The sequence below is a fragment of the Nocardia alba NBRC 108234 genome (assembly GCF_001612665.1).
GTDB lineage: Bacteria > Actinomycetota > Actinomycetes > Mycobacteriales > Mycobacteriaceae > Nocardia > Nocardia alba.
In genome coordinates this window covers 1-114512 of sequence record NZ_BDAX01000012.1, presented here as the reverse complement: position 1 = coordinate 114512, position 114512 = coordinate 1, and the positions used below count along the sequence as shown (strand labels likewise).

The 114512-nt window shown below is 67.6% G+C and carries 113 protein-coding genes (1 of these 113 running past the window's edge); 71 read left to right on the top strand and 42 right to left on the bottom strand.

The genetic code is table 11. The features are described 5' to 3' along the window. Nucleotides 1-50: the beginning of a hypothetical protein gene (locus tag NA12_RS14555; protein ID WP_174551091.1), read on the bottom strand. 1243 nt of this gene lie to the left of the window's left edge; the window shows 50 of its 1293 coding nt (coding positions 1-50); the start codon lies at nt 48-50; its stop codon lies off the left edge, out of view. A gap of 72 nt (nt 51-122) precedes the next feature. Here NA12_RS14555 and NA12_RS14550 point away from each other — a divergent pair, with 72 nt between their 5' ends. Together NA12_RS14550 and groL are read left to right on the top strand one after the other, a co-directional pair. Further along, nucleotides 123-854, top strand: coding sequence for a Clp protease N-terminal domain-containing protein (locus tag NA12_RS14550; RefSeq protein ID WP_067450128.1), 732 nt, complete (start codon nt 123-125; stop codon nt 852-854). Between the two features lie 244 nt (nt 855-1098). Further along, the gene (gene groL, locus NA12_RS14545) at nt 1099-2727 is read left to right on the top strand and encodes a chaperonin GroEL (RefSeq protein ID WP_067450481.1); all 1629 of its coding nucleotides are present in this window, start codon (nt 1099-1101) and stop codon (nt 2725-2727) included. 179 nt (nt 2728-2906) lie between these two features. Here the strand turns inward: groL and NA12_RS14540 are convergent, their stop codons facing one another. After that, a complete protein-coding gene (locus tag NA12_RS14540) occupies nt 2907-3707 on the bottom strand; it encodes a DUF6585 family protein (RefSeq protein ID WP_243654757.1) in 801 nt (266 codons plus the stop codon). Between the two features lie 106 nt (nt 3708-3813). Next, the gene (locus NA12_RS14535; RefSeq protein ID WP_067450125.1) at nt 3814-4500 is read right to left on the bottom strand and encodes a ZIP family metal transporter; all 687 of its coding nucleotides are present in this window, start codon (nt 4498-4500) and stop codon (nt 3814-3816) included. Nucleotides 4501-4542: 42 nt separating this feature from the next. Between NA12_RS14535 and NA12_RS14530 the strand changes: the two genes are divergently transcribed. Further along, nucleotides 4543-5319, top strand: a complete 777-nt coding sequence (locus NA12_RS14530) for an alpha/beta fold hydrolase (protein WP_165914758.1) — start codon at nt 4543-4545, stop codon at nt 5317-5319. 86 nt (nt 5320-5405) lie between these two features. Here NA12_RS14530 and NA12_RS14525 read toward each other — a convergent pair whose 3' ends face one another. Beyond that, nucleotides 5406-5858 (bottom strand): SRPBCC family protein, encoded by a 453-nt coding sequence (locus NA12_RS14525; protein WP_067450475.1) that lies wholly within the window; start codon nt 5856-5858, stop codon nt 5406-5408. A 486-nt stretch (nt 5859-6344) separates the two neighbouring features. On the opposite strand from NA12_RS14525, the gene NA12_RS14520 reads away from it, so the two are divergent. Both NA12_RS14520 and NA12_RS14515 read left to right on the top strand, forming a co-directional pair. Continuing rightward, nucleotides 6345-6977, top strand: a complete 633-nt coding sequence (locus NA12_RS14520) for a TetR/AcrR family transcriptional regulator (RefSeq protein ID WP_243654756.1) — start codon at nt 6345-6347, stop codon at nt 6975-6977. Then, nucleotides 6977-7846, top strand: coding sequence for an alpha/beta hydrolase family protein (locus tag NA12_RS14515; protein WP_067450116.1), 870 nt, complete (start codon nt 6977-6979; stop codon nt 7844-7846). The genes NA12_RS14520 and NA12_RS14515 overlap by 1 nt, the downstream gene beginning before the upstream one ends. Nucleotides 7847-7849: 3 nt before the next feature. Here NA12_RS14515 and NA12_RS14510 read toward each other — a convergent pair whose 3' ends face one another. Next, on the bottom strand, nt 7850-9910 hold the full coding sequence (locus NA12_RS14510) for a prolyl oligopeptidase family serine peptidase (RefSeq protein WP_067450113.1): 2061 nt from the start codon (nt 9908-9910) through the stop codon (nt 7850-7852). Between the two features lie 193 nt (nt 9911-10103). On the opposite strand from NA12_RS14510, the gene NA12_RS14505 reads away from it, so the two are divergent. The 5 genes from NA12_RS14505 to narI are packed head-to-tail and all read left to right on the top strand — an operon-like array spanning nt 10104 to nt 18107. Beyond that, a complete protein-coding gene (locus NA12_RS14505) occupies nt 10104-11300 on the top strand; it encodes an MFS transporter (RefSeq protein WP_067450110.1) in 1197 nt (398 codons plus the stop codon). Nucleotides 11301-11340: 40 nt separating this feature from the next. Next, entirely contained in the window at nt 11341-15033 is a 3693-nt protein-coding gene (locus NA12_RS14500) for a nitrate reductase subunit alpha (protein ID WP_067450107.1), read from the top strand. Then, entirely contained in the window at nt 15033-16688 is a 1656-nt protein-coding gene (gene narH, locus NA12_RS14495; RefSeq protein WP_067450104.1) for a nitrate reductase subunit beta, read from the top strand. The genes NA12_RS14500 and narH overlap by 1 nt, the downstream gene beginning before the upstream one ends. After that, nucleotides 16685-17362 (top strand): nitrate reductase molybdenum cofactor assembly chaperone, encoded by a 678-nt coding sequence (gene narJ / locus NA12_RS14490; protein WP_067450101.1) that lies wholly within the window; start codon nt 16685-16687, stop codon nt 17360-17362. The genes narH and narJ overlap by 4 nt, the downstream gene beginning before the upstream one ends. Nucleotide 17363: 1 nt before the next feature. Further along, complete coding sequence (gene narI, locus NA12_RS14485; RefSeq protein ID WP_067450098.1) at nt 17364-18107, top strand: respiratory nitrate reductase subunit gamma; 744 nt, start codon at nt 17364-17366, stop codon at nt 18105-18107. 4 nt (nt 18108-18111) lie between these two features. Here narI and NA12_RS14480 read toward each other — a convergent pair whose 3' ends face one another. Further along, complete coding sequence (locus NA12_RS14480) at nt 18112-18642, bottom strand: AMIN-like domain-containing (lipo)protein (protein WP_243654755.1); 531 nt, start codon at nt 18640-18642, stop codon at nt 18112-18114. 136 nt (nt 18643-18778) lie between these two features. Between NA12_RS14480 and NA12_RS14475 the strand changes: the two genes are divergently transcribed. Next, nucleotides 18779-19753: a dipeptidase gene (locus NA12_RS14475; protein ID WP_165914757.1), complete on the top strand. Its 975-nt coding sequence runs from the start codon at nt 18779-18781 to the stop codon at nt 19751-19753. A 43-nt stretch (nt 19754-19796) separates the two neighbouring features. On the opposite strand, the gene NA12_RS14470 is transcribed toward NA12_RS14475, so the two are convergent. The 3 genes from NA12_RS14470 to NA12_RS14460 form a co-directional block, all read right to left on the bottom strand. Then, nucleotides 19797-20816, bottom strand: coding sequence for an NADP-dependent oxidoreductase (locus NA12_RS14470; RefSeq protein WP_067450468.1), 1020 nt, complete (start codon nt 20814-20816; stop codon nt 19797-19799). A gap of 260 nt (nt 20817-21076) precedes the next feature. After that, complete coding sequence (locus tag NA12_RS14465) at nt 21077-22114, bottom strand: AraC family transcriptional regulator (RefSeq protein WP_067450466.1); 1038 nt, start codon at nt 22112-22114, stop codon at nt 21077-21079. A gap of 78 nt (nt 22115-22192) precedes the next feature. Next, complete coding sequence (locus NA12_RS14460; protein ID WP_067450095.1) at nt 22193-22522, bottom strand: rhodanese-like domain-containing protein; 330 nt, start codon at nt 22520-22522, stop codon at nt 22193-22195. Nucleotides 22523-22612: 90 nt separating this feature from the next. Here NA12_RS14460 and NA12_RS14455 point away from each other — a divergent pair, with 90 nt between their 5' ends. The 4 genes from NA12_RS14455 (at nt 22613) to NA12_RS14440 (ending at nt 26322) form a co-directional block, all read left to right on the top strand. Continuing rightward, a complete protein-coding gene (locus tag NA12_RS14455; protein ID WP_067450092.1) occupies nt 22613-23080 on the top strand; it encodes a MarR family winged helix-turn-helix transcriptional regulator in 468 nt (155 codons plus the stop codon). Between the two features lie 77 nt (nt 23081-23157). Beyond that, the gene (lpdA, locus tag NA12_RS14450) at nt 23158-24561 is read left to right on the top strand and encodes a dihydrolipoyl dehydrogenase (RefSeq protein ID WP_067450089.1); all 1404 of its coding nucleotides are present in this window, start codon (nt 23158-23160) and stop codon (nt 24559-24561) included. Between the two features lie 433 nt (nt 24562-24994). Next, nucleotides 24995-25486, top strand: coding sequence for a L,D-transpeptidase (locus tag NA12_RS14445; protein WP_067450463.1), 492 nt, complete (start codon nt 24995-24997; stop codon nt 25484-25486). 134 nt (nt 25487-25620) lie between these two features. Next, nucleotides 25621-26322, top strand: a complete 702-nt coding sequence (locus NA12_RS14440) for a polysaccharide deacetylase family protein (RefSeq protein WP_067450087.1) — start codon at nt 25621-25623, stop codon at nt 26320-26322. On the opposite strand, the gene NA12_RS14435 is transcribed toward NA12_RS14440, so the two are convergent. Next, nucleotides 26319-26726: a winged helix-turn-helix transcriptional regulator gene (locus NA12_RS14435; protein ID WP_067450083.1), complete on the bottom strand. Its 408-nt coding sequence runs from the start codon at nt 26724-26726 to the stop codon at nt 26319-26321. The two genes, NA12_RS14440 and NA12_RS14435, sit on opposite strands and share 4 nt — an antisense overlap. Nucleotides 26727-26810: 84 nt before the next feature. Between NA12_RS14435 and NA12_RS14430 the strand changes: the two genes are divergently transcribed. Further along, nucleotides 26811-27659 (top strand): SDR family oxidoreductase, encoded by an 849-nt coding sequence (locus tag NA12_RS14430; RefSeq protein WP_067450080.1) that lies wholly within the window; start codon nt 26811-26813, stop codon nt 27657-27659. Between the two features lie 75 nt (nt 27660-27734). Continuing rightward, nucleotides 27735-28118, top strand: coding sequence for a DoxX family protein (locus NA12_RS14425; protein ID WP_067450078.1), 384 nt, complete (start codon nt 27735-27737; stop codon nt 28116-28118). A gap of 13 nt (nt 28119-28131) precedes the next feature. Here NA12_RS14425 and NA12_RS14420 read toward each other — a convergent pair whose 3' ends face one another. After that, nucleotides 28132-28677: a carboxymuconolactone decarboxylase family protein gene (locus NA12_RS14420; RefSeq protein WP_067450075.1), complete on the bottom strand. Its 546-nt coding sequence runs from the start codon at nt 28675-28677 to the stop codon at nt 28132-28134. 202 nt (nt 28678-28879) lie between these two features. On the opposite strand from NA12_RS14420, the gene NA12_RS14415 reads away from it, so the two are divergent. Next, the gene (locus NA12_RS14415) at nt 28880-29761 is read left to right on the top strand and encodes a hypothetical protein (RefSeq protein ID WP_067450072.1); all 882 of its coding nucleotides are present in this window, start codon (nt 28880-28882) and stop codon (nt 29759-29761) included. On the opposite strand, the gene NA12_RS14410 is transcribed toward NA12_RS14415, so the two are convergent. From NA12_RS14410 to urtA, 6 genes are all read right to left on the bottom strand, one after another. Continuing rightward, nucleotides 29762-30505, bottom strand: coding sequence for a GntR family transcriptional regulator (locus tag NA12_RS14410; RefSeq protein WP_084472762.1), 744 nt, complete (start codon nt 30503-30505; stop codon nt 29762-29764). Nucleotides 30506-30519: 14 nt separating this feature from the next. Further along, nucleotides 30520-31212, bottom strand: coding sequence for an urea ABC transporter ATP-binding subunit UrtE (gene urtE, locus NA12_RS14405; RefSeq protein ID WP_067450065.1), 693 nt, complete (start codon nt 31210-31212; stop codon nt 30520-30522). Then, complete coding sequence (gene urtD / locus NA12_RS14400; RefSeq protein WP_067450062.1) at nt 31205-32020, bottom strand: urea ABC transporter ATP-binding protein UrtD; 816 nt, start codon at nt 32018-32020, stop codon at nt 31205-31207. The genes urtE and urtD overlap by 8 nt, the downstream gene beginning before the upstream one ends. After that, entirely contained in the window at nt 32017-33144 is a 1128-nt protein-coding gene (urtC, locus tag NA12_RS14395; protein ID WP_067450059.1) for an urea ABC transporter permease subunit UrtC, read from the bottom strand. Before urtC ends, urtD begins: the two co-directional genes overlap by 4 nt. A gap of 73 nt (nt 33145-33217) precedes the next feature. Further along, nucleotides 33218-34102 carry an urea ABC transporter permease subunit UrtB gene (gene urtB / locus NA12_RS14390; RefSeq protein WP_067450056.1) on the bottom strand — a complete coding sequence of 295 codons (885 nt, stop codon included), beginning with the start codon at nt 34100-34102 and terminating at the stop codon, nt 33218-33220. 79 nt (nt 34103-34181) lie between these two features. Beyond that, the gene (gene urtA / locus NA12_RS14385) at nt 34182-35432 is read right to left on the bottom strand and encodes an urea ABC transporter substrate-binding protein (protein ID WP_062986283.1); all 1251 of its coding nucleotides are present in this window, start codon (nt 35430-35432) and stop codon (nt 34182-34184) included. A 327-nt stretch (nt 35433-35759) separates the two neighbouring features. On the opposite strand from urtA, the gene NA12_RS14380 reads away from it, so the two are divergent. Next, complete coding sequence (locus NA12_RS14380) at nt 35760-37589, top strand: acyl-CoA dehydrogenase (RefSeq protein WP_067450053.1); 1830 nt, start codon at nt 35760-35762, stop codon at nt 37587-37589. Nucleotides 37590-37599: 10 nt separating this feature from the next. Here the strand turns inward: NA12_RS14380 and ramB are convergent, their stop codons facing one another. Beyond that, nucleotides 37600-39006: an acetate metabolism transcriptional regulator RamB gene (ramB, locus tag NA12_RS14375; RefSeq protein ID WP_067450050.1), complete on the bottom strand. Its 1407-nt coding sequence runs from the start codon at nt 39004-39006 to the stop codon at nt 37600-37602. A 94-nt stretch (nt 39007-39100) separates the two neighbouring features. On the opposite strand from ramB, the gene NA12_RS14370 reads away from it, so the two are divergent. The 5 genes from NA12_RS14370 (at nt 39101) to NA12_RS14350 (ending at nt 43304) form a co-directional block, all read left to right on the top strand. Next, entirely contained in the window at nt 39101-40603 is a 1503-nt protein-coding gene (locus NA12_RS14370) for an ATP-dependent DNA ligase (RefSeq protein ID WP_067450047.1), read from the top strand. 73 nt (nt 40604-40676) lie between these two features. Beyond that, nucleotides 40677-41861, top strand: coding sequence for an inorganic phosphate transporter (locus tag NA12_RS14365; RefSeq protein ID WP_067450460.1), 1185 nt, complete (start codon nt 40677-40679; stop codon nt 41859-41861). A 12-nt stretch (nt 41862-41873) separates the two neighbouring features. Beyond that, nucleotides 41874-42155 (top strand): hypothetical protein, encoded by a 282-nt coding sequence (locus NA12_RS14360; protein WP_067450045.1) that lies wholly within the window; start codon nt 41874-41876, stop codon nt 42153-42155. A gap of 11 nt (nt 42156-42166) precedes the next feature. Further along, the gene (locus NA12_RS14355) at nt 42167-42532 is read left to right on the top strand and encodes a DUF3349 domain-containing protein (protein WP_067450457.1); all 366 of its coding nucleotides are present in this window, start codon (nt 42167-42169) and stop codon (nt 42530-42532) included. A gap of 184 nt (nt 42533-42716) precedes the next feature. Then, a complete protein-coding gene (locus tag NA12_RS14350) occupies nt 42717-43304 on the top strand; it encodes a TetR/AcrR family transcriptional regulator (RefSeq protein ID WP_132369704.1) in 588 nt (195 codons plus the stop codon). Between the two features lie 62 nt (nt 43305-43366). Here NA12_RS14350 and NA12_RS14345 read toward each other — a convergent pair whose 3' ends face one another. Then, nucleotides 43367-44380 (bottom strand): alpha/beta hydrolase, encoded by a 1014-nt coding sequence (locus NA12_RS14345; protein ID WP_067450041.1) that lies wholly within the window; start codon nt 44378-44380, stop codon nt 43367-43369. Between the two features lie 245 nt (nt 44381-44625). Between NA12_RS14345 and NA12_RS14340 the strand changes: the two genes are divergently transcribed. The 4 genes from NA12_RS14340 (at nt 44626) to NA12_RS14325 (ending at nt 48148) form a co-directional block, all read left to right on the top strand. Next, nucleotides 44626-45420, top strand: coding sequence for an ABC transporter ATP-binding protein (locus tag NA12_RS14340; RefSeq protein WP_243654754.1), 795 nt, complete (start codon nt 44626-44628; stop codon nt 45418-45420). Between the two features lie 2 nt (nt 45421-45422). After that, a complete protein-coding gene (locus NA12_RS14335) occupies nt 45423-46214 on the top strand; it encodes an ABC transporter permease (RefSeq protein ID WP_067450037.1) in 792 nt (263 codons plus the stop codon). Further along, nucleotides 46211-47017, top strand: coding sequence for an ABC transporter permease (locus NA12_RS14330; RefSeq protein WP_067450035.1), 807 nt, complete (start codon nt 46211-46213; stop codon nt 47015-47017). Before NA12_RS14335 ends, NA12_RS14330 begins: the two co-directional genes overlap by 4 nt. Nucleotides 47018-47083: 66 nt before the next feature. After that, nucleotides 47084-48148, top strand: coding sequence for an ABC transporter substrate-binding protein (locus tag NA12_RS14325; RefSeq protein ID WP_067450032.1), 1065 nt, complete (start codon nt 47084-47086; stop codon nt 48146-48148). A 1-nt stretch (nt 48149) separates the two neighbouring features. Here NA12_RS14325 and NA12_RS14320 read toward each other — a convergent pair whose 3' ends face one another. Further along, complete coding sequence (locus NA12_RS14320; RefSeq protein WP_067450030.1) at nt 48150-49169, bottom strand: XdhC family protein; 1020 nt, start codon at nt 49167-49169, stop codon at nt 48150-48152. Between the two features lie 15 nt (nt 49170-49184). After that, nucleotides 49185-49781, bottom strand: coding sequence for a nucleotidyltransferase family protein (locus NA12_RS14315; RefSeq protein ID WP_067450028.1), 597 nt, complete (start codon nt 49779-49781; stop codon nt 49185-49187). A 126-nt stretch (nt 49782-49907) separates the two neighbouring features. Between NA12_RS14315 and uraD the strand changes: the two genes are divergently transcribed. From uraD to puuE, 9 genes are all read left to right on the top strand, one after another. Further along, nucleotides 49908-50399, top strand: coding sequence for a 2-oxo-4-hydroxy-4-carboxy-5-ureidoimidazoline decarboxylase (gene uraD, locus NA12_RS14310; protein WP_067450454.1), 492 nt, complete (start codon nt 49908-49910; stop codon nt 50397-50399). Next, entirely contained in the window at nt 50396-50713 is a 318-nt protein-coding gene (gene uraH, locus NA12_RS14305; protein ID WP_067450025.1) for a hydroxyisourate hydrolase, read from the top strand. Before uraD ends, uraH begins: the two co-directional genes overlap by 4 nt. 1 nt (nt 50714) lies before the next feature. Continuing rightward, nucleotides 50715-51620 (top strand): factor-independent urate hydroxylase, encoded by a 906-nt coding sequence (gene pucL / locus NA12_RS14300; RefSeq protein ID WP_067450022.1) that lies wholly within the window; start codon nt 50715-50717, stop codon nt 51618-51620. Next, nucleotides 51608-52978: an 8-oxoguanine deaminase gene (locus tag NA12_RS14295; RefSeq protein WP_067450019.1), complete on the top strand. Its 1371-nt coding sequence runs from the start codon at nt 51608-51610 to the stop codon at nt 52976-52978. The genes pucL and NA12_RS14295 overlap by 13 nt, the downstream gene beginning before the upstream one ends. 169 nt (nt 52979-53147) lie before the next feature. Beyond that, nucleotides 53148-53999 (top strand): FAD binding domain-containing protein, encoded by an 852-nt coding sequence (locus NA12_RS14290; protein WP_443093714.1) that lies wholly within the window; start codon nt 53148-53150, stop codon nt 53997-53999. A 105-nt stretch (nt 54000-54104) separates the two neighbouring features. Continuing rightward, nucleotides 54105-57146 carry a molybdopterin-dependent oxidoreductase gene (locus NA12_RS14285; protein ID WP_067450016.1) on the top strand — a complete coding sequence of 1014 codons (3042 nt, stop codon included), beginning with the start codon at nt 54105-54107 and terminating at the stop codon, nt 57144-57146. After that, nucleotides 57143-58366, top strand: a complete 1224-nt coding sequence (locus NA12_RS14280; protein ID WP_084472778.1) for a DUF6986 family protein — start codon at nt 57143-57145, stop codon at nt 58364-58366. The genes NA12_RS14285 and NA12_RS14280 overlap by 4 nt, the downstream gene beginning before the upstream one ends. A 148-nt stretch (nt 58367-58514) precedes the next feature. Further along, complete coding sequence (alc, locus tag NA12_RS14275; protein WP_067450446.1) at nt 58515-59492, top strand: allantoicase; 978 nt, start codon at nt 58515-58517, stop codon at nt 59490-59492. Continuing rightward, entirely contained in the window at nt 59489-60400 is a 912-nt protein-coding gene (puuE, locus tag NA12_RS14270) for an allantoinase PuuE (RefSeq protein WP_067450011.1), read from the top strand. Before alc ends, puuE begins: the two co-directional genes overlap by 4 nt. On the opposite strand, the gene NA12_RS14265 is transcribed toward puuE, so the two are convergent. Continuing rightward, nucleotides 60397-60684, bottom strand: a complete 288-nt coding sequence (locus NA12_RS14265) for a hypothetical protein (protein WP_132369703.1) — start codon at nt 60682-60684, stop codon at nt 60397-60399. The two genes, puuE and NA12_RS14265, sit on opposite strands and share 4 nt — an antisense overlap. Nucleotides 60685-60942: 258 nt before the next feature. On the opposite strand from NA12_RS14265, the gene NA12_RS14260 reads away from it, so the two are divergent. Further along, complete coding sequence (locus tag NA12_RS14260; RefSeq protein WP_067450006.1) at nt 60943-61557, top strand: Uma2 family endonuclease; 615 nt, start codon at nt 60943-60945, stop codon at nt 61555-61557. Nucleotides 61558-61642: 85 nt separating this feature from the next. On the opposite strand, the gene NA12_RS14255 is transcribed toward NA12_RS14260, so the two are convergent. Beyond that, nucleotides 61643-62785, bottom strand: a complete 1143-nt coding sequence (locus NA12_RS14255) for an alpha/beta hydrolase (RefSeq protein WP_067450002.1) — start codon at nt 62783-62785, stop codon at nt 61643-61645. A 570-nt stretch (nt 62786-63355) separates the two neighbouring features. Between NA12_RS14255 and aceA the strand changes: the two genes are divergently transcribed. The 3 genes from aceA (at nt 63356) to metE (ending at nt 68464) form a co-directional block, all read left to right on the top strand. Next, on the top strand, nt 63356-64645 hold the full coding sequence (gene aceA, locus NA12_RS14250) for an isocitrate lyase (RefSeq protein WP_067450000.1): 1290 nt from the start codon (nt 63356-63358) through the stop codon (nt 64643-64645). Between the two features lie 286 nt (nt 64646-64931). Next, nucleotides 64932-65804, top strand: coding sequence for a 3-hydroxybutyryl-CoA dehydrogenase (locus NA12_RS14245; protein WP_255284083.1), 873 nt, complete (start codon nt 64932-64934; stop codon nt 65802-65804). A gap of 335 nt (nt 65805-66139) precedes the next feature. After that, nucleotides 66140-68464, top strand: coding sequence for a 5-methyltetrahydropteroyltriglutamate--homocysteine S-methyltransferase (metE, locus tag NA12_RS14240; protein ID WP_067449998.1), 2325 nt, complete (start codon nt 66140-66142; stop codon nt 68462-68464). A gap of 57 nt (nt 68465-68521) precedes the next feature. Here the strand turns inward: metE and NA12_RS14235 are convergent, their stop codons facing one another. Both NA12_RS14235 and NA12_RS14230 read right to left on the bottom strand, forming a co-directional pair. Beyond that, on the bottom strand, nt 68522-69856 hold the full coding sequence (locus NA12_RS14235; RefSeq protein WP_067449995.1) for a DUF1254 domain-containing protein: 1335 nt from the start codon (nt 69854-69856) through the stop codon (nt 68522-68524). A gap of 136 nt (nt 69857-69992) precedes the next feature. Further along, nucleotides 69993-70532 carry a TetR/AcrR family transcriptional regulator gene (locus NA12_RS14230; RefSeq protein ID WP_067449991.1) on the bottom strand — a complete coding sequence of 180 codons (540 nt, stop codon included), beginning with the start codon at nt 70530-70532 and terminating at the stop codon, nt 69993-69995. A 96-nt stretch (nt 70533-70628) separates the two neighbouring features. On the opposite strand from NA12_RS14230, the gene NA12_RS14225 reads away from it, so the two are divergent. Then, a complete protein-coding gene (locus NA12_RS14225; RefSeq protein WP_067449988.1) occupies nt 70629-71912 on the top strand; it encodes a phthiocerol/phthiodiolone dimycocerosyl transferase family protein in 1284 nt (427 codons plus the stop codon). An 8-nt stretch (nt 71913-71920) separates the two neighbouring features. Here the strand turns inward: NA12_RS14225 and NA12_RS14220 are convergent, their stop codons facing one another. Further along, complete coding sequence (locus NA12_RS14220) at nt 71921-72991, bottom strand: S1C family serine protease (RefSeq protein ID WP_243654752.1); 1071 nt, start codon at nt 72989-72991, stop codon at nt 71921-71923. A gap of 118 nt (nt 72992-73109) precedes the next feature. On the opposite strand from NA12_RS14220, the gene NA12_RS14215 reads away from it, so the two are divergent. The 6 genes from NA12_RS14215 to NA12_RS14190 all read left to right on the top strand — a co-directional run bounded on the left by NA12_RS14215 (nt 73110) and on the right by NA12_RS14190 (nt 78447). Next, entirely contained in the window at nt 73110-74162 is a 1053-nt protein-coding gene (locus tag NA12_RS14215) for an NAD(P)-dependent alcohol dehydrogenase (RefSeq protein ID WP_067449985.1), read from the top strand. Nucleotides 74163-74212: 50 nt separating this feature from the next. Continuing rightward, entirely contained in the window at nt 74213-75400 is a 1188-nt protein-coding gene (locus NA12_RS14210) for an AI-2E family transporter (protein WP_243654751.1), read from the top strand. A gap of 7 nt (nt 75401-75407) precedes the next feature. Next, entirely contained in the window at nt 75408-76139 is a 732-nt protein-coding gene (locus NA12_RS14205; RefSeq protein ID WP_067449982.1) for a ZIP family metal transporter, read from the top strand. Nucleotides 76140-76192: 53 nt separating this feature from the next. Then, nucleotides 76193-77038, top strand: a complete 846-nt coding sequence (locus NA12_RS14200; protein WP_067449979.1) for a PPK2 family polyphosphate kinase — start codon at nt 76193-76195, stop codon at nt 77036-77038. Nucleotides 77039-77122: 84 nt separating this feature from the next. Then, complete coding sequence (locus NA12_RS14195; RefSeq protein ID WP_243654750.1) at nt 77123-77884, top strand: DsbA family protein; 762 nt, start codon at nt 77123-77125, stop codon at nt 77882-77884. After that, nucleotides 77884-78447 (top strand): vitamin K epoxide reductase family protein, encoded by a 564-nt coding sequence (locus NA12_RS14190; RefSeq protein ID WP_371855996.1) that lies wholly within the window; start codon nt 77884-77886, stop codon nt 78445-78447. Before NA12_RS14195 ends, NA12_RS14190 begins: the two co-directional genes overlap by 1 nt. Here the strand turns inward: NA12_RS14190 and NA12_RS14185 are convergent. The 4 genes from NA12_RS14185 to NA12_RS14170 form a co-directional block, all read right to left on the bottom strand. After that, entirely contained in the window at nt 78433-79077 is a 645-nt protein-coding gene (locus NA12_RS14185) for a class I SAM-dependent methyltransferase (RefSeq protein ID WP_067449970.1), read from the bottom strand. The two genes, NA12_RS14190 and NA12_RS14185, sit on opposite strands and share 15 nt — an antisense overlap. Then, a complete protein-coding gene (locus NA12_RS14180) occupies nt 79074-80318 on the bottom strand; it encodes a saccharopine dehydrogenase family protein (RefSeq protein ID WP_067449967.1) in 1245 nt (414 codons plus the stop codon). Before NA12_RS14180 ends, NA12_RS14185 begins: the two co-directional genes overlap by 4 nt. Nucleotides 80319-80340: 22 nt before the next feature. After that, on the bottom strand, nt 80341-81771 hold the full coding sequence (locus NA12_RS14175; protein ID WP_067450433.1) for an ABC1 kinase family protein: 1431 nt from the start codon (nt 81769-81771) through the stop codon (nt 80341-80343). 128 nt (nt 81772-81899) lie between these two features. Beyond that, nucleotides 81900-82586: a TetR/AcrR family transcriptional regulator gene (locus NA12_RS14170; protein WP_084472759.1), complete on the bottom strand. Its 687-nt coding sequence runs from the start codon at nt 82584-82586 to the stop codon at nt 81900-81902. Between the two features lie 326 nt (nt 82587-82912). Here NA12_RS14170 and NA12_RS14165 point away from each other — a divergent pair, with 326 nt between their 5' ends. From NA12_RS14165 to purU, 6 genes are all read left to right on the top strand, one after another. Continuing rightward, complete coding sequence (locus NA12_RS14165; RefSeq protein ID WP_067450428.1) at nt 82913-84169, top strand: DUF445 domain-containing protein; 1257 nt, start codon at nt 82913-82915, stop codon at nt 84167-84169. Between the two features lie 155 nt (nt 84170-84324). Beyond that, nucleotides 84325-84771 (top strand): helix-turn-helix domain-containing protein, encoded by a 447-nt coding sequence (locus tag NA12_RS14160; RefSeq protein ID WP_067449964.1) that lies wholly within the window; start codon nt 84325-84327, stop codon nt 84769-84771. Then, on the top strand, nt 84771-85436 hold the full coding sequence (locus NA12_RS14155; protein WP_067449961.1) for a heparin-binding hemagglutinin: 666 nt from the start codon (nt 84771-84773) through the stop codon (nt 85434-85436). Before NA12_RS14160 ends, NA12_RS14155 begins: the two co-directional genes overlap by 1 nt. A gap of 80 nt (nt 85437-85516) precedes the next feature. Next, nucleotides 85517-85807, top strand: a complete 291-nt coding sequence (locus NA12_RS14150) for a DUF2516 family protein (RefSeq protein WP_056814570.1) — start codon at nt 85517-85519, stop codon at nt 85805-85807. A gap of 76 nt (nt 85808-85883) precedes the next feature. Continuing rightward, nucleotides 85884-86936, top strand: coding sequence for an alpha/beta fold hydrolase (locus tag NA12_RS14145; RefSeq protein WP_067449958.1), 1053 nt, complete (start codon nt 85884-85886; stop codon nt 86934-86936). Between the two features lie 20 nt (nt 86937-86956). Continuing rightward, the gene (gene purU / locus NA12_RS14140) at nt 86957-87847 is read left to right on the top strand and encodes a formyltetrahydrofolate deformylase (RefSeq protein WP_067449955.1); all 891 of its coding nucleotides are present in this window, start codon (nt 86957-86959) and stop codon (nt 87845-87847) included. A 1-nt stretch (nt 87848) separates the two neighbouring features. On the opposite strand, the gene NA12_RS14135 is transcribed toward purU, so the two are convergent. Further along, on the bottom strand, nt 87849-88376 hold the full coding sequence (locus tag NA12_RS14135; protein WP_067449952.1) for a GNAT family N-acetyltransferase: 528 nt from the start codon (nt 88374-88376) through the stop codon (nt 87849-87851). A 92-nt stretch (nt 88377-88468) separates the two neighbouring features. Between NA12_RS14135 and deoC the strand changes: the two genes are divergently transcribed. After that, nucleotides 88469-89134, top strand: a complete 666-nt coding sequence (gene deoC, locus NA12_RS14130; protein ID WP_067449949.1) for a deoxyribose-phosphate aldolase — start codon at nt 88469-88471, stop codon at nt 89132-89134. Nucleotides 89135-89154: 20 nt separating this feature from the next. On the opposite strand, the gene NA12_RS14125 is transcribed toward deoC, so the two are convergent. Next, nucleotides 89155-89889, bottom strand: a complete 735-nt coding sequence (locus NA12_RS14125; RefSeq protein ID WP_067449947.1) for an LmeA family phospholipid-binding protein — start codon at nt 89887-89889, stop codon at nt 89155-89157. 106 nt (nt 89890-89995) lie between these two features. Here NA12_RS14125 and NA12_RS14120 point away from each other — a divergent pair, with 106 nt between their 5' ends. Then, the gene (locus NA12_RS14120) at nt 89996-90604 is read left to right on the top strand and encodes a type IV toxin-antitoxin system AbiEi family antitoxin (RefSeq protein WP_067449945.1); all 609 of its coding nucleotides are present in this window, start codon (nt 89996-89998) and stop codon (nt 90602-90604) included. On the opposite strand, the gene NA12_RS14115 is transcribed toward NA12_RS14120, so the two are convergent. The 3 genes from NA12_RS14115 to NA12_RS14105 all read right to left on the bottom strand — a co-directional run bounded on the left by NA12_RS14115 (nt 90569) and on the right by NA12_RS14105 (nt 93079). Next, nucleotides 90569-91387 (bottom strand): methylase, encoded by an 819-nt coding sequence (locus NA12_RS14115; RefSeq protein ID WP_067449943.1) that lies wholly within the window; start codon nt 91385-91387, stop codon nt 90569-90571. The genes NA12_RS14120 and NA12_RS14115 overlap by 36 nt on opposite strands. 23 nt (nt 91388-91410) lie before the next feature. Continuing rightward, complete coding sequence (locus NA12_RS14110; protein WP_067449941.1) at nt 91411-91938, bottom strand: DUF2505 domain-containing protein; 528 nt, start codon at nt 91936-91938, stop codon at nt 91411-91413. Nucleotides 91939-92002: 64 nt separating this feature from the next. Then, nucleotides 92003-93079, bottom strand: coding sequence for a UDP-N-acetylmuramate dehydrogenase (locus tag NA12_RS14105; protein ID WP_371855995.1), 1077 nt, complete (start codon nt 93077-93079; stop codon nt 92003-92005). A 58-nt stretch (nt 93080-93137) separates the two neighbouring features. On the opposite strand from NA12_RS14105, the gene NA12_RS14100 reads away from it, so the two are divergent. Next, complete coding sequence (locus tag NA12_RS14100) at nt 93138-93626, top strand: DUF2505 domain-containing protein (protein ID WP_067449939.1); 489 nt, start codon at nt 93138-93140, stop codon at nt 93624-93626. Nucleotides 93627-93731: 105 nt separating this feature from the next. After that, the gene (locus tag NA12_RS14095) at nt 93732-94934 is read left to right on the top strand and encodes a L,D-transpeptidase (protein WP_067450422.1); all 1203 of its coding nucleotides are present in this window, start codon (nt 93732-93734) and stop codon (nt 94932-94934) included. Between the two features lie 102 nt (nt 94935-95036). On the opposite strand, the gene NA12_RS14090 is transcribed toward NA12_RS14095, so the two are convergent. The 4 genes from NA12_RS14090 to NA12_RS14080 all read right to left on the bottom strand — a co-directional run bounded on the left by NA12_RS14090 (nt 95037) and on the right by NA12_RS14080 (nt 98227). Continuing rightward, nucleotides 95037-96518 (bottom strand): DHA2 family efflux MFS transporter permease subunit, encoded by a 1482-nt coding sequence (locus NA12_RS14090; protein WP_084472755.1) that lies wholly within the window; start codon nt 96516-96518, stop codon nt 95037-95039. Then, nucleotides 96515-96655, bottom strand: coding sequence for a hypothetical protein (locus NA12_RS33655; RefSeq protein WP_157106393.1), 141 nt, complete (start codon nt 96653-96655; stop codon nt 96515-96517). Before NA12_RS33655 ends, NA12_RS14090 begins: the two co-directional genes overlap by 4 nt. 107 nt (nt 96656-96762) lie before the next feature. Next, a complete protein-coding gene (locus NA12_RS14085) occupies nt 96763-97182 on the bottom strand; it encodes an MscL family protein (RefSeq protein WP_243654831.1) in 420 nt (139 codons plus the stop codon). A 310-nt stretch (nt 97183-97492) separates the two neighbouring features. Further along, nucleotides 97493-98227, bottom strand: a complete 735-nt coding sequence (locus tag NA12_RS14080; RefSeq protein WP_067449935.1) for an SDR family NAD(P)-dependent oxidoreductase — start codon at nt 98225-98227, stop codon at nt 97493-97495. Between the two features lie 125 nt (nt 98228-98352). Here NA12_RS14080 and NA12_RS14075 point away from each other — a divergent pair, with 125 nt between their 5' ends. From NA12_RS14075 to NA12_RS14060, 4 genes are all read left to right on the top strand, one after another. After that, nucleotides 98353-99171 carry an alpha/beta fold hydrolase gene (locus NA12_RS14075; protein WP_067449933.1) on the top strand — a complete coding sequence of 273 codons (819 nt, stop codon included), beginning with the start codon at nt 98353-98355 and terminating at the stop codon, nt 99169-99171. 406 nt (nt 99172-99577) lie between these two features. Further along, nucleotides 99578-100570 (top strand): alpha/beta hydrolase, encoded by a 993-nt coding sequence (locus tag NA12_RS14070; RefSeq protein WP_067449931.1) that lies wholly within the window; start codon nt 99578-99580, stop codon nt 100568-100570. A 140-nt stretch (nt 100571-100710) separates the two neighbouring features. Beyond that, complete coding sequence (gene mshA, locus NA12_RS14065) at nt 100711-102069, top strand: D-inositol-3-phosphate glycosyltransferase (protein ID WP_243654830.1); 1359 nt, start codon at nt 100711-100713, stop codon at nt 102067-102069. Then, complete coding sequence (locus NA12_RS14060) at nt 102066-102560, top strand: type III secretion system chaperone family protein (RefSeq protein ID WP_067449929.1); 495 nt, start codon at nt 102066-102068, stop codon at nt 102558-102560. Before mshA ends, NA12_RS14060 begins: the two co-directional genes overlap by 4 nt. A 48-nt stretch (nt 102561-102608) precedes the next feature. Here NA12_RS14060 and NA12_RS14055 read toward each other — a convergent pair whose 3' ends face one another. Continuing rightward, nucleotides 102609-103784 carry a lipase family protein gene (locus NA12_RS14055; protein WP_084472754.1) on the bottom strand — a complete coding sequence of 392 codons (1176 nt, stop codon included), beginning with the start codon at nt 103782-103784 and terminating at the stop codon, nt 102609-102611. A 187-nt stretch (nt 103785-103971) separates the two neighbouring features. Here NA12_RS14055 and NA12_RS14050 point away from each other — a divergent pair, with 187 nt between their 5' ends. From NA12_RS14050 to NA12_RS14020, 6 genes are all read left to right on the top strand, one after another. Beyond that, nucleotides 103972-104859, top strand: a complete 888-nt coding sequence (locus NA12_RS14050; protein ID WP_067450410.1) for an ROK family protein — start codon at nt 103972-103974, stop codon at nt 104857-104859. Nucleotides 104860-105041: 182 nt separating this feature from the next. Next, on the top strand, nt 105042-105218 hold the full coding sequence (locus NA12_RS34140) for a KOW domain-containing RNA-binding protein (RefSeq protein ID WP_165914755.1): 177 nt from the start codon (nt 105042-105044) through the stop codon (nt 105216-105218). Nucleotides 105219-105245: 27 nt separating this feature from the next. Beyond that, entirely contained in the window at nt 105246-105983 is a 738-nt protein-coding gene (locus tag NA12_RS14040) for a phosphoglyceromutase (protein WP_067449927.1), read from the top strand. A 122-nt stretch (nt 105984-106105) separates the two neighbouring features. Next, nucleotides 106106-106453 (top strand): DoxX family protein, encoded by a 348-nt coding sequence (locus tag NA12_RS14035; RefSeq protein ID WP_067449925.1) that lies wholly within the window; start codon nt 106106-106108, stop codon nt 106451-106453. 449 nt (nt 106454-106902) lie between these two features. Beyond that, nucleotides 106903-108141, top strand: a complete 1239-nt coding sequence (locus NA12_RS14025; protein WP_056816211.1) for a sensor histidine kinase — start codon at nt 106903-106905, stop codon at nt 108139-108141. Further along, the gene (locus NA12_RS14020; protein WP_056814516.1) at nt 108138-108827 is read left to right on the top strand and encodes a response regulator; all 690 of its coding nucleotides are present in this window, start codon (nt 108138-108140) and stop codon (nt 108825-108827) included. The genes NA12_RS14025 and NA12_RS14020 overlap by 4 nt, the downstream gene beginning before the upstream one ends. Before the next feature lie 72 nt (nt 108828-108899). Here NA12_RS14020 and NA12_RS14015 read toward each other — a convergent pair whose 3' ends face one another. Together NA12_RS14015 and NA12_RS14010 are read right to left on the bottom strand one after the other, a co-directional pair. Continuing rightward, nucleotides 108900-109229 carry a hypothetical protein gene (locus NA12_RS14015; RefSeq protein ID WP_067449921.1) on the bottom strand — a complete coding sequence of 110 codons (330 nt, stop codon included), beginning with the start codon at nt 109227-109229 and terminating at the stop codon, nt 108900-108902. A gap of 88 nt (nt 109230-109317) precedes the next feature. Further along, nucleotides 109318-110178 carry a DUF3109 family protein gene (locus NA12_RS14010; protein WP_243654748.1) on the bottom strand — a complete coding sequence of 287 codons (861 nt, stop codon included), beginning with the start codon at nt 110176-110178 and terminating at the stop codon, nt 109318-109320. 65 nt (nt 110179-110243) lie between these two features. On the opposite strand from NA12_RS14010, the gene NA12_RS14005 reads away from it, so the two are divergent. The 3 genes from NA12_RS14005 to NA12_RS13995 are packed head-to-tail and all read left to right on the top strand — an operon-like array spanning nt 110244 to nt 114188. Continuing rightward, on the top strand, nt 110244-111230 hold the full coding sequence (locus NA12_RS14005; RefSeq protein WP_067450401.1) for a Ppx/GppA family phosphatase: 987 nt from the start codon (nt 110244-110246) through the stop codon (nt 111228-111230). 26 nt (nt 111231-111256) lie between these two features. Beyond that, on the top strand, nt 111257-113293 hold the full coding sequence (locus NA12_RS34630) for an Rv0497 family membrane protein (protein ID WP_067449919.1): 2037 nt from the start codon (nt 111257-111259) through the stop codon (nt 113291-113293). Between the two features lie 16 nt (nt 113294-113309). Further along, complete coding sequence (locus NA12_RS13995) at nt 113310-114188, top strand: sugar phosphate isomerase/epimerase family protein (protein ID WP_243654747.1); 879 nt, start codon at nt 113310-113312, stop codon at nt 114186-114188. The last annotated feature ends 324 nt before the right edge of the window (nt 114189-114512 follow it).

Here is a 114512-nt window from a genome sequence, read left to right as displayed (position 1 = left end):
GTCACGACGATCCCCACCGCGCGCGGCGCCCAGCGCCGAATTCTCCCCATGCCGACACTCTGCCAGGAATTTACCGTCAACCAATCGTTGACGATCGCAATTCGTCAACCTATGGTTGACGTATGAGCACTCCGAACTTCCGCCTCGACGATCTCATCGACGGCATCAAGAAGGCCCGCCCCGACAACGTCCTCGACCAACTCTCCGACGCGGTGGTCGCCGCCAATCATCTCGGCGAGACCGCCGACCATCTGATCGGCCACTTCGTCGACCAGGCTCGCCGCTCCGGCGCCTCCTGGACCGATATCGGCGCCAGCATGGGCGTCAGCAAGCAGGCCGTCCAGAAGCGATTCGTGCCGAAGGGGCCGAGCGACACGGCCGCCATGGATCCGCAGGCCGGTTTCGCCAAGTTCACCGACCGGGCCCGGCAGGTGGTCGTCGGTTCCCAGGAGGCGGCCCGCGACTCGGCGAGCAGCCAGATCGCGCTCGGGCACCTGATCCTCGGTCTGATCGGCCAGACGGAAGGTCTGGCCGCCAAGGAGATCGTCGCCAGGGGCGTCGCGCTGGACGCGGTGCGCGCGGCCGCGACCGCCTCGCTGCCCGCCACGAGCGGTGACGTGCCCGCTCTCATCCCGTTCGACGGCGACACGAAAAAGGTACTGGAGCTCACCTTTCGCGAGGCGCTGCGCCTGGGCCACAACTACGTCGGCACCGAGCACATCCTGCTGGCGCTGCTGGAACAGGAGAACGGCACGGGCGTACTCAGCGGTCTGGGCCTGGACAAGGCCGTCGTCGAGGCCGAGCTCGTCGAGCTGCTGAATCAGTTCCTCGCCTCGGTGCAGGACGAGGCTTGACGCGACGGTCGCGCCCGGTGTGTCCTGTGCGCCGGGCGTGACCTTGCACTCTCGTCGGACGAGTGCTAAAAATGGCTTGGCACTCGTGACTGTTGAGTGCCAGGTCGGGGTGGTGAGATCGGGTTCCATCGACACCCTCGGTCGTCCGTCGCGGGCACCGCACCTGGCCGGCGTAACTTTTGGGGCGATCCAACCTGTGGTCGTCTCGTGTGTCAGCCATAGACATGTGGAGGATCTCAACGCAATGGCCAAGACAATTGCGTACGACGAAGAGGCCCGTCGCGGTCTCGAGCGGGGTCTGAACGCCCTCGCCGACGCTGTCAAGGTGACGCTGGGCCCGAAGGGTCGCAACGTCGTGCTCGAGAAGAAGTGGGGCGCCCCCACGATCACCAACGATGGTGTTTCCATCGCCAAGGAGATCGACCTCGAGGACCCGTACGAGAAGATCGGCGCCGAGCTGGTCAAGGAAGTCGCCAAGAAGACGGACGACGTCGCCGGCGACGGTACGACCACCGCCACCGTGCTCGCCCAGGCGCTCGTACGTGAAGGTCTGCGCAACGTCGCGGCCGGCGCGAACCCGCTCGGCCTCAAGCGTGGCATCGAGAAGGCCGTCGAGGCCGTCACCGCCAAGCTGCTCGACACCGCCAAGGAGATCGACACCAAGGAGCAGATCGCTGCTACCGCTGGTATCTCCGCGGGCGACTCGGCCATCGGCCAGCTCATCGCCGAGGCGATGGACAAGGTCGGCAAGGAAGGTGTCATCACCGTCGAGGAGAGCAACACCTTCGGGCTCCAGCTGGAGCTCACCGAGGGCATGCGCTTCGACAAGGGCTACATCTCCGGTTACTTCGTGACCGACCCCGAGCGTCAGGAAGCGGTCCTCGAGGATCCGTACATCCTGCTGGTGTCGTCGAAGATCTCGACCGTGAAGGACCTGCTGCCGCTGCTGGAGAAGGTCATCCAGGCCGGCAAGCCGCTGCTGATCATCGCCGAGGACGTCGAGGGCGAAGCCCTGTCGACCCTGGTCGTGAACAAGATCCGTGGCACCTTCAAGTCTGTCGCCGTCAAGGCGCCCGGCTTCGGTGACCGTCGCAAGGCCCAGCTGGCCGATATCGCCATCCTCACCGGTGGCGAGGTCATCAGCGAAGAGGTCGGCCTCTCCCTGGAGACCGCCGGTATCGAGCTGCTCGGCACCGCGCGCAAGGTCGTCATCACCAAGGACGAGACCACCATCGTCGAGGGTGCTGGCGACGCGGAGGCCATCAAGGGCCGCGTGGCGCAGATCCGCGCCGAGATCGAGTCCTCGGATTCGGACTACGACCGTGAGAAGCTGCAGGAACGTCTGGCCAAGCTGGCCGGCGGCGTCGCGGTGATCAAGGCCGGTGCCGCTACCGAGGTCGAGCTCAAGGAGCGCAAGCACCGCATCGAAGATGCCGTGCGTAACGCCAAGGCCGCCGTCGAAGAGGGCATCGTCGCCGGTGGTGGCGTCGCGCTGCTGCAGGCCGCCCCCGCGCTCGACGGCTTCAGCGGCCTGACCGCTGACGAGGCGACCGGTGTCAACATCGTGCGCGTCGCGCTGTCGGCTCCGCTCAAGCAGATCGCCTTCAACGCGGGCCTCGAGCCCGGCGTCGTGGCCGAGAAGGTCTCCAACCTCCCCGAGGGCGAAGGCCTGAACGCCGACACCGGTGTCTACGAGAACCTGCTGGCCGCCGGCGTTGCCGACCCGGTCAAGGTCACCCGTTCGGCCCTGCAGAACGCGGCCTCCATCGCCGCGCTCTTCCTCACCACCGAGGCAGTCGTCGCCGACAAGCCGGAGAAGTCGGCCCCCGCGGGCGGCGATCCCACCGGCGGCATGGGCGGCATGGACTTCTGATCTCGGCGATCAGGTAGTTCCCCGCAAGCCACGAAGGCCGGTCCACCACACGGTGGACCGGCCTTCGGTCTGTTGATGTGGTTCGGCGGGCCGTTTCCGATCGGACCGGATGCGCCGCGTAGAGACCTCGGTGCGTCTGGTACTCGGCCTGCAGCCTGAATCCACCGATCGCAGGTGACTCAGCCGACTGGTGTGAGGCGCAGGCGCTCCGCGAGTTCGTTGAAGATGTAGAAGTTGGGGATGGTGCCGACGGGGGCCAGTGACATCCACACGCCGGAGAGTTTGACGCGGATGTGGCCGCTGCGGGCATCGATGAGTTGAACGGCTTCCCAGGACAGGGCTTCGTCGCGGAAGGTGAGGGCGTCGAGGGAGAGGGAGAGGTCGCCGAACGCGACGGTCTCGCCGTTGTCGATGGCGGCTACCGCGACGGGGAGTTGGGTTGCGGTGACAGCGGATTGGATGGCGCGGGCCCATTCGCGGGCGCGGGCGAAACCCTCTTCGTCGATGGTCGCCTCGACACCACCTGGACCGGACAGCTCCAGCAGGTAGGTGACCGGGGTGGTGTCGTGGAACGGAATCGCGTGCTGACGCACTTCGGTACTGTCCCAACGGAACCCGGCTACGCGCTGACCGGAGCGGTACACGGTGACGCCGTGGTCAAACAGATCGATGCGGGCGGCGCGATTCTGCCGGTTGATCATCCCGCGGTGCAGCGCGAGCAGGACTGGCGCGCCCGCGAGCACGAGCAGTGCCACCCCGCCTTGCCATCCGCCGACGCCCGCGACGATGACGCCGATGGTGGCGATACAACCCGCGATGATGCCGCAGCCACGCACGAAGGTGTCGTCGGCGGGGGTGGCGAGGAAGGTGTCACGGTGCGCGCCCAACTGCTGATACTCCGCCATCAGGTGTATCAGTTGGGTCAGCGGCACCGTGTGGCGCGTATCGGCTACGTCCTCCGGCCTGTTCGGAGTGATCACTCGTCCCTCCAAGAGGCGTTTTCGTCCGCGGCAGAGCGTAAGCGACCCGGCGGAATATTGCCACCGGTATGGCGAGGAAATCCTGGCCGCGACCGGGCGGAATGGGTCAGCCGATGGCGAAAGCGACGAAGAATCCGGCCGCCGTTGCCATTCCGACCCACCAGCCGCCTTCGCGATAGGCCTCGGGGACGAGCGAATCGGCCAGCACCGCGATCGTGGCACCGCCTGCGAATGCCTGGACCGCGCTGATCGCGGTCGGCGAAACCGAGTCGGCGTAGGCGTTTCCCAGCACGGTCACCGCGACGAGCACCGAGGCCGTCGCCGCCCACAGCGCGAAGGTTCGGCCCGCCCGGTATCCGTGCTGCTCGCGCATGAGTACCGCCCCGCTGAGGGCTTCGGGCACATTGCCCGCCGCGATCGCGACCAGCAGCACCAAACCTGCTCCGTCGCGCAGGGATACGCCCAGCGCGAGGTTCTCCGGCACGCCGTCGAGCACGGTCCCCAGCAGCAGGGCCCAGCCGATCGCGGCGGGCCCGAGCTTGTTCTCGATGAGGTGGTTGGCGACCACATATACCCCCGCACCGGCGAACAGCGCGGTGCCCGCGAGCAGCGCACCGTCGCGGTGGAAGGCGGGTGCGAAGAGCTCCTGCGAGATCGCCGCGATCATCGTGCCCGCACCGAAGGCCATCATCGCGGCCAGCACCGGCTTGGGCAGCGTCCACCGCAGCCCTACCGCCACCCCGATCAACAACGGGATCGCGGTGCCGAGGCCGTAGAGCAGGGCGGTGGGCATGACCAGAGCCTAGGCGGCGCTGTGCCGACTAGGGTGGTTGACGTGTTGGTTGTCGACGAAGGCGAATCCACCGCACCGGCGATCGTGTTCCTGCACGGCATCCCCGGCTCGGTCGACTGGTTCGCCGCTGTCGCCGAACGAATGGTCGCGCACTACCGGGTGATTCGGGTGGACCTGCACGAGCTGGGCGCCGACGGCGACTTCAGCGCCGCGGCTCGCACCGCACCGCTGCGCGCACTCGTGGACGACCTCGACCTCGTCGAGGTGACAGTGGTCGGCCACTCGTTCGGTGCCGAGATCGCGCTCGAACTCGCCGCCACCTCACACCGGGTCGCGTGCGTGGTGGTCGTCGGCCAAGCCCCGGACTACCGGGCCGCGAGCATTCCCTCCGCCGCGAAGTGGGTGGTCCGCCCGTGGGCGGTGCGCTTGGCACAACGGTGGACGCCGGGGCCGGTGATCCGCCTCGCGAACCGCCCGGTCTTCGCACCCCGATTCCGCTACGACTCGGCGCCGGGTCTGGCCGAGGCACTGGTCCGCGACTTCCGCGCCGCGCTTCCCACCGGCCTGGCCTACGCGGCCGGCGCGCGTGCCGACGACTTCGCGGCCACCCCGCTCGACCTGCGGGCGCGAGCCCTCGACCAGCCCGTCCTCGTCGTCCACGGTCGTCGCGACAATCTCTACGACAGCACCGAAACCCTCGCCCGCTTCGCCGCGGCGGGCGCCGACACCCATCTCGTCGAACACGCGGGCCATTCGCCCCAGGTCGAGCAACCGGACGAGTTCGTCTCCGTCCTCGGCGAATTCATCAGATCCCGCTGACGGCGCGAACCACCGCACTGCTCACGCGCGGGCACTCGACAAACGAGCCCGCCGAAATCTTCGGCGGGCTCGGACGCTGCTCGGGGTCAGCGCTCGGCGGCGACCTTCACCTTGCTCAGTGTCTCGCGCATTCCCGAGACCAGGTCGGCCTCGAACTGCTCCTCGCCGCCCATGGCGACCTTGATCGTGCCGCGCAGCCAACCGGGCAGGCCCTTGGCGTCGACGGTGCGCGTCTCGACGACGCGGGTGCCGGTGGTGGTGGGCTCGAGCTCGTAGGTCCAGACCGTGCGGTTCTCGTTCATCCGGAACGCCAGCGCCCGGTTCGGCTCGAAGCGCACGATCCGCGAGGTGGTCGGGTAGACCTTCCAGCCGACCTTGTTGACGTTGACGGTGAACGCGCCGTCGCGAACGCCGCCGAGCGCGACCATCTTCAGGGTCGTCGGGCTGAGTTCGGACATGCGGCGCAGATCGGCGAGTACCGACCAGACCTTCTCCGGCGGTGCGGCGATATCGATGCTGGCTTCGAGAGTGTTCGGCAACGGTGCCTCCGGGTATGCGTGACGGGCTGTCACGCTCAGCATAGGCATCGTGATCGCGGCCGACGACCGCCCGGAGTCGGATTTTCGTCCTGTGTCGGTGAGGTCGTTCGGTACACTCACGTTTCACATACCGGCTATCTCTGACAAAAAATTCTAGAAATTTCCTTTAAAACGCGAACGCTTCACATTTTGCGTGGGTATCGTCCGAGTTGGCAAATGGCCAGTGGCGACGACGTCACAAAACATCGACTTGGAGTGACACATGCTTTACAACATCACGGAAAACAGCAGCGGCAGCGCCGATAGCAACCTCCTGACCCTGCTGCTCGGTCTGCTCACCAGCTCGATCAGCACCGGTTCGGTGCAGGGTTCGGGCAACTGAGCCGAATGTAGCCAACTTTCGGCTAACGCGCGGTTGGTCGAAAGGGCAGCCGAAGGGCCTGATCCATGACGAGGGGATCAGGCCCTTCGGTATTGTCAGCGCCAATGTCACAGGATGCGAATACGGGACGAATGTATGCCGGGCAACCCGTAGAGGACCGGCAACGCCAGCGGCGTGCGCGTTTTCTGGAGTCAGGCCTGACGGTCTTCGCGCGCGACGGGTACGCCAACAGTTCGGTCGGTGCCATCTGTAAGGACGCGGGACTATCGTCTCGACAGTTCTACGAGGAGTTCACCGGTCGCGAATCTCTGCTGCTGGAGCTGTACGAGCAGATCGACCGGCAGTCACGCGAGGCGGTGGCTACCGCGCTGGAGGACAAGTCCGAGGCGGCGGTGCTCGACCAGATCGACGCGGCCGTGCGGGCCTACGTCGAGTCGATCGGCAACGATCCACGCAAGGCGCGGGTCGCGTTGGTCGAGGTGGTCGGCGCGGGCCCCAAGGTCGAGAAGTTCCGCCTGGAACTGCGCCGCGTGTGGGGTTCGCTGCTGGCCAGCGCCGCCGAGGACGCGGCCATGCACGGCGAAATCCCGCCCGGCGACTACGAATTGCGCGTACTCGCCATCATCGGCGCGGTGAACTACGTGGTCGACGGCTGGAGCGGCAGCGATCCGCGCCTGCCGCTCGACGAGGTGATCAAGGTGCTGAGCCGGGTGATCCTGGGCGCGGTCGGGGCTTGATGGCGCGGGTCGAGATCGTCGAGATCCAAGTACCCGACGGCAGCACCTTGCCGGTGCGGCTCATTCCCGCCACCGGCACGCACCGGCACCCGGTCACCCCCGACGCGCCCCGCCCGGTCGTGGTCATCGTCCCCGGCCTGGCCGTGCCCGGCGAGTTCTACGAGTACTTCGGGCGCCGGCTGGCCGCGTGCGGATTCGATGTCGCCATCGGTGAACTGCGCGGTCAGGGCGACAGCACCCATCGCACCGGGGCCGAGAGTACCTACGGCTACCACGAGCTGGTCTCGGTGGACTTCCCGGCGATGCTGGCCGCGGTGCGCGACCGGTTCCCGGCGAGCACGCCGTACCTGCTCGGCCACAGCATGGGCGGCCAGCTCGCGGCGATGTACGCCGCCCGCATACGCGGCAGGCTCGGCGGCCTGATCCTGGTCGCTTCCGGCACACCGTACTTCCGCGGGTATCGCGGGGTCTTCGGTCCTGGCGTGCTGGTCGGCACCGCGGCGGTGGCGGTCGCATCCAATCTGGCCGGGTTCTGGCCGGGGGATCTGCTCGGCAAGCGGGCCTACGGCAGGCAATCGAAGGTGCTGATGTCGGATTGGGCCAGGTTGGCCCGGACCGGGCGCTTCGTGCCCGTCGGCGCCGATATCGACTACGACGAGCGGATGTCTCGGCTGAAGTTCCCGGTGCTGTCGATCACCGTCGCCGGTGACGACCTGGCCCCGCAGACCTCGGCCGACCACCTGCTCGGCAAGCTGGCGGGCACCCAGGTCACCCGGTGGTTCCAGCCGCAGGCCCTCGGGCACAACGGCTGGATCACCGACCCCGACTCCACTGTGGACGTAGTGGAGAAGTGGTTGCGCGATCGCTGACCGTCAGGCCGAGCGACGCCCCTCGATCAGCATCTGGATGAAGAACTCGTAGACCAGCGCGGACAGGTACGCCGACTGCTTGTTGTCGGCGGCGCCGCCGTGCCCACCCTCGATGTTCTCGTAGTACCAGACGGTCCGATCGTGGGACTCCAGCAGCGCGGCCATCTTTCGCGCGTGCCCGGGGTGCACCCGGTCGTCACGGGTGGAGGTGGCCAGCAGGATCGGTGGGTACTGCTTGCCCGCGTCGGTGTTCTGATACGGCGAGTACTCACGCAGGTAGGCCCACTCCTGCGGCTTGTCCGGGTCGCCGTATTCGGCGACCCACGACGCGCCCGCCAGCAGCAGGTGGTAGCGCTTCATGTCCAGCAACGGCACCTGGCAGACGATGGCGCCGAACAGTTCCGGGTAGCGGGTGAGCATCACGCCCATCAACAGGCCGCCGTTACTGCCGCCGATCGCGCCGAGTCGATCGGGGGTGGTGACGCCACGGGTAACCAGGTCGCGGGCCACGGCGGCGAAGTCCTCGAAGGCGCGGTGGCGGTGCTCTTTCAGTGCGGCCGTGTGCCATTCGGGTCCGTACTCGCCGCCGCCGCGGATGTTGGTCATCACGTAGGTGCCGCCGCGTTCGAGCCAGTTCATGCCCGCCGAGCCGAGATAGGCGGGGGTCTTGGAGACCTCGAAGCCGCCGTACCCGTTCATAATCGTCGGGCCGGGGGTGCCGCGCCGGTCGCGATGCCGGATCACGAAGTACGGCACGGCGGTTCCGTCGTCGGAGGTGGCGAAGAACTGTTCGGTCTCGATACCGGTGGCGTCGAAATAGGCGGGCGCCTGCTTCAGGGTCACGGCGGTCTCGCCGATCGCGCTGCGGAGCAACGTGGTCGGGGTGGTGAAACCGGTGGTGGTGAGCATGAACTCATCGCCGCCCTCGAGCGGGTCGAGGTTGCCCACCGAGGTGGACGACATGGCGGGGGAGTCGGTGAGCTCGCTGCTCGCCCAGCCATCGGGGCCGGGCGTGAGCACGCGGAATCCGGTCTGCACATCGTGCAGTGTCGTCAGGATCAGATGGTTCTCGGTCCAGCCCCACGATTCCAGTGAGGTATGGGGATCGGGTGCGAACAGAACCTCGAATTCTCGCTCGCCCGAAATGAATTCGTTCAGATCGGTGACCAGCAGACTGCCGGGGGCGTAGGTGGTGTCGCCCGGTGTCCACTCGGTCTTCAAGCGCACGATCAGCCAGTCGCGGTACCAGTCCACGTCCGCGTCGGTCGGCGTCTCGAGCAGGCGCCACTCGCCGCCGTCGAGCAGCGACACCTCGCTGTTGAAGAAGTCTGTCGAGCGGTGCAGGTAGTGCCGCTCGTAGCCGGGATGGCGGTCGTATCCCGCGCCGATCGAGACATCGCTCGTCTTGCCCTCGAATACCGTTTCGGCAGCGGACAATTCGGTGCCGCGCTGCCAGCGCTTGGCGATGCGCGGGTACCCGGAATCGGTGAGCGATCCCGGCCCGAAGTCGGTGCCGACGTAGACGGAGTCGGCATCGATCCAGCCGACCCGCGTCTTGGCCTCGGCGACGAAGTAGCCGCCGTCCTCGGGGGCGATGAATTTCCTTGTGGTCAGGTCGAATTCGCGGATGACCGTCGCGTCGGCGCCGCCACGGGACAGATGGACGAGGGCGCGCTCCTGCGAAGGGCGCAAGACCCCGGCGCCCGCCCACACCCAGTTCTCCCCGTCGGCCTCGGCCAGCGCGTCGACGTCGATCAGCACATCCCACTCGGGCGCGTCGGTGGCGTAGGACTCGAACGTGGTCCGCCGCCACAGTCCGCGCTGGTGCTGCGCGTCGCGCCAGAAGTTGTACAGCCACGGCCCCCGCCTGCCGGGGTAGGCGATCTTGGTGTCGTCGTCGAGCATCGCCAGTACGCGACGCTCCATGTCGGCGAATCGTTCGGTCGCCGCGAACCGCCGCCCCACCACGTCGTTGCGGGCTCGCGCCCAGTCCAGCGCGCCCTCATCGGTCACGTCCTCGAGCCAGAGATAGGGATCGGTCACGTCCTGCTCAACGCCGTTCATTCCCACATTGTTGCCGATCGGGTCGGACCCTTTCGCTCCGCGATCGACATGGACTGTTTGCCATGAGTCTCTGGTCCGGCGAGGAAGGCTGGAATTCTGGCGGAAAACCGTGCTCATGCCGGAATTCGCGCGAGTTGCCGGATCGTTGCGTGTTCACCGGCTTCGGTGGTGCGCGGTGTGTTCTCCTGGTCGAGTGACCTCGCTACAACCAGCGGTACGCACCGGGTCTCCGACCCGCAACCTCCTCCTGGCCACCTGGGTATCGGCCATCAATTTCTGGGCGTGGAACCTCATCGGCCCGCTCTCGCCGAACTACGCCGACAAGATGGCGCTGAGCAGCATGGCCGCCTCGATCATGGTGGCGATGCCGATCCTGGTCGGCTCGCTGGGCCGCATCGTGTCCGGCGCGCTCACCGACCGCATCGGCGGCCGGATGATGTTCATCGGCGTCTCGCTGGCCTCGATCGTGCCGGTGGTGCTGGTCGGAATCGCGGGCAGCATCGAGTCCTATCCGCTGATGCTGGTCTCGGCGTTGCTGCTCGGTATCCCCGGCACGATCTTCGCCGTCGGCATCCCGTTCGCCAACTCCTGGTATGTGCCCGCCCGGCGCGGTTTCGCGACCGGTGTCTTCGGCGCGGGCATGGTCGGCACCGCGGTGTCGGCCTTCTTCACCCCGCGCTTCGTCCGCTGGTTCGGGTTGTTTCCGACGCACCTGATCGTGGCCGCCGCCCTCGCGGTGACCGCCGTGCTGTGCATCGTGTTCATGCGCAACTCCCCGGATTTCACCCCGAACACCGATCCGGTGGTGCCGAAACTGCGGGCGGCGATGAAACTCGGCGTCACCTGGGAGATGTCGTTCCTCTACGCCGTGGTGTTCGGTGGGTTCGTCGCGTTCAGCTCGTACCTGCCGACCTACATCAAGAACGTCTACGGCTTCTCCTCGGTCGACGCGGGCACCCGCACCGCCGCCTTCGCGCTCGCCGCGGTGATCGCGCGGCCCATCGGCGGCACGCTGGCCGACCGGATCGCGCCCAAGTACATCGTGGTCACCTCGCTGGCCGGCACCGCGGTGATGGCGGTGGTCGCCTCGTTCAAACCACCCGCCGATGTGGCCTCGGCCTGCACGTTCATCGCGATGGCGCTGTTCCTCGGGATCGGCACCGGTGGCGTGTTCGCGTGGGTGGCACGGCGTTCGCCCGCGTCCAATGTCGGCAGTGTGACGGGAATCGTCTCGGCCGCGGGTGGTCTCGGCGGCTACTTCCCACCGCTGATCATGGGCATCACCTACAACGAAGCGAGTCACAGCTACACGGTCGGTTTGCTGCTGCTCGCGGCGACCGCGCTTGCCGCCCTCGTCTACACGGTGTTCAAGCTGCACGCCGTCGAGTAGCCCCGCACCCTGCTCCGACCTCGTCGAAGGAGAGAGACCAGTGCCATCCCCAGCGCGAATCGGCGGACCCGTCGAAGACCTGCTCGTGCGCAGCGGCCGGTTCTTCACGCCCGGTACCGAATCCGCCGACCTGCGCACCGTCACCAGGGAGGGTGGGCGCGCGGGCGACATCTTCTATCGCAATCGCTGGAGCCACGACAAGGTCGTGCGCTCGACCCACGGGGTGAACTGCACCGGTTCGTGCTCGTGGAAGATCTATGTCAAGGACGACATCATCACCTGGGAGACCCAGGAGACCGACTACCCCTCGGCGGGCCCGGACCGCCCGGAGTACGAACCTCGCGGCTGCCCGCGCGGCGCGGCCTTCTCCTGGTACACCTACTCGCCCACCCGCGTCCGGTATCCGTACGCGCGCGGCGTGCTCGTCGAGATGTATCGCGAGGCCAAGAACCGTCTGGGCGATCCGGTGCTGGCCTGGGCCGACGTGCAGGCCGACCCCGAACGCCGCCGTGCCTACCAACGGGCAAGGGGCAAGGGCGGATTGGTGCGGGTGAGCTGGGACGAGGCGGTGGAGATGGTCGCCGCCGCGCATGTGCACACCATCAAGACCTACGGTCCCGACCGGGTCGCCGGGTTCTCGCCGATCCCGGCCATGTCGATGATCTCCTTCGCGGCGGGCTCGCGCTTCATCGAACTCATCGGTGGCGCGATGACCTCGTTCTACGACTGGTACGCCGACCTGCCGGTGGCCTCCCCGCAGGTGTTCGGCGACCAGACCGACGTGCCGGAGTCCGGCGACTGGTGGGACGCGTCGTACCTGCTCATGTGGGGTTCGAATGTGCCGGTCACCCGCACGCCGGACGCGCACTGGATGGCCGAGGTGCGCTATCGCGGCACCAAGATCGTCACCGTCAGCCCGGACTACGCCGACAACACCAAGTTCGCCGACGAGTGGATGCCGTGCGCGGCGGGCACCGACGGTGCGCTGGCCATGGCCATGGGGCACGTGATCGCCAGTGAGTACTACGTGCGCAGGCGGGAGCCGTTCTTCGTCGACTACGTCCGCCGGTTCACCGACCTGCCGTTCCTGATCGCCCTGGAGGAACGCGACGGTCAGTTGGTTCCCGGCAAGAACCTCACCGCGGCGGATCTGGGCAGCACCGAGGAGAACGCGGCGTTCAAGCCGGTGTTCGTCGACGGGGTCACCGGAGCGCCGGTGGTGCCGCACGGATCGCTCGGGTTCCGCTACGGACCCGAGGGCATCGGCAAGTGGAATCTGGACCTGGGCGAGCTGGTCCCGACGCTGACCGTCGCCGAGGCGGGTGCGGAGCGGGTCGACGCCGTCGAGATCACGCTGCCGCGTTTCGACACCCTCGACGGGCACGGCGAGACCATGCGGCGCGGTGTTCCCGTGCGGGTGGTCGCGGGCAAGCGGGTGTGCACGGTCTTCGACCTGATGCTGGCACAGTACGGGGTGGCCCGGCCGGGACTGCCGGGAACGTGGCCGCGCGACTACGACGACGCCGAGACCCCGTACACCCCGGCCTGGCAGGAACCGATCACGGGAGTGTCCGCCGCCCAGGTCATCCGGATCGCCAGGGAGTTCGCGAACAACGCGGTGGAATCGGGCGGCCGGACCATGGTCATCATGGGCGCGGGCATCTGCCAGTGGTTCCACGGCGACGCCACCTACCGCGCCATCCTGTCGCTGCTGCTGATGACCGGGTCGATGGGCCGCAACGGCGGCGGTTGGGCCCACTACGTCGGCCAGGAGAAGTGCAGGCCGGTCACCGGCTGGGCGACGGTGGCGATGGGCACCGATTGGTCGCGTCCGCCCCGGCAGATGGCGGGCACCTCCTACTGGTACGTGCACACCGACCAGTGGCGCTACGACGGCTACCGCGCCGACGCGCTCGCCGCGCCGACCGGTCGCGGCCGCTTCGCGAACAAACACACGATGGACGTGCTGAGTTCGGCCGTCGCCATGGGCTGGACTCCGTTCTTTCCCCAATTCGACCGCTCCAGCCTCGATCTCGCCGACGCCGCGGCCGCGGCGGGCGAGGATCCCGTGCAGTACACCGTCGACCGATTGGCCAGTGGCGAGCTGCGATTCGCGCTGCAGAACCCGGACGACCCGAAGAACTGGCCGCGCGTGCTGAGCGTGTGGCGGGCCAATCTGCTCGGTTCCTCGTCCAAGGGCAACGAGTACTTCCTGAAGCACCTGCTCGGCACCACCTCGAATCTCCAGGCGGAGCCGACCGAACCCGGCACGCGCCCGGTGAGCGTGGACTGGTCCGGCGACATCCCCGAGGGCAAGCTCGACCTGCTGATGTCGATCGACTTCCGGATGACCTCCACCACCCTGTTCTCCGATGTCGTCCTGCCCGCGGCCACCTGGTACGAGAAGGCCGACCTGTCCAGCACCGACATGCACCCCTACATCCACGCCTTCACCCCCGCGATCGACCCGCCGTGGGAAACCCGTTCGGACTTCGACGCTTTCGCCGCGATAGCCCGCAGCTTCTCGGCACTGGCGGCCCGCCATCTCGGCAAGCGCACCGACATCGTGATGGGCACCTTGCAGCACGACACCCCCGGCGCGATGGCCTATCCCGGTGGCGTGGAATCGGATTGGCGCGCGAGCGGTGAGAAGCCGGTGCCCGGCAAGACGATGGGACCGCTGATGGTGGTCGAACGCGATTACGCGAAGATCGCCGAGAAATGGACCGCGCTCGGCCCGCTGGTGGAGAAGGCGGGTCTGACCACCAAGGGCGTCACGGTGATCCCCGACCAGGAGGTCACCGAACTCGCCCGGTTGCACGGCGTGATGAACGCCGGTGTCGCCGTGGGCCGTCCGGCGCTGGACACGGCGGAGAAGATGGCCGAGACGGTGTTGCGTCTGTCGGGCACCTCCAACGGCCGACTGGCGGTCGAAGGATTCAGGGAACTGGAGAAACGCACCGGTCGCGACCTGGTCCACCTCGCCGAGGGCAGCGAGGACAAGCGCATCACCTTCGCCGACACCCAGGCCAGACCGGTACCGGTGATCACCAGTCCCGAATGGTCGGGCAGCGAGACCGGCGGTCGCAGGTACGCGCCGTTCACCGTGAACATCGAGCAGCTCAAGCCCTTTCACACACTCACCGGCCGGATGCACTTCTATGTCGACCACGACTGGATCGAGGAACTGGGCGAGGCGCTGCCGATCTACCGGCCGCCGCTGGACATGGCCCGGCTCTTCGACGAACCACGGATCGGCACGCAGCGCGATGGCATCGGCATCACCGTGCGCTATCTGACACCGCACTCGAAGTGGTCGATCCATTCGGAGTACCAGGACAACCTGCTCATGCTCTCGCTCTCGCGCGGCGGTCCGACGATGTGGATGAGCCCGGCCGACGCCGCGAAGATCGGGGTCGCCGACAACGAGTGGGTCGAGGCAGACAATCGCAACGGCGTGCTGGTGTGCCGCGCGATCGTCTCGCATCGGATGCCCGAGGGCGTCGTCTACGTCCACCACGCGCAGGAACGCACGATCGATGTCCCGCTGACGGAGAAGACGGGAACCCGTGGCGGCATCCACAATTCGCTCACCCGGCTGCTGGTCAAACCCTCGCACCTGGCGGGTGGTTACGCCCAGACCGCGTTCGCGTTCAACTATCTCGGCCCCACCGGAAACCAACGCGACGAGGTGACCGTGGTCCGCCGTCGCGGCCAGGAGGTGACGTACTGATGAAGGTCATGGCGCAACTGGCGATGGTGATGAACCTCGACAAATGCATCGGCTGCCACACCTGTTCGGTGACCTGCAAGCAGGCATGGACGAACCGCTCCGGCACCGAGTACGTGTGGTTCAACAATGTGGAAACCCGTCCGGGACAGGGATATCCACGCACCTACGAGGACCAGGAGAAGTGGCGCGGCGGCTGGGTGCGCGAGCGCAACGGCAGACTGAACCTGCGCGACGGCGGCCGCTACGCCAAGCTCGCGCGCATCTTCTCCAACCCGAAGATGCCCGCCATGTCGGACTACTACGAGCCGTGGACCTACGACTACGAGAACCTGACCAACGCGCCGCTGGGTGATCAGACTCCGGTCGCCCCGCCGCGCAGCCTGATCAGCGGCAAGCCGATGAAGGTGAGCTGGTCGGCCAACTGGGACGACAATCTGGCCGGTTCGCCGGAGATCGTGCCGGGCGACCCGGTGCTGGCGAAGGTGAGCGAGAAGGTGAAGCTCGACCTCGAGCAGACGTTCATGTTCTACCTGCCGCGCATCTGCGAGCACTGTCTCAATCCGGCCTGTGTGGCCTCGTGCCCGTCGGGCGCGATGTACAAGCGCAGCGAGGACGGCATCGTGCTCGTCGACCAGGACAGGTGCCGTGGCTGGCGGATGTGCGTGTCCGGATGCCCTTACAAGAAGGTGTATTTCAACCACAAGACCGGCAAGGCCGAGAAGTGCACGTTCTGCTATCCGCGGGTGGAGGTGGGCCTGCCGACGGTCTGCGCGGAGACCTGTGTCGGGCGGTTGCGCTACATCGGCCTGATCTTCTACGACGTGGATCGGGTCCTCGACGCGGCGTCGGTGGCCGACGACAAGGACCTGTACCAGGCCCAGCTCGAGGTGCTGCTCGACCCGAACGATCCCGAGGTCGCCGCGGGCGCGCGGGCATCCGGGATTCCCGACAGCTGGATCGAGGCGGCGCAACGGTCGCCGATTCACGCGCTGGTCAAGGACTTTCGGGTCGCGCTGCCGTTGCATCCGGAGTACCGGACCATGCCGATGGTCTGGTATATCCCGCCGCTGTCACCGGTGGTCGACGCGGTCAGCCGCGACGGGCACGACGGCGAGGACGTCGGCAATCTGTTCGGCGCGCTCGAATCACTGCGCATCCCACTGGAATACCTGGCCGGATTGTTCACCGCCGGTGACACCGCACCGGTGGCGCTGGTGCTGCGCAAGCTGGCCGCGATGCGCTCCTACATGCGCGACATCAACCTCGGACGCGAACCGCAGGAACATATCCCGGCTGCGGTGGGAATGACCGAGGAGCAGGTCTATCGCATGTACCGGCTGCTCGCGCTGGCGAAATACGAAGACCGGTATGTGATTCCGTCGGCGTATGCCGAGCAGGGCCATCAGCTGGAGGAATCGGTGAGCGATTGCGCGCTCGACTTCGACGGCGGCCCCGGCATGTACGAGCAGGCCTCGGGCCCGTTCGGTGAGACCAGCGGGTCGCCGGTGCCGGTGGCCGTGGAGACCTTCCACGCGCTCAAACAGCGCCAGACCAGCGAGTCGATCGGCGCGCAGACCGGTGCGCGGGTGAATCTGCTCAACTGGGACGGCAAGGGCAGGCCGACCGGAATGTTCCCCGGCGGTGGTCAGCGATGAGGTCACCGTTCGGTCGGTCGGCCCGCCGTTTCGATCGGCACCGCATCGTCTGGCAGGCCGCCTCACTGCTGCTCGCCTACCCCGACCACGACGTGCGCGCTCGGCTCGACCTCGTCGACCAGTTGTGCGCGCACCTGCCGTCCGAGCAGGCGGCGCCGTTGCGGACCGTGTCGGCGATGCTGCGCTGCACGCCGGAAACCGTGGCGGCGCAGGCCTATGTCGACACCTTCGACATGCGCAGGCAGTCGACGCTGCTGCTCACCTACTGGACCGATGGCGATACCCGTAATCGGGGCATGGCGATGCTGGCGTTCAACGACGCCTACCGGGCGGCGGGCATGCGTCCGCCGGTCGGTGAGATGCCCGACCACCTCACCGTGGTGCTCGAGTTCGCCGCCACCGTCGACCCGGTGACCGGGGCCGCGCTGCTGGCCGCGCATCGCAGGGCGATCGACGCGATCCGGCTGGCGCTGACCGACGACGGGTCGCCGTACGCGCCGGTGCTGGCCGCGGTCGCCGACACCCTGCCCGCCGCCTCCGAGCTCGAACTCGGCCGGGCGCGGCATCTCGTGCAGGCCGGACCGCCGGCCGAATCGGTCGGCCTCGCGCCGTTCACCCTCACCGTGCCGCCACGGCGCACCGCGGCTCCCGCCGTAGCGAAAGGACCTCGGTGACATGGCAGATTCCGTCTCCGCCGGCGAGATCTACTGGGACATCGTTCCGTATGTGAGCTTGGCGATGATGATCGTCGGCACCTGGTGGCGCTACCGCTACGACAAGTTCGGCTGGACCACCCGCTCCTCGCAGCTCTACGAGAGCAGGTTGCTGCGAATCGGCAGCCCGATGTTCCACTTCGGCATGCTGGTGGTGATCGTCGGGCACATCATCGGGCTGGTGATTCCCGAATCGTGGACGGACGCGATCGGCGTGAGTCAGCACGTCTATCACATCCAGGCGATCGCGCTCGGTTCCATCGCGGGCCTGGCGACGCTCACCGGCATCGTGCTGCTGGTCTACCGGCGGCGGGTCAACGGTCCGGTGTTCAGCGCCACCACGTTCAACGACAAGGTCATGTACCTGGTGCTGATCGCGGCCCTGGTCACCGGTCTGGCGACCACGCTGCTCGGTTCCGGCGCCGTCGGTCCCGAGCACAACTATCGCGAGACCGTCGCCCCGTGGTTTCGCTCGATCTGGATCCTGCAACCCCGGGGTGACCTGATGGCGCAGGCGCCCCTGTCGTTCCACATCCACGTGACGATCGCGCTGATCCTGTTCGCGATCTGGCCGTTCACCCGGCTCGTACACGCGTTCAGCGCGCCGTTCGGCTACCTGTTCCGGCCCTACATCGTCTACCGCACCCGCGAGAGCGCCGGGGACGGTGAGTTGGTCGGCTCGCGTCCGCGGCGCCGGGGTTGGTGAGGCGTCACCAGGAGTGGGCGACGTCGATCACCACCCGGGCGGGGGAGTCGAAGGTGGTGACGCGAAACGGCAGGCGGGCCCGTACGCCGAGACCGATCGTGGACTGGCCCTCGAACGATCCGGCCCAGGCGACCTGACGCAGCGTCGGGTAGCCGCGCAGGTCGACGAGTTCGGCGCGATCGGCCGGGTGGTAGGTGCTGTTGCCCGCGCCGTCGTAGGCGGGCGCCTGCACCATCACCTGGAGGGCGCCGCCGCCGCGCAGCGGGACGGCCGCGCCGGAGCCGTCCATGGTGACCGTGTCGACGTAGCCGACGCGGTAACCGGCGACCGGGCCGGACAGATCGATGACCACGCGATCGAAGCAGTCGTGGCGGCCCGCGCGGACATCGCCGACGGTGGCCGTCGAATAGCCCGAACTCGACCGGTCGGCCGAACCCCATCCGAGTTCGCAGGAGGACGGGGCGGCCGTGGCCGGAACTGTCCACAGGCCGGCACAGGCCGCGATCGTGGTGAGCGAGATGAGGAAGCGACGCACGTCGCACCGCCTTCGGGGCAGGGGGGAGGAAGGTACTGACTCATCGGCCCGATCAGCCACCGCGTTAGCGCGCCGACCCGACGGCCGTGTCGCGAAACGTAGGATCGCAGGTCAGCGACTATGACCGGAGGTGAACGTGGCGCCTTTTCTGTGGGAACAGCATTGCTGTCTGCCGTTGCACCACACTGCGCGGATCACCGAACTCGCCCGGTATCCGCTCGGCTCGTACCTGTCGATCAATGTCGGGTACTCGGCGCAGACGAAGGCGGATTCGCTGGCCCTGCTGGGGCAGTTCCGGGGCCAGGCCGAGGGTGACCCGCGATTCCGGCTGGTCGATCGGGTAGCCGATATCGGTGCGCCCGAGGTGATCTCGCTGGCCTTCGACCTGGAGGACTCGGGTCCGCTCGACGGCGATCTCGACAATGTCGAACTGTTCTACGGCCTCGGCGTGCGCTCGCTGTTGCCCTCCTACAACCATGCCAACGCGGCGGGTTGCGGCTGCCTCGACACCGAGGACACCGGCCTCACCGGCTACGGAAAGGACTTGGTGCGCAAGCTCAACGAGGTCGGGATGTTCGCCGACGGATCGCATTGCTCACGCCGCACGGGCCTCGACATCGCCACCTGTACCGCCGTCCCGATGATCTACAGCCACTCCAATTTCGCCGCCCTGTGGGACCATCCACGCAATATCACCGACGACCAAGCGTTGGCCTGCGCGCAGACCGGTGGCGTGATCGGCATCAACGGCGTAGGAATCTTTCTCGGCCACAACGCTCCCGGCGACCACGCCGCCCGGCTGGCCGCGATGGCGGACCATATCCGCTACGGCGTCGACCTGGTCGGTATCGACCACCTCGGCGTCGGCTCCGACTACTCCTTCGACGGCCAGGAGTTCAACGACGAGATCCGTGACAATCCCGGCGCGTTCTCGGAGTCGTATACGAAATGGGGTCCGCTGCAGTGGGTTCCGCCGGAGGATCTGCTCGGCGAAGCCGGTGCCCCCGGTCTGGACCAGCTCCTGGCCGACCGGGGATTCCACGCCGCCGAACGCGCCGCGATCTTCGGCGGCAATTTCGCCAGGGTCGCAGGCCAGGTCTGGCGCGACTGACCGCCCCGGCCGAGCGGCGGCCCGGTGCCCAGTGCGGGAACGCTCAGCCCAGACGCACCAGCATCTTGCCGGTGTTGGCGCCGGTGAGGACTCCGAAGAAGGCGGCGGGAGCCTGGTCCAGTCCGTCGTAGACGGTCTCGGTCGTGCGCAGGGTGCCCTCGGCCAGCCAGCCCACCGCCTTGCCGATGTACTCGCCGAACAGCGGGAAGTAGCTGGTTACCAGCATGCCGCGCAAGGTGGCCTCTTTCGTCGCGGCGAGATAGAGGTCGGGTGCCTGCTGGGTGGTCGCGCCGTTGTAGCCACTGATCGCGCCGACCAGGGCGACGCGCCCGTGCTGATTGAGCGCTTCGATGGCGATCTTCAGGTGTTCGCCGCCGACACTGTCGAGGTAGACGTCGACGCCGTCGGGCGCGGCGGCCTTCAATTGCCCGGCGAGGTCACCGACGCGGTAGTCGATCGCGGCGTCGAAGCCGAATTCGTCGAGCAGCTTTCGCGTCTTCGCGGGCCCGCCCGCTGAGCCGACCACCCGCTTCGCGCCGAGCGCCTTGGCGATCTGGCCCGCCACGCTGCCGACCGCACCGGCGGCGGCCGAGACGAACACCGTGTCACCGGGGCGCACCGGGGCGATATCGGTGAGCGCCGCGTAGGCCGTGAGCCCGGTGGTGCCGATGACGCTCAGGAAGTGCTGCGGGGCAGCCAGTTCCGGGTCGATCGGCGTAACGGTGGCCGCGTCGACGATCGCGTGTTCGCGCCAGCCGGCGAAGTGCGAGACGGTCGCGCCGACCGTGATATCCGCCGAGCGGGACGCGATCACCTCGCCGACCGCCGAACCATCCAGTGCCGCATCGAGTTCGAAAGCCGGCATGTAGGACTCCTTGTCGTCCATCCGTCCGCGCATGTACGGGTCGACCGACATCCAGGTGTTGCGCACCAGGATCTGCCCATCGGCGAGCTCGGGCAGTCTCCGCTCGACCAGGGCGAAATCGGTAGCGACCGGAGCGCCGTCGGGGCGGGCGGCCAGGTGGATCTCACGGGTGTGCGTCGGCAGCGCGGTGCTGGTCATGATCGAGCCTTCTTTCCAGGTCATCCAGTGTTTTCAGCCGGTGATGATCACGGTATTGCGGTCAGGTTCCCAGCCGAAGGTCCGCGGACGTCACTGCCCGGTCCATTCACGACACGCTCAGCCGAGTTCGTTCGGTGTGGTGCCCGGCGGTGCGGGCAGCCGGCTCTGTGGGATCGCCTGCCGCACCAGGTCGTTTCGGTGATCCGACCGCAGCTGTGGGTGGGACGGGACCGGCGGTTCGGATCGAGCGTCGCGAGGGTTCAGCGTCGGCGCGCGGAGGTCGGTGTGCCGCCGGTCCAGCGGCGGAAGGCCTTGCGCAGGGCGCGGTCGTCGGTGAAGGCCAGGTGGTGGGCGACGGTCGAGGTGCTGTGACCCTGTTCGAGAAGGGCTTTCGCGCGTTCGTAGCGGATCGAGTCGAGTTCCTCGCGCCACGAGGTGCCGTGCTCGGCCAGGTGGCGTTGCAAGGTTCGCTCGCTCATGGCAAGGCTTTTCGCCACGCGGGGCAGGGCGGGGTCGCCCGCGTCCATAGCCGTTCCGAGCGCGATGCGGAAGGCGTCGAGGGGGTCGGTGATCGGTCGAGCGGAGGCCAGGACCAGGTCGGCATGGCTGCGGATCAGGTCGGCCAGCATCGGGTCGGCGCGGGCGAGCGGTGCGGTGGCGTCGTCGGCGTGAAAGGTGATCGCGTCCGCCTCGGCGTCGAATTCGATGTCGGCGGTGCCGAATACGTCGATCAGGCCGGTGTGGTCGGGCGGTGCGGAGTGGCCGAAACTGACCTTGGTCGGCACGAGTGGTCGGCCGACCGCCTCGCGAGCGCGACGCAGATAGTAGGCGAGGACGTACTCGTTGACCACCGCAGCCACCGCAGGATCGCCCGCCGAGGTGCGGTAGCCGATGGTGAGCCCACCGTCGCCGGACAGGTCGAATCCCTCGGTGGCCGCGGTGACCAGGCGGTGATAGGGCTGGGCGGCGCGCAGCGAATCGGCCAGTGTCGCACCGGTGGTCACCAGGTAGTCCCACGTGTTCAGCGAGCCGAGCGGCGCGGCGGCGGCGATCGCCGCCCCCGACCCGGCGCCGGGTCGCGCCTGCGCGATCAACTCCCACAGCCGCAACAACGAACTCATCGGGATCCGGTTGAGCTCACCACCGAGGACCACCTCGTCGGTGCCGGGAACCCGGGTGAGCTGGTCCTCGTCCGCGCCCGCCGCCCGCGCGGCCCGCACGAGCAGCCGGACCAGATGGGTAGACGCGGTGCCGTGGAGCGCACCACCGATCCCGTCCACCGACACCGCACCGCTCACCACCTCGACAGTACTGGGCTGTCGAGCCACGGCCCGGCCGCGGCGGCGCGATGCCGAGTGGCCGGACCGGCATCGACCTCAGGCCGAGGTTTCGATGGTCAGTCCCGCGTCGGACCAGTCCTGGATGCCCTCGCGGTACTTGCGCACGTTGGTGTAGCCCAGCGCTTCCAGCTTGCTCGCCACGGCCTGGCTGTTCCCGCACGCGGGATTCGAGCAGTAGGTGACGATGGCCGCGTCGCGGTCGGGGAGCAGGGTTGGCGCGACGGTGTCGACGTCGTTTTCGACGAGGTTGAGCGCGCCGGGCAGATGGGCCTTGGCGTAGTACTCGGGGCCGAGTGCGTCGAGCACGATCACGGTCCCGGCCGCGATGCCTCGCGCCAGTTCGTCGCGGGTGATGAGTGTGGTCATGGGAGTTCCCTCCGGTAGTTCGGGAGAATTTATGTGCGTGCACACGCTACTAGTTGTGTGCGCACGCACGCAAGTGGCTAAGCTGGGACGGTGCCGAACGAACAGCCGTCCCGTCGACCGGCGATAGCGGCGTGGGCCGCCTTGCTCCAGGTGCACGCCGCGCTCGTCCCGGAGCTCGACGCCGAGCTGCGCCGGGCCACCGGACTACCACTGACCTGGTACGACGTGCTTCTCGAACTCGACGGCACCGGACCGATGCGGATGAGCGATCTCAGCGAGAAGGTCGTGCTGAGCCGCACCAGGGTGAGTCGCCTTGTCGCGGAACTGGAATCGAACGGCCTGCTGCGCCGTGACACCAACCCCGACGACGGCCGATCCGCGCTCGTCGCCATCACCGATCTCGGCAGGCAGCGCTTCCGCGAGGCCGCCCCTCGCTATCTCGACGACATCGAACGCCGGTTCGGCGCGAACCTCGAACCCGACGAACTCGAGGCCTTGGCCGCGACGCTGCGCAAGGTGCTCGGCCCGACCCCGGTGACAGTGACCGGCGCCGGGTAGCGGCCGGTCGCGCGGACATCTCACCTATGTGGGGGACGGGTGGGTGAACTCTCCGAAACAGAGTTAGGCTCGGGGACGTGACTTCCCACTACGATGTCGTCGTTCTCGGCGCTGGTCCCGGCGGATATGTCGCCGCGATCCGTGCCGCTCAACTCGGCCTGCGAACAGCGATTGTCGAGCAGAAATACTGGGGTGGCGTGTGCCTGAACGTGGGCTGCATCCCGTCCAAGGCACTGCTGCGCAACGCCGAGCTGGCCCATATCTTCCACAAGGAGGCCAAGACCTTCGGCATCTCCGGTGAGGTCAGCTTCGACTTCGGTGCCGCCTTCGATCGCAGCCGCAGCGTGGCCGACGGTCGGGTCAAGGGCGTGCACTTCCTGATGAAGAAGAACAAGATCGACGAATTCGACGGCCTCGGTACCTTCACCGGCCCGAACTCGCTCGACGTCGCCCTCACCAAGGGCGGTGCCGAGACGATCACGTTCGACAACGCCATCATCGCCACCGGCACCACCACCAAGCTGCTGCCGGGCACCCAGCTCTCCGAGAACGTGGTCACCTACGAGGAGCAGATCCTCACCCGCGACCTACCCGGCTCGATCCTGATCGTCGGCGCGGGCGCGATCGGCATGGAGTTCGCCTACGTCCTCAAGAACTACGGCGTCGACGTGCGGATCGTGGAGTTCCTCGATCGCGCGCTGCCCAACGAGGACGCCGACGTCTCCAAAGAGATCACCAAGCAGTACAAGAAGCTCGGCATCACCATCAGCACCGGTGCGGCAGTGCAGTCGATCGACGACGACGGCTCCAAGGTCACCGTCCAGATCAAGGACAACAAGTCCGGCGCGATCGAGACCGTCACGGTCGACAAGGTGCTGCAGGCCGTCGGTTTCGCACCGCGAGTCGAGGGCTACGGCCTGGAGACCACCGGCGTCGCGCTCACCGACCGGGGCGCCATCGACATCGACGACCACATGCGCACCAACGTGGCGCACATCTACGCCATCGGCGACGTCACCGCCAAGCTGCAGCTCGCCCACGTGGCGGAGGCGCAGGGCGTGGTCGCGGCCGAGACCATCGGCGGCGCCGAGACACTGACCCTCGGTGACTACCGGATGATGCCGCGCGCCACCTTCTGCCAGCCGCAGGTCGCCAGCTTCGGTCTCACCGAGCAGCAGGCCCGCGACGAAGGCTATGACGTGAAGGTCGCGACCTTCCCGTTCACCGCCAACGGCAAGGCGCACGGCCTGGCCGACCCGACCGGTTTCGTGAAGCTGATCGCCGACAAGACCCACGGCGAACTCATCGGCGGCCATCTGATCGGCCCCGATGTCTCGGAGCTGCTGCCCGAGCTGACCCTGGCCCAGAAGTGGGACCTCACGGTCAACGAGCTCGCGCGCAACGTGCACACCCACCCGACACTCAGCGAAGCACTGCAGGAAGCGATCCACGGCCTCGCGGGGCACATGATCAACTTCTGAGTTATCGGAGCGCTGGCGCGCTCGAGTCGCGCCCCCTGATGTCCCGTCGATCAGGCACCGTGGCTTGCTCCTTCGTCGCCTACGCCACGGCACCTGATCGACGGGACGGGCGCGACCGCCGACTGCGTCGGCGATCCCTCCTCGGGGTCGGGATGTGGGGGTTGGGTTTGTGTGGGTGGGTGTTGTTGGGGTGCGGGGGTATCTTTTCGGCCAAGTCGCGGCGGGTGATTTGGTGAATCGGGGGTGGTCCAGGATGATCCGTGTAGCTCTGTATCGGTTGTTAGTCGCTTCACCTGATCTCGTGAGTACGTGGGTAACTCGCCGGGCACGCCCATGAGCTGACTTTCTCCTGACCGTAAGCCCGGCATCTCGCTGCGACCGCCGAACGTTCGGCAGAAGTCGCGGGGAGGTGGACAGAGAGGTAGCGGACTCGATGAGCAAGCACTTTTTCGGTTGGGCGGCCAAGATCGCGGCGGTTGTCGCAGTCGGTATCGGCACCGTGGCACCGGCGATGGCCGAACCGCTTTTCCCCGGTGGCCCTGATATTCCCGGTGTTCCCGCTATCGTGCCGACCGCGTCGCCGTGCCCGGTGGTGGAGGCGAAGGCCTGCTTGCGGCTGTCGACGAACGAGGCGTGGCTGGTCGACAACGGCCGCGTCATCTTCGGGCCGACGCCCATTTCGCACGGTATGAACGGTTACGAAACGCCGCCGGCGGTGACCAAGATTTCCTTCAAACGGGAATTCCACTGGAGCACCATGCACAACGCGCCGATGCGCTGGGCGACATTCTTCAACGGCGACATGGCATTTCACGTCGGCCCGGTCGATTCCAAGTCACACGGTTGTGTGCGAATGACCGAAGACGGCGCCCACCGCTTCTTCGACTACCTGAAGCCCGGCGACATCACCCAGGTCATCCAGTAAGCGCCGCTGGTTGATCTTCCCGCCGGATCCGAACGTGGACCGGCGACCGGCAATTCTCACCGGGTGGGTTTACCGCTACCCGGTGAGTTGCCCATGTGCTTGCGGTAGTTGGTTGTCGAGGCTATACAGCAGGTGTGCGACGTCGGTGGGTGATCTCGGGGGTTACCGCCGTCGTGGTGGTTCTCGCGGTGTGCTCCGGGCTCTATGTGGTGATGAATTCGCGGAGCTATCAGGTGGCGGGGCGGCTGGTCGATCGGGTTGAGACCGAGGAGAAGGTTGTCGCGTTGACCTTCGACGACGGCCCCACCGCGCGGACGCCGGACGTGTTGCGGGCGTTGGGGGAAGCGGGGGTTCGCGCGACCTTCTATCTGGTCGGTGCTGATCTGGCCGCGCGTCCCGAATACGGTGCGGCGATCGTGGGTGCCGGTCACGAGCTCGGGAATCATTCCTATTCGCATCGGCGCATGGTGCTGATTTCGCGCGACACCGTGCGCGCGGAGATCGAACGGACCGACGCCGAGATCCGTCGCGCCGGGTATCCGGGGCCGATCACCTTCCGTCCGCCGTACGGCAAGAAACTGTGGGCGTTGCCGCACTACCTCGCGGACCACGATCGCACCACGGTGACCTGGGATGTGGAGCCCGACTCCGCGGGCGGGGCGGCACGTGCGGCCATTGTCGACGACACGCTCGCCGAGGTCCGACCCGGCTCGATCATCTTGCTCCACGTCATGCACGGCGCCGAGTCCCTTGCCGCGGTGCCCGAGATCATCCACGGGTTGCGCGCGCGGGGCTACCGATTCGTCACCGTCTCGGAGCTGCTCGCGCCGGGTTAGTCCCGGCCGACGCCGCCCGCGCGGTGGTAGCTGTGCTGTGCCGCGCGGACGACATCCATCTTGGATTCCAGGATGAGGATCAGTGACCGCAGCTGGTCGGCCACCTCCGCCCCGAGTTCGGTGAGGGTGTATTCGACGCGGGGTGGAATCGCTTCCAGCACCTCGCGATGGACCATGCCGTCGCGTTCCAGGGTTTGCAGGGTCTGCGACAGCATGCGCTCGCTCACACCGTCGACCCGGCGGCGCAGGGCGCTGAAGCGGACGGGGCCGTCGCGAAGGGCGACCAGGGCCAGCGCGCCCCATCGGCTCGCGATGTTCTGCAGCACGGGGCGGGAATCGCAAGTGCTCGCGAAGACGTCGGCCTCCAGCGTGGGGTCGTGATCCGCGGGGGTCGTCTCGGGCATGTCCCCATCGTACCTACTTGACGCAAGTGCCCACTAAAGGCATAGTGCTTACTAATAGTTAGTGCTATATCAATGGAGGCAGTGATGACCGTGGCAGTGACAGCAGCAGGCGGAAAACTGGGCCGGTTGGTCGTGGAGGCTCTGCTCGACGCGGGGGAGCGGCCGGTCGCGATCGTGCGCGATCCCAGCAGGGTGGCAGACCTCGCCGCACGAGGTGTAGACGTGCGGAAGGCGTCCTATGACGATCCGGCGGCCCTGGATGCCGCCTTGGTCGGGGTGGACCGTGTGCTGCTGATCTCGGGCAACGAATTCGGCAAACGAGTCGCCCAGCACACCAATGTCCTGCGCGCCGCCGAGCGGGCCGGAGTCGAGCTGCTGGCCTACACCAGCATCCCGCGCGCCGACCACAATCCGATGCTGCTGGCCGCCGAACATCGCGGCACCGAGGAGGTGCTGGCGACCGCCACGGTGCCGACGGTGCTGCTGCGCAACGGCTGGTACTGGGAGAACTACGACGGTGCCGCCGCGCACGCGGCGCAGTCCGGCGTCCTGCACGGCGCGATGGCGCGGGGCCGGGTCTCCGGTGCGGCGCGGGCCGACTACGCGCAGGCCGCCGCGCGGGTGCTGACCAGCGCGGGTCACGAGGGCCGCGTCTACGAACTGGGCGGTGACGAGGCGCTGACCGGCGCGGATCTGGCATCCGCGGTCGCCGAGGCGAAGGGCGCCACGGTCCGCTACGAAGACCTCACCCAGGACGATTACGTGGCGGCCTTGCGCGCCGCGGGCCTCGACGACCAGTTCGCCGCCGTGCTCGCCGACGCCGACGCACGCATCGGCGAGGGTCTGCTGGAGGTGACCACCGGTGACCTGACCGAACTCCTCGGTCGTCGGGCCACCTCGGCCGCCACGGTCTTCGCCGCCGCGGGTCGATAGTCGGACCGAGGCGGTGCCCGGTGCCGCGGCGGAAGTGCCCGCCAGGAAACTCGCGGAAGGCGGTAGGTTGGTTTCGTGGCTGATCAACTTCCCCGTCGACGTGCGCATACCTACCTGAGTGGGTTGCTGTTCGCGATGGGCATCCTGCATTTCGTAGCGCCCAAGCCGTTCGACAAGATCGTGCCGCCGCAGCTGCCCGGCGACCCGCGGACCTACACCTACGGGTCCGGGGTCGCCGAGCTGGGCGTGGCGGCCGCGCTGGCGGTGCCGCGCACAAGGCGGCTCGGTGGCTGGCTGGCCGCGGCGCTGTTCGTCGGTGTCTACCCGGCCAATATTCAGATGACCGTGGACGTGGTCGGTAATCCGAAGGCGCCCAAGGTTTTCAAGGCGGGTGTGCTGGCGCGGTTGCCGTTGCAGATCCCGATGATCGTGACCGCGCTGCGGATCGCACGCGGCTGATCACACCCGCAGATCAGAACCTGTCGCGTTCGATCCGCAGTGTCGTGATGGTCGAGGCCAGACCCTCGTACTGGTTGATCAACAGCACGATCTCGATCAGCGTCCGCTCGTCGTAGTGCTCGGCCAGCGCCGCCCAGGCGGCGTCGTCGGCATCGCGGGTGGCCACCAGCTGGTCGACGGCGTCGAGCAGCGCCCGCTGCCGAGGAGTCCAGCCCTCGGCGCCGGGACCCGCGGCGACCCGCTCGATCTCGACCGCCGAGAGCCCCGCCTTCCGGCCGAGTCGGCGATGATGGTCGGCCTCGTAGTCGCAAGCGCGCAGGTGGGCGACGCGCAGGATCACCAGTTCGGCCTCCGCGCGCGGCAATCTGCCACCCGGCATGAGCTTGCCGGAGAAGTGCAGCCAGCCGCGAAAGAGCCCGCCGGTGCGGCCGAGGGTGCTGAACAGATGCGCGTCCTCGGTGCCCGACGCGCGGGAAAGTACTTGCCACACAACCCAGTTCACCGGTCCGAGTTCACCGAACCGTCCCGGCGAAACGCGTGGTAGGGGCGCTGCGTCCATCTCTGGTCCACCTGTCTTCTCGAACATCCTCGGCCAGCATCGCAGCGTACTCGCCGGTATCGGCTCTGGGGGCCACTGCCGTATTCGTGCCGGCTTTCTTTGGTTTCCAGTGGTTTTCGGGACGGTTGGGCGTCATGATCGGTGGGCACCGCAGCGCGCAGCGGCGGGGTGAAGTCGCAGCATTGGTAGGGGAACATCGCACATGCTGGTTCGGATCAGACCGGGTGCCGAGCTCACCGGAGCCGAGCGCGAGCTCGTGGACTGTCTGCACGACCATCCGAGTACGGGGCTCGCACTGGTCGACTGCCGGGTGGGTGACCGGCGGCTCGGCGCGGTGATCGTGACCCCGCGCGGGATCACCGTGCTCGAGGTGAAGGGCTTCCGGCGCAGGCAGAGCGGGTTGCTCACCGCTGCCGCCGACGGCACCTGGATGATCAGCGACAGTCCGCTGGACCTGGCGGACGACGCGTCGAACGGTCTCACCGACCGGGTCGAACACGGGGTGCACGCGGTGCGGGTGGCGCTCGAGCAGGCGTTGCAGGACAGCCGACATGTGTCCGGCGCGGTGGTGCTCGTGCCCTATCGGGGCGTGGTGGTGCGGCCGGCCCGCACCCTGCTGCGGCCGGGTCTGGACGTGCTGGTCGCGAACAGCGTCGATACCCACGAGCTGCGGGTGTACCTCGAGGGTTTCTCGGCCGGGCCCCGCGAATGGACGGTCGACCGGGTGCTCACCACGTGCACGGCGCTCGGTGCGGTCGAGGTGCCCTCGCGCGCCGAACTGGCGGAGGAGGGCTTCGCCACCCATCGGCCCGCGCCTGCTCAGGTGGCGCCGCGGGTGCGGACGGTGCGCGAGCCCGCCCCGCGCCCCGAACCGTCGCGCCAGGGCAAGTTCGTCGGCATCGCCCTGTTCGCGGCCGCGCTGCTGGGCATCTTCGTCGTCTTCGTGGTGGTCGGCGTGGCGGTGATCCAGGACTCGCCCCATCCGCGCCCGATGTCGGATACCTCGCAGACCTCGACCACCCGGGCGCCCGTCTCGACGACGCCGCGCAAGAGCGAGTGCTTCCCGTTCCAGAAGGAATGCTGATCAATCCCGCACGGCACGACCGAGTTTGGTGAAGGCGATGGCCTGCTCGGCCCGCACCCGAACGTGGGCCCGGGAGGAAGCGATGTGGGCGGTGAGGGTGTGCAGGGCCCGTTCGTCGTCACCGGCGAGCACCTGTTCGGCGATGGTGATGTGATCGGCCGTCATGGCCGCGACCCGCTCGGCAGTGGGCACATCCATGGTGCGCACCGGGCGAACCCGCAGGTAGACGGCGGCCAGCGCGTCGGCGAGGGCGGAATTGCCCGCCGCCCTGAGTAATTCGGTGTGGAAGCGCTCGTCGGCGGCGACCAGGTCGGGTCCGGGTTCGGGTGGGGTGTCACGGTATTCGAGCCAGCGTGCCAGCTCGGCGCGCACGGTGGGCCGGTCGTGCTCGGTCGGGATACGTACCTGGACGGAACCACCGGCGGCGATGCGCTGGAAACCGCGTGACTCCAGCACGATTCGCAGTTCGTAGAGTTCGTCGAGCTCGTCGAGACGTGGCCGGTACAGGTAGAGACCGTCGGGATGACGCTGCACGAGCCCGTCGGCCTCGAGGCGGGCCAGCGCCTCGCGCACCGGGGTGCGCGAGACGCCGTAGCGCTGAGCCAGCCGTTCGGCGCGCAGCCGTTCGGTCGGCGCCAGTTCCCCGGTGGCGAGGTCGTGGCGGAGTTCGTCGTAGACGCGCGCGGCCAGCGGCACCCGTCGTCCTGCGGGATGTGTGTCCTCGCCCGTTCCCCTTCCGGCCATGTGCGCCGCTGCGATCAGATCGCCATCGCCGCGCGGACCGCGGATTCCGCGCCTGCCCCGCCCGCCCCGGTGGAGCCGAGATGCCCCGAGTGCAGTACGTAGTACTGCTGTGCGGCCTGCAGGGCGAAGCCGATGTGCTGCTCGACCAGCAGCACGCTCAAACCGCCGCGTCGGGTCAATTCGATGATGGTGCGTTCGATCTCGGCGACCACCGAGGGCTGGATGCCCTCGGTCGGCTCGTCGAGGATGAGCAGCTTCGGCTCGGTGATCAGTGCCCGCGCGATGGCAAGTTGCTGACGTTGCCCGCCCGAGAGCAGGCCCGCCTTGCGGGTGAGCAGGTCCTTCAGCGCGGGGAACAGGTCGAGGGATTCGTCGATCAGCGCCTTCCCGCGTTTGCGCCCGTCCGCGACCACCTGGAGGTTCTCGGCGGTGGTCAGCTGCCCGAAGCTCTGCTGGCCCTGCGGTACATAGCCGATTCCGCGTTTGACCCGCTGCGAGGGGGAGAGTTTGGTGATCTTCTCGCCGTCGAAGGTGATCGTGCCCGATTTGGTGGGCAGCAGGCCCACCGCGGCGCGCAGCAGCGTGGTCTTGCCCGCGCCGTTGTGGCCCATGATCGCGACGACGCTGTCGTCGGGCACGGTCAGGCTGATGCCGTGGATCACCTCGGTGCGCCCGTATCCGGAATGGATGTCGTGTAGCTCAAGCATCGGCCGACTCTCTCTTTGTCGCAGGGTCTGTCGCGGCGAGATTCGCGGTGCCGAGATAGACCTCCTGCACCTTCGGATCGGCCTGCACCTGTTCGACGCTGCCCTCGCTGAGCACTTTGCCGCCCGCGAGCACGGTGACCGAGGTGGCGAAGGAGCGCATGAAGTCCATGTCGTGCTCGACGACGACGACCACTCGGTCACTGCCGATGCGGCGCAACAGGTTTCCGGTCTCCTCGCGCTCCTCGGCGCTCATGCCCGCGACGGGCTCGTCGAGCAGCAGCACCGACGCGTTCTGCACCAGCAGCATGCCGATCTCGAGCCACTGCTTCTGCCCGTGCGCGAGTACCCCGGCGGGCTTGTCGCGCAGTGCGGTGAGACCTGTTGTCTCCAAGGCCTCTTCGATGCTCGGCAGGACCGATTTGCGGGTGCGCAGCAGCGACCACGCCGAACGCCCCGCGCCCGCGGCGATATCGAGGTTCTGCAGCACGGTCAGCTGTTCGAAGACGCTGGCCGTCTGGAACGTGCGACCGATGCCGAGGCGCGCGATCTGGTGGACCTTCTTGCCGAGCAGTTCGGTGCCCGCCTTCTGCGCCGATCCGGTGGCCGGAACCAGGCCGGTGATGGCGTCGATCAGCGTGGTCTTGCCCGCGCCGTTCGGGCCGATCAGGAACCGCAGGTCGCCCTGCAGCACCGTGAGATCGACGTCGGTGACCGCCTTGAATCCGTCGAAACTCACCGAGAGACCGCGGATTTCGAGGTAGTCGCTGTCCATACCGGCGTTGCCGCCGGCTTTGGGCTCGGGTGTCATCGCGCGTTCACCTTCTCCTCGATCACGACGGCGGGTTCCTCCGGTGCGGGCGGCAGCTTCTTGCGACTGTCCAGCCAGCCCTTGAACATCGGCCACAATCCGGCCAGCCCGGCGGGGATGAACCCGACGACCACGATGAACAGCACACCCTGCATGTAGGTCCAGCCCGACGGGAACGACTCCGACAGCGAGGTCTGCGCCCAGGCGACGCCGATCGCGCCGAGGACCGGCCCGAGCAGCGTGGTGCGGCCGCCGATGGCGACACCGATGAGGAAGGCGATCGACGGGATGACGCCGATGTCGGCGGGGGAGATGATGCCGACGATCGGAGTGAACAGCGCACCGGCGATACCGGCGAGGAACGCCGCCACCACATAGGCGACGATCTTGATGTTGGCCGGGTCGTAGCCGAGGAAGCGCACGCGTTCCTCGGCGTCGCGCACCGCCACCAGCAGCTCGCCGTAGCGGCTGCGGTTGAGCTGGCGGATCAGCGCGACCACCACCAGCAGCGTGCCCGACGCGATGAAGAACAGCATCTGCCGGTTGGCCGGGTCCGAGAGCCGGAATCCGAAGAAGGAGCGGAAATCCGACAGGCCGGTGAAGCCGCCGATGGCCTGCTGACCGGTGAGCAGGATCGCCAGCGCGGCGGCCAGCGCCTGACTCAGGATGGCGAAGTAGGCGCCGCGCACCCGACGCTTGAACACGCCGTACCCGAGCACGGCGGCGACCAGCGCGGGCAGCACCAGAATGCCGAGGATGGCGACCGGCGCGGAACTGAACGGTTGCCAGAAACCGGGGAGTTCGCTGATGCCGGAGATCTCCATGAACTCCGGAACGTCATTGCCGAGGCGCGCGGCGTCGGCGAGTTGCATGTGCATGGCCATGACGTAGGCGCCGATGCCGAAGAACACGCCCTGGCCGAGGGTGAGCATTCCGCCTCGGCCCCAGGCCAATCCGATACCGGCCGCCACGATGGCGAAGCAGAGGAACTTGGCGAGCAGGTTGAGGCGGAAATCGCTCAGAACCGCCGGTGCGACGGCGAACAGCAGGATCGCGGCGATACCGAAACCGGCGATCGGAGTCAGTCGCGGGTATTCGCGGAGACGTTCGGTGAGTGCGGTCATGGCTGCGTCCTTTCTGGCATGACCGGGCGGCCTGCGTGGTTACACTGCGCTGCCGCCTGCGGCCGCTGACCGTTCATGCCAGGCTCCTCGTCCGCACGGTGAACAGGCCCTGCGGGCGGACCTGCAGGAAGATGACGATCAGCACGAACACGATCACCTTCGCGATGGACGCGGTGGTGGAGTATTCGATGAACGAGTTGAGCAGGCCGAGCGCGAATGCCGCGATCACCGTGCCCTTGATCTGGCCGAGGCCGCCGATCACGACCACCAGGAACGCGTCGATCAGATAGCTCTGGCCGATGGTGGGGCTGGTCGAACCGATCAGGGTGAGTGCCACACCGGCGACGCCGGCGAGCCCGGAGCCGATGAAGAACGTGCTGACATCGGTGAATCTGCTCGATATCCCGCTGGTTTCGGCGAGCCCGCGGTTCTGGACGACGGCGCGAATCCGGCGGCCCATGGGGGTGGTCTTGAGCACGGCCGCCAGTGCGGTCACCGCGACGATCGCGAGCACGAGGATGAAGATGCGGGTCTTGGGCACGACCGCGCCCGCGATGGTGATACCGCCACTGAGCCATTCGGGCACCAGCACGTTCTTGGCGGGCGCGCCGAAGATGTCGCGCGCGGCCTGCTGGAGCACGAGTCCGACACCGAAGGTGACGAGCAGGGTGTCCAGCGGTCGGTCGTACATGTAGCGGATCAGCCCCATCTCCAGGGCGGCACCGAGCAGCCCACCGACGAGAAAGCCCACCAGCAGGGACACGACCAGCGAAACTCCGGCCGACGAGAAGATCTGCTGCACTACATAAGTGGTGTAGCAGCCGGCCATGATGAATTCGCCGTGGGCCATGTTGATGACGCCCATCTGACCGAAGGTCAGGGAAAGGCCGAGTGCGGCGAGCAGAAGAATGGATCCCAGACTCAGCCCGGTGAAGAGCTGACTGATCAGCACGTCCATTGCAGTGGACTCCTTGAAAAGACGAGCGATGGGGCGGTGTGGGACGCGCGCATCGCGCGTCCCACACCTGTCGGGCTGGTTACTTGAGGCCCTTGGCCCACTCGTAGGACTTCAGGTACGGGTCGGGGGTGATGGCCTTGCCGGAATCCCAGACGGTGTAGATCAGGCCGTCGGGGCGGATCTCGCCGATGCGGGCGGTCTTGGTGATGTGGTGGTTGGAGCCGTCGATGGTGACGGTGCCTTCCGGGGCGTCGAAGCTCACGCCGTCGGCCGCGGCCTGAATGTCGGCCACCGCGAACGACTTCGCCTTCTCGACGGTGTTCTTCCACAGGTAGACCGAGGCGTAGGCGGCTTCCATCGGGTCCGAGGTGGGCTTGTCGGCGCCGAAGGCGGCCTTGTAGTCGGCGACGAACTTCTTGTTCGCCGGGGAGTCGACGGTCTGGTAGTAGTTCCAGGCGGTCAGCTGGCCCGCGATGTTCTGCGCGCCGATGCCCGCGACCTCTTCCTCGGCGATCGACACCGAGACCACCGGCATCTCAGCGGCTTTCAGGCCGGCGTTGGTGTACTCGCGGAAGAAGGCGACGTTGGAGTCGCCGTTGAGGGTGTTGAACACCGCGCCCGCCTTGGCGGCGCGCACCTTGTTGACGATGGTGGAGAAGTCGGTGGAGCCCAGCGGGGTGTAGTCCTCGCCCTTGATCTCGATGCCGTTGGCCGCGGCGTAGGCCTTGATCTCGCGGTTGGCGGTCTGCGGGAAGACGTAGTCGGAGCCGACCAGGTAGAGGGACTTGATGCCCTTCTGCTTCAGGTAGTCCAGCGCGGGGATGATCTGCTGATTGGTGGTGGCGCCGGTGTAGAAGATGTTCTTGGAGTCTTCCAGGCCCTCGTACTGCACGGGGTAGTAGAGCAGCGAGTTCAGGCTCTCGAACTTGGGCTTCATGGCCTTGCGGCTCGAGGAGGTCCAGCCGCCGAATACCGAAGCGACACAGTCGGAGCTGATCAGCTTCTCGGCCTTCTCGGCGAAGGTCTTGGGGTCGGAAGCGCCGTCCTCGAGGACGATCTCGATCTTCTTACCCAGCACACCGCCCGCCGCGTTGATCTGGTCGATCGCCAGCTTGGTCGAATTGGCCACGGTCACTTCGGAAATGGCCATGGTGCCCGACAGCGAGTGCAGCGAGCCCACCTTGATGGTGTCCTTGCTGGTGTCGACGCAGGAGGCGGCGGTCGAGCCGGTCGACGCGTCGTCGCGAGCACCACAGCCGGTGAGCAGCAGGCCGGCGACGGCCACCGCGGCAGGCACGGCGAGTGCCTTGACCAAACGGGATTCAGACATGGGGCGGTTCTCCTCATCAGGTGTAACGGCGGCGCCACGCGCGCCACAACGAACACCACCGCTGCCTGGGCGTACACCGAGTTGTATACAGCGGCTGTATTCGTGATTCGAGACAGTAGATGGAACTTGTTGCCCCCGAATGACTCCCGATCACGTGCCCGTTTCGTCTGTTTCGTCCGTGTGAATTGTTCGCCCCGAGACGGCCGAAGGGCCGGCTCACCTACGGTTGCGTAGGGGTGCGCGGGTGCGGCACGCTCGATTTGTACGACGTCGAACAGCCGAGTCACGCGGCAATCGGGCCGTGTGCGGTCAGTCGAGGAGGGCCCAGTGGGGCACTACAAGGCGAACGTGCGTGACATCGAGTTCAATCTGTTCGAGGTGCTGAACCTCGACAAACTCCTGGATACCGGCGCCTACGGCGACCTGGACTCCGATACGGTGCGCCGACTCCTCGACGAGGTGAAACACCTGGCCGAGGGGCCGATCGCGGAATCGTTCGCCGAGGCCGACCGCAACCCGGTGGCCTTCCACCCCGATACCTTCGCCGTCACGGTGCCCGATCCGCTGCGCAAGACGGTGGACGTGGTGCACGAGGCCGGCTGGTACCGCCTGGGCATGCCTGCGGGAATGGACGGCACCGCCGCCCCGAACGCGCTGATGTGGGCGATCAGCGAGCTCATCATCTGCGCCAACCCGGCGGCCAGCTTCTTCAACATGGGCCCGCTGATGGGCTCGGTGCTCTACGAACTCGGCAACGACGAACAGAAGCGTTGGGCGCGTGGCGGGTTCGAGCGTGGGTGGCAGGCCACGATGGTGCTCACCGAGCCGGACGCCGGATCCGATGTCGGCGCCGGTCGCACCAGGGCCGTACCGCAGCCCGACGGGTCATGGCATATCGACGGGGTGAAACGGTTCATCTCCGGCGGTGACGTGGGCGATACGGCGGAGAACATGTTCCACCTGGTGCTCGCCCGGCCGGAGGGCGCCGGTCCCGGCACCAAGGGGCTTTCGCTGTTCTACGTGCCGAAATTCCTCTTCGATCCCGAGACGCTGGAACCGGGCGAGCGCAACGGTGTGTATGTGACCGGGCTGGAGCACAAGATGGGGCTCAAGTCCTCGCCCACCTGCGAGCTGACCTTCGGCGCCACGGCGGTGCCCGCCAAGGGCTGGCTGGTCGGCGATGTGCACAACGGCATCGCCCAGATGTTCAAGGTGATCGAGAACGCCCGGATGACGGTGGGTGTGAAATCGTCCGGGACGCTGTCGACCGGGTATCTGAACGCGCTCGAGTACGCCAAGACGCGGGTGCAGGGCGCGGATCTGACGCGGCTCGCCGACAAGGCGGCGCCACGGGTCACCATCACCCACCATCCCGATGTCCGCCGGTCGCTGGCCATGCAGAAGGCCTATGCGGAGGGTCTGCGGGCGGTATATATGTACACCGCCGCGCATCAGAACGCGGATGTGGCGCAGCTGGTATCCGGGGCCGATCCGGAGACCGCGCACCGGGTGGACGATCTGCTGCTGCCGATCGTCAAGGGCGTCGGATCCGAGCGCGCGTATCAGCTGCTCACCGAGTCGCTGCAGGTTTTCGGCGGCTCCGGCTACCTGCAGGACTATCCGATCGAGCAGTACATTCGCGACGCCAAGATCGACTCGCTCTACGAGGGCACCACGGCGATCCAGGCCCAGGACTTCTTCTTCCGCAAGATCATTCGCGATCGCGGTGTCGCCTTGAACCACGTGAACGCGCAGATCAGCGCCTACCTGGACAACGACACCGGCCGCTTCGCCACCGAGCGCGCCCTGCTGCGCACTGCCCAAGCCGACGTGGCGGCCATGGCCGCCACCCTCACCGGCTTCGCCATGGCGGGCCGCACCGAGCCCACCGAGCTCTACAACGTCGGCCTCGGCTCGGTCCGCTTCCTGATGTCGGTCGGTGACCTTCTCATCGCCTGGCGCCTACTGGTCCAGGCCGACATCGCCGCCGCCGCTCTCGCCTCCGACGCCGACCCCCGGGATCGGCACTTCTACCAGGGCAAAGTCGCCGCGGCGAGCTTCTTCGCCAAGAACGTTCTCCCCGAACTCACGGCCTCGAGGAACATCCTCGCCGCCATCGACAACGACATCATGTCGGTCCCCGAAGCGGCCTTCTGAACGGTCGGCGCTATTTGATGAGGTAGGGCGAGACCGAGCTGCGGTGTTCGCTGATGTCGAGGGCCTTGCCCAGTGGAGGAAAGGCGCGCTGGGGGCAGTTGGAGCGGACGCAGACTCGGCAGCCCGCGCCGATGGGGGTGGCGTTGGCTTCGCCGAGGTCGATGCCGTCGGCGTAGATGACGCGGCTCGCGTGGCGTAGTTCGCAGCCCAGGCCGATGGCGAAGGTCTTGCCGGGTTGGCCGTAGCGGATGGCGCGGCGTTCCACGGTGCGCGCGATCCACAGGTATTTGCGGCCGTCGGGCATCTGGGCGATCTGGGTCATGATCTTGCCGGGGTAGGCGAAGGTCTCGTAGACATTCCAGAGCGGACAGGTACCGCCGCTGGCGGAGAAGTGGAAACCGGTGGCGGACTGGCGTTTCGACATATTGCCCGCGCGGTCGACCCGCACGAAGGACAGCGGCACGCCGCGCAGGGTCGGCCGTTGCAATGTCGACAGGCGGTGGCAGATGGTTTCGAAACTCTGCGAGAAGTGGGCGGACAGGCGCTCGATGTCGTAGCGGAAGTTCTCGGCCACTTCGTGAAAGTGTGTGTAGGGCAGGACCATCGCCGCCGCGAAGTAGTTGGCGAGGCCGAGCATCGCGAGTTTGTGCGAGGCGTCGGAGGCGAAATTACCCTCGTCGACCAGCTTTTCGAGGAGCGGGCCGCATTCGAGGTAGGCGAGTTCGGCGGCGAGTTTGAAGGTGCGCTGTCCGCCGGACAGGTGCGGGGAGATCTCGAGCTGTTTGGTCTCGGGGTCGAAATGGTGCAGCACGCCCTCGCCGAGGTCGATGCGCTCGCTGATCCGCACCCCGTGCGCACGCAGCAGCCGCACGATCTCGGTACTCACCTCGCCGCCGTGAAAACGGATGCGCGCGGTGAGAGCCTCCGCGGCGCTGTCCAATTCGTGGATGTAGTTCTGGCGCTGATAGAAGTAGTCGCGCACTTCCTCGTGCGGCTTGCTGATCGCGGCGCTGCCCGCGCCGTCGGCGAAGCGATCCTCGGTGGCGGCGGCCAGCTGCGCGCTGGTGTTGCGGTAGCGGTTGTGCATGGCCACCAGGGCGCGCGCCATCGACGGATGCGCGGAGACCATATCGGCGATCTGCTGGGTGTCGGCCTCGATGCCGAGCTCGGCGTCCATCACCACTTCGGACAGCTCGGCGATGAGCCGGGTGTCGTCCTGGGCGGAGAAGAAGGTGGGGTCGACACCGAAGACCTCGTTGATGCGCGTGAGTACCGGCACGGTGAGCGGTCGCACGTCGTGTTCGATCTGGTTCAGATAGCTGGCCGAGATCTCCAGTTTCTGCGCGAGCGCGACCTGGCTGAGCCCACGTTCGGTACGCAGCTGGCGCAGCCGCGCACCGACATAGGTCTTGGCCATATGTCCAGTTTAAGGGTGGTTTCGCAGGCTTGCCAACGGATTCTTAACAACGGGGCTCGAGCTCTGTGTCACACCGGCGCGCTACTGTCGGGAGGTGCTGTTCAGCGATGTCGTCACGGCGTCCGCGGCCGTGCGGGCGACCCGGTCGCGCAAGGCGAAAACCGCCGCGCTGGCCGAGCTCTTCGGCGCCGCGGGCCCGTCCGAGATCGGGACCGTGGTGGCGTGGTTGTCCGGCGAACTGGTGCAGGGCCGGATCGGGGCCGGTTGGCGCACCGTGGCCGGGCTCCAGACGCCGCCGAGTACTGTCGCGAGCCTCACCGTCGGCGCGGTGGACGAGATATTCTCCCAGCTCACCGGGCTGAACGGCAAAGGCTCGACCCTTCGTCGCCGCGACTTGCTCACCGCGCTCTTCACCGCGGCGACCGAGGCGGAACAGTCCTTCCTGGTCCGCCTGCTCACCGGCGAACTCCGGCAGGGCGCGCTCACCGCCCTCGTCATCGAGGCGCTCGCGCAGTCCACCGGCATTCCCGTCGAGGTCGTACGCCGAGCCCACATGCTCTCGGGGCGTCTGCCCGACACCGCGATCGCCGCGCTCACCGGTGGCGAGTCCGCGCTGTCGGCGTTCCGACTCGAAGTAGGACGCCCGGTGGCGCCGATGCTCGCCGCGCCCGGCGGTTCGCTGGACGAGGCCCTCGCCGAACTCGGCCCGCAGATCAGCGTCGAACACAAGCTGGACGGCGCCCGCATCCAGATACACCGCGACGGCGACCAGGTCTGGGTGTTCACCAGAACCCTGCGCGACATCACCGCGGGTGTCCCCGAACTCGTCGACCTGGTCAAGACTCTCGACTGCGACACCGTGGTCCTGGACGGTGAAACCCTCGCCCTGACCGACGCGGGCCGCCCACGCCCGTTCCAGGAAACGATGAGCAGATTCGCCACCACCGGCGATCCGCGCCGATTACACCCGTACTTCTTCGACTGCCTGCATCTCGACGGCACCGATCTCATCGACGACCCACTGCGGGTCCGCCGTACCGCGTTGGAACAGGTCGCGGGCGAACACAGCATCCCGGCGCTGATCGCACCCACCCCGGAGGCCGCCGCCGACTGCTTCGACGACGCACTCGCCGTCGGCAACGAGGGTGTGATGGTCAAGGCACTCGATGCCCCCTACGCGGCGGGTCGCCGCGGCAAGTCATGGCAGAAGATCAAACCCACGCACACCCTCGACCTCGTGGTGATCGGCGCCGAATGGGGCTATGGCCGGCGCACCGGTTTCCTGTCCAATCTGCATCTGGCAGCCCGTGATCCGGAGACCGGTGAACCGGTGATGGTCGGCAAGACCTTCAAGGGCCTCACCGACGAACTGCTGCGCTGGCAGACCGAGGAATTCCCGCGCCACGAAACCCATCGCGACGGTCAGACCGTGTACCTGCGCTCCGAACTCGTCGTGGAGATCGCGCTCGACGGCGTCCAGACCAGTACCCGATATCCGGGCGGGGTCGCGCTGCGCTTCGCCAGGGTGGTGCGGTACCGGCCCGACAAGGAACCGGATCAGGCCGACACGATCGAGGCGGTGCGCGCGCTCGGCTGAGGTAACCGGCTGGTCATGCGACTTTCCCGCAACAGTTTGGCAATCCGGCCGTAGCATGCGACACACTGGTGCGGTGAGCGCCGAACTAATGATCCTGTTGATCGTCATCGCCACAGCCCTCGCATTCGACTTCACCAACGGATTCCACGACACGGCCAACGCCATGGCGACCTCGATCGCCACCGGAGCGTTGAAGCCGAAAACCGCGGTCGCGCTCTCGGGCGTACTGAACCTGATCGGTGCGTTCCTGTCGGTATCGGTCGCGGCGACGGTGGCCAAGGGGATCGTGCAACTGAACGAGGTGGGCGGGCAGGACCTGCTGGTCATCGTCTTCGCCGGACTGGTCGGCGGCATCCTGTGGAACCTGCTGACCTGGCTGCTCGGCCTGCCGTCGAGCTCCTCGCACGCCCTGTTCGGCGGCCTGATCGGCTCGACGATCGCCGCGCTCGGCTGGAACGGCGTGATCTGGGCGTCGGGGTCGGACGGGGTGCTGATCAAGATCGTGCTGCCCGCTGTGCTCGCGCCGGTGATCGCGGCCGTCGTGGCGGCCATCGCCACGTTCCTGGTGTATCGGATCACAAATGGCGTCGACAAGGACAAGTCCGAAGAGGGGTTCCGCTGGGGTCAGATCGGCTCGGCCTCCCTGGTCTCGCTGGCACACGGCACCAACGACGCGCAGAAGACGATGGGCATCATCTTCCTCGCGCTGGTCGCCTACGGCACGCTGGACACGAACGACCACATGCCGCTGTGGGTGATGGCGTCCTGCGCCGTCGCGATCGCGCTCGGCACCTACCTCGGCGGTTGGCGGATCATCCGGACGCTCGGCAAGGGCCTGGTCGAGATCGAGTCGCCGCAGGGCCTGGCCGCCGAGTCGACCTCGGCGGCGATCATTCTCACCTCCGCGCACTTCGGCCTGCCGCTGTCGACCACGCAGACCGCGACCGGCTCGATCCTCGGCACCGGCATCGGCAAGGGCGCCGAAGTGCGCTGGCGGGTGATGGGCCGGATGGTCGTCGCCTGGACGCTGACCCTGCCGATGGCGGGCATCGTCGGCGCGATCTGCTGGGCGATCGCGAACGTCATCGGCGGACTTCCCGGTGTGCTCGTGGTGTTGGGCCTGCTGATCGCCGGGGCGCTCGCGATCTATCTGCGGTCGCGCCGGGACCCGGTCGACAAGGACAATGTGAACGAATGGCCCGATAGCAAGCCATCCATCTCGGCACCGTCGCCGATCGAAGAGAACCATGCCGGGTAGAGGGGAGCGATCATGCACACCGTGATCACCAATCTGAGTTCACTGTGGGAAGTGGTACTCGCCGCGCTGGTGTTCGGCGCGGGCGTGCCCGCGGTGTTCGCCTTCGCGGTGCGGTGGTGGGCACAGGCAGAGACTATCGACGCCGATGGCCGGGTGCGGCGGAATTATCCGGCGCTGGTGGGTGCGTTGAGCTGTGTGGTGCTCATCGTGGTCGTGGTGATCACCGCGATCCTGTTCACCGCCAAGGCGTTCATCGCCCACCAGTTCGGCATCCACCTGTTCGGCCAATCATGAATGAGGAAGCCATGACCGATCCGAACCTCACTCCCGCGAACCCACCGGTTCGTGGCAACCTGCTCACGCGCGTGCTGGAATGGCTGCGCGCGGGCTATCCGCAGGGCATTCCCCAGTCGGACTACGTCGCGTTGTTCGCGGTGCTGCACCGCCACCTCACCGACTACGAGGTGACGGTGATCGGGCAGCGGCTGACGGAGGCGAATCCGAATCGGGAATCGATCAGCGAGTCCGAAATCGCCGCGGCCATCGACGATTACGCCAAGCAGCAGCCCGCGCCCGCCGATGTCTCACGGGTGGCGTCACATCTGGCCGCCGGTGGCTGGCCGCTGGCCGAACCACTCGACGACGGCGAACCCGCGCCCGAACGGAATTGATCACCGTTTCGACAATTCCGATGCGCCAGCCGAATTCGCGGCCGGTGACAATGGCGAATCGCCCGGCTGTCGGTCGATCGCGCGCTAGCATGCATCCGTGGTTCGGCGTGTAGATGTAACCGATAGTGGTCGTAATTACGGTGGATTGTCGCGCCAGCAGCGAGTCGCGCTACGCCGCAACAGGTTGACCGACGCTGCGCTGGAACTATTCGGTACCCAGGGATATTCGTCGACCTCGATCGAGCGACTGTGTTCCACCGCGAATGTGTCGACCCGCAGTTTCTACGAAGACATCGGTAGCCGCGAGGCATTGCTGATCGCACTTGTCGACCGGTTGAACACGGCCGCGCTGCGTCGCCTCGACGAGGCATTGGAACACACCAGTGAACAGCCGCTGGTGGTGCGAGTGGTGGAGAGTTTCCGCGCGTTCCTCGCGGTGACCTGCCGTGATCGCCGGGCGGCGCGGGTGTTCTATGTCGAGGTCGTCGGGGTGAGCCCGGTGGTGGAGGAATGGCGGCGCGCGCAACGGCGGTCGATTTCGGCACTGCTCACCCGGGAAGCGCAGCGCGCCGCCGAACGTGGCGAAGCCGAATCGCGCAGCCTGCACCTGTTCGGCCTCGCGGTAATCGGCGCCGTGAATTCCCTGGCCCAGGAGATGGTGCACGCCACCGTTCCCGGCGACGCGATCTCGGTCGACGAGATCTGCGAGGAGATCGCGTATTTCATTCGCTCCGGGCTCACGGTACGCACCGCGGTCGCACCGACCAACTAGCCGCCGACCGCGCGAAAAAGGGAGGCATCCGAATCCGGATGCCTCCCTTTCTCAGTGGGAAATCAGATGCCCATGCCCTGGGCGAGCAGCGGCCACGACTCGTGCAGCGCCGACTCCCAGTACGGCCAGTAGTGGGTGCCCATCGGGGTGAACTGGTAGGTCGCCGGGATGTTCAGCGAGTCCAGCTTGGCCTTCAGGTTCTGGCTGCACGCGTTGGTCGCCGCCTCGATACCGACGCCGAGCCCGAGGTTGATCACGCCCATCGGGCCGTCTTTGAGGTAGTACTCCACATCCGCGTTGGTCGGCATGCCGCTACCGCTGGAGATGTAGAGGTTGGTGCCACGCAGCTTCTCGGCGTGGATGACCGGGTCGTTCTCGGTCCAGGCCGGATCGTTGTCCGCGCCGTACATGTTCACGGTCTTGCCACCGGCCCAGGTCTCCACGGAGAACTTGACGGCCTGCTTGCCGAGCGGGTCGGCGATCTGCGCGCAGCCACTGTAGGCGGCGACGGACTTGAACAGTCCCGGCTTCTTCTCGGCCAGCTGCAGCACCGAGGTGCCGGAGGTGGACAGGCCGGCCAGCGCGTTGAGGCCGGTCGAGTTGAGCGTCTTGTCGAGCAGCGGCGGCAGCTCCTCGGTGAAGAACGTGCTCCACTTGTTCAGGCCGAGCTTCGGGTCTTCCTGCTTCCAGTCGGCGTAGTAGCTACCACGACCGCCGATCGGCAGCACCACGTTGACGTGCTTGTCGGCCAGGTAGCTCAGCGCCTGGGTCTGGGCCTGCCAGCTCGCGGTGCCCTCACCGGCATCGAGGCCGCTGAACATGTAGAAGTTGGGGGCGGGCTTCGAATCGTCGGCGGGACGCTGCACGTCGACAGTGATGTCCTTCTTCATCGCCGCCGAGTACACCTTCAGATGCCAGGTGCGTCCGTCCTTGACGACCGACGACACGGCTGAGGGCTTCTCGGGCTCGGCGGATGCGGCGCCACCACCGGCAACGACGGCCACCGACAATGCGGCGGTCAAAGCCACGGCGGTGGTGCGCAGCGCGGCCTTGGTACGTAGTGCAGAGAGCTTCATCGAACAGTCGGTTCCAGTCCACGGGCCCTGTCGGGCACGTCATCGCAGTGCTTCCCCCGGTCGTCGAGAGCATAGGCGCTCGACGCTCGCAGGGCTGTCAGATCCTCCGTCACTCTATGTCCTCTCACATGAGCGAATCGTTACCGGTTCACTTTTATGGCGACCTCGAGCATGGTTTACGGGGGCGCAATCTGGGCTGTGAATCGGAAATGCCGCCGCAACCAGCCGCTCTTATGGTGACGAGCATGGGTAAGGAAATCCCCGGTAGCGTGACCGCCGGGATCGAGATCAGTGGGTTGAGCAAGACCTTCACCGCGGGACGCACCACCGTCGACGCGCTGGACTCGGTCGATTTGCGGACTTCGTCCGGCGCATTCCTGTCATTGCTCGGGCCGTCCGGCTGCGGCAAATCGACAGTGTTGCGGATTCTGGCCGGTCTGGACGAACCGAGTGCGGGTACCGCGCGGATCAACGGTCTGTCCCCGCGACAATTGCGCGGCGCCGCCCAGCTCGGTGTCGCGTTCCAGGATTCGGCGTTGCTGGCGTGGCGCAGTGTGGAATCGAACATCCGGCTGCCGTTGCAGGTGGCGGGGCTGCCCGCCGAACCGGACCGGATCGCCGAACTGATCGCGCTGGTCGGTCTGGAGGGGTTCGAGAAGGCCAAGCCGGCGCAATTGTCCGGCGGTATGCGCCAACGGGTTTCGATCGCGCGGGCGCTGGTCGTGCAGCCGTCGGTGCTGTTGCTCGACGAACCCTTCGGCGCGCTCGACGACATGACCAGGCAGCGCCTGAACCTCGAACTGCTGCGCATCTGGACCGAGAAGCCCGCGACCACGCTGATGGTCACCCACGGTATCGGCGAGGCGGTGTTCCTCTCCGACGTGGTCGCGGTGATGAGCCCGCGACCGGGCCGGGTACTGGAACTGGTCGAGATCGACCTGCCGCGTCCGCGCGCACCCGAGATGATGCGCACCCCCGAATTCCACAAGCTGTGCGATTACCTGTCGGAACTGTTGTTCGGGCGAGGTGGGGTCGCGTGAATATGGCTACTTCCCTTCGTGTTCCGGCGTGGGCGCGGCCGGACCGGATGGCCGGTGCGCTCGGTGTGGCGGTGTTGGTCGCGCTGTGGTGGGCGCTGGCCGCCGCCGGAATCGCGGGCGGGACGATCCCGTCACCGTGGCGGGTCCTGTCGACCATGTGGTCGGACGGGTGGGAGCTCTACGGGCCCAACTTCCAGGTCACCGCGATCGGGGCCGCGCAGGGCTTCCTGTGGGGCAACGCGCTGGCCATCGCGATCGCGGCGCTGATCATGCTGGTGCCGCGGATCGAACCCCTCGCGACCCAGCTGGCCATCCTGAGCTACTGCACGCCGCTGGTGGCGCTGGGGCCGATCATCCTGGTGGTGTTCGGCGGACGCACGCCCACGGTGTTCCTCGCGGCGATGTACTGCTTCTTCACCACCATGGTCGGCGCGGTGAGCGGATTGCGCTCGGCCGATCCGGCGAGCCTGGATCTGGTGCGGGTGTACGGCGGTGGCCGCTGGCAGCGGCTGTACCGGGTGCAAGCCGTCGCCGCGCTGCCGAATACGTTCGCCGCGTTGAAGATCGCGGCGCCCTCGGCGGTGCTCGGCGCGATCATCGGTGAATATCTGGGCGGCGTCGACAGCGGGATCGGGGTCGCGCTCACCGCGGCGCAGACCGCCTACAACGTGCCGCGCACCTGGGGCATGGCCATCGCCGCGGCCGCGTTGGCCGGGCTGGGGTACCTGCTGGTGGCGGGCACGGCCCGACTGATCACGCCGTGGACCTCGACCGCCGAGGAGGCCGCGCGATGAGGGGTACTACCACCGTCTTGCGCCGGATCGGCCGCTTCCTGCTGCCGCTGGCGACCTCGCTGATCCTGTTGCTGGTCATCTGGACGCTGTTTCTTCGCCTGTTCCCGCAGATCGGGCCGCGAGTGGGCAAGACGCCGCAGGATGTCTGGGCCTATCTGGTCACCTCGGCGGGCGCGGCGACGGCGCGGCAGGCGATCATCGACGACCTCGCGATCACCCTCGTCGACGCGGCGTCGGGGTTCGTCGTCGGGATGCTCGGCGCGCTCGCCGTCGCCGCGCTGTTCGTGCTGTATTCGGCGGTGCGGCAGACGTTCATGCCGGTCGCCATGCTGTTGCGTTCGGTACCGCTGGTCGCCCTGAGCCCGATCGTGGTGCTGATCTTCGGTCGTGGGACGGCGGGGGTGACGGCACTGACGGCCATCGTCGTGTTCTTCCCGGCCCTGGTGATGATCATGACCGGTCTGCGAGAAGCACCGAGGCAGGCAATGGAATTGGTGACCGCCTACGGTGGCACGCGGTGGACGCGGCTGCGCTTGGTCGCGGTACCCGCCGCGTTGCCCTCGGTGTTCGCCGCGGCCAGGATCTCGGTACCCGGTGCGCTGATCGGCGCGCTGCTCGGTGAATGGCTCGGCAGTGGAACAGGATTGGGCGCGAGCCTGGTGCGCGCCATCCCGATGTTCCAGTACAACCGGCTGTGGGCATCGATCGTGGTGGTCACCGTGGTATCGGTACTGCTGTACGCGATAGTCGGCGTAATCGAGAACCTGGTGCTGGCCCGCTTCGGTCCGAATGCGGTTGCGTAGCAATGCACCAGCCGCCAATAACACATCCGCAAAGAGAACGAAACGTGGCGAATCTACATTCTGCGTATGAACAGTATCGACCGTCGTTCCTTTCTCCGCTTTTCCGCATTGACCGGCACGGCGCTCGGCGGCGCCGGGCTGCTCGCGGCCTGTGGCGGTAGTTCGGCCACCTCCTCGAACGGCACGACCGACGACGGCTCGAAATTCGGCAAGGTCGCCATCCAGTTGTCCTGGATCAAGAACATCGAATTCGCGGGTGAGTATTTCGCCGATTCGAGGGGATATTTCAAGGATGCGGGATTCGGTGCGGTAGATCTTGTCGCGGGTGGCGCGGCGTCGACGTCGGTGGAAGCCGGTCTCGATACCGGCAAGGTCTGGCTCGGCCTTTCCGCGCCGCAGACCACCGCGCCCGCCGTGCTGGAAGGACTACCCGCCAAGATCGTCGGCGCGACCTATCAGAAGAACCCGTTCGCGATCGTGAGCGCCGCGGGCAAGCCGATCACCTCGCCCGCGCAGATGAAGGGTCGCAAGATCGGCGTGCAGGACACCAATCAGCTCATCTTCAGCGCCCTGCTGGCCGCCAACGGCATCAGCCCCGGCGAGGTCACGGTGGTGCCCGCGCAGTTCGATCCGACCCCGCTGGCCAACGGCGAGGTCGACGGCTGGGTGAGTTATGTGACCAATGAGCCGATCACCTTGGCCGCCAAGGGCTTCGCCAACGCCCACTTCCTGTTCGCCGACTTCGGCCTGCCACTGGTCGCTGAGACATTGACTGTCGGCCAGCACACCATCGACCACGAGCGCGACAAGCTCAAGGCCTTCCTGACCGCCCAGATCAAGGGCTGGAAGGACGCTGTCGCCAACCCCGCCGAGTCCGCGCGTCTCGCCGTGGAGGTCTACGGCAAGGACCTGAAACTCGATCTGGCCGAGCAGACGAAGGAAGCCGTCGCGCAGAACGACCTGGTCGTGTCGGCGTCGACAGCGACCGACGGCTTGCTGACGATGTCCGACGCGCTGATCGAACAGAACATCGCCGCGTTGCGCACCGCCAAGATCGATATCAAGGCCGAGCAGCTCTTCGACCTGTCCGTGCTGCGCGAGGTGTACGCGGAGAACCCGGGCCTGAAATGAATCAGATAGCCATGCCGACGGCGGCCCTCGACCCGTAGTCGCGCTGGGCGGAGAGGCGAAGGCCCGCGCGGGAGGCGAGGAAGTCGGCGGTGATGAAGACGGCGGTCTCGGCGGGAGTGCGTGGGCCCGCTTCCAGACCCGCGGGCACGTGCACGCGGGCCAGGGTCGGCTCGTCGAAGCCGCCCGCGCGCAGGTCCTCCAGACGACGGGCCTGGTCGGCGGGGGTGCCCAGCGCCGCGAGGTAGCCGAGCTCGGGTAGTCGTAAGGCGACGGTGAGCAGCGGGATCTCGAAGCGCGGCTCGTTGGCCAGCACGACGATCGCGGTGCTGTTGTCGATCTCGCCCGCGGCCGCGAGGGTGTTGAGGTAGCGATGCGGCCAGTCGACGACCACTTCGGCGCCGGGGAACGAGGCCGGGTCGGCGAACTCGGGACGCGAATCGCAGATGCTCACCCGGTAGCCGATCATTCGCGCCTGCGCGACGAGCGTGGCGGCGTAGGCATTGGCACCGAAGATGATCAGGCGCGGCGGCGGGCAGTACGAGGCGACGAACAGATCCGACTCGGGCAGTGCGACGAGTTCGGTCGCGTGCTTGCGATCGGTGACCAGATGCTGGCCGATGACATCGGGATCCTGATTCCACACCACGGTGAATACGGTGACCCGGCGATGGGCTTGGATATCGGCGGCGATGGTGGGGAATTCGGGAAAGTCGCGGCAGGAGAACGGTTCTACGAAAATATCGACGAGGGTGCCGTCGTCGGCGCTCGATTCAACACCGGTGAGCATGCTGTAGCGACGCAGTTGCCGGGCGCCGGTGCGGCCCGCTTCCAGTGCCGCTTCGTAGACGGTCTCCTCCAGTCGTCCGGAGGCAATGGATCCGAAGACGCCACCGTTGGGGGTGACGAGCATCGAAGAGCCGATAGGCAGGGAATTGGTGCCGATAGTACGGACCACGGTGGCGAGGCCACCCGTACGGCCCGAATGCCACACTCGTAGAAGGTCATCGACGATATCGCGCATATCTCACAACTCCGATCACCGTGCGCCGACTTCCGGGAAATCGCGATCGGTCCCTGTCGCCAAGTCTGCGCACGTGACGCACACCATATCCTGTCGGCCGCCCAAATAGGAACCGGCCCCGATATCGCCTACGGCTACCTCTGAAATGGCTTCCCAGTGCTTGTTCTCGATCACAACGGGATGTCCGGGTGTGTCGTAAAACACAGCACGGGCGAGTCCGCTCTGGCTCGCGCGCGCCGCGGCGAGCACGCGCGCGACCACATCGGCCCCGACATCCGGGGTGTCGACGGGGAGGAACGCCACGTACCGGGTGCCGATCTCGGTGGCGGCGCGCAGACCCTCGCGCACGGTCGCGGAGAGTCCGGTAGCCCAGTCGGCGACCCACCGGCACGCGGTGCCGTCGGGCAGTCCGAGGGCACCCGGATCGGGTCCGGTCGCGCCGAGCATGACCATCACCGGATCGCAGCCACCCTCGCGCAAGGCGGTGATCGCCGAACGCAGCCAGGCGCCGTCCTCGGCGAGTGCCTTGGGTTTGCCGTATCGCGTGCCCGCACCCGCCGCGAGGACGATGCCCGTGCACGCGGTGTGCGTGGAACGGTCGGCTGGGGGCATGTGAGCGAAGGTAATGACGCAATGTTGCCGGTCGATGACAGCAGGGAAGCGCGACGACGACGACACGCCGACGTGATGGACCGCACAACGGTGGCGACGGCCCGGGGATCGCGCGATGCTGGATCGATGACGAGCGATGGGTTGAGCCTCGCGGGTTTCAACGATCTACCTGCGAAGACCGCCGAAGAAGCACTGCTCGCCTGTTGCTCGGCGCCACGCTGGGCACGGGCGATCGTGGCCGCGCGGCCCTATGCCACCACGGAGGCCCTGCTGGCGGCGGCCGACGCACGGCTGGTCGGACTCGACGACGCCGATATCGACGAGGCGCTGGCCGGTCACCCGCGGATCGGTGACCGGCCGACGTCGGCGGCGTCCGCGCGCGAGCAGGCCGGGGTGGCGGGCGAGGACGTGCGCGCCGCGCTGGCGCAGGGTAATCGCGCCTACGAGGCGAAGTTCGGTCATCTCTATCTGGTCTGCGCGGCGGGTCGCGGCGGCGAGGAGTTGCTGGCGATCTTGCTGACGCGATTGAACAACGATCCGGCTACGGAAAGGCAGGTCATGCGGACAGAGTTGGCGAAGATCAACCGGCTGCGCCTGGCGGGGCTGGTGGCGCCGTGACGAGCGTGAGTACCCATGTTCTCGACGCTGTGCGCGGAGTGCCCGCAGCGGGTGTGGCGGTGTGGTTGGTGCGCGGTGAGCGGCGGCTCACCGAGGCGCTCACCGACGCCGACGGCCGGGTGAGTGCGCTCGCGGCCGGACTGGACGCGGGTGACTACCGGCTGTTCTTCGACACCGGCAGCTATTTCGCGGCGCAGGGCATCGAAACCTTCTATCCGGAGGTCTGTGTCGCTTTCACGGTGGGCGAGCAATCGCATCTGCATGTGCCGCTGCTGCTGTCGCCGTTCGCGTATTCCACCTACCGAGGGAGCTGAGATGGCACTGACTGGTCCGATCGTGTTGACCGACCATCGATATGGAAAGGCCGAGAATCGGGTTGTGCGTTTCTACAAAGAAAACGCGCGCCACGAGATTCGCGACGTGAATGTCTCCACCGCGCTGCGCGGCGATTTCGAGGCGGCCTACACCGATGGTGACCAGAGTCACGTTCTGCCCACCGACACCCAGAAACACATGGCCTTCGTGTATTCGAAGAAGCCCGGCCTCGACACCATCGAGGAGTACGCGATCGCACTGGGTAAGCATTTCGTCGATACGGTCGATCCGGTGTCGAGCGCGCGTATCGACGTGGATTCCTTTGGCTGGCAGCGTGTTTCGGTAGACGGTGCCGAACATGACCACACCTGGGTGCGTCAGGGGCCCGAGATCCGGACGGCCGCGGTGACCGTGGCGGGCAAGGGCGAGCGACAGCGGCGGTGGGTGATCGGCGGGATCAAGGATCTGGTGCTGCTCAAGTCGACCGGATCGGAGTTCGCCGACTTCCTCACCGACGAGTACACGACGCTCGCGCCGACCCACGATCGCGTGCTGGCCAGCTCGCTGGTCGTCCAATGGCGGTTCGCCGAGACCGGCGGATTCGACTGGGACGAGGTGTACGCCGGGATCCGCGCCACCCTGCTCGAACTCTTCGCCACCACCTATTCCAAGGCGCTACAGCAGACGCTGTACGCGATGGGAACCGCCGCGCTGGAACGCTTTCCGATGCTGGCCGAGATCCGGCTGTCGGCGCCGAACAAACACCACTTCGACTACGACCTCGCCCGGTTCGAGATCGAGAACAAGGGCGAGGTGTTCTGGGCGGCCGACCGGCCCTACGGCTCGATCCACGCCACCCTGGCGCGCGCGGACGCGCCCGACGCGGGCATCGCGTGGCAGCCGTGAGCGCGCCCGACCTGCTGATCCACGGTTGTGCGGTGGTGACCGTGGACGCGGCGGGCACCGAGTTCGGCGACGGTTGGGTCACCGTGCGCGGCAACAGAATCGACGCTGTCGGCGCGGGCGCCCCGCCCGCGTTCGGTCCGGAGGTCACGCGGATCGACGGGCGTGGTTGCGTGCTCACACCCGGCCTGGTCAACACCCACCACCACCTCTACCAGTGGATCACCCGGGGGCTGGCCGCCGACAACACGCTGTTCGAATGGCTGACCACGCTGTATCCGGTGTGGGCGCGGATCGACGAGAAGTCGGTGCGCACCGCGGCCACCGGTGCGCTGGTGTCGCTGGCGCGCAGCGGGTGCACGACGTCGTCGGATCACCACTACGTGTTTCCGCGCGGTGGCGGTGACCTGCTCGCCGCGGAGATCGGGGCGGCGACGCAGGTGGGGTTGCGATTCCACCCGGCGCGCGGGTCGATGGACCTCGGCCAGAGCAAGGGCGGGCTGCCGCCGGACACCGTGGTGGAGTCGATCGACGACATCCTCGCCGCGAGCGCGGCGGCCATCGGGGACTGGCACGACCCGTCCTTCGACGCGATGGTGCGGGTAGCGCTCGCTCCCTGCTCGCCGTTCTCGGTGACCGCCGACCTCATGCGCGAATCCGCGGCGCTGGCCCGTTCGGCGGGCGTCCGGCTGCACACGCACCTCGCCGAAACCCTCGACGAGCAGGACTTCTGTCGGGAGAAATTCGGGTGCACGCCCGCCGAGTACATGGAACGGCTCGGCTGGCTCGGCGAGGACGTCTGGTACGCCCACGCGGTGCACCTCGACGACCCGGCGATCGCGGCGATGGCTCGCACCGGGACCGGGATCGCGCACTGCCCGACCTCCAACGGCCGATTGGGTGCCGGGATCGCGCGGACCGCCGACCTGGTGGCGGCCGGGGTGCCCGTCGGCCTCGGGGTGGACGGTGCGGCCAGTAACGAGTCGAGTTCGATGATCGAGGAACCGCGCAACGCCCTGCTGTACGCGCGGGCGATCGGCGGGCCGCGCGCGATGACGGTGCGTACGGCGCTGGAACTGGCGACCATGGGTGGGGCGCGGGTGCTCGGGCGCGCCGCCGAGATCGGGTCCATCGAGCCGGGGAAGCTGGCGGATCTCGCGTTGTGGCGGGTGGATACCGCCGCGCACGCGGGCATCGAGGATCCGGTGGTGGCGCTGGTTCTGGGCTCGGCGCCGCCGCTGGCGGCATTGGTGGTGAACGGGCGCGAGGTGGTTCGCGACGATGTCGTGCTGACGGTGGACGAGGCGGCGGTCGGGGCCGACGTGGCGAGGGCGCAGGCGACGCTGCTCGCCGGTGCGTGACGCGGTGTGCGCCGGTTTTACGCGGTATCGGCGTGCTGAGCAGCGGTTTTGCCCGGACCGGCGCACACTGGATGGCGTACACCGGGTTAACCGCGGCGTAATCCGACGCGGGTTCCGTGCAACATCGTGGCAACTCCAGGCCCCTACTGTGGCCGGTGAGGTTAGCGAGGTGAACGTGGATCTGGATACTGTTTCCGAGGTTGTTCTCGCCCGCGAACGCGCCGATCTGGCGCAGGTCGGCGTGGGCAGCGCGGTGCTGGCGGGCGGCACTTTCCTGTTCTCCGAACCGCACGATCACCTGCACCGGCTCATCGACATCACCACCCTCGGCTGGGCGCCGCTGACCGAAACCGCGCGGGGTCTGGAGATCGCCGCGACCTGCACGCTGGCGGAGTTCGCCGGCGCCCGACCCGGCCGGGAACTCGGCACGTCCACGCTGTGGCCGCAGTGGCCGGGTACCGCGCTGTTCGCCGAGTCCTGCCGCGCGCTGCTGGCCTCACACAAGATCTGGCGCACGGCGACGGTCGGCGGGAATGTGTGTCTGTCGCTGCCGGCCGGAGCGGTGCTGGGCGCGCTCGTCGCCTTGGACGCCACCGCCGTGATCTGGCCGCGTGGCGGTGGTGAGCGTCGAATCTCGCTGCGCGACTTCGTTACCGGGCCGGGCGAGAACCTGCTGGGATCTGGTGCGGTGGTGCGCTCGTTCCTGGTTCCCACCTCGAGCCTGGTGGCGCGCACCAGCTTTCGCAAGATCGCCTTGGCTCCGCTCGGGCGTTCCGGGTCGGTGGTGATGGGCCGGCGTGCGGTCGACGATCGGTGTGCCATCACCATCACCGCGGCGACGGTTCGCCCGATCGTCCTCGACTTCGATTCCGTCCCTTTGCCATCCGAGGTGAACGACGCACTGGCCGATATCCCGGGCGAGGTGTGGTTCGACGATCCACACGGCGCGCCCGACTGGCGCGAGCATGTGACCGGGCTGCTGGCCGCCGAGGTGGCCGCCGAACTCAGGCAGGCGTCGTGAGTCGCGGCCCTGGTGCTGGAGCATCCCGTCGGCGCGCGCACCGGACCGGTCGATGGCCGGTTCGTGTGAGCGCAACGTGGCGACGGCCGAACACGGAGGTGGTTGATGAGGCTCGATATCGACGGCCGCACGGTCGACGCGACGGCGCGCCCCGGGCAGTGCCTGCGCACGTTGCTGCGCGAACACGGCGAGCTCGCGGTCAAGAAGGGCTGTGACTCCGGTGATTGCGGTGCCTGCTCGGTGCTGCTCGACGGCGAACCCGTCCACTCCTGCCTGATCCCGGCCCACCGCGCCGCGAACCGCGCGGTGACGACGGCCGCGGGCCTCGCGGACGCGGACCGGCCGAACTCGGTGCAGCGCGCGATCGTGGAGAACGCCGGATTCCAATGTGGTTTCTGCACCGCCGGAATGGTGGTGACAGCGTCGGGGTTGGCCGCCGTTGCGCCCGACACAGCTGTGGACAACTCGACCACCGGCGCGATCGCCGACGCGCAACGAGCCGAACTGCTGAAGGGAAACCTGTGCCGCTGCACGGGTTATCGCGCCATCGCCGATGCCTTGGCCGCACCCTGTGCGTCATTGTGCACAAGTACCGGGGCCGACTCGGCGCAGCGCGGTTCGGAAGAATCCGTCACGGCTGGTCGGTCGCCGCATTCCTTCGGTGACGACGTGCGGTCGCGAGATCACGAGCCGGCGCGATCGGATGAGCCGATCGTCGCGGCAGGGCCCGGCGTCGAGTCCTATGTGGGCGGGCACCTGGCAGGTGAGGTCACCACGGTCTCGGCCGAAGAAGGGCCGCAGGTCGGGGCGTCCGCCGTGGTGAGGGCGCAGGCGCGGGTCGGTGGGGTGATGCGGCGCAAATATCGGCCCGGACAGATCGGTCACGGGGTGGGTGCGCCCGCGGGGGCGCGAATCGTGCGGGGTGTGGAGGCGTTCACGATGGACGTGGTGCCGGGGGCGGGCGAGCAGATGCCGCCGGTGGCTCCGTGGCACCTGGCGGTGCTGGCCAGTCCGCACGCGCATGCGCGGATCGTCGCCATCGATGTGGCCGCCGCGCGTGCTGTGCCGGGGGTGTTCGCGGTGTTGACGCATATGGATGGACCGCGAGTCCCGTTCTCCACGGCTCGCCACGAACTGCGCGAGGACGATCCGGACGACACCTTCGTGCTCGACGACATGGTCCGATTCGCGGGGCAGCGGGTAGCCGCGGTGGTGGGGGAGACGCTGCACGCCGCCCGCGCGGGAGTGCGAGCGCTGCGCGTGGAGTACGAGGTACTGCCCGCGGTCTTCGACCCGGCGGCGGCGCTGGCTGATGGCGCGCCGTTGCTCCATGCCGACAAGCCGGACTCGGCACGGATCGCCGACGCGCGGCGCAATCTGATCGCCGAGATCCACGGCGGTGTCGGTGATGTCGACGCGGGCATCGAGAAGGCTGCGAAAGTCGTGAGCGGCGTGTGGAATTCGCCCCGCGTGCAGCACGTGCACCTGGAGACCCACGGTGGGATCGGATGGCTCGACGACGCGGGCCGACTCGTCGTTCGCTCCAGCACCCAGGTGCCGTTCCTGGTTCGCGACGAACTCTGCCACCTGTTCGGGCTGGATCGAGATCGTGTGCGGGTGTTCGCGACTCGCGTCGGTGGCGGTTTCGGGGCGAAGCAGGAGATGCTGGCCGAGGACCTCATCGCGCTGGCGGTGCTGCGCACCGGGCATCCCGTGCAATACGAGTTCACCCGCACCGATGAGTTCACCTCGGCCACCTGCCGTCACCCGATGCGCGTCGCGGTCACCGCGGCGGCCGACGAAGCGGGGGTCCTGACCGCGCTCTCGGTCGACGTGCTCGCCGACGCGGGGGCCTACGGCAACCACAGCGCGGGCGTGATGTTCCATTCGGTCGGCGAATCGGTGGCCGTCTACCGCTGCCCGAACAAGCGGGTCGACGCACAGGCGGTGTACACCAACAACGTTCCCTCCGGCGCGTTCCGTGGGTACGGGCTCGGCCAGGTGATCTTCGGTGTCGAATCGGCGATCGACGAACTGGCCCGCGAACTCGGCATCGATCCGTTCGAATTCCGCCGCCGCAATGTGGTGATTCCCGGCGATCAGTTCACCGCCGCCGAAATCGATGAGTCCGACCTGACTTTCGGCAGCTACGGCCTCGACCAATGCCTCGACACTGCCCAGCGGGCGCTCCTTCGTGGCAATGGGGTCGGCGCGCCCGGCCCGGATTGGCAGGTGGGCGAGGGCATGGCGGTGGCGATGATCGCGACCGTGCCCCCGCGCGGACACCACGCCGATGCCACGGCGCGTCTGTTGCCCGACGGTCGATACGAAATCGGCGTCGGCACAGCGGAATTCGGAAACGGAACCACCACGGTGCACGCCCAGCTCGCGGCGACGGCCCTGGCCACCACCGCCGAGCGGATCGTGATCCGTCAGTCCGACACCGACGTGGTGGGCCACGACACCGGCGCGTTCGGCTCCACCGGCACCATGGTCGCGGGCAAGGCCTCCTACGCGGCGGCGCTCGAACTGCACGCGATGCTGCTGGCCAGGGCGGCGAAGGTGAGCGGTCACCCCGAACGCGACTGCCTGCTCGAAGCGAACGGCGTGCGCTGCGGCGACGAGCTGATCGGCGCGGCGCAGCTGCTCGCCGACGGCGAGCTCACCGCCCACGGCACCCACGCGGGCACCCCACGCTCGGTGAGTTTCAATGTCCACGCGTTCCGGGTGGCGGTCCAGCCCTCGACCGGCGCGGTGCGGATTCTGCAATCGATCCAGGTCGCCGACGCCGGCACCGTGCTCAATCCCGTGCAGCTGCGCGGGCAGGTGGAAGGCGGAGTCGCGCAGGCTCTCGGTACCGCGCTCTACGAGGACATGCGCTCGGAATACGGTGTCGTGACCACCAGGACACTGCGCCACTATCACGTTCCACAGTTCGCCGATCTGCCTCGCACGGAGGTCTATTTCGCCGAAACGAGTGACGCATTGGGCCCGCTGGGTGCCAAATCGATGAGTGAGTCCCCCTACAACCCGGTGGCCCCGGCCCTGGCGAACGCGATCCGCGACGCCGTCGGCGTCCGCCCCGACCGATTACCGATGACCGCCGACCGGGTGTGGCGGGCCATCAGGGAAGGAACCGCCGGGTGAATACTCGCCTGCCCGAACATATTCGAGCCCGCATCGACTCGGTGCTCGACTCCGTCGACGCCGACCTGCGCGTGCGCTACCCCGGCGTCGGTGACCGGGTCCAACCGGTGCACACCGCCTACGTTCCGGCCGACCGGGTGACCGCGCACACCCCGGCCGAGTGGGGCGCCACCGCGTTGGAGTTGCTGCATCGGCACGCCGACTTCCTCGTCGGCCTCGATGTCACCGGATCGCTGTCGGCGGTGCGACGTCGACTCGCCGACCGGCCGGTGCAGGATCTGCGCATCGACTTCGAGGACGGGTACGGGTTCCGGGCCGACGCGGAAGAAGACGCGGCGGCCAAGGCTGCGGGCGAGGCGCTGGCGGCGTGGGCCGACCAGCCCGACGCGCCGGGCTCGTACGGTGTTCGCACGAAAGGGCTTGCCGCGAACGAACGCCGACGCGCGTTGCGCACCCTCGAACTCGTCCTCGACGGCGCGGGCGGCGCGCTGCCCGGATTCGTGTTCACGGTGCCGAAGATCCGTGCCGCGGAACAGGTGTCGGCCATCGTCGATCTGTGCGTGGGGCTGGAGCGCGGCCACGGCCTGCCCGAACGGTCGCTGCGCTTCGAACTCCAGATCGAGAGTCCGCAGGCGATCATCGCGCCCGACGGCACCACGCCCATCGCCAGGATGATCCAGCTGGCCGACGGCCGCTGTAGCGCACTGCATTTCGGCACCTACGACTACACCGCCGCCTGCGGCATCGCGGCCACCGATCAGGCCCTCGACCATCCCGCCGCCGACTACGCCAAGTCGGTGATGCAGGTCGCCGCCGCGCAGACGGGGGTGTGGATCTGCGACGGCTCGACCCAGATCGTTCCCGACGTCGATCCGACGGGCGCCATGACCAACCACTATCGCCTGGTCGAGCGGGCCCTGCGCCGCGGCTACTACCAGGGCTGGGACATGCACCCCGGCCACCTGATCACCCGCTGGCTCGCCACCTATGGCTTCTTCCGCAGCGCGTCCGACGTGGCGGTCCCGCGCCTGATCGCCTACCTGGACCGGCGCGGCGAAGGCGTGCTGGACGAGCCCGCCACCGCCGAAGCCCTGGCGAGCACCGTGCTGCGCGGCCTGCGCGCCGGGGCGTTCACCGAGGCCGAACTACTCGCGAAGGCGCCGGATCTGACCGGTGATGTGCTGCTCGACCTCGCCGCTCGACGGGTGCGCACGCCATGAGGCACCCACCGCAAATAGCGGTATACCGGTAATCTCGACGGGAGCGCCACGGAGTCGATGAGGGCTCGGTGGCGCGCATCCGGCGCAGCAATTTCGACGAGGTGCCCGCACGGCTTCGGTCGTGGGCACCCGAACCAAGGAGGCACCCGTGAGTCGATTCAACGGCAGCGGCGATTTCACCCTGCTCCCGGATCTGGCCGTCCGCGCCCTCGGTGGTTCGGTGATCTGGGCGAACGACGAGTTCTTCGCGGAGAAGGAGAACCTCGTCAGCCCGGGTCCCTCGGAATATCAGCCGTCGACGTTCGGGCACAAAGGCCAGGTCTACGACGGCTGGGAGACCCGCAGGCATCGCGGCAAACCCGGTGACGATTCGGCCGTCGTGCGCCTGGGCGTGCCCGGCGTGATCCGCGGCGTGGTGGTGGACACCGCCTGGTTCAAGGGCAACTTCCCGCCCGAGGTGTCGCTCTCGGCGCTGGCGGTCGAGGGCTATCCGCCCGCCGAGGAGATCGCCGCCCGCACCGACTGGGTAAGTTTGCTCGACCGGGTGAAGGTCGATGGCGACACCCGCAACCCGTTCACCATCGACGACGAGAACCGTTGGACGCATGTGAAACTCACCATGCATCCCGATGGCGGTGTGGCCCGCCTGCGCGTGCACGGCGAAGGTCGCCCCGATACCGCGCTATTGGGCCTGGGCCCGCTCGACCTCGCCGCGCTGGAAAACGGCGCCATCGTGCTCGACTGCTCCAACCGCTTCTACAGCTCACCCAACCAGCTGCTCTACCCCGGCCTGGCCAGGGAAATGGGCGACGGCTGGGAAACCGCGCGCCGACGCGACGACGGAAACGACTGGGTGCGTATCAGATTGGCGGGCCCCGGTGCGATCCGCCTCGCCGAACTCGACACCTCCTGCTTCCTGGGAAACAGCCCCGGCTCCGCATCGCTCACCGGATTCACCAGCGACGGAACAGAAGTCGAACTCTTGCCGCGCACCGACCTGCTCCCCGACACCCGGCATCGTTTCGCGCTTCACCTCGCGGCGGCCTCGGTCGTGGAAGTGCGACTCGATATCTATCCCGACGGCGGCCTCGCCCGGCTGCGCCTCTACGGCGAGCTCAGCGCATGAGCGAGCTTCGCGACTTCGTCGGATACGGACCGAATCCACCCGACCCGCGGTGGCCCGACGGTGCGCTGATCGCGGTGCAGTTCGTGCTGAATTATGAAGAGGGCGGCGAGAACAACGTCCTCGACGGTTCGCCGCACTCGGAGACCTTCCTCTCCGAGATGACGCCCGCCGACGCCTTCCCGAACCGGCACATGAGCATGGAATCGCTCTACGAGTACGGTTCGCGCGCCGGATTGTGGCGGGTGCTGCGTGCCTTCGAGCGACGCGGTCTACCGCTCACCGTCTTCGCTGTGGCTCAGGCGATGCAGCGCAATCCCGAAGCCGTCGCGGCGTTTTCCGAACTCGGTCACGAAATCGCCTGCCACGGGCTGCGATGGAAGTCCTATCAGCTGATCGATCGCGAGAGCGAACGCGCCGACATGGCCGAGGCGGTCCGCATCCTCACCGAGCTGACCGGCGCCGCCCCGCTCGGCTGGTACACCGGCCGCGACTCACCGAACACCCGCGAATTGGTCGTAGCGCAGGGCGGTTTCGTCTACGACTCCGATTCCTACGCCGATGACCTGCCCTACTGGACCGAGGTCAGCGGCCGGAATCATCTCGTCGTCCCCTACACCCTCGACACCAACGACATGCGCTTCGCCTCGTCGGCGGGCTTCGCCAACGGCGACGAGTTCTACGCCCACCTGCGCGACGCCTTCGATGTCCTCTATCGAGAAGGGCTGGAAGGCGCCTCGAGAATGCTCTCGATCGGCCTGCACTGTCGCATCGTGGGCCGCCCCGCCCGCACCGCCGCCCTGGAACGTTTCCTCGACCACATCCAATCCCACGACCGGGTATGGATCACCCGCCGCATCGACATCGCCGAACACTGGCGCACTGTGCATCCGGCGGGCTTGCGCTCCTAGCCCAACCCGCAGCGTTCGATATTGCCCAGCGTGATCTGCCGATCGGATTCCTTGGCCTGCGGAACGCGGTTATAGGCGCCCATGGAGTCCATGTAGTTGACGAAAATGTCCGCGATCTCCGCCGGCGTCGCCTCCGGTTTCGCGGCACGGACGTTGTCGACCAAGGTGCGCGTGGTCTCGCACTGCTCTTCCGGGGTGAAGATCGGCGGCGGATCGGCATGCGCGAAGGCGGGTGTGAGCGCGAGCGCGAAAGCGGCGAGGACGGCTGATCTGACAATGTTCACGGCCGCGACAGTACTCTCCACGTGATCGCCAGCAACGAAACTGATACTGCGACAGTGATTTTGCTCCATCTCGCCTTATGAGTGGCGCACGACAGTGGTACTCGCGCACGGCTGTTCGATGGGTTGGATGCGTCCCGGTCCGGCTCGTCGGTAACGACCGCGAAGGCGGGTAACGCCGCTGATAGCGGCCGGTCCCGGCCGCGGAAGGCCCGGTCTCCAATTCGGAACAGAGTATCGAGATTCGCGTACGGTAGACCCATGTCGGCTCCGGGTAAACGGCCAGAACGGCTGGTCAGCGTCGAAGAGTTCCTCGCAGGTCAATCCGACGAATTCGGTGAGATCCACGACGGTGTCCTCATCGAATGCATGGCGCAGTCACCAGGGCATGATCTGGTCGTGCGCCGCTTGGCCGCCGCCCTCGAATACGCCGTCGACCCGGACGGTCCGTGCCGTGAGGTGCACAGCGACACGCCAGTTCGTCTGGGGGACAGCGAGGTGGCTGATGATTCGCGTCGCTTGCGAGTCCGCTACCCGGACGTGATGCTGCGAGACTGTGGTGCGGGCGACTACGACGTTCGTACGGTCGCGGGGCAGATCCTGCTGGTCGCGGAGATCACGTCGGAGGGAACTGTCGACGCCGACATCGGCATCAAGCGTGAACTGTATGCCCGAGCTGGGATCTCGGTATATCTCATCGTGCATTTCGACAAGGACTGGCAGCAGATCACCGAGGTGGAGGAATGCCGTCTCGATTGGTCGGGTCGCCGCTATGTCACCCGCCACACCCACACCGATGCGCTCGTCCTGACCAGCCCGGTGACCCTCGCGGTGACTTTCACCGATCTGCAAAGCAGACTGCCCCGTCGACGCTGATCCCGCACGGACGGGGAGCGCCCTTCGGTGCTTCTCGATAGACAGGGAATCGGTTGGCCGCCGCGGGCAGCCGACGAACCGGAGTTCAGTCGAACAGGGCTCGGACGAAGGGGACCGAGTCGACCAGGGAGGCGTTGACGGTGCCGTCGTGGTCGGTGGGGTAGGTGTGGAAGGTGACGGGCTGGGCGTTGGCCTGTAGGACCGCGGCGTAGCGGAGGGTTTCGGGGGTGACCACGTCGGTGTCCCGGAGGCCCTGGCCGAGGAACAGGGGGCGGTCGTAGCCGGATTCGGGCAGGCCCATGTAGTGGGCGAGCAGGCCGTGGACGTCGGAGATCGAGGACAGCGGGCGGGCGAACATGCTGCCGATCGAGGGCTTCGCGGCGGCGAGTTCGTCGCCGAGGGGGCCGATGCAGGCGGTCTGGGCGCGGTCGAGCCAGGTGCGGCCGGTGTCGGTGAGCAGGCCGTCGATATCCAGGTCGGGGTAGGTGGTGCGCAGGCCGCTGAGGATGTAGAGGACGTAGGCGGTGAGGTGCGAACTCAGGGCGATGGGTGGCATGCCGGGGCCGGCGAGCTGGATGACGTCCTCGATGTAGGCGGGCACGCCGGTGCCGACCCCACCGCGGTAGTCCAGGTTCGGGCCGCCGAATTCGGTGGCGTAGCGGGCGGTGAACACCGCGGCGCCCGCGCCTTGGGACTGGCCGACCACGGCCCAGCTGTTCGACAGCGACGAGTACCGCTCGGTCGCGGCCTTCACCGCGTCGACCACGTTGTGCGCTTCGGCGACGCCGTTGAGGTACGGGTGTTCGCCGGGGCCGCCGAGGCCGGCGTAGTCGGCGGCGACGATCGCGTAGCCCTGGTTCAACCAGGTGCCGAGGTAGGCCCAGTCCCGCTCGACGGCGGCCGGTCCCGCGACGCTGTAAGCGCAGTTGTCGCCGAGGCCGACGGTGCCGTGCGCCCAGGCGATAACCGGCCAGCCGCCCTGCGGCGCCTCGCCTGCCGGGAAGTACACGGCCGCGCTGGTGGTGGTCGGCTGGTCACCGGCGGTGGTCGAGCGGTAGAGCAGGCGCTCGGCGCTGGCGGATCCGGGCAGCGTCGCCGCCGCGGGCAGTGACTCGACGCCGACGACGGTGCCCGCCGCCTCGCTCGGTTGCGCGCTCGCCGCCGGGGCCAGGCTCAGTGCCGCCGCTGCCACGGTCAGCGATGTCGCCGCGATCCTCGAAATCCTCATGGGCCCACTCTTTCGTCTTCGTGGACATTCGTCCAGTACGACACCGCGATGCGCCCGATTCCGCGAGCGTCCCGTCGACTCGGTGGATGAGTGTTCCGCATGTGACCCGATGTGGCCGCTCGCGGGGCGGATATCGGCGTCGTGACCGAATCGAGTGACGACACGCACATCATTCGTGTCCGGCGTGGTGTGTGAAACGACTCACAGACTGTCAGGCTCGGGAGTGTCGGCGCGTGCCCACCTGATGATCGCTAACAGTACGAGCGTTATGCTAAAACTCCAGGTCAGCGCTACTCGCTGGTAGGCTGAGTACTTGCAATTAGCCCGCTAATTTCGCAAAGTTAGCAAACGCGTCGGCAAACCTAGCTGAGATTCACATAACCAACAGGTAGACGGCCATTTCTGGGTGTGTCATTGTTTGGAAGTACACCCCATGGGACCTAGTAAGTCCTAGCAAGCCTGCAAATTGCTCCAGCAGTACGAGATGTGCAACCGAAAGCGTTCAGCCGCCGGTTGATTCGCACGCCGACTGGGTGGAGCACCGACCACACGAGGAAGTGGAGTCAAGAGATGTCTCTCCCCGGCACCCCGAAGACCGCAGCGGAAATCCAGCAGGATTGGGACACCAACCCGCGTTGGAAGGGCCTGACCCGCACCTACTCCGCCGAGCAGGTTTCCAAGCTGCAGGGCAACGTCGTCGAGGAGCACACCCTCGCCCGTCGCGGTTCGGAGATCCTGTGGGACCTCGTGAACAACGAGGACTACATCAACTCGCTGGGCGCCCTCACCGGCAACCAGGCCGTGCAGCAGGTTCGCGCCGGCCTGAAGGCCATCTACCTGTCCGGTTGGCAGGTCGCCGGTGACGCCAACCTGTCCGGCCACACCTACCCGGACCAGTCGCTGTACCCGGCGAACTCGGTTCCCGCGGTCGTGCGTCGCATCAACAACGCGCTCTCGCGCGCCGACGAGATCTCCAAGGTCGAGGGCGACGAGTCCGTCAAGAACTGGCTCGCCCCGATCGTGGCCGACGCCGAGGCCGGCTTCGGTGGCGCGCTGAACGCCTACGAGCTGCAGAAGGCCATGATCGTGGCCGGCGCCGCCGGTGTGCACTGGGAAGACCAGCTGGCTTCGGAGAAGAAGTGCGGCCACCTCGGTGGCAAGGTGCTGATCCCCACCCAGCAGCACATCCGCACCCTGACCTCCGCGCGTCTGGCCGCCGACGTCGCCGACGTGCCGTCGGTGATCATCGCCCGCACCGACGCCGAGGCCGCCACCCTCATCACCTCCGATGTGGACGAGCGCGACCGTGAGTTCCTGGACGGTACCCGTACCGCCGAGGGCTTCTTCGGCGTGAAGAACGGCATCGAGCCCTGCATCGCGCGTGCCAAGGCCTACGCCCCCTTCGCCGACCTCATCTGGATGGAGACCGGTATCCCCGATCTCGAGGTCGCGCGTAAGTTCGCCGAGTCGGTTCGCAGCGAGTTCCCGGACCAGCTGCTGGCCTACAACTGCTCGCCTTCGTTCAACTGGAAGGCGCACCTGGACGACGCGACCATCGCGAAGTTCCAGCGTGAGCTCGGCGCGATGGGCTTCAAGTTCCAGTTCATCACCCTGGCGGGCTTCCACTCGCTCAACTACGGCATGTTCGACCTGGCGCACGGCTACGCTCGCGAGGGCATGACCGCGTTCGTCGACCTGCAGGAGCGCGAGTTCAAGGCCGCCGCCGAGCGTGGCTTCACCGCCATCAAGCACCAGCGTGAGGTCGGTGCCGGCTACTTCGACACCATCGCCACCACCGTCGACCCCAACACGTCGACCGCTGCCCTGAAGGGCTCCACCGAAGAGGGTCAGTTCCACTGATCCCCTCGGAGTTGCTTTGACCGGCAACGCCTTTCCTCTACTCCGGTAGGGGTGTGCGCCCTCCCACGCCGAACAGCCCTGGCGTGGGAGGGCATCCCTATACTTTGGGCTGCAAACCACGGCTGAGAATCACGGCCAGGCCTTGAATGTATTTCCCGTTCTCGGCCGCCTCGATCTGGACCGACCGGAGGGCGCGACGAAGGAGCACCCGGAGGGAGAGAAGATCGAGGCCGACAGGGCCGAGAACACGGCGGCCCCGGCCGCCCAACAAAAACAGGAGCGGGACGTGAGCAGCAGCGAGAAGATTCAGCGCGTCGGCATCATCGGCGCGGGACAGATGGGCGCCGGTATCGCCGAGGTGTGCGCACGCGCGCACGTCGACGTCCTCGTCTACGAGACCACCCGCGAACTCGCCGCCGCGGGCCGGGCGCGGATCCTGCGTTCGCTGGACCGTGGCGTGAGCAGCGGCAAGATCACCGAGCGCGAGCGGGAGCAGGCGGCCTGGCGGCTGCGCTTCACCTCCGATCTCAGCGACTTCGCCGACCGCCAGCTGGTGGTGGAGGCCGTTGTCGAGAACGAAGACGTCAAGACGGCCATCTTCAGCGAGCTGGACAAGGTCGTCACCGACCCCGACGCCGTGCTCGCCTCCAACACCTCCTCGATCCCGATCATGAAGATCGCCGTCGCGACCGCGAACCCCGAGCGTGTGGTCGGGCTGCACTTCTTCAACCCGGTGCCGGTGCTGCCGCTGGTCGAGCTGGTCACCACGCTCAAGACCAGCGAGCCGGTCGCCAAGCGCGCCGAGCAGTTCGCCGCCGAGATCCTGGGCAAGCAGATCGTGCGCTCGGCGGACCGCTCCGGTTTCGTCGTCAACGCGCTGCTGGTGCCGTACCTGCTCTCGGCCATTCGGATGGTCGAGTCGGGCTTCGCCACCAAGGACGACGTCGACAAGGCGATGGTGCTCGGCTGTGCCCACCCGATGGGGCCGCTGGCGCTGACCGACCTCGTCGGTCTCGACACCGTGAAGTCCATCGCCGACTCGATGTACTCCGAGTTCAAGGAGCCGCTGTACTCCGCGCCGCCGCTGCTGATGCGGATGGTGGAGGCCGGGTTGCTCGGTAAGAAGACGGGCGCGGGGTTCTACCAGTACGGGAAGTAGGGGCCCCGTATGTGGGGTGGTCTGTAGGGACATATCAGGGCTACCCGCTCGGGGTCGTATGGTGGCTGTGTTTTTGGAGCGCTGGCGCGCTCGAGCGGGGCCCTTCGGGGCCCTGATCTTCCCTCCCTACGGGTACTCCTTCGTCGCACCCTTCGGTCAGTCCAGATCAGGGTGGGCCCCTCGAGAGACTGACAAAAAGGGCGCTCAGGTGCTCGGGGTTTGCGGGGGAGCGGCGAGTAGGTGCTTGTGCGGCCTAAGCTGCAGTTGCCGGACGGGCTCGCGCATCCGGTGTTATGTCGAGCGCAGCGTGTGATCGAAAAGGAGTGTCGGCGGTCATGGTCAACGTCACCGATGGATTCGGGTCGAGCGTTCTCGGATACCCGAGGATCGGTCCGCACCGAGAGCTCAAGCGTGCGCTCGAGGCGTACTGGCGCGGATCGCTGGAGCGCGAGGAGTTGCGCCAGGTAGGTCGCGATATCCAGGAGCGTCAGTTCAACGAGCTGGCCGCGACCGGACTCACCCAGGTGCCGGGCAACACCTTCTCCTTCTACGATCACATCCTCGACAACGCGCTGCTGTTCGGTGCGGTGCCCTCGCGTTTCCGGGAGTTCGCCGACGGGCTCGACCCGCTCGACTTCTACTTCCTGATGGCGCGCGGCAACCCGGACACCCCGCCGCTCGAGCTGGTGCGTTTCTTCGGCACCAACTACCACTACCGCCAGCCCGAACTCGACGCCGACACCACGTTCTCGCTGCACCCGCAGGCCCTGCTCGACGAGTGGGACCGGGCGGCCGCCCGCGGGATCGAGCTGCGCCCGGTGGTGCTCGGCCCGGTGTCGCTGCTGTTGCTGTCCAAGGCCGGGCATGTGCCGGGCGAGACCGAGTTCGACACGCTGAGCCTGCTCGATCAGCTGCTGCCGTTCTACCAGGAGCTGTTCGAGATCCTCGCCAAGCGCGGGTCGACCTGCGTGCAGCTCGACGAGCCCTGCTTCACCGGTGAGCGCACGCCCGCCGAGCTGGCCGCGTTCGAGAAGGCGTACACCCAGCTGGCGAAGGCGCCGCTGCGTCCGCGCATCCTGGTCACCGGGCAGTACGGCGACTTCGGTGAGGCGCTGCGGATCCTGGCCGCGAGCAATGTCGAGGCCATCGGACTCGACCTGGCCTCCTACCGGATGCAGCCGGAGGAACTGGCGGCGATCCCGGGGATCCGGCGTAAGCGGATCTACGCGGGTGTGATCAGCGGCCAGAACGTGTGGCGGGCAGATCGTTTCGTCACGCTGAACTATCTCAACGCGATCGCCGAGGTGTGCCCGGATCTGGTGGTGTCGACCGGCACCACGCTGCTGCACGTGCCCTACGACGTGCTCGCCGAGTACGACATCGAAGGCAATGTCGCCGACCGGCTCGCGTTCGCGAAGCAGAAGGTGGGCGAGGTCGTCTCGCTCGCCAAGGCGCTCACCGAGGGCCCGTCGGAGAACTGGCGCAAGCGGCCCACCGAGGTGCACTTCAAGCAGAAGCACGCGGTGCGCCAGCGGGTGTACGCGGTGACGCCCGAGATGCGCGAACGCGAGCCCTACGACGTGCGCGCGGCCGCGCAGCAGGAGCGGTTGAACCTGCCGCTGGTGCCCGCCACCACGCTCGGTTCGTTCCCGCAGAGCGGCAAGCTGCGTCAGGCCCGCCACGAGGTGGCCTCGGGTCGGCTGTCCGACAACGACTACCGCAAGCAGGTCGAGGCCGAGATCGAGGCCACGATCCGGCTCCAGGAGGACATCGGCCTCGATGTGTTCGTGCACGGTGAGCACGAGCGCAACGACATGATCCAGTTCTTCGCCGAGCAGCTCGACGGCTTCGCCACCACCCGCTTCGGCTGGGTGCAGGTGTACGGATCGCGCTGTGTGCGACCGCCGATCGTCTACGGCGACGTGGCGCGGCCCGCGCCGATGTCGGTGGACTGGACCTCCTACGCGCAGTCGCTGACCGACAAGCCGGTGAAGGGCATGGTCACCGGGCCGGTCACGATGCTGGCGCGCTCGTTCGTCCGCCAGGATCAGCCGCTCTACGAGACGGCCGACCAGGTGGCGCTCGCGATCCGGGACGAGGTGGTGGACCTGGAGAAGGCGGGCATCGCGATCATCCAGGTCGACGAACCCGCCATCCGTGAGCTGCTCCCCGCCCGCCCGCACGGCCGCGAGGAGTACCTGCGCTGGGCGGTCGGCGCCTTCAAACTCGCCACCTCCGGCGTGCGTGCCGACACCCAGATCCACACGCACATCGGCTATTCCGGTCGCACCGAGGTGGTCGACGCGATCGATCAGCTCGACGCCGACGTCACCGCGATCGTGGCGACCCGCTCGATCGAATGGGTCATCGAGGCGCTCACCGAGGACCTGTCCTCCGGCCACGGCCTCACCCACGGTGTCGGCCCCGGCGTGTACGAGAGCCGCTCGGCCCGCATCCCCGATATCGACGAATTCGACGAGCTGCTCACCCAGGCCGCGAACGCGGTGACCCCACAACGCCTGTGGGCCAACCCCGACGGCGGTCTCAAGACCCGCCACTACTGGCAGCTGGAGCCGTCGTTGCGCAACATGGTGGCCGCGGCCCGCCGGGTCCGCCGCCGCGCACTGGCCGCGCAGGCGGCCGCCGCGACCGAGGGGTAACCGAACAAAAGACAAAGGGCGTACCGGATTCCGGTGCGCCCTTTGTGGACAGGTGGGTCAGGTTCTGGTGATCGGGGGGAGGGTGTAGGTCTGGTCGAGGATCGGGGGTTGGGGTTGGTACATGCGTAGGCAGGGGCGGAAGTCTGCTGCTGGGGCGGGGAGCCAGTTCGCGCGGGCTTTGGGGTTGGTGGGTTCGGTGTGGCTGATGGTGATGGTGAGGGCGCCGTTGTCGTCGTAGACGAGGCCGGGGGTGCGGTCGCCGATCGAGTAGCGGTCGATCGGGTTGGCGCACAGGTAGAAGTCCGGGGTGGAGTACATGGTGACCGACCAGAAGGCGTCGACCGGTGGGGTGGGGTCCAGGCGCAGGGTATAGGTGTTCGTGCCGGTCAACTGCCGGCCGGTGCTGTCGGTGTAGATCATCGCGTAGGCGGCCTCGTAGGCGTGGTTACCCCAGAGTCCGGCCTTGGCGGCTACGGCGCGGGCGATGATCCGCTGGTTCGGGTCGGTGATCTTGAAGTTGTCGTCGTCGCGGGTGCCGACCTCGAAGAAGTCGACGTTGTAGTCGAACAGGTGCAGTGTCAGCTGCCAGCCGTTCTCGCCGGCGCCTGCCCCGTTCTTCGTCGCGTTGCTCAATTCCTCTTGGCCCTCGCCCAATCCGGCGCGCAGCGCGGATGCTCGATCCGGGTCGAGGGACAGGTAGGGCGAGGTGCCCGGTGTCGTCAGGCCGATCCCGGCGAACGACTCCTGGAGCGCGAGGTCGCGCTGCGCGGGAGGAAACGCCTGCGACCAGACCCGGACCTTCTCGAGGAACATCAGGTCGGGGGCGACCGATGGGTCCGGCGACGGAAGCCCCGTCGGCTGTGCGGCTCGGTCGGTGGCTGTCAAGGTCAGCGCGTCCTGTAGGGCGTGCACGGCGGGAAGGTCGTCCTCACCGGCGCAGGCCCATCGGCCCGCGATCACGCCGACAGCGGTGGGAAAGCGGATAACCGTCGTGTCGTCGGGGGCGGTGCCGGTCCAGCCCGGCGGTACGAGAAGGTAATCGCCCGCGCGGTTTCCGGTGGCCCGGGTGCCGACGTAGGCGAAGTTGTCGGTCCAGGCGTCGATGAACTGCATGACGTAGTACCGATCGCCGGCATCGGGTACATGCAAGGTGATCGGTCCGACTGAAAGGTCGATCAGGGCGACCGAGTACACGGTGTCGTTGTTGACCGAGACAAAGGTCGCCGAGGCATCGGCGAGGGCGCGGGCATGGGCGAAGCCGTTGAACGGGGTCGCGGGGATATCGCCGATGCCCTCGTGGAGCAATCGCTCGATCGAATCGAGGTTGAAGACCAGGGGAAACCCGTACAGATAGGCCTGTGCGGTCAATTCGGCGGCGTTCTGATCCGGCATGCGCGCTCCTCGTCCTGGCGTCCATGTCGCGCGACCATGATCGGACCGCGCGACACCAGCGTCCGCCGCTGCCCGGGCGGTGCGCATCGCCCGGAGCGGGTGAGATCGGCGCGGGCCGATTCGGCGATCGAGCGCGTCAGGCGCGGATCATGGCGCGGGCGCCCGCGGTGAGCTCGGCCGCGGAGGGGGCGTTGTCCGGGTCGATCAGCCATTGCAGGAGTAGGCCGCCGATCATCGTCTGCAGGACGGCGCCGACATTGCTGTCGCCGTCGCCGAAGGCCTCGGTCAGGCCGCGGCGGGCTCGTCCCTGCGCCTCGGCGAGTTCGGCGCGCAGCTCGGGCGAGTGCAGTGCCTGGTTCAGGCTTTCGGCGTTGGCGTGCCACAGCGGCGCGTTCTCGACGAACGAGGTGATCAGGCTGTGCCAGAACGCTTCGAGGCGGGCGGTGGGATCGGTCGGGTCGTTCGCGGGCAGCGCGTCGAGGATCTGGGTCACCGCGGTCGCACTGGATTCCAGCATCGCCTGTTGGAGCAGCTTGTCGCGGGTGCCGAAGTGGTAGTTGATGGCCGCCAGGTTGGTGCCGGAGGCGGCGACGATGTCGCGCACGGTGGTGCGGGCGTAGCCGCGTTCGGCCAGGCATCGCTTGGCGGCTTCGAGGAGGTCTTCGCGCGTTCCCACTCGCGCACGATAGCAAGGAACGCATACACCCGTTTGTGACGTCTGTTTCAAACAAACGTCAGTGACAAACGTATGAAACGGATGTACGTTTCGAATATGACTTCGAGGCGACGTATCTCCCCGTTCGAATCCAGCTTCTTCGGCATCGGCACCACCATCGGCAGCGTGCCGACCGGTGGGATGCCGCTGTTCCTCGGCACCACCGTGCACGGCGCACTCGATCCCGAGATCCTGCGGACGGTGCTCGACGACCTCGCCGCGACGCATCCGCTGCTGCGCAGCCGGGTGGTGACCGAAGACGGCGCGGGGTATTTCGTCCGTGACGACGAGTTCCGGCCCCGGCTCGACCTCATCGACGGTGGGGAGGCCGAATACCTCGCGCTGGTGAACGGGCCCCGGGACTGGAGTGACGGGCTGTTCCGGGCGTATCTGCTACGGGCGGGGCTGCGTCAGCAGATCGTGCTGGTTGTCCATCACGGAATCTCCGACGGCAGATCGGGATTCGCGCTGCTCGGGCAGCTGTGGGAGCACTACACCGCGCGGTCGACGGGTGACGCTGTGCCACATCCGGATTCGAACCAGCGGCTGCCCGAGGCCATGGATACTCGCTTGGCTGAGATGGTTTCGGGCGCGGAGGCCGAAGCGTGGCTGGCCGCGGTCAGGGCGGGCGCGACGATGATGAGCCCCGACGACGCACCCCGCACCCTGCCCCGCGACGGGACCGACACCGACCGGCTCGGCCGATTCGCGATGCAGCGCATCGAACTGACCGCCGAGGAGACCGCCGAACTGGTGACAGCGGCGCGCTCGCAGGGTATTTCGGTGAACAGCGTGCTCACCGGTGCGGTGCTGGCGGCCGTCAGGACCCGGTTCCCGGAGTCGGGCGCCGTGCCGATGTTCTGCGGGTACGCGGCCGACGTCCGCGCGGAATTCGACCCACCGGTACCCGTCGACACGATGGTCAACTACGCCTCCGGCGGGGGCACCCTGGTGTCGGCGACCGGCGACACCACCCCGCTCGAACTCGCCCGCTCGGTCGACGCGGGCGTGCGCGCCGGTCTCGACCGCCGCGAACCCGCCGTCTTCCCCCTGGCCGCCCAGCTCGTGAACGACGCCGCCACCGCGGCCCTGCTCAGCGCGCCACCCACCTTCGCCCTCTCCAATATCGGCCGCGTACCAGCCCATTCGATCCCCGACCACATCGCCTTCGTCCGCGACGACGTCTACGCCATGGGGCCCGCCATGCCCCCGAAACTCACCGCCTTCACCATCGCGGGCCGGCTCACTCTCCAGCTCGAATACGACACCGCGCTCTACAGCCGCCCGCAGATGGAAAAGCTGCGCCTGACCCTGCTCGAACTCCTGCACACCCTCGAGTGAGACGCGGGTCAGTTGGGCACACCCCGCGCCAGCACCACGTCGACGGTTCGAGTGTCCCCGTTCGGGGAGGTGACCTCGAGCCGCAGGGGATCGGCGGGCTTGCGGGTGTTGATGGCGGCGCTCAGCGCCTTCGCGGTGGTGATCGAGGTGCCGTCGACTGCGGTGATCACATCGCCGATGGTGATGCCCGCTTCGCGGGCGGGTTGGCCGTAGAAGGCCCAGCTCACCTGGGCACCCGCCGGTCTGGCGTCGATCACCTGGACACCGAGGGTGGCGGTCGGGCCGATGTGCACGGTGTCGGTGGGCGTGCCCGAGCGGATCTGCGCCACGATCCGCATGGCGGTGTCGATGGGGACCGCGTAGCCGTTGGCCGGCTTTCCCTGGGCGCGCGCCCCCTCGCCCGATGCCGCGGTGATGACTCCGACGACCGCGCCTGACGCGTCGGCCAGCGCACCACCGGACTGTCCGCCCATCACCGGCGCGGCGACCTCCACCATCCCGTTCAATGCCTTGCGGGTCAGGTCGGCGGAGTTCATCGCGACGATCGTGGCGTCCAGGTCGGTGATCGGACCGGCGACCGAGGTCGGCTCGCCGCCGTCGCCGCCCGCGTCGCCGATCGCCAGCACGTCCTGGCTGATCCGCAGGTCCGACGAGGTGCCAAGGCGCGCGGTCGGCAGGTCCGCTGCCCCGCCCAGCGACAACAGCGCGATGTCGGCGCCCGAGTCGTAGCCGAGCACGGTGGCCTCGTAGACGAGACCGTTGGCGATATCGGTGACGGTCAGTGACTCGGCGCCTTTGATCACGTGATGACTGGTCAGGATCTGCCCGTCGGAGGTGAGCACGATCCCCGTTCCGGCCGCGCCGATCCCGAAACCGGTCGCGTCGACATCGATATTGACCAGCGCCGCTCCCACCTGCCCGGCGACCAGCGCGGGGTCGAGCGGTATCAGGACGGGCGCCTGCGCTTGCGCCACGAACCCCGGCTCGACCAGGGTGACCTCGCCGCGATACCCGAGGAACGCGCACACCCCGAGCAGCGCCGCCATCACCGTCACCAGCACTCGTCCGACACGCTTCACAGCGGATGTCCTCTCTCGCGAGCCGACCAATCCATTGTGACCCGTTTTCGGCGTTCGCTGGTCTCGATACGGACGCGGTGGTTGGCAAAGACGCGCATGCGGCTGTAGGCATGTAGCCATGAGCACCGCTGCCGCCTACGCCAAGCCCTCTTCCGACGGGGCCTTCGAGAAGGTCACGATCGAACGCCGCGAAGTCGGTCCCGACGATGTGCTGATCGATATCAAGTACGCCGGTATCTGCCATTCCGATATTCACACCGCGCGCGATGAGTGGGGTGGCGCGCAGTATCCGTGCGTGCCCGGTCACGAGATCGCGGGCATCGTCGCCGCCGTCGGCTCATCGGTGCGCAAGTACCAGGTGGGCGACCGGGTCGGCGTCGGTTGCCTGGTGAACTCGTGCGGCAGGTGTGTGCCGTGTCTAGCGGGTGAGGAGCAGTACTGCACCAACGGCGCCACCTGGACCTACAACACGCGCGTGCCCGAATCCGCGCAGCCCGGGGGCTACACGATGGGCGGCTACTCCACCCAGATCGTGGTCGACGAGAGCTTCGTGCTCTCGATCCCCGAGGGCATCGGTCTGGATGTGGCCGCACCGCTGCTGTGCGCGGGCATCACACTGTTCTCGCCGCTCAAGCACTGGAACGCGGGACCGGGTAAGAAGGTCGCGATCATCGGGATGGGCGGGCTCGGGCACGTCGGGGTGAAGATCGCCGCCGCGCTCGGCGCGGAGGTGACGGTGCTCAGCCAGTCGCTGCGCAAGCGCGACGACGGCCTGCGCATGGGCGCCCACCACTACTACGCCACCAGCGACAAGGAAACCTTCCGGCAACTGCGTGGCCAGTTCGACCTGATCATCAACACGGTGTCGGCCGACCTGCCCATCGACAACTACCTGCGCCTGCTCGCCCTCGACGGCACGCTCGTCATTCTCGGTCTGCCGGAGCATCCGATGAGCGTCACCGGGCGCCACCTCGCCGGTTTCCGCCGGTCGCTGGCGGGCTCGATGATCGGTGGCCTCGCGCAGACCCAGGAGATGCTGAACTTCTGTGCCTCGCACGGGATCGGCGCGGAGATCGAACTGATCTCCGCCGATGAGATCGACTCCGCGTACGACCGCGTGGTCGCCAGCGATGTCCAGTACCGCTTCGTGATCGACGCCGCCACCCTGTAGGCGAGCGCGCCGACGGGCTGTGCGCGCGCGGCCTGGGTACCGTGACATCCGTGGTTGCCGAGGACGAATCCGCTGAACCCGCCGCACAGTCCGTCGGCATGAGGGCGCTGCCCGCCTTCTGGTCGGTGCGGACACCACCACGCTGGCTGCCGCGGGCGCTGCTGTACATCGTGCTCGCGGTGGCGGGTCTGATCTCGGCGTTCTGGGTGCTCGCCAAGTTGCAGGGCCTGCTGACGGTGCTGCTGGTATCGATCTTCCTGGCCTTCGCGATCGAACCGGCGGTGAATTGGCTTGCCGCGCGCGGTGTTCGGCGTGGGGCGGGCACCGGCGCGGTGTTCCTGGTGGTGCTGGTGGTGATCGTCGCGTTCGTCTGGACGCTGGGCGCGCTGCTGGTCGACCAGGTGACCATGCTGGTGACGAATGCTCCCGACTATGCCCAGGATCTGGTCGACTGGGTCAATTCGACCTTCCATCAGAATCTTTCGGGCGACGACCTGACCAGATACGCCTCGGAGTGGAGTTCCACGATCGAGAAGTATCTGGTGGGTCTGGCCGGAAACGTCTGGGGCATCGGCACTGTCGCGGTCGGCGCGTTGTTCCAGCTGCTCGGGGTACTGCTGTTCACGTTCTATTTCGCGGCCGACGGACCGCGCTTTCGCACCTGGGTGTGTTCGTTGCTGCCGCCGAGACAGCAGAAGCACGTGTTGCGGGCCTGGGACATCGCGGTCGAGAAGACCGGCGGCTACATCTATTCGCGCGCTCTGCTCGCGCTGTGCTCGGCGATCGCGCACTACGTGGCGTTGCGGGTGCTGGATGTGCCCTCGGCGTTCGCCCTTGCCCTGTGGGTCGGCGTCGTGTCCCAGTTCATCCCCACTGTCGGCACCTATCTGGCCGGCGCGCTTCCGGTGATCGTCGCGCTGGTGCACGATCCGATCACGGCGCTGTGGATCCTGTTGTTCATCATCGCCTATCAGCAGTTCGAGAACTATGTGCTGCAGCCGCGCATCACCGCGACCACCCTGGACATGCATCCGGCGGTGGCCTTCGGGGCGGTGATCGCGGGCGCCGCGCTACTCGGGCCGACCGGTGCCCTGCTCGCGATCCCCGTCACTGCCACGCTGCAGGGGTTCGCGGGCGCGTATGTGCGGCGCTATGAAGTCACCGAAGAGGCCGACGCGGCACCGGGGAAGAAGAAGCGCAGGCAGGCCGAGTCCGAAGCCGCATCCACCGACGAATAGGCAGCTCATGGCGATCCTGTTGTCCCTGGTGTCGATGTTGTCGACGCTGTTCGGCGGTTTCGTCGCCATGCGGATCGGTGATCGCAAGCACCTGGTTCTCGGGTTGGCCGCCGGTGTGATGTTCGGGGTGGTCGCGTTCGATCTGATCCCCGAGGCGCTCGAGCAGTCCGACGGCATGTTCCGCGGCATCCCGTATGTATTGATCGCCGCGGTACTCGGTTTCCTCAGCCTGCACGTGATCGAGCGCGCGGTCGCCGTCCATCGCGGCCACGAGCAGGAATTCGGTACGCACAAGCACGGTTTGGAGTCCGTGGGCCTGCTCGCGGCGGGCGGTCTGATCTTCCACAGCACCCTCGACGGTTTCGGTATCGGCCTCGGCTATCAGGCGGGCGCGGCGGTCGGCATGTCGGTGGCGATCGCCGTGATCTGCCACGACTTCGCCGACGGTTTCAACACTTTCACCATTCCCACCGTCTACGGCAGCGCCCGCAAACGCGCGCTCACCCTGCTGGGTCTCGACGCCATCGCGCCCGTGGTCGGCGCCGTCCTCGGCACCCTGATCCATGTCCCCGAGAACTGGATCGGACTCTACATGGGCTATTTCGCCGGGTTCCTGCTCTACCTCGCCACCGCCGACATCCTGCCCGAGGCCCACGCGGGCCATCCCTCGCGGATGACCCTGCTGTGCACCCTGCTCGGCGTAGCGGCGATGTTCGTCGTCGCCGCCATGAGCCACTGAATTCAGCACGCCGGATGCTCGGCAAAACCACCCACTAGTGGTAGGCATGGGAAATGGCGAAACAGTGGACCGAACAGGCCGATATCGCGCTGCGCGCAGACGGAGCGCGGGTCGCTGATCTCGACACCGCAAGCACGCCGGGCTTCAGCGGCGACAAGCGCCTCGGTAAGGAACTGCTCGCCGAGCGGGCGAGGGTGCTCTCGGTGCTGCAGGAGAAGCTGTTCGCGCACGGTCGCACCGGGGGAAAGCGCAGCGTGCTGCTGATCCTGCAGGGCATGGACACCGCGGGCAAGGGCGGTATCGTGCGCCACGTCATCGGTTCGGTCGACCCGCAGGGCGTCGATCACGCGTCGTTCGGCGTGCCGACCGAGGCGGAGAAGCAGCACGACTTCCTGTGGCGCATCCGCAACAAACTGCCCGCCCACGGTCAGATCGGCGTCTTCGACCGCTCCCAATACGAGGACGTGCTGGTGGTCCGGGTGCACGAGCTCGTGGCGCAGGCCGAGTGGGAGCAGCGCTACGACCAGATCAACGCGTTCGAGAAGGAGATCTCCGACGCGGGCACCATCATCGTGAAGGTGGCCATGTTCGTCTCCCTCGACGAGCAGAAGCGGCGACTGCGCGAACGGCTCGAGCGCCCGGACAAATACTGGAAGTTCAACCCGTCCGACATCACCGAACGCGCCTACTGGCCCGAATACCAGAAGGCGTACCAGGCTGTTCTCGACCGCACCAACACCGAGTACGCGCCCTGGTATGTGCTGCCCGCCGATCACAAGTGGTACGCGCGCCTCGCGGTCACCGAGTTGCTGATCGCGGCGCTGGCCCGGCTGGAACTGGATTGGCCACCGGCCGACTTCGACATCGCCGAGCAGCTGCGCAGACTCGACGAGTCCTGAGCGACGCGCATTGCGGAAACTCTCAGGTTCGGCCCGCATGATGTTCCCGGTGGGGAGCCAACAAGCGAAAGGCGTGTGACGACGGTGAGCACGGGCAAGAGCCCCTCGGGCAGGAATCCGCTGGCGGCGGCCGAGGCGGCCGACAAGAAGCGCAGGATCGCGATCCAGGTCGGCGTCGCCGCGGTCCTGGTCGCGCTGGTCGCGGCCATCGGCATCGGCATCGCGGTGAACAAGTCCGACTCCGACAAGGAATCGTCGACCACCTCGGCCGCGCAGCTGCCCGCGACGGGCGGGGCCGTCACCGACACCGGCACGGTCGTGATCGGCAACCCCGATGCCAAGGTCAAGGTGCGCGTGGTCGCCGACCTGCAGTGCCCGGCCTGCAAGCAGTTCGAGGCCGCCAACGGGGAGACGCTGGCCAAGGCCGCCGCCGACGGCACCGCCTCCGTCGAATACCAGATCATCTCGTTCCTCGACAAGGCCTCGACGAACCAGTACTCCTCGCGCGCGGCCAACGCGTCGTTCTGCGTGGCGAAGTCCGACACCACCAAGTACCAGTCCTGGTTGCAGACCATGTTCGAGAAGCAGCCCGCCGAGGGCGGCGCGGGCCTGAGCAACGACGAACTCATCGCGATCGCCGTCGGCGCCGGATACACCGATCCCGCCGTGGCGACCTGCATCAACGACAAGCCGTACAACGACTACATCCAGCAGATCACCCAGACCACGCTGCAAAGCGGCGTGAAGTCGACGCCGTCGGTGTACATCAACGGCCAGCTGAACCAGACCGACGCGATCTTCACCGAGAACGGCCTGGCCGCCGTGATCGCTGACGCGGCGAAGTGATCACCGCCCCCGCCCGCTCGGCCTGGCTGCTGCTGATCGCCGGGCTGGCGGGCTGGCTGGCGTCGTTCACGCTCACCGTCGAACGGTTCAAGCTGTTCGTCGATCCGAACTACGTGACCTCGTGCAGCATCAACTCGGTGCTCTCGTGCGGGTCGATCATGAAGACCGACCAGGCCGCGGTCTTCGGATTCCCCAACCCGCTGATCGGCGTCGTCGGGTTCTCGGTGGTGGTGACGCTGGCCGTGCTGTCGGTGGTCGGCATCGGTTTCCCGCGCTGGATCTGGGGTGGGCTGTGGATCGGCACCGTGCTCGGCATCGCCGGGCTGTGCTGGCTGATCTTCCAGAGCCTGTACCGGATCAACGCGCTGTGCCCGTACTGCATGGTGGTGTGGGTGGCGGTGCCGGTGCTGTTCGCGGTGACCACACAGGAGGTGTGGGGTCGGTCGCGGGGGGCGATGGGGATCCTCGCCGAATGGCGTTGGACCCTGGTCGTGGTGTTCTACGCGGTGGTGCTGCTGCTGGTGTTCCTGAAGTTCCAGGACTACTGGCTAAGCCTGGTCTGACCGCGGCTTGGTGGCGTCCACGTACTGCATGAAACGGTGGACGCGCTGGTCTATTTCGGTGAGGCCCGCTCGGTCGAACAGCTTCGGGAAGATGTCACGGTCGAACAGGCGCAGGCCGCTCAGGCTCGCGGCCAGGCTGCTCGCCGAGCCGAAGAGGTTGTCCTCGACGTAGCTGGTACTGATCGCGATGCGGCCACCGGGGGCGAGGACACGGATCATCTCGCGGGTGGCGACCAGCGGATCGGGGATCAGATAGAGGGCGCCGAAACAGCAGACGGCGTCGAAGGTCCCGTCGGCGAAGGGCAGAGTTCTGGCGTCGCCGCGGGCGTAGCCGACCCGGGGGCTCGCGTTGTCGGCGGCGGCCTTGGCCAGCATCGGCGCCGAATAGTCCACGCCGGTGACGAAGCCGCCCTTGGTCAGGTACCCGCTGAGGTAACGGGTGAAATTGCCCGGGCCGCAGGCCACATCGAGCACCTTCATAGGGCCGCTCAGGCGCAGGGCACTGACCGCGTCGTGGCGGTCGGTACCGGTGGTCCGGCCGCTGGCGAGGTAGAACAGCGTGGGTCGCCACGCTCGCTCGTACACCGCCGCCAGCGCCGGGGCGTTCATCGTCTTGCGGGCGAGATTCACTTGCGCGCGACCTCGATGGTCATGCCTGCCTCGCGCAGCCGCGCGGTGAGCGCCTCGCCCATCGCGGACGCGGGGGTGAGCACGCCCGCGCGTTCGGGCAGGGTGTCGAAGGCCAGGCTCAGACCGCTCTGGCCGAGCAGCACCGCGGTGGCCTGGTAGCCGGGATCGCCGGTGCCGGAGAAGGTGGCCTGGTACTTGGCGCCGGAGCTGGTGCGCGCGAAGGTCTTCATGGTGAACCACCCACTGCGGCGGGCCTTCTCGTCGGGGCCGGTGCCGGGCTTGGGCAGGATGCGGTCCAGCAGCTTGCGGCCGAACGAAACCCTCGACAGGACAGCGCCCGAGGCCATGCCCGCCACGAGGCCGCCCGCGATGCCCGCGGCGACCAGCGGCGCGGCGGTCGAGGTGCCCGCGTTCATCACCTCGCGGTAGCGGAACTGCTTGCCGTAGGTCCAGCCGAGCAGGCCGTTGGTGCGGCGCACGACCTTGGTGTTGTGCGAGGCCATCACGAACGTGGTGACCCAGCCGTCCAGGCCGGCGTCGATGGTGTCGGCGCGGGCCAACGTCTGATCGGACTGGCGGCCGACGTCGGGTTCCATACTGCGGTCCGGGCTCAGCGAATACGGGTGGGCCAGGATCTTGCCGCGGGTGGAGTCGGCCGCGATGTCCTCCATCATGGCGCGGCCGGAGTCGATGGTGCCGCCGCTCATGCCGCCCTTGAGGTAGGCGACGAGGGTGGTGTCCTCCAGCTCGCCGGTGTCGTCGGCGATCGTGGCGCGGTAGATCTCGTACACGCTCAGATCCGACGGAATCGAGTCGTAGCCACAGGAATTCACGATCTTGGCGCCCGAGTCGATCGCGGTCTGCTCGTAGTTCTCGATGGCGTCGTGGATGAACAGCGGCTCGCCCGTGAGGTCGGCGTAGTGGGTGCCCGCCGCGGCGCACGCGCCGAGCAGTGGCAGGCCGTAGCGCAGATACGGGCCGACGGTGGTGACCACGACCTTGGTGCGCTCGGCCATCGCGGCCAGCGCCGCGGGATCGCTGGAATCGGCGACGACGAGTTCCCAGGACGCGGCGGCGGGCCCGAGTTCGGCACGGGTGGCGGCCAGCTTGCTCGCCGAGCGGCCCGCCAGGGCGATCTTGGCGTCGGCCGGGGCCGCGGTGAGCAGGTATTCGGCGGTGAGTTTGCCGACGAAACCTGTCGCGCCGAAGAGGATCAGGTCGAATTCGCGGGGCTGCGGCATAACGCGCCTTTCGAAAGGTGGTTCAGGGCTTGGTGGCTGGTGCGCTCGCCTTGCGAGCACGAGTCTTCTTCACCGGTTTCGGTGGGTGGGTGGCGAGCCAATCACGGTGAGCCAGACCGAGTTCGGTGATCGGCGCATCGCCGTAGAGCCATTCCCTGGCGATCAGATGCCAGTTGTTGGTGCTGTCGAGCTGGCCGAGCATGCCGAAGGTGAGGAAGTCGGCGCGGCGCGAGAACAGATGTTCGGGCGGCAGATTCTGCTGCTTCATGCCGGTGAATTCGCTGGCCCTCGGGTCGACGGCGAGCAGGAACGCGCCGCTGGCCAGTTCCGGGGTGATGGTGAGTTCCTCGTCGACCAGGCACCACTCAGAGGCGGAGAGTACGTATTCGAGACACTCCTCGGCGCCGATCTCCTCGGGTGAATCGATCACGCCACGATCGATCATCAACTGCCGCAGGTCTTGCGCGCGATCCTCGGCGGCCGCGCGCAGGCACTGGATCTCGAAGCCGACCAGCTTGGCGTCCATCCGGTTGAACAGCCCGAAATCGAGGAAGGCGACCCGGCCGTCACGGGCGAGCAGCACATTGCCCGGATGTGGGTCGCCGCAGAACTCGTTGAAGTTGAACAGCGAGCCGACGTAGAAGCGGTAGATGATCTCGCCGACCCGATCACGCACGGCGGCGGGCATCTTCCGGATCTCGTCGAAACCGTCGCCGTCGACGAACTCGCTCACCAGCACGCGGGTGGTCGACAGCTCCGGCACCGAGGAGGGCACCACGATGAACGGATGTTCGCGGTACAGGTGCGCGATCTCGGCCTGTGTGGCGGCTTCGGCCCGGTAGTCGAGCTCGCTCTCCATGTTCAGTTTCAGCTCGTCGAGCACCGCGGGGGTGATCCACGGCATCGCCGAGGCCAGCACCCGGCGGAACATGGTGAGGTTTTTCAGGTCCGCGCGCACGGCGGCGTCGACCCCCGGATATTGGACCTTCACCGCCACGGCCCGACCGTCGTGCAGCGTGGCCCGATAGACCTGGCCGATCGAGGCGGCGGCGATCGGTTCCGGATCGAATTCGGCGAAGATCTCGGTCAGCGGGGCGCCGAAATCCTGCTCGACCACCGCGCGCATGGACTCGAAGGGCACCGTCGGGGCCGCATTGCGCAGCACGGCCAGGCGCTGCTGGAACCGCTCGCGATGGTCCTCCGGCACCAGATCCAGATCGAGCACCGACATCATCTGGCCCAGCTTCATGGCCACGCCCTTCATGGTGCCGAGCACCATGACCACCTGTTCGGTGGTGCGGATCATCGACTCCTCGGCCATCCGTGCCCGCACGGCTTCCGAGCGCCCGCGCATCGAGAGCCTGGTCTTCTTCGAGCGGATGACCGACCCCGCCGCGACCGCCCCCAGCTTCGTCCCGCGGGCAAGCCGGGAAGTCGGCACGTTCTTCGCCATCGAGATACCTCCGTTGGTGCCGACGCGCTCGGCGGTGACGCAAGCCACAGCGTCCCGCCCGGGTTCAGCGTAGCCAACCGTGCGGCGTTGTCGAGACCGCGGCCTCCGCCGGCGCACGAAGCTGCTGGTCAGGGCAGCTGCGGGGGAACCTCGGGGAAGAGGTGCGGCTGAGCGGTGAAATACGCCGGAGAGCCGCCTGCGCGGACGATGCCCTCGAGCGCGCTCCACGCCATCATCGTCAGATAGTCGATGACGTCCTGGCGGGGCATGGCCTTGTCGGTCGTCGTCCACCAGTGGGTGGCCAGCTGGATGCCGCCGACCAGCACGTAGGACCACAACAGCGCGCCGTCGGTGCGCACGCCCTTGTCACCGGCTCGTTCGACCAGCACCGTGGTGACCACTTCGGCGAACAGCCGCTCGAACTCCGCGAGCGAGGATTTGTCGCCCGCGGAATTGCTCATGATGAACCGGTAGACCTCGGGGTCGTCGTCGACGGTGCCGACGTATTCGGTCATCGCGGCGCGCACGAGCTGGTATTCGTCGGCATCGAGGCTGATCGCGCCGTACACCCGGGGCAGCAGCGTGGTCTCGATGAACCGCTGCATGGTGGCGTGGACCAGGTCGTTCTTGTCCGCGAAGTAGCGGTAGAGGACGGTCTTGGACACGCCGATCTCGGTGGCGATCTCGTCCATGCCCGCCTGGCTGCCCCGCGTGCGGATGGCGTTGAGCGTGCCGTCGACCAGCTCCTCGCGGCGGTCGATCTTGTGCTGTCGCCACCGACGTTTCCGGCCGTCGGCCTGGCCGCCGCCGCGCACTGCTGCTCGGCTCGACTGCTCGCCGATCTCGACAAGGTCTTCGGTGGACAGAACAGCCCCCTTGTGATCGATGTTGGCGTCTTTAGTCAACAGCTTAGGCGCGTGGGTGTGGGGTGGCGCTCCTTTGGTCCACGTTGCGGCATTTACCACAGCTCGATGCTTACGCGCGCGTACGACAAACCGCGCGGTTCGCCGGGTCCTCGCCCAACGCCACAGGGGGTTGGCGGCGGCGTACTCGCCGCGCGCACAGCAGAATGGGGGCTATGGAGAAATCTCCCGGCAACACGGCGGTTCTCACGCCGCGCACCGAGCCCGCCGGCTTCGCGATGATGACCGACGAGGCGGGCAAGAAACGTGACCTGTTCAAGATGAAGGCGTTGGCGACCAGCTTCCTGGTGGTGGCCAGTGTGATCTACCTGCTGTGCCGCTGGCTCGAATCGCGGGGCGGCGGCGGGGAATGGGTGGGCTATGTCCGCGCGGCCTCGGAGGCGGGCATGGTCGGCGCACTGGCCGACTGGTTCGCGGTCACCGCGCTCTTCAAGCACCCGCTGGGTCTGCCGATCCCGCACACCGCGATCATCCGCAAGAAGAAGGACCAGCTCGGCGAGAGCCTCGGCGCCTTCGTCGGCACCAACTTCCTCGCCCCCGATGTGGTCTCGGCCCGGCTGGACGCCGCGCAGATCTCGCTGCGCGTCGGCCGGTGGATGGCCGATCCGGCCCACGCGGCCCGGGTGGCGAAGGAGAGCGCGACGATCCTGACCGCGGTGGTCAACACCCTGCGCGACGAGGACGTCGAGCAGATCATCGACAACACCATCGTCAAGCGGATCGCCGAACCGCTCTGGGGGCCGCCGCTGGGCCGGGTGCTCTCGGAGATGATCGCCGACAACCGGCAGCGGCCGCTGATCGATCTGCTGGCCGAGCGCGCGCATCAGTGGGCGCTGGGCTCGCAGGACACGATCGACCGGATCGTGCTGCGGGACGCGCCGCAGTGGGCGCCGAAATTCGTCAATACATTGCTGTCCGAGCGCATCTATCGAGAACTCGTCGAGTTCACCTGGAAAGTGCGCTCCGATCCCGATCATGAATTGCGCCGTGCCGCCGATCGCTTTCTCCAGGATTTCGCCGAGGACCTGCAACACGACGACGCGATGATCGCGAAGGCAGAGAAGGTCAAGGCCGAGATCATGGGCCGCGAGCAGATCACCGGAATGGCCGAGGCCACCTGGCGGGCGGCGAAACGGTTGATCTTGGAGTCGGCCGACGACCCGAATTCCACGCTTCGGCGCAAGGTGTCGGAAAATGTGCAGCAGCTCGGCGAGCGCCTGCGTGACGACCCGGAGATGCGTGGCAAAGTGGACGGGTGGATAGATCGCGGGGCGCGCTATCTGGTCGGCAACTACTCCGCGGAGATCACCACATTGGTGACCGAAACGGTGGCGCGCTGGGATGCCGACGAGGCGAGCAAGAAGATCGAATTGCAGGTGGGCCGGGATCTGCAATTCATCCGGATCAACGGCACGGTCGTCGGCTCGCTCGCAGGCCTGGCCATCTACACGATCTCGCAGCTGCTGTTCCACTGAGCTGCCCGTCGACGGGTCGAGTGCGGTCTGTCGACCTGGGGCGAGTGCCCGGTAGCCGGGCTGAATCATGATTGTCCGACCGAGTGCTAACTGTAGTGCTTGCAATAGCTAGCACCCTGTTCTAGTATTGGCCTTACAACGCCAGAAGGTGAGCGATGACAGACCAACCCGAGAGTCGTGTAGCGCACGCGGCTCAAGACATCGGAGGTTTCATCAGGGCCCAGCGCGAAGGCGCGCAGGTGTCTCTGCGTCAGCTCGCCGCTCTGGCGGGGGTAAGTAATCCGTACCTGAGTCAAATCGAACGTGGATTGCGTAATCCCTCCGCCGAAGTACTCGCGCAGATCGCCAAGGCACTGCGGGTTTCCTCGGAGGTGTTGTATGTGCGGGCCGGATTTCTCGAACAGCGCCCGCACAGCCCGGTCCGTGACGCCCTGCTGGCCGACACCTCGGTGTCCGAGCGGCAGAAACAGGTGTTGCTGGAAATCTATGAGTCGTTTCGCCGGGAAAACGGGGAAGAAGCCGGCTCAGGGGGGAACGGACGAGACACTGGCGTTTCGTTCACGACAACTGACACTCCGCCACACCAGGAGAATGAAGACTGATGACCGAGAAGACCGCCACTGTGACCAAGCCGCTGTTCGCCACCGTCGGCGCCGGTGACGCCATCTACGCCGCCGTGAACGACGTTGTCGCCGACGTCCGTGGCCGCGTTGTCGGCACCGATGCCAAGGCCCGTGTCGAAGAGGCCCGCGAGCGCATCGCGAACGTGCCCGCCGATGTGCAGGCCCAGTTCGACACCCTGCGTGACCGCATCTCCGGCCTGCCGTCGGAGCTGCCGGAGGACCTCGCCGAGCTGCGCGAGAAGTTCACCCCCGAAGAGCTGCGCAAGCTGGCCGAGCAGTACTACCGCCAGGCGCTCGACATCTACGCCGATCTCGCGGTTCGCGGCGAGGAGACCGTCGACCGGCTGCGTGCCAACCAGGCCGTCGACGAGCAGATCGGTCGCGTCGAGACCCTCTACAAGGACGCCTCCGCGCGTGCCGAGGACGCCCTGACCAAGGTCAACGACCTGCTCGGCCGCACCAAGGCCGAGGCTCAGGCTGTTGCCGAGGTCGTGGCCGAAGAGGTCGACGCCGTGGTCGAGGCCGAGGTTGTCGCGGTCACCACCGAGCCGGCTCCGGCCAAGGCTCCCGCGGCTCCCGCCGCCAAGAAGGCTCCGGCCAAGAAGGCTCCGGCCAAGAAGGCCGCCGCGCCGAAGACTGTCTAGCCTTCGCGCAGCACCGCTGACAGCGGCCCCGCACACCAGGTGTGTGCGGGGCCGCTGTTCGTATGATGGGGGTTGTGAACATGGTGAATGGGATGACCTCGCTGATTCTGCTGATCCTGTGGATCGGCGCCTTCGGCGCGACGGTGTTCGCGCTCATTCACGCGGTGCGGCAGCGGTCGGATGCCTTCACCGCCGTCGACAAGATGACCAAGCCCATCTGGTTGGCGATTCTCGGCGGTGCGCTGGTGTTTCTGCTGATCGGCATCGGTGGGTTGGGGATGCTGTCGTTCATCGCGATCATCGCGACCGGGGTGTACCTGGCCGATGTGCGCCCGAAGGTCGACGAGGTGCAGCGCGGCCCGCGCTGGTGAATGCTGCCCGGAAGGGCTCGCGGGTGAGTGGTACGCGGTGTTACTGTATCTATCAGTAACACAAAGGAGTGTGCCGATGCGCGCAAAGTTGCCGACGGCTCTGGTGAACCTGGCCGACCGGGTATCCACCACGGTCCAGACCACCCTCGCCGCCCACCGGGCGGACCTGCGGACCCGGACGCACGGGATCGCGGCCTTCGATCCGCCGCGGATGCCGCACGAGGTGATCCCGGTCGTCACCGCCGACGGCGCCCGCCTGCGGGTGCACGCCTACGGTCCGGTCGACGCGCCCGTCATCGTGTTCGCCCACGGCTGGACGTGTTCGCTCGAATACTGGAACGCCCAGATCAACGCCTTCGCCGGCGAGTACCGCGTGGTCGCCTACGACCAGCGCGGCCACGGCGAGAGCACCAACGGCTACGCCCGCCCGAGCACGAACCTGCTCGCCGACGACCTGTGCGACGTGCTCGACGCGGTGCTGCTGCCCGGGCAGCGCGCGGTACTGGCCGGGCACAGCATGGGCGGAATGACGCTCATCGCCTGGGCGGGCCGCTACCCCGAGCGGGTCGCCGAACAGGCCGACGCGGTGATCCTCACCAATACCGGCGCGCACTCGCTGGTCGAGGTGTCGACCATGGTTCCCGGTCTGAACATCCCGCTGCGCATTCTCGGCGGCCGTTCGATGCCGACGCCGGACTGGCTCGGCAGGCTCATCCTCGGCACCCCCGTGGTGTTCCCGCCGATCAAACCGGTGCGCTGGATCTTCGCCCGCCAGGTGATGACCCTCGATACCTCACGCGAGAAGCTGGACTACGCCCTGTCGGTGGTCCGCGGCTGTCCGATGATGACGCGCTCGCGCTACGGGTTCCTGCTCACCCAGCTGCATCTTGGCGATGACGCGAAGAACTTCTCGGTCCCGACCACCGTGCTCGCGGGCGACCGCGACGACATGACCCCCGCGATCCACGCCGAGCGCCTGGCCGCGCTGCTCCAGGACGCGGGCACGCTCGCCGGGTTCAAGGTGCTGCCGACCGGACATCTCGGCAATGTCGAGCGCTTCGACCTCTTCAACGCCGAAGTGGCCGAGGTACTCGCCTCGGTCCGTGAGCCCGTGCGCGCCCTGGCCTGACCGCCTGCGAGAATCGGCGGATGAGTTCTACCGCTGTGACCTCGGACGACCGTCGGTTCGTGCTGACCCTCGGGTGCCCGGACCGGCCGGGCGTCATCGCCCGGATCTCCTCGTTCATCGCCGAATTCGGCGGCTCGATCTCCGAGGCCGGGTACCACTCCGACGGTGACATCGGCTGGTTCTTCACCCGTCAGGCCGTGCAGGCCGCGACGGTGCCGTTCTCGATCGACGAGCTGCGCACGCGCTTCGCCGAGGTGGCCGCCGAGTTCGGTCCCGGGACCGAGTGGCAGCTGCACGATTCCGGTGCGCCGCGGCGCGCGGTGCTACTGGTGAGCAAGGACGGGCACTGCCTGCACGACCTGCTCGGCCGCGCGCAGGCCGGTGAGTTGCCCGCGACCATCGAGGCCGTGATCGGCAACCATCCCGACCTGGCGGGCATGACCGAGGCGCACGGGGTGAAGTTCCACCACGTGCCGTTCCCGAAGGACCCGGCCGAGCGGGGTCCTGCCTTCGATCAGGTGCGCGAACTCGTCGACTCCCACGATCCGCACGCCGTGGTGCTCGCCCGGTTCATGCAGGTGCTCCCCGCGCGGCTGTGCGAGCACTGGGCCGGGCGCGCGCTCAATATCCACCACAGCTTCCTGCCCTCGTTCGTCGGCGCACGGCCCTATCACCAGGCGTACGCGCGGGGGGTGAAGCTCATCGGGGCGACCTGCCACTACGTCACCGCCGAGCTGGACGCGGGGCCCATCATCGAGCAGGACGTGATCCGGGTCGACCACGCCGACGATGCGCGCGACATGGTCAGGCAAGGGCGCGACATCGAGCGGGTGGTGCTCGCGCGCGGGCTGCGCTGGCACCTGGAGGGTCGGGTGCTCGTGCACGGTCGGCGCACGGTCGTGTTCGAGTGACCTACAGGTCGTAGAACGGTGCGGGATAACGGAATTCGCCGGTGACGGCGGAATCGTAGGCCGTGAGCGGGCGGACCTGGAAGTACGGCGCCCACTCTGCCTCGTCGGGCACGATGCCGAGGCGCGCGCCGGGGACGAAGCCGAAGCGGCAGTAGTAGTCGGGATCGCCGACCAGGCCGACGACCGATTCGTCGAGTGCGTCGGCGGCGCCGAGCGCGGCGTGGACCAGTGCCGAGCCGAAACCGGACTTCTGCCGCTGCGGATCGATGCCGAGCGGACCGAGCGCGAGCACCGGGAACGGGCCGATACCGGCTCTGGTGAGACAGATGTGGCCCACGACGGTGTCGTATTCGAGGGCGACCAACGACAGGGTCGGCATCCACGACTCGTCGGTGCGCAGCGTCTCGACCAGGGCGGATTCGGGTGGTTCGGTGACGGCCGGATCACCCGCGTACTGCGGGGCGAAGGCGGCGCGGTGGATCGCGGCGATCGCCGGGGCGTCCGCTGAGGTTTCGCGACGGATCAGCACAGGGTTAAGTCTCCAGGATTCGGGTACGCGAGCGCAATGATGTGCCGTGCCCGATGTGCCGGACTCCGGCGTGGGTGTGCGATGCTCGGAAAATGACTCCCGCGCCGCTGACCCGGGCCGCCGTGGCCGACATGATCGACCACACCCTGCTCGCCCCGCAAGCGTCCCCGGCCGACGTCGACGCGCTGATCGTCGAGGCGCGCAAGCTGGGGGTGTACGCGATCTGCCTCTCGCCCTCGATGCTGCCGGTGCGGGCGCCGGGGCTGGTGGTGGCCACGGTCGCCGGTTTCCCTTCCGGCAAACATCATTCGCTGGTGAAGGGCGCGGAGGCGCGGCTGGCCGTGGATCAGGGCGCCGCCGAGGTGGACATGGTGATCGACGTCGGCGCCGCGCTGGCCGGTGATTTCAACGCTGTGCTCGCCGACATCATCACCGTGCGCGAGGCGACCCGGGATCGGGCCGTACTCAAGGTGATCGTCGAATCGGCCGCACTCACCGACGCGGCGATCGTGGGCGCGTGCCGGGCGGCCGAGCAGGCCGGCGCCGATTTCGTGAAGACCTCCACCGGTTTTCATCCCGCGGGCGGTGCGAGTGCGCACGCGGTGCGGTTGATGGCCGAGACCGTCGGTGGCCGACTCGGCGTGAAGGCCAGTGGCGGAATCCGCACCGCCGAGGACGCCGCCGCGATGATCGCGGCCGGCGCGACCCGGCTCGGGTTGTCGAAATCGGCCGCGGTCCTCGACGGGTTTCCCGACTAGCCGGGGAAACCACCGTCCGATCAGCAGTTGAACTCGGACTGCTGACCGGCCGGGGCGCTCTCGAGTGCGGTCTTGCCGCCGGAAAGGTGCACGGTCACACCGTCATCGGTGACCTTGACCTCCTGCGCGTGCAGGCCGAGCGGATAGCTCTGCAAGCTCTTGGTGAAGGTATCGACGATGTCCTGCACGAGGTCGGTGGGCAGGCCGATACCCAGAATCTGCGCCGACTTCGTCTCCACCGTGATGTTGCCGTCGCGAATCATCGGCTGCACCTCGAGTTGCGCGAGGCCGCCGAGTACGTCGAGGGTCAGCACCCCGGTGCTCGCCGAGGAGTGCACGCCGCTGACCATGGAGCCGAGGGTCTCCTGGATGCCCTCGTTGTTCCAGGTCACGTCGGCGGTCGAGCTCTCGATGGTGCCGCCGCCTCGGCCGCGGTCGACGAGTTCGATGTCGTTGAATTTCGCGTGCACCACCATCCCGACAGCGGGGCCGAACTTGTTGTCCTCACTGTCGACAGTGAGCGTGCCGACCTTGCCGTCCACATACGACAGCAGGACCGGGCGTGGGCCGAAACCCACGTCGATGCTCGAGCCCATCTGCTGCTCGAACGCGCCGCTGATGCAGCTCGAGATCTTGTTCCTGGCATAGGCTTCGGTTGCGCCGATGGCCGCCACGAGCAGCGCGACGACCACGGCCAACGCGATCACCAGTGAGCGCCGACCGATCCTGGGGCGAGAGGGCTTTTGTGTGGTCATGGCAACAGATTCTTCCCGATCTTTCTGTGTCTGCTCTGAGGACGTAGTGAAAGCCTTCACAGTAAAATGTGACCTGGCGCACGCAACCGGGCGTAATCTGGGTCTCATGACTGGCGAGGGCGCGCGCCGGGTGGCGGGGACAGCGGATCATCGGTGGCGGGTGCTGCGGCGGCTCGCCGGGCGGCACGCGGGCTTCTTCACCACGCGTCAGGTGTTGCGCACCGGCTGCGAATCGCAGGTCAGAGCGGCTCTGGGGGACGGTTCGGTCACCAGGGCCGGGGTCGGGATGATGCGGCTGGGCCAGTGGCGGGAGGGGCCGCTCGACGAGTACGCGATGTGGGCGGCGTGGTTCGACGGCGCGGCAGCGGTGTCGTTTCAGAGTGCGGCGGAACTGCACGGGATCGGCAGGTTACAGCCACGGTTTCTGCACCTGTCGGTATCGGCGGGTCGCCCGCCCGTGACCCCGCGGTTGGTGCTGATCCGGCGCAAGCTCTGTGCGGCCGACGTCGAGTCGGCCGGGCCGTTTCTGGTGACGACGCCGGTGCGTACCGTCCTGGATCTGGCCGAGACCGAGATCTCGCAGTCGGCGTTGGACGAGGTGGTGGCCGACGCGGTGGCGATTCACCGGTGCGATACCGACGAGATCCGATGGGGTGGGCAGCAATTGGCGCCGCGGGCGTCAGCGCGGGTGCGGCGAGCGTTGAGCCGGGTCTGACGGGGCGACGACCTCCCACGGCACCGACAGCACACAGTCGCGCATTCGCCTGCGGTAGATCCGCAGCGGAAAACCGTTGGCGCGCACCATCCGCGCGGCCTCGCGCCACCGAACGCGGGGGCCGTACGGCGCCATGGCCGCCGAGCGTTCCCACGCCTGGTCGGCGGCGGTGAGCAGCGAGTGGACCCGTTCGCCGGGAATATTGCGGTGGATCAACGCCTTCGGCAGCCGCTCGGCGATGTCGGAGGGGCGGTCCACCGTGAACGGATCCCAGGCCAGCGTCAGGGAGAGGGGGCGGTGGCGGTCGAGCAGGACCCAGGCGCAGCGGCGGCCGAGTTCGTCGCAGGTGCCGTCGACGAGCAGGCCGTCGGGGGCAAGGTTGGACTGGATGCGCGACCACGCGTCGGGGACGGCGTCCTCGGGGTATTGGCGCAGGACATTGAACGCGCGGACCAGGGTCGGGCGCAGGCCCGCCAATTCGAAGCCGCCACGGGCGAAGCGGACACCGTCGCGGGGTTCGACGACGCGGGCCGGGTCGATCTCCAGACCGACCACCTCGAGGTCGGGGCGGACGGTGCGCAGGCGGGCCGCCAGTTCGAAGGTGGTCCACGGTGCGGCGCCGTAGCCGAGATCGACCACCAAGGGGGTGGTGGATTCGCGCAGGGTCGTGCTGACGAGTTCGTCGTGGACGAGCCAGCGATCGCTGCGGCGCAGGCGGTTGACGCCGGTGGTGCCACGGGTGATGGTGCCGACGGGCGGCGGGGCCTTGCGGCTGGGGGCCACGGGCGTGGAGGTCGCCGGGGTTCTCAGACCGGCTTGTCGGCGGTCCGGTTGCCCAGGTAGCGCAGGGTTTCCTCCTGCTCGGCGCGGAACAGGTCGACGAGATTCACCAGCATCAACTGCTCGAGGCGCGGGCCGACCATGGGGATGAACACCTTGGCGGTGGGGGAGAAGCGCATGGTGGCGCCGGTTTCGGTGGGAAACAGGCGAATGTCGCCGGTCAGGCTTCCGGGGCCGGCCGGAATCGAGGCGGAGAACCTGCCCTCGGTCTCGTCGTGGTCGAACGGGCCCCAGCTCTCCTTGCGGGTGATCACCATGTCCTTGCGCATGACGGTCTGGGCGATCTCGGGCAGCATCTCGCGGGGCAGGGTGTGGTGCAGGACCACGTCGATGCCGTCGTCGGTGACGTCGAGGCTCACCACTTCGTTGTTGGGGGCGTACTTGCGCATTTCGGCGACGCGGGCTTCCCAGTAGTCCCTGCTCCGGAGTGCTGCGTACAACTCTTCGGTGGTGTGCAGGGGGTAGCGAGCCGAGTAGTCCAGTCTGCGTGCCATGGCAGCACACGTTACGTGGTTGGAGCGCGCGCGCAGGGACGAGGTGGGTTGTCTGTGCTCGTTCCTATAAATCGATGCCGACCGTCACGGGTTCCGGTTCCAGCGTCACACCGAACCGTTCTTCGACGCCGGCGCGGACGGTGCGGGCCAGCGCGACGAGGTCGGTCGCGGTCGCGGTGCCGCGGTTGGTCAGGGCCAGTGTGTGCTTGGTCGACAGGCGCGCGGCGGCGGTCTCACCGGGGAAGCCCTTCGCGAAACCGGCGCGTTCGATGAGCCAGCCCGCCGAGAGTTTGGTGCCGTCGGGCGCGGGATAGGTGGGTACCCGCACGTCGTCGCCGACGTGCGCGGCGATCGCGGCCAGTACCCGGGGTAACTGCTCCTCGGTGACGACCGGGTTGGTGAAGAACGAACCGGCGCTCCAGGTGTCGTGATCGGCCGGGTCGAGGACCATGCCCTTGCCCGCCCGCAGGCGAAGCACCTGCGCGCGCACCTGCTCGACGGGTCGGGTCTCGCCCTCGCCCGCGTCGAACGCCTTCGCCAGTTCGCCGTAGCGCAACGGCGCGCTCATCCCGCTCGGATCGAGGGCGAAGTCCACCGCGAGGACCACCGCGTCGTCGCTGTGCTTGAGCACGCTGGTGCGGTACCCGAAGCCGAGTTCGGCGGGTTCGGCCCAGCGCACGTCCCCGGTCTCCCGGCCGAGCAGGCGCACCCGGCGCAACAGCGAGGCCACCTCGACGCCGTACGCGCCGACGTTCTGCACCGGTGTCGCACCGGCCGATCCCGGAATGCCCGACAGGCACTCCAGCCCGCCCAACCCGGCCGCTACGGTCGCGGCGACAACGGAGTCCCAGTTCGCGCCCGCCTCGGCCACCACGCCGTCGGTTCCCAGTTCGACGCCGGTCGTGGCGACCCGTACCACCACGCCGTCGAAGCCCGCGTCGCCGATGAGCAGGTTCGACCCGCCCGCCACCAGCAGCACCGCGATACCGGCCGCGTCCAGGCCCCGCACCGTGGCCACCAGGGCCTCGGTGCTCGCGCATTCGGCGACCAGTGCGGGCCCGCCGACCCGCAACGTCGTCAATTCGGACAAACGCACCGAATCGCGGACCGTCGCGCCGGTATCGGCAAGCAGGTCACGCAGCTGATCGGAGGACACCACCCGTGTTGTACGCACGTCCGCAGACGGTACCGTGTCGAGCATGGCTACACCTCTGGCGTTCACTGCCGGCTATACGCATTCCGTCGACGCGGTGCGCGCCGCGTACTCCGACGAGCAGTACTGGAAGGCCCGCATCGCCGAGGTCGGCGGTCCGGGAGCTCGGCTCGACGCCTTCGCCGTGGAGGGCGACCAGATCCGAATCCAGCTGGTGCAGTCCATCCCCGCCGACCAGCTTCCGCCCGCCATCACCGCCGTGCGCCCCGGTGACCTGGTCATACCGCGCACCGAGACCTACACCGGCACCGGCGGCATCTTCGAAGCCCACGTCGACGGCGCCCCCGCGGTGGTCCGCGGCACGGTGACCATGGCGCCCGACGGCGGCACCGGTTCCACCACCGCCGTCAACGGCACCATCGAGGTGAAGATCCCGCTGTTCGGCGGGAAGATCGAGGCGGCCATCTCCGAGCGCCTGATCGAACTCCTCGGCAACGAGGCCACCTTCACCGAGGAATGGCTCAACCGGCAGTAGTGGTCTGGGTGAGACCGCGCTCACGGGGTACAGGTCGGTGGCTCGGCGTACATTCGATGCGTGAGCAAACATTCGGTAACCGAACTGTTGCGCGCGCGGGTAACCGTGCGGCGTAGTCCGTCGGCGCGCGGGCGTGTAGCGGGCGTTTCTCGCGGTCGATCCGTGGTTGCGGTGATCTTGCTGGCGGTGCTGGTCGTGCTCACCGGGTGCGCGAAAGACCGTCCGGGCGACAAAGCCCAGGCGGCGGCGCCGGTCGCGCAGGTCACCATCGCGCCGACCCCGGGAGCCACCGATGTCGATCCGGTCGCACCCGTGTCGGTGACGGTCGCGCGCGGCACGATCGACCAGATCGCCCTCACCAACGCGAGCGGCAAGCAGATCATCGGTCAGCTCAGCCCCGACCGCACGACATACAAGGTTGCCGAACCGCTCGGCTACGGCGCGACCTATACCTGGGCGGGCACGGCGGTCGGCGCCGACGCGAAGCCGATCCCGATCAACGCCACCTTCACCACGATCAAGCCCCAGGCGACCATCCCGGCCACGATCAATATCGGCGACGGCCAGCAGGTCGGGATCGCGGCGCCGATCATCCTGAAGTTCGCGGGGCCGGTCACGAACAAGGCGGCGGTGGAGAAGGCGCTCACTGTCACCACCGACCAGGGCACCGAAGGGTCATGGGCCTGGCTGCCCGACGACGACGGCTCACGGGTGCACTGGCGTCCGAAGAACTACTGGACCCCCGGCACCACCGTGCACGTCGCCGCGAAGCTCTACGGCGTCGACCTCGGCGGCGGCTCCTACGGCGACTCCGATGTCACCTCCGATTTCACCATCGGCCGCAGTCAGATCGTCGTCGCGAACGCACCGAGCCACCGCATGCAGGTCGTGCGCGACGGCGCCACCGTCTTCGACTTCGCGGTGTCCTACGGCGAGGGCAACGAGGCACGCAACGTGACCCGCTCGGGCGTGCACATCGTCACCGAGAAGTACGAGGACTTCATGATGTCGAACCCGCCGTACTACACCAACGTGCGCGAACGCTGGGCCGTCCGCATCTCCAACAACGGCGAATTCATCCACGCCAATCCCGAATCGCTGTCGGCGCAGGGTTCCTCGAACGTCACCAACGGCTGCATCAACCTCTCACCCAACGATGCCCAGGCCTACTTCCCGACCGCCCTCTACGGCGACCCGGTGGAGGTGACCGGCACCTCGATCGCGCTGTCCCAGTCCGACGGCGACGTCTACGACTGGGCCCTGGACTGGCCCACCTGGACGTCCATGTCCGCCCTGCCCACCCAGTAACAACCGCGCGACCGTGCCGTGGTGGCGATTCGACCACCACGGCACGACCGTTCCTGGCACCGGGACAACCTCGAGCACGTGAGCGCCTTTTTGTAAGTCCCTTCAGGGGCCCGAAGGGTCCCGCCCGAGCGCTCCGGCGTTCCGGGAACGCGGCAACAGGAGTGCGGGGACGAGTGCCAGCGCGATCATGACGGGTGCGATCAGGTAGGTGTGCTGGAACGCGTCGGCCAGGGCCGGGGCGAGTTCGGCCCGTTGATCGGTCGTCATGGCGTGCAGTGCCTGGAGCCCGCCCGCCACCGGGAGCAGCGCGCCCAGGGTCACCGAGGTCACCGCGGTGCCGATCGCCATCGATGTGGTGCTGATCATGTTCAGCACCGTCGAACCGGCGGGCTGCTGCTCGTGGCTCAGCGGCCGGGTCGCCGTGGTCATCACCGGCATCAAGGTTCCGCCGCCGCCCGCGCCCATCAGCACCATCGTCAGGCACAGCGCCCAGTACGGGGCATCCGCGTCGAGCTGGAACGCGAACAGCGTGAACCCGGTGAGCGCCACCGTGATCGAGACGGGAAGGTACCTGCCGGGCGGAATCCGATCGATCAGTCTGCCCGCCACCTGCATCGTCGCGCCCGATGCCAGGGCGAACGGAATGCCCAAAGCGCCTGCCACCAGCGCTGACTCGCCGCGCGCCACCTGGAAGTACAACGGCAGCAGCAACATCGACCCGAAATAGCCGCTCGCGAACACCGCCAGCAGCACGGCGGAGGTGCCGGTGGTCCGGTTGCCGAGCACCCGCAGATCCAGCAGCGGCACCGAGGTGGTCAGTGAACGGCGCACGAACGCGGCGATCAGGCCGATCCCCACCAGCAGCGGCGCCAGCACCGCGGGCGTGGCGAATCCAGCGCTCTCGCCGGCGGCGGTGACGCCGTAGATGACCAGCGCCAGCCCAGGCGACATCAGCAGCAGTCCACGGACATCGAGTGCGCGCGGCGGCTCCGGTGCGTCGTCGGGTACCACCCGCACCGCCAGCAGCAGCACCAGCGCGCCCAGCGGCACATTGATGAAGAACATCCACCGCCACGACACCTCGTCGATCAGGTACCCGCCGATCACCGGGCCCAGCAGCGGGCCGACCAGAATGGCCAAGCCGAGCGTGCTCATCAACTGGCCGAGGCGTTCGGGCCCGGCCGCGCGCAGCAGGATCGTCATGGCCACCGGCATCAACAGCCCCCCGCTGGCGCCCTGAATCAGGCGAAACGCGATCAGCGACTCGATGTTCCACGACAGTCCGACCAGCACCGAGCCCACCACGAACAAGCTGATCGCCGTCAGGTACAGCCGCTTGGCGCCGAATCGTCCGACCAGCCACGCCGAGGTCGGCACCACAGCGCCGAGGGCCAGCGAGTAGCCGGTGGCGACCCACTGGATCGTGCTCAGGTTCGCGTCGAATTCGATCGACAGCTTGTTGATGGCGACATTCACGATGGTCTGATCGAGCGTCGCCATGATCATGCCGACCACCAGGACCAGGGCGATCCGCATCGGCGTGCGACTGGTGGCCGGTTCGACGGTGGTGATCACGGCGGTCACTTCCCGTACGGCTGGGCGAGGCGGTCGGCGACGACCGGGCACAGGTGTTGCGCAGCGCGTAATCCGCCGTAGGTGCCGGCGAACGCGAGCCGCAGCCGGTCGATGACGCTTGGGACGTGGATAACCGTGGCGCTCATGACGTTCCTCTTCGTCGGTGACGGCCACTCGGCCGCCGCTGCGCTCTACGGTCCTACCTCAACGGTCGTTGAGGTCAAGCCGGAAGATTCCACGCCAACGCGGACGCCTACGCCTCGACCGAGGACTCGGTGGCGCGTGCCCTGCTCAGCGCGACGGCCTCGTCGGTGCTCAGGCCGTGCTGCTTGGCCAGCAGATCGCGGATCTCGATGAGCAATTCGGTCTCGGTGGGCTCGGCGTCCTTGGAGGTGCCGAACCGGTTCTTGAGCGACTTCATCGGGAGCATCAGCACGAAGTACAGGACCGCGGCGACCATGAAGAAGTCGATGAACGCGGTGATGATCGGGCCGAAGGCGATGAACGTCGCCGGTTTGCCCGCGATCAGCTGGACACCGAGACCCAGCTCGTTGGTCGAGCCGAACACCGCGAGCAGCGGGTTGATGAGCCCCTTGCTGAACGCCGTGACCACCGCGGTGAACGCGGTACCCATCACGACGGCGACCGCGAGGTCGATGACGTTCCCGCGCATCAGGAAATCTTTGAACCCGTTGAAAACAGACTTCACACCGAGCATTGAACTACTACTCCTCAGGCTGGCTATCGGCAAACGGCGATGTTAATGCCAGTTCGGATATTGCGGCGAATTTTCGGCAACGAATCATCCGCCCGTCCCCAGTATCAATACCCACCGCCGCGCCCGCTACTCGAAAGGTGCACACCTCGGATTCGCCTGTCCCGAACGCGAATTGACCACCCGGCTCATCGCGGCACGGGGCGAGTGCCGGACGAGCCGGGTGGCGAGTCTCACGTTCGGTGGTGTGGAACTGGGAAAACGCGGGTCAGGAGCGGCGAGCGAAGGAGCCGGGGCCTGCCTGGTCACGCGGTTTGACGACGATGGTGTCGAGGTTGACATGGGGTGGTCGGGTGGCGACGAAGCCGACGATTTCGGCGATGTCTCGGGCATGCAGGGGGTCGATGCCCTCGTAGACCTTGGCGGCGCGTTCGGCGTCGCCGTCGAAGCGGACCAGGGAGAACTCGGTCTCCACGGCGCCGGGGGCGATCTCGGTGAGGCGGACCGGCTTGCCGAGCAGTTCGCCGCGCAGCGTGCGGTGGGCCACGGCCTGGGCGTGCTTGGCGGAGGTGTAGCCGGAGCCGTTGTCGTAGGTCTGCAGGGCGGCGATGGAGGTGATGGTGACGATCAGGCCGTCGCCGGACGCGATCAGCTTCGGCAACAGCGCCTTGGTGACGCGCAGGGTGCCGACGACGTTGGTCTCCCACATCCAGCGCCAGTCGTCGAGGTCGGCGTCGATGACCGGGGCCATGCCCTTCGCGCCGCCCGCGTTGTTGACCAGCACGTCGACGTGGTCGATGGCCTCGGTGAAGGCCAATACCGATGCTTCGGAAGTGACGTCGAGTTCGATGGCGGTGCCGCCGATCTCCTCGGCGAGGCGCCGCACCCGGTCGAACCGGCGGGCACCGACGTAGACGTGGTAACCCTGCTTTGCCAGTTCCCGGGCGGTGGCTTCACCGATTCCCGAGCTGGCTCCGGTGACGACAGCGGTGCGAATGCTCATGTTTGCCGATCTTATGCGCCCCGGAATCGCTGCCGCCATGGCTGCGATCACGGTGACGCTAGGGGTAGCTCCGTCTTCGCTGCGGGCACGCGACGCGATACGGCCGGTCCGGTTAGCCTGTCGATATGGCTATTCACGATGCTGTCAGCGCCGATGGAACGAGGATCGTCTACCGGGTGAGCGGTGCGGGTAGGCCGCTGGTGCTGCTGCACGGATGGGCCGGGAATCTGCGGTGCTGGGGCGCGGCCGAGGACGAGCTGGCCGAGCGCTACCGGGTGATCGCGGTCGATCTGCGTGGGCACGGGTATTCCGACGATCCCGGCGCCGGGTACGACGACCCGAAGGCGTGGGCGGGCGATGTGGCCGCTGTGCTGGCCGCCGAGGGTATCGACGCCGGTGCGGTGCTGCTGGGCTGGTCCTACGGCGGGATCGTCGCCACCGACTACCTCGCCACCTACGGCACCGCGGCGGTCGCCGGTGTGGTCTACTGCGGCGCGCCCGCCCATATCGGACGCGATGTGCCCGGTGCGGCTCCCGGACCGTCGATGGAGAAGGCGATTCCTGGCGTGTTCGACGAGGCCGCCGGACGGGCTGTGCGCGCGTTCTCGGTGTTCGGCAATGCCAATACCGGGCCCGGCGCGGACAAGGGCGTCGATGCGCAGCGGTTGTTCGGCGGCAGCCTCGCGACCCCGCCCTCGGTGCGCAAGGCGCTGTTCTATCGCACGGTCGACAACACCGAAACCCTTCGGGCCCTTGATGTTCCGGTGCTGGTGCTGCACGGCGCCGATGACCCGGTGGTCCCGGCGGTCAACGGTCAGTACATCCTCGACAACGTTCCTGACGCGCGTGGTTCCTTCTGGGAAGGCGCTCAGCACGGCCTGTTCATCGAGGATCGGCCGCGCTTCGTCGCCGAGGTCAGCGAGTTCATCGACGCGCTGGAGTGAGCTGGGCGAACCCACTGTCTCGGCGGCTCGGTGCCTGCCTCGGCCGCCGATTCCGGTGCTGCGAATAAGTTGGCAGACTTGTTGCGCCATATTTCGCAATTCACGACACGGGTGAAAAGGTCCGGTCGGTTCTATTGGTGTCGGGCGGCAGATGTGTGGAAGCTGCTCTGGTCGTGACCTGAAGGATCGATGTCCGCGCAGGTAAGATCGCCGGTGTGATTGGTCTGCCACGCTGATGTGATCGGCCTGTGATTGTTATCTCCAACCAATCGGATCCAATGTCCAGACTTCAGTGAAATCTTCTGGGAATCGTCACAGACTTTCGTTGAATTCGTCTGTAGCGTTCGGTAATGCCGTTGGATCGTAAGTGGAGAAGAGGATTCGGCGTCGAGATCGGAGTTCGATGATGTTCGGTCGGGCAGTGGGCGTACGGGTCGTGGTGGCCGTGCTCGGCTTGTTGGCCGGTGCCGTGGTCGGGGTACCCGCCGGCGCCGCGCCGGCGACAGCGCGGGTCGAGGATCAGCGGGTCGAACCGGACCACACCATCGATGTGGGCGTGTACTCGCCGGCGATGGACATCGTCACCCGGGTGCGGGTATTGCGGGCGGCGGACCCGAAAGCGCCCGCGCCGACACTGTATCTACTCAACGGGGTCGGCGGCGGCAGTGACGGCAACTGGCTCGATCGCACCGATGTCGTCGAGTTCTTCAAGGACAAACAGGTCAATGTGGTGATCCCGTTCGGCGGGGCGGGAAGCTATTTCGCCGACTGGCGAACCGACGATCCGGTGCTCGGCAAACAGCGCTGGGCCACTTTCCTCACCAAGGAACTACCGCCCGTGATCGACGCGGAATTCCACGGCACCGGCACCAATGCCATTGCGGGACTGTCGATGGCGGGGACCTCGGTGTTCCAGCTCGCGCTCTCCGAGCCGGGCCTGTACCGGGCGATCGGGTCCTACAGCGGATGCGTGCGCACCAGTGATATCCGCGGACAGGCCATCGTGCGGACCGTGGTCGGCAGCAGACTCGGCAACGCCGCCAATATGTGGGGACCGCCCACCGATCCCGCCTGGTCGGCCAACGACCCCTACCTGCACGCGGAAGCGTTGCGCGGCACCGACGTCTACATCTCCTCCGGCACCGGCATTCCCGGCCCCTACGACACCATCGACGCCGCCAAGGGCGACCCGACGCAACTGACCATGCAGTTGCTGTTCGGCGCCGGGCTCGAAGCCGTCACGAATCTGTGCACCATGCAGCTGCGCGACCGGCTGCAAACGCTCGGCATTCCCGCGACGGTGGACCTGCGACCCGACGGCACCCACTCGTGGGGCTATTGGGAGCAGGACATGCACAAATCATGGCCCGTGTTCGAGGCGGCGCTCAATCGAGCGTGACGGCCGAAATCCGCTCGCGCGCTGGCCGTGGATCGGGCAGGCTCGACCGCGACGAGGTACGTGAACTCCCTCACGAACGCGCTGTGACAGCCATCACCGAACCCGCTAGGGGTAACGGTCGTGGCGTCGCGGCGTGCACACTGGAGGGTGTGAGCCAGCGTCGTCCCGATCTATTGCCCCATCGCATCGCGGTGCTATCGGTGCATACCTCGCCGCTGGCGCAGCCCGGTACGGGGGACGCGGGCGGGATGAATGTCTACGTGCTGCAGACCGCGCTCGAGCTGGCGAAACGGGGCACCGAGGTGGAGATCTTCACCCGGGCGACCTCCTCGGAACTCCCGCCGGTGGCCGAAGCCGGACCCGGCGTGATCGTGCGCCACGTGGTGGCGGGCCCGTTCGAGGGACTCGACAAGCACGAACTGCCCACCCAGCTGTGTCCGTTCACCGCCGAGGTGCTGCGTCAGGAAGCGCGGCACCTGCCCGGCTACTACGACCTGGTGCATTCGCACTACTGGCTCTCCGGGCAGGTCGGCTGGCTCGCGCGCGACCGCTGGCGGGTGCCGTTGGTACACACCGCGCACACCCTGGCCGCGGTGAAGAACGCCGCGCTGGCCCACGGCGATACCCCCGAACCCGAGACCAGGCTGATCGGCGAGAAGCAGGTGATCGCCGAGTCCGACCGGTTGGTGGCCAACACCGGTGATGAAGCCCGTCAGCTCGTCGACCTCTACGGCGCCTCGCCCGACCGCATCGATGTGGTGCCGCCCGGCGCCGACCTGACCCGCTACCGACCCGGTGACAAGCTCGCCGCGCGCCGCGAACTCGGACTGCGCGCCGATGAACAGATCGTGGCGTTCATCGGCCGGATCCAGCCGCTCAAGGCCCCCGATGTGCTCGTGCGCGCGGCGGCCGAGCTGCTCGGCCGTGATCCGAGCCGCGAGCTGCGCGTGCTGATCGTCGGCGGACCGTCGGGCACGGGACTGGCCAGGCCCGACGCGCTGATCGAACTGGCCGCCGATCTCGGCATCGCCGAACGGGTCACGTTCCTGCCGCCGCAACCCGCCGACAAGCTCGTGCAGGTGTACCGCGCGGCCGATGTGGTGGCCGTGCCGAGTTACAACGAATCCTTCGGCCTGGTCGCCATCGAGGCGCAGGCCAGCGGCACCCCGGTCCTCGCCGCCGATGTCGGCGGACTCGGCACCGCGGTGCGCGACCACGAATCCGGCCTGCTCGTGCCGGGGCATCGCACCGGCGACTGGGCCGACGCGCTGGCCGCCCTGCTCGACGATCCCGACCGGCTCACCCGGATGGGCGCCACCGCCGTCGAGCACGCGAGCCGGTTCTCCTGGGCGCACACCGCCGAGGGCCTGCTCGACAGCTACGCTGCCGCGATGGCCGGATTCCGCACCGAACGCGGTCCGATCGCCCTGTACGCGGGCGAGAACAGGCAGGCCAGATCGCGGGCGCTGTTGCGGCGCCGGACGGGAGCGCACAGGTGAGCGCCGTTTCGCAGGTCATCGACGACACCCTGCGCGATCGCGAGATCGAATACACCCGCCACGGTGACGACACGTTCATCGTGGTGCTGCCCGGCGAGCGCAAGCTGAAGACCACGGTGATGCTGACCGTGGGCAAGCACGGTGTCCGGATCGAATCGTTCGTGTGCCGCAAACCCGACGAGAACTTCGAAGGCGTCTACAAATACCTGCTGCGCCGCAACCGCCGTCTCTACGGCGTGGCCTACACCCTCGACAATGTCGGCGACATCTATCTGGTCGGCCGCATGTCCGCCGAGTCGGTCACCGCCGACGAACTCGATCGGATCTTCGGCCAGACCCTCGAGGCCGTCGACAACGACTTCAACACCCTGCTGGAACTCGGTTTCGCCGAATCCATTCGCAAGGAATGGAAGTGGCGGGTCTCGCGTGGTGAGTCGCTGAAGAACCTGCGCGCCTTCGAGCACATCATCGACGACGCCGACAAGGTCTGAACACAACGATGCCGGGCAGGAGAGTTCCTGCCCGGCATCGTCATCGACTCAGCAGTTCGTCGGAACCGGTTCGTTGCGGAAACGGGCCTCGACGTAGTTCCAGGCATCGCCGAAGCCCGCCACGGCGGCGGTCATGTGCTCGGAGATCTCGACCGTGTTCAGCTGCACCGGCGCACCCTGCCCGCACCAGCGGGCGATGGTCTCGGCGACCGGCGCGTACGGGGTGAGGACGTCGTACTTGCCCTGCCAGATGTAGGTGGGTGCGGTCGGCGCGCCCTGGAAGTGCACGAGGCTGTTCTCCCGCAGCACACCACGGGCCACCTGGCTGCCCAGCAGTTCCTTGGACGCCGCCATCTGGTCGGCATTGCGCAGGGCGCCGTGGAACAGCAGGAAGCGACGGCACGCGTCCTTGGTGAACTCCCGGAACCACAGACCGTTCTCGTTGAGCTGGTCCGACACCGGCACCTGCTCGGGGTACTCGCGCTCGATGCCCATCGCGGCGGCGAAGGCGAGGCCGAAGCCGGGGTGCGGCGCGAAACCCAGTGCGTCGGCCATCAATTCGAGATCGGCGGGGATACCGCCGGACACCACGGCCGCGAGCTTCAACTCCGGTGCGTAGGTGGGCTGGAGCGCGCCCGCCCACGCGGTGGCCATACCGCCGCCGGAATAGCCGGCGATCGCCACCGGTGAGTTGCCGACGCCGAGTTCGGCGACCTTCTGGACGGCGCGCACGCTGTCGAGGGTGACCATGCCGCTGAGCTTGGCCGCACCGTAGGCCACCGTCGGGCCGAGGTAGTCGGGCACCGAGATCGCCCAGCCACGCGCCAACGGCAGCATGGCGCCGGGGGCGTCCTGCAGCTCGCCGTTGAACAGCGACTGCGACGGGTTGCAGCGCGTGCCGATGGAGTTGATCAGCGCCTGGTAGGACACCAGCGGCGGGTTCTTCACGCCGACCGGCATGAGCACGGTGGTGACGCCCATGATCGCGTGGCCCGCCGAATTGGTGGAGCGGAACGCGACCTGGTGGCCCTCGGTGCCCGGGTACATCATGGTGTCGATGTGGCGGGTGCGCACGACGTCGCCGGGTGCCAGCGCGGCGATGTCGGCGGGTGCGGTGAAGAACGGATCTGGATCAGGCGTCGGATACAGCGGGTTCGCGCCCGCGGGCGCGGCGAACAAGCCCACAGAGAGCAGACTCAACACCAGTACAGCGATTTTCGACACAGCTTTCCTTCATCAACAGTAGTGCTGCCCAAACGATATGACCCGACCCGTGTCGAAGTATCCAACGAAAACCGGTCGTATGTACCGACCAGTAGTCAAAGTGTCGTGTGCCACATGTTGTGACGGCTCACATCGGGTGCGAACGGGTGTGCGACGACGCGCTCCATCATGGGAGGTAGGAGTGGTGATGGCGGTGCTCGCGCTCGATATCGGGGCGACGAAATTCGCGGCGGGACTTGTGGACCCGCACTATCGGCTGCGCGATGTGCGCCGGACGGCCGCCGCCTCGGACGACCCGTGGGCGGCTTGCCGGGACCTGCTGGTCGCTGTAGCCGGTGACAACGAGGTGAGCGCGGTCGGGATCGGCGCGGCGGGACCGGTCGATGTGCGCGCCGGAACGATCAGGCCGTTGAATCTGGCGGCGTGGCGCGACGGATTCGCGATCGTCGAACACGTGCGCGCACTGTTCCCGAACGCGGTGGTGCGGTTGGCCGTCGACGGCGCGTGTCTGGTGCTGGCCGAGCATCGGGTGGGCGGGTTGCGCGGGGTGGACAACGGGCTGGCCATGACCGTGTCGTCGGGCGTGGGCGGGGGGATCATCGCCGACGGTCGGGTGGTGGTGGGGCGCACGGGAAATGCCGGTCACATCGGTCACCTCGTGGTGCCCGGTGATGACACCGCTTGTGCCTGCGGGGGATTCGGGTGTGTGGAGGCGGTGGCGAGCGGGATGTCGTCGGTGCGGTGGGCGCGGGCGCGCGGCTGGGAAGGCGAGAGCGGTACCGAACTCGCCGAGGCCGCGCAGCGCGGTGACCGGATCGCCGTCGCCGCCATGGCTCGCGCCGGAACCGCACTGGGCCGAGCGATTTCATCGGCCGCCGCGCTGCTCGATGTGGATCGGGCGGTGATCAGCGGCGGATTCGCGCAGTCGGGAGAGCCGCTGTGGGGGCCGTTGCGCGCTGCGGTGGCGCGGCATTCGCGGCTCGAGTTCATCGAGGACCTGTCGGTGCGACTGTCGACGTTGCGCGAGGGCGCCACGCTGGTCGGCGCGGGAGTGCTGGCGGTCGAAGCTGTGTAGTTTTGCGGCTGGCGCCGCGGATCGCGGGCCCCTGGTCCCGCTTCTTCCCTCCCTCCGGGCACTCCTTCGTCGCACCCTGCGGTCAGTCCAGAAGCGGGACGGCCCGCGACCGGAGCGAAAGACTTTTCGGTGCTCGGGCGCGTTCTGTGGAGCTCGGCGTGGGCGGGCGTAGCCTCGGTGAGGTGGCTGCCGACTACGTGCCGGGCGATGTCGTCCATATTCCGGAGGGTCCGTTCCAAGGAGTGTGCGCCGTAGTGCGCGAAGTCGACCCGGTGGCGTCACGATTACAGGTCGACGCGCTGGTCAAGGGCGGGCCGTACGAGATCGTCATCGGCTTCGACGAGGTGGAGTGGGCCTGACCTGACCGCAATGTCAGAATGACCCCTATGACCTACACCCTCGTGCTGCTGCGCCACGGCGAGAGCGAATGGAACGCCCTCAACCTGTTCACCGGCTGGGTGGATGTCCAACTCACCGACAAGGGCATCGCCGAGGGCAAACGAGCGGGAGAGCTGCTCAAAGAGGCAGGCATCCTGCCCGATGTCGTCTACACCTCGCTGCTGCGCCGCGCGATCAGCACCGCCGACAACGCGCTCGGCACCGCCGACCGGCTGTGGATCCCGGTCGTGCGCGACTGGCGGCTCAACGAGCGCCACTACGGTGACCTCCAGGGCAAGAACAAAGAGCAGGTCCGCGAGCAGTACGGCCAGGAACAGTTCATGCTGTGGCGTCGCAGCTACGACACCCCGCCGCCGCCGATCCAGCCCGACAACGAGTACAGCCAGGTCGGCGACCCGCGCTACGCGGGCATCGAGGTCCCCGAGACCGAGTGCCTGCTCGATGTCGTGAAGCGGATGGTGCCCTACTGGGAAGACACCATCTCCGCGGAACTGCGCACCGGCAAGACCGTGCTGGTCGCCGCGCACGGCAACTCGCTGCGCGCGCTGGTCAAGCACCTCGACGGCATCTCGGACGAGGACATCTCCGGCCTGAACATCCCCACCGGCATCCCGCTGGTCTACGAACTGGACGAGAACATGCGCCCGGTGAAGGCCGCCGAGTACCTGGACCCGGCCGCCGCCGCCGCGGGTGCCGCCGCTGTCGCCAACCAGGGCGGCAAGTAGCTGCCCTCGTTACGGCCCCACACCGTCCGACGGTGTGGGGCCGTTGTGCTGTCACACTCGCGGGAGCTGTCTCGTCACCTCGGTAGTACCGCGAAACACGCGGTTGCCGAAGGAGTTACGCCATGCACATCGCCTACGTCATAGTCACCGTCGTCGCCGCACTGTGGGTGGGGTTCTCGGCCTTCTCACTGCTGCGCCGGGCGCCGTTCGTGGTGGATCCGCTGGTGGAATACGGCGTGCCGCAAACCTGGTGGACACCGCTGGGTGTCGCCAAGGCACTCGGATCGGTGGGCCTGCTGGTCGGCCTGTTCGCACCGGTGATCGGGGCCATCGCCGCGATCGGTCTGATCCTGTACTTCGCCGGCGCGGTGGTGACAGTGCTCCGAGCGCGCTCGTACAAGACAGTGGCGTTCCCGGTGCTGTACCTGGTGCCGGTCGCGGTGGCGCTGGGTCTCGGGATCGCCGCGTAGTCGAGTAAGGGCACCCGCGCGATCGGTTCGCGAAATCGTGGCTGCCGGTGGTGGAGTACCCGGTGGGCGATGGTCCGCAAAGTCACAGCGAACCGCACGCGGGTGGGCGGGGAGATCAGCGGGAATACGCAGATTCCGATGTTGCGGCGCGGGGAGAAGACGACGCGCCTACGCAGGCGCCGGTACGGCGAAGCGCGCCCGCGAATCGGCTCCGAAATCACCGAATCGGGCCGCGATCTGCTCGTTCCGATTCATACGTTCGGCGAATGGATCGATGCGGAACGGGGCCTCGCGGATACTCGGCGAACCGGCCGACTGACACGCCCGGCGAGGGTCCAGGTGCCTTCCGGGTGAACGGCGAGAGAACGCCGTGCCAAGTGCCTGTGACCTGCGTGAAACTTCGTCGACCCGGTGACGTTATGTCGGTCTGCACTCGTACGATCAATCTTGTGAGTGTTCCGCAGGCCGTGCTGTTGGCAGTCCTCGCGGCTGTCGTGGGGCTGGCAGTCGGTGGCCTGCTCATCCCGTTCGTCAACGCCAGGCAGGCCGCCCGTACCCAGGAAGACACCGGGCTGACGATGTCGCAGGTGCTCGACCTGATCGTGCTCGCGTCCGAGTCCGGCATCGCCGTGGTCGACGAGTATCGCGATGTGGTGCTGGTGAATCCGCGCGCCGAGGAACTCGGGCTGGTGCGCAACCGATTGCTCGATGAACGCGCGTGGGCCGCCGTGGAGAAGGTCCTCGCGACCGGCGAATCCGCCGAATACGACCTCACCGCCAAGAACCCGCTACCCGGTCGCGGCCGGATCGCTGTGCGTGGTGTGGCCCGCAAACTCTCCCGCGAGGAAACCAGCTTCGTCGTGCTGTTCGCCGACGACGATTCCGAGCAGGCCCGGATGGAGGCGACACGGCGCGATTTCGTCGCCAACGTCAGCCATGAACTCAAGACGCCCGTCGGCGCGATGAGCCTGCTGGCCGAGGCCATGCTGGAATCGGCCGACGATCCCGAAGCCGTCCGCCACTTCGGTTCCCGCGTGCTGGGCGAATCCCGGCGTCTGGGCAAGATGGTGACCGAGCTGATCGCGCTGTCGCGCCTACAGGGCGCCGAGAAACTGCCCGACCTGGCCGTGGTCGATGTCGACACGGTGGTGCAGCAGGCGGTAGACCGCTCGCGCACCGCCGCCGAGGCCGCGGGCATCACCGTCAGCACCGACCGGCCGAGCGGGCTGGAAGTGCTGGGGGACGAAACGTTGCTGGTGACCGCGCTGTCGAACCTGGTGGAGAACGCGATCGCGTATTCACCACAGGGTTCGCACGTGTCGGTGAGCCGGTCGCTGCGCGGCGATCACGTCGCGATGGCGGTCACCGATCGTGGCATCGGGATCGCCAAGGAAGACCAGGAACGGGTATTCGAGCGGTTCTTCCGCTCCGACAAGGCCCGCTCCCGATCCACCGGCGGCACCGGACTCGGCTTGGCCATCGTGAAACACGTGGCGGCCAACCACAACGGCGAAATTACCCTGTGGAGCAAATTGGGCACCGGCTCGACGTTCACGCTGCGCATCCCCGCCCATCTGGAAACAGATGGGGACGAGGACGCGGAACAGACGCCGGAGTCCACCACGAGAGAAACCACCGTCCCGCGCACTCTCGCGGGACGAACGAACGGTGTGGAGGCACGCAGATGACGAGTGTGTTGATCGTCGAAGACGAGGATTCGCTGGCCGAGCCGCTGGCGTTCCTGCTTCGCAAGGAAGGCTTCGACGTCACCGTCGTCGGCGACGGACCATCCGCGCTGGCCGAATTCGACCGCTCCGGCGCCGATATCGTGCTGCTGGACCTGATGCTGCCCGGCATGAGCGGCACCGACGTGTGCAAGCAGTTGCGCACGCGCAGCGGCGTGCCGGTGATCATGGTGACCGCGCGCGACAGCGAGATCGACAAGGTCGTCGGGCTCGAACTCGGCGCCGACGACTACGTCACCAAGCCGTACTCGGCGCGCGAGCTGATCGCGCGGATCCGGGCCGTGCTGCGTCGCGGCGCCGGTGACGAGCTCGACTCCGGCAGCGAGAACGGCGTGCTCGAGGCCGGTCCGGTGCGCATGGACGTGGACCGCCACACCGTGCATGTCAACGGTGGGCAGGTCACTCTGCCGCTCAAGGAGTTCGATCTGCTCGAGTACCTGCTGCGCAACTCCGGCCGCGTGCTCACCCGCGGGCAGCTGATCGACCGGGTGTGGGGCGCCGACTACGTGGGCGACACCAAGACCCTCGACGTGCACGTCAAGCGCTTGCGCTCGAAGATCGAGGCCGACCCGGCCAAGCCGGAACACCTGGTGACTGTGCGAGGACTCGGCTACAAGCTCGAAGCCTGACATCGGCCCGACAACGAGAGGATCCCGCCGGCGCGCCGGCGGGATCCTCTCGTTCATGGACGGCGGGACAGCTCAGAGCACGCTCCAGGCGGTGCCCAGCGGGGTTTCGATCTTCTTCAGGGCGACAACTTCCACGCCGTCGAACTGCTTGCAGTCGTAGATCGGCACGTCGGCGCCGTTACCGCGGCAGCCGATGGGGGAGGAGGTGCCCTGCGTGCTGATGATGATGTACTTGCCGTTCTTGGCGGCGTCGATCGCCGCCGGGTCGTTGTAGTTCACGAATTCGGATGTGAAGTCCCAGTACGCGGCTGGATCACCGTTCGGTTCGGCATTGGCCAGGCCGGTCATCGAGAGGGTCGCGCCGATCGCGAGGGTCGCTGCGTAGATCGCTTTCTTGGACATGAACAGCTATCCAACCCCAGTTCGGTGACGGATGCACGACCTACAGGTGAACCGAATGGTTACGAGGATTTCACTCCGCGTGATTCGATCAGTGAGCTTCCGGTTTCATTCGCTCGGCTTCGACCGTCGCCGGATGCACCGCGATCAGGCCGAGGCCCTCGCGCCGGCGGCAGTGCTTGGCGAGTTCGTCGTAGGCGGGCGCACCGAGCAGCTCGCGCAGTTCCGGGCCGTAGGACTGCCAGACCGGCTTCGCGCCGACATGGGCATCGGGAGACCCGGTGCAGTACCAATCCAGGTCGAGGCCGCCCGCTCCCCAGCCACGCCGGTCGTATTCGGTGACCACGGTGCGCAGGATCTGCTCGCCATCCGGGCGTTCCACCCAATCCTGGGTGCGCCGGATCGGCAGCTGCCAGCACACGTCCGGCTTCACCTCCAGCGGTTCGATGCCCTTGCGCACCGCCATGATGTGCAGCGCGCAGCCGGGGCCCGCCGCGAAGCCGGGACGGTTGAGGAAGATGCAGGCGCCGTCGAAGCGGCGGGTCCGCAGGGCCGGTTCGTCCTCTAGCTCGTCGAGTTCGAGGTAACCCTTCTTGACAACTTTGCCGTGCTCGGTGGCCTCACCCATCAGCTGCCAGTCATCGGGTGTGAGCATCTTCACAGCATTGTTGAGACGCTTGCGATCGTCTTTGTCGGCGAGGAAAGCGCCGTGCGAGCAGCAGCCGTCGTCGGGGCGTTCGGCGATGATGCCCTGGCAGGCAGGCGTGCCGAACACGCACGTCCAGCGCGACAGTAGCCACGTCAGATCGGCGACGATCTGGTGCTCGTCGTTTGCTGGATCGGTGAACTCGATCCATTCCCGTGGGAAATCGAGCTCGACTTCCGGGGTCGGATCGATCTTTCGCCCAGGTCGGAGCCCGGTCTCCGCGGTGCCAGATGCGCCTTCGGTCACAGCTCGTGACGCTAACAGTTCAGTCGCCTGGCATGCTGTACCGGATCACCAAGTACCGTATTCGTGTGCGGCTTGGTGTTCTCGATGTCGGAAGCAATACCGTCCACCTGCTCGTGGTGGACGCGCATCGTGGTGGGCACCCGATGCCGATGAGCTCGTCGAAGTCGGCGTTGCGTCTGTCCGAGAGCATGGATTCGATGGGCCGGATCACCGAGGAAGGTGAGGCGCGGCTGATCGCGACCATCCTCGAATTCGCCGACCTGGCTCGCAATTCCAAATGCGTCGAGCTGATGCCGTTCGCCACCTCGGCCCTGCGCGAGGCGACCAATTCCGAGGAAGTGCTCGCGCGCGTCCGGGCGATGACCGGCGTCGATCTGCAAGTGCTCTCCGGCGACGACGAGGCCAGGCTGACGTTCCTCGCGGTGCGCCGCTGGTTCGGCTGGAGCGCGGGCCGGATCATCAATCTCGACATCGGCGGCGGCTCGCTGGAGCTGTCCAACGGCGGCGACGAGGAACCCGACGTGGCGCTGTCGCTGCAACTCGGCGCGGGCAGGCTCACCAGGGAATGGCTGCGCGACGACCCGCCGAGCAAGCGCAAGATCGCGGTCCTGCGCGACTGGCTCGACGCCGAACTGGTAGCCCCGTCCAAGACGATGATCGACGCGGGCAGGCCCGACCTGGCCGTGGGCACCTCGAAGACCTTCCGATCGCTGGCCCGGCTGACCGGCGCGGCACCCTCGGCGGCCGGACCTCGGGTGCGACGTACACTGACCAGCTCCGGTCTGCGTCAGCTGATCGCGTTCATCTCCCGGATGACCGCATCCGACCGCGCGGAACTGGAAGGCGTGAGTTCGGATCGGTCCCAGCAATTGGTAGCAGGCGCGTTGGTCGCGGAGGCGAGTATGCGGGCGTTATCGCTCGACAGCATCGAAATCTGCCCGTGGGCGCTGCGCGAAGGCCTCATCTTGCGCAAACTGGATGCCGAGCCCAACGGGGGTGGACCGGCCGCGGTGCCGCCGGTCACGCCGGTCGCGGAAGTGGAGTCGGCATGAGTAGCGAGGATTCTAAACAGCTATCGGTGGCAGAGCTGCTGGCGCGCAACGCCGCGCAGGGAGCCGCGCCCGCTGCCTCCGGTGGCGGTGGACGACGACGACGCAGCGGGCGTGGACTCTCGGTCACCGATCTGACCGGTGAGAACGCGGCGGTCAAGCCGAACTCGCATGCCGCGCCCGCACCGCCCGCGCCGCAACCCCCGCCCGCCTACGTCCCGCCGCCGACCTACGCGCCCGAGCCCACGCCGACTTACGAACCGCCCGCGAGCTACCAGCCCGCCCCCTACCCGCCGCCCGGTCCGGCCGAACCGGCCTTCTCGCCGATGTCGGGCCCGATTGCCCGATTCGACCCCGATGCCGGGTATTCCGCGCCCGCTACGCGTGATCCACTCGGACTCGGCGAACAGCGACCTTCGACCGATCCCTTCGGACCGTTCCGCGCCGAAGCGCGCGATGCCGGTTCCCGCGGGGGAGCGCGCGGTCCGGGTCGCCTCGGTGTTCCCGGGGGGCCCACGCAGCCGGTCGATCCCGGTATCGCCGAGATGTTCGGCTCGGGTGCGCTACCCGCGGTCGGCGGGGGCAGACGGCATCGACCGGAGGAACCCGAGGTCGCCCCGCGCGCCGAGCCGCCGAAGCCGCCGCCGGTCGTCGGTGGCCGGGCGGCGCGCAGGCGCGCCGCCGAAGCCGCGGAGGAGGCGAACGAGGCCGCCGCGGCGCCGGTTCGCCCGTCGTTCGACGCGCCGCTGTACGAGGCGGGCATCGACGCACCGCAGGCGTTCATGGGTCGACCGGGGCAGTCGCGTGGATTGGACGCGTTCCCCGATATCGGGTCCGGTTTCGACAATCAGGCCGGATCGGCCTTCGACAGTCGGCCCGCGCCGGGCTTCAACGGACGACCGGGCGAGTCCTTCGACGGGAGGCCCGCCTCGGGCTTCAACGGACCTCCAGGCGAGTCTTTCGATGGGCAGCCCGCTACCGGGCGGCCGGGCGTCGAGCCTGCGCGAGGCTTCAACGGAGCGGGGCGCAACGGTGCCCCCGTGCCGAACGGGCAGCCCGGTCGTGGCGACGCGGCGCAGGCCTTCAACGGATACCCGCCGCCGAGCGAGGAGGCCACGCAGGTCTACAAACTCGCGCCGGGCGTCGACGCTCCGCCTGCCCGCGGCGCGGATCAGCGGCCCTCGCTGGATCGCCGGCGGGGTGAGCCGAAATCCGGCGGGTTGCCGTCGTGGTCGGCGCGCAGACATCGTCCGGAGAAGAACACGCCCGCGCCGGAGAGCGGTGGTTTCCCGACGGCCGCGTGGTCGCCGGTCAGCCAGGAGCAGCCGCTGCTGTCCGGGCAGTCGGTCGCGGGTGACCTGCTGCGCCAGCGCGCCCAGCGCGGTCCCGACGCCGACGCGCGCACCGAGCTCGTGCACCGGGTCGGTGCCGATCAGGTCGACAACGAGGACACCGACGACTACGCCGAGTCCGACTACGTCGACCGCGATTACACCGACAACGACTACTCCGACGCCGACTACGCCGAATCCGACTACGACGACGCGGCGTTCGACGATGACGACTACGACGACGACTACGAACCGAACTCGACCAGGGCGGGCAGGCGCGCGGCGACGAAAGCAGCCGCCTTGTCACTGGCCGACCGGGCGAGGGCGAAGGTCGCGGCCCGGACCAAGTCGAAGCCCGCGAGCGTCGCCGAGTCGCGGGCCGCGAGCAGGCTGGCGGGCAATCGAGCCGCCGGGTCGGTAGCCGACCGCGCCGGGCGTGTAGCGAGCATGGCGCGCGGCGACGGCGACAACGCCAACCGCCGCCAGTGGCTGATCCTCGGTGCGCAGAGCGCGGGCGCGGCGGTCGCCGGAATGTTGCTCTTCAAAGGTTTCGAGACGATGTGGGAAACGCTGCCGTGGGTGGCGCTGGCCCTGGCGATGGTGGTGATCCTCGGTCTGGTGGCGCTGGTCCGTGTCCTGCGCCGCACCGACGACATCTTCAGCACCGTGATCGCCGTCGTCGTAGGCGTCTTCGTGACGCTGGGACCGCTAGCCTTTCTCCTCAGTACCAGCTGATTACAGGGAGTGGGCTGTGGGGAACGCAAAGGCGGACATCGCGATCGGGTTGTCGACAGCCTCGGTCTATCCGGAGAACACCCAGGCGGCGTTTCGCTATGCCGCCGAATTGGGTTACGACGGTGTGGAATTGATGGTCTGGGCCGAGCCCGCCAGCCAGGATATCGCGACCGTGCAGTCCTACGCGAAGCGTTACGGCGTCCCCGTCCTGGCCGTGCACGCGCCGTGTCTGCTGATCTCCCAACGGGTCTGGGGCGCCGACCCCGTGGCCAAGCTGGAACGCAGCGTGCGGACCGCCGAGGCCCTCGGCGCCGACACCGTGGTGGTGCATCCGCCGTTTCGCTGGCAACGCCGCTACGCCAGAGGTTTCGCCGATCAGGTCGGTGAACTGGAGGCCCATCACCCGGTCAAGGTGGCCGTGGAGAACATGTTCCCGATGCGGGCCGACACCCTGTTCCGCGACGGCGCGGTACGCAGGCTGGAACGCCGTGCCGGCCCCGGCCGCGCCGTGAGCGCGTTCAGCCCCTCCTATGACCCGACCGATACCGGCTTCGACCACTACACCCTCGACCTCTCGCACACCGCGACAGCCGGTACCGACGCCCTGGAACTGGCCCACCGGATGGGCGAGGGCCTGGTCCACCTGCACCTGGCCGACGGTCGCGGCGCCGCCCACGACGAGCACCTAGTGCCCGGCGACGGCACCCAGCCCTGCGCGCAACTGTGTGAACACCTGATACACACCGGTTTCCGCGGCCACGCCGTAGCCGAGATCAACACCCAGAACGCCCGCACCACCGCCGAGCGCTCCACCCAGCTGGCCCGCACCCTGGAATTCGCCCGCCGCCACCTCACCGGCGCCACCCCCGACCCCCACCACGCCGACCTGCCATAACCACATTCCCCCGAGCAACTCCATGATCCGCCCGGACCGAGCACCCCCGGACGTCCCTACTCGAGGCTCGCTGCTCGAGCCCGATAGCCCCGTATGCCCCGACCCAAGGTCCAGCACTCGGCCCTGCCAACCCCGCATGTCCGGACCCAAGGTTCACTGCGTGGGCCCGGAAGTCCCCGCATGTCCGGACCCAAGGTTCACTGCGTGGGCCCGGAAGTCCCCGTATGTCCGGACCCAAGGTTCACTGCGTGGGCCCGGAAGTCCCCGTATGTCCCGACCCAACGTTCACCGCCCGGGCCGGGTAATCCCTGTATGTCTCTACCC

Coding starts and splice junctions, on each gene's coding strand:
- NA12_RS14360 (WP_067450045.1), top strand. CDS start 41,874: ATGCACACCGTGATCACCAATCTGAGTTCACTGTGGGAAGTGGTACTC.
- NA12_RS14040 (WP_067449927.1), top strand. CDS start 105,246: ATGACCTACACCCTCGTGCTGCTGCGCCACGGCGAGAGCGAATGGAAC.
- NA12_RS14420 (WP_067450075.1), bottom strand. CDS start 28,677: ATGGACGCAGCGCCCCTACCACGCGTTTCGCCGGGACGGTTCGGTGAA.
- NA12_RS14180 (WP_067449967.1), bottom strand. CDS start 80,318: ATGCCGCAGCCCCGCGAATTCGACCTGATCCTCTTCGGCGCGACAGGT.
- NA12_RS14120 (WP_067449945.1), top strand. CDS start 89,996: ATGACTGGCGAGGGCGCGCGCCGGGTGGCGGGGACAGCGGATCATCGG.
- NA12_RS14355 (WP_067450457.1), top strand. CDS start 42,167: ATGACCGATCCGAACCTCACTCCCGCGAACCCACCGGTTCGTGGCAAC.
- NA12_RS14415 (WP_067450072.1), top strand. CDS start 28,880: ATGCTGGTTCGGATCAGACCGGGTGCCGAGCTCACCGGAGCCGAGCGC.
- puuE (WP_067450011.1), top strand. CDS start 59,489: ATGAGCGAGCTTCGCGACTTCGTCGGATACGGACCGAATCCACCCGAC.
- NA12_RS14070 (WP_067449931.1), top strand. CDS start 99,578: ATGTTCGGTCGGGCAGTGGGCGTACGGGTCGTGGTGGCCGTGCTCGGC.
- NA12_RS14330 (WP_067450035.1), top strand. CDS start 46,211: ATGAGGGGTACTACCACCGTCTTGCGCCGGATCGGCCGCTTCCTGCTG.
- NA12_RS14255 (WP_067450002.1), bottom strand. CDS start 62,785: ATGAGGATTTCGAGGATCGCGGCGACATCGCTGACCGTGGCAGCGGCG.
- NA12_RS14430 (WP_067450080.1), top strand. CDS start 26,811: ATGACCGTGGCAGTGACAGCAGCAGGCGGAAAACTGGGCCGGTTGGTC.
- NA12_RS14175 (WP_067450433.1), bottom strand. CDS start 81,771: ATGGCGAAGAACGTGCCGACTTCCCGGCTTGCCCGCGGGACGAAGCTG.
- groL (WP_067450481.1), top strand. CDS start 1,099: ATGGCCAAGACAATTGCGTACGACGAAGAGGCCCGTCGCGGTCTCGAG.
- NA12_RS33655 (WP_157106393.1), bottom strand. CDS start 96,655: ATGAGCGCCACGGTTATCCACGTCCCAAGCGTCATCGACCGGCTGCGG.
- pucL (WP_067450022.1), top strand. CDS start 50,715: ATGGCACTGACTGGTCCGATCGTGTTGACCGACCATCGATATGGAAAG.
- NA12_RS14225 (WP_067449988.1), top strand. CDS start 70,629: ATGACTTCGAGGCGACGTATCTCCCCGTTCGAATCCAGCTTCTTCGGC.
- NA12_RS14460 (WP_067450095.1), bottom strand. CDS start 22,522: ATGACCACACTCATCACCCGCGACGAACTGGCGCGAGGCATCGCGGCC.
- urtA (WP_062986283.1), bottom strand. CDS start 35,432: ATGTCTGAATCCCGTTTGGTCAAGGCACTCGCCGTGCCTGCCGCGGTG.
- NA12_RS14335 (WP_067450037.1), top strand. CDS start 45,423: ATGGCTACTTCCCTTCGTGTTCCGGCGTGGGCGCGGCCGGACCGGATG.
- NA12_RS14520 (WP_243654756.1), top strand. CDS start 6,345: ATGTCACAGGATGCGAATACGGGACGAATGTATGCCGGGCAACCCGTA.
- NA12_RS14215 (WP_067449985.1), top strand. CDS start 73,110: ATGAGCACCGCTGCCGCCTACGCCAAGCCCTCTTCCGACGGGGCCTTC.
- ramB (WP_067450050.1), bottom strand. CDS start 39,006: ATGGCCAAGACCTATGTCGGTGCGCGGCTGCGCCAGCTGCGTACCGAA.
- NA12_RS14205 (WP_067449982.1), top strand. CDS start 75,408: ATGGCGATCCTGTTGTCCCTGGTGTCGATGTTGTCGACGCTGTTCGGC.
- narJ (WP_067450101.1), top strand. CDS start 16,685: ATGAGGTCACCGTTCGGTCGGTCGGCCCGCCGTTTCGATCGGCACCGC.
- NA12_RS14110 (WP_067449941.1), bottom strand. CDS start 91,938: ATGGCACGCAGACTGGACTACTCGGCTCGCTACCCCCTGCACACCACC.
- NA12_RS14075 (WP_067449933.1), top strand. CDS start 98,353: ATGGCTATTCACGATGCTGTCAGCGCCGATGGAACGAGGATCGTCTAC.
- NA12_RS14410 (WP_084472762.1), bottom strand. CDS start 30,505: ATGGCCGGAAGGGGAACGGGCGAGGACACACATCCCGCAGGACGACGG.
- NA12_RS14155 (WP_067449961.1), top strand. CDS start 84,771: ATGACCGAGAAGACCGCCACTGTGACCAAGCCGCTGTTCGCCACCGTC.
- NA12_RS14200 (WP_067449979.1), top strand. CDS start 76,193: ATGGCGAAACAGTGGACCGAACAGGCCGATATCGCGCTGCGCGCAGAC.
- NA12_RS14515 (WP_067450116.1), top strand. CDS start 6,977: ATGGCGCGGGTCGAGATCGTCGAGATCCAAGTACCCGACGGCAGCACC.
- NA12_RS14260 (WP_067450006.1), top strand. CDS start 60,943: ATGTCGGCTCCGGGTAAACGGCCAGAACGGCTGGTCAGCGTCGAAGAG.
- deoC (WP_067449949.1), top strand. CDS start 88,469: ATGACTCCCGCGCCGCTGACCCGGGCCGCCGTGGCCGACATGATCGAC.
- NA12_RS14435 (WP_067450083.1), bottom strand. CDS start 26,726: ATGCCCGAGACGACCCCCGCGGATCACGACCCCACGCTGGAGGCCGAC.
- NA12_RS14145 (WP_067449958.1), top strand. CDS start 85,884: ATGCGCGCAAAGTTGCCGACGGCTCTGGTGAACCTGGCCGACCGGGTA.
- urtD (WP_067450062.1), bottom strand. CDS start 32,020: ATGACACCCGAGCCCAAAGCCGGCGGCAACGCCGGTATGGACAGCGAC.
- narH (WP_067450104.1), top strand. CDS start 15,033: ATGAAGGTCATGGCGCAACTGGCGATGGTGATGAACCTCGACAAATGC.
- NA12_RS14020 (WP_056814516.1), top strand. CDS start 108,138: ATGACGAGTGTGTTGATCGTCGAAGACGAGGATTCGCTGGCCGAGCCG.
- purU (WP_067449955.1), top strand. CDS start 86,957: ATGAGTTCTACCGCTGTGACCTCGGACGACCGTCGGTTCGTGCTGACC.
- urtC (WP_067450059.1), bottom strand. CDS start 33,144: ATGACCGCACTCACCGAACGTCTCCGCGAATACCCGCGACTGACTCCG.
- NA12_RS14510 (WP_067450113.1), bottom strand. CDS start 9,910: ATGAACGGCGTTGAGCAGGACGTGACCGATCCCTATCTCTGGCTCGAG.
- NA12_RS14015 (WP_067449921.1), bottom strand. CDS start 109,229: ATGTCCAAGAAAGCGATCTACGCAGCGACCCTCGCGATCGGCGCGACC.
- NA12_RS14035 (WP_067449925.1), top strand. CDS start 106,106: ATGCACATCGCCTACGTCATAGTCACCGTCGTCGCCGCACTGTGGGTG.
- NA12_RS14100 (WP_067449939.1), top strand. CDS start 93,138: ATGGCTACACCTCTGGCGTTCACTGCCGGCTATACGCATTCCGTCGAC.
- urtE (WP_067450065.1), bottom strand. CDS start 31,212: ATGCTTGAGCTACACGACATCCATTCCGGATACGGGCGCACCGAGGTG.
- NA12_RS14550 (WP_067450128.1), top strand. CDS start 123: ATGAGCACTCCGAACTTCCGCCTCGACGATCTCATCGACGGCATCAAG.
- NA12_RS14165 (WP_067450428.1), top strand. CDS start 82,913: ATGATGACCGACGAGGCGGGCAAGAAACGTGACCTGTTCAAGATGAAG.
- NA12_RS14340 (WP_243654754.1), top strand. CDS start 44,626: ATGGGTAAGGAAATCCCCGGTAGCGTGACCGCCGGGATCGAGATCAGT.
- NA12_RS14285 (WP_067450016.1), top strand. CDS start 54,105: ATGAGGCTCGATATCGACGGCCGCACGGTCGACGCGACGGCGCGCCCC.
- NA12_RS14470 (WP_067450468.1), bottom strand. CDS start 20,816: ATGACCAGCACCGCGCTGCCGACGCACACCCGTGAGATCCACCTGGCC.
- uraD (WP_067450454.1), top strand. CDS start 49,908: ATGACGAGCGATGGGTTGAGCCTCGCGGGTTTCAACGATCTACCTGCG.
- NA12_RS14320 (WP_067450030.1), bottom strand. CDS start 49,169: ATGCGCGATATCGTCGATGACCTTCTACGAGTGTGGCATTCGGGCCGT.
- NA12_RS14160 (WP_067449964.1), top strand. CDS start 84,325: ATGACAGACCAACCCGAGAGTCGTGTAGCGCACGCGGCTCAAGACATC.
- NA12_RS14445 (WP_067450463.1), top strand. CDS start 24,995: ATGAGCAAGCACTTTTTCGGTTGGGCGGCCAAGATCGCGGCGGTTGTC.
- NA12_RS14080 (WP_067449935.1), bottom strand. CDS start 98,227: ATGAGCATTCGCACCGCTGTCGTCACCGGAGCCAGCTCGGGAATCGGT.
- urtB (WP_067450056.1), bottom strand. CDS start 34,102: ATGGACGTGCTGATCAGTCAGCTCTTCACCGGGCTGAGTCTGGGATCC.
- NA12_RS14345 (WP_067450041.1), bottom strand. CDS start 44,380: ATGAAGCTCTCTGCACTACGTACCAAGGCCGCGCTGCGCACCACCGCC.
- NA12_RS14050 (WP_067450410.1), top strand. CDS start 103,972: ATGGCGGTGCTCGCGCTCGATATCGGGGCGACGAAATTCGCGGCGGGA.
- NA12_RS14235 (WP_067449995.1), bottom strand. CDS start 69,856: ATGCCGGATCAGAACGCCGCCGAATTGACCGCACAGGCCTATCTGTAC.
- aceA (WP_067450000.1), top strand. CDS start 63,356: ATGTCTCTCCCCGGCACCCCGAAGACCGCAGCGGAAATCCAGCAGGAT.
- NA12_RS14315 (WP_067450028.1), bottom strand. CDS start 49,781: ATGCCCCCAGCCGACCGTTCCACGCACACCGCGTGCACGGGCATCGTC.
- narI (WP_067450098.1), top strand. CDS start 17,364: ATGGCAGATTCCGTCTCCGCCGGCGAGATCTACTGGGACATCGTTCCG.
- NA12_RS14535 (WP_067450125.1), bottom strand. CDS start 4,500: ATGCCCACCGCCCTGCTCTACGGCCTCGGCACCGCGATCCCGTTGTTG.
- NA12_RS14125 (WP_067449947.1), bottom strand. CDS start 89,889: ATGACCACACAAAAGCCCTCTCGCCCCAGGATCGGTCGGCGCTCACTG.
- NA12_RS14085 (WP_243654831.1), bottom strand. CDS start 97,182: ATGCGCGGGAACGTCATCGACCTCGCGGTCGCCGTCGTGATGGGTACC.
- NA12_RS14325 (WP_067450032.1), top strand. CDS start 47,084: ATGAACAGTATCGACCGTCGTTCCTTTCTCCGCTTTTCCGCATTGACC.
- NA12_RS14150 (WP_056814570.1), top strand. CDS start 85,517: ATGGTGAATGGGATGACCTCGCTGATTCTGCTGATCCTGTGGATCGGC.
- metE (WP_067449998.1), top strand. CDS start 66,140: ATGGTCAACGTCACCGATGGATTCGGGTCGAGCGTTCTCGGATACCCG.